The organism is Neobacillus terrae (assembly GCF_011393025.1).
In the GTDB taxonomy this organism is placed as follows: domain Bacteria; phylum Bacillota; class Bacilli; order Bacillales; family Cytobacillaceae; genus Neobacillus_A; species Neobacillus_A terrae.
This window is the reverse complement of the sequence record NZ_JAAOEO010000011.1, coordinates 57,672-164,457: the sequence shown is the minus strand read 5'-3', so window position 1 is coordinate 164,457 and position 106,786 is coordinate 57,672. Positions and strand designations below refer to the sequence as shown.

Annotated in this window: 106 protein-coding genes and 4 pseudogenes (1 of these 110 running past the window's edge); 89 read left to right on the top strand and 21 right to left on the bottom strand. The window is 39.4% G+C overall.

Translation table 11 applies throughout. From position 1 onward, the window contains the following. Positions 1-358: 358 nt before the first annotated feature. Positions 359-742, bottom strand: coding sequence for a rhodanese-like domain-containing protein (locus tag G8761_RS16805; RefSeq protein ID WP_166028730.1), 384 nt, complete (start codon positions 740-742; stop codon positions 359-361). Positions 743-936: 194 nt separating this feature from the next. Here G8761_RS16805 and G8761_RS16800 point away from each other — a divergent pair, with 194 nt between their 5' ends. The 6 genes and pseudogenes from G8761_RS16800 to G8761_RS16775 all read left to right on the top strand — a co-directional run bounded on the left by G8761_RS16800 (position 937) and on the right by G8761_RS16775 (position 8,350). Further along, positions 937-1,773, top strand: coding sequence for a lipoate--protein ligase family protein (locus G8761_RS16800; RefSeq protein WP_166028728.1), 837 nt, complete (start codon positions 937-939; stop codon positions 1,771-1,773). A gap of 397 nt (positions 1,774-2,170) precedes the next feature. Then, positions 2,171-2,959, top strand: a pseudogene (locus tag G8761_RS16795) (ribonucleotide reductase N-terminal alpha domain-containing protein); the annotation flags it as partial. Positions 2,960-3,250: 291 nt separating this feature from the next. After that, positions 3,251-3,661, top strand: coding sequence for a helix-turn-helix domain-containing protein (locus tag G8761_RS16790; RefSeq protein ID WP_166028750.1), 411 nt, complete (start codon positions 3,251-3,253; stop codon positions 3,659-3,661). An 808-nt stretch (positions 3,662-4,469) separates the two neighbouring features. Then, a pseudogene (locus G8761_RS16785) lies at positions 4,470-6,218 on the top strand (vitamin B12-dependent ribonucleotide reductase); the annotation flags it as partial. Positions 6,219-6,351: 133 nt separating this feature from the next. Then, positions 6,352-7,377 (top strand): spore photoproduct lyase, encoded by a 1,026-nt coding sequence (gene splB / locus G8761_RS16780; protein WP_166028723.1) that lies wholly within the window; start codon positions 6,352-6,354, stop codon positions 7,375-7,377. Positions 7,378-7,465: 88 nt separating this feature from the next. Next, positions 7,466-8,350 carry a patatin-like phospholipase family protein gene (locus G8761_RS16775; protein WP_166028722.1) on the top strand — a complete coding sequence of 295 codons (885 nt, stop codon included), beginning with the start codon at positions 7,466-7,468 and terminating at the stop codon, positions 8,348-8,350. A gap of 21 nt (positions 8,351-8,371) precedes the next feature. Here G8761_RS16775 and G8761_RS16770 read toward each other — a convergent pair whose 3' ends face one another. Both G8761_RS16770 and G8761_RS16765 read right to left on the bottom strand, forming a co-directional pair. After that, complete coding sequence (locus tag G8761_RS16770; protein WP_338000979.1) at positions 8,372-8,755, bottom strand: SA1362 family protein; 384 nt, start codon at positions 8,753-8,755, stop codon at positions 8,372-8,374. 56 nt (positions 8,756-8,811) lie between these two features. Next, positions 8,812-9,756 (bottom strand): DUF1385 domain-containing protein, encoded by a 945-nt coding sequence (locus G8761_RS16765; protein WP_166028718.1) that lies wholly within the window; start codon positions 9,754-9,756, stop codon positions 8,812-8,814. Positions 9,757-9,996: 240 nt separating this feature from the next. Here G8761_RS16765 and G8761_RS16760 point away from each other — a divergent pair, with 240 nt between their 5' ends. The 18 genes from G8761_RS16760 to G8761_RS16670 all read left to right on the top strand — a co-directional run bounded on the left by G8761_RS16760 (position 9,997) and on the right by G8761_RS16670 (position 23,323). After that, positions 9,997-10,497: a YqhR family membrane protein gene (locus tag G8761_RS16760; RefSeq protein WP_166028715.1), complete on the top strand. Its 501-nt coding sequence runs from the start codon at positions 9,997-9,999 to the stop codon at positions 10,495-10,497. Between the two features lie 78 nt (positions 10,498-10,575). Further along, on the top strand, positions 10,576-11,022 hold the full coding sequence (gene aroQ / locus G8761_RS16755; protein WP_166028713.1) for a type II 3-dehydroquinate dehydratase: 447 nt from the start codon (positions 10,576-10,578) through the stop codon (positions 11,020-11,022). A gap of 3 nt (positions 11,023-11,025) precedes the next feature. Then, complete coding sequence (locus G8761_RS16750; RefSeq protein ID WP_166028746.1) at positions 11,026-12,087, top strand: M24 family metallopeptidase; 1,062 nt, start codon at positions 11,026-11,028, stop codon at positions 12,085-12,087. A 23-nt stretch (positions 12,088-12,110) separates the two neighbouring features. Further along, positions 12,111-12,668, top strand: coding sequence for an elongation factor P (gene efp, locus G8761_RS16745; RefSeq protein ID WP_166028711.1), 558 nt, complete (start codon positions 12,111-12,113; stop codon positions 12,666-12,668). A 176-nt stretch (positions 12,669-12,844) separates the two neighbouring features. Then, the gene (locus tag G8761_RS16740) at positions 12,845-13,342 is read left to right on the top strand and encodes a DUF6803 family protein (protein WP_166028709.1); all 498 of its coding nucleotides are present in this window, start codon (positions 12,845-12,847) and stop codon (positions 13,340-13,342) included. A 160-nt stretch (positions 13,343-13,502) separates the two neighbouring features. After that, positions 13,503-13,949 (top strand): PCYCGC motif-containing (lipo)protein, encoded by a 447-nt coding sequence (locus G8761_RS27875; RefSeq protein WP_338000978.1) that lies wholly within the window; start codon positions 13,503-13,505, stop codon positions 13,947-13,949. Between the two features lie 10 nt (positions 13,950-13,959). Next, positions 13,960-14,613, top strand: coding sequence for a cytochrome c (locus G8761_RS16725; protein WP_166028703.1), 654 nt, complete (start codon positions 13,960-13,962; stop codon positions 14,611-14,613). Between the two features lie 397 nt (positions 14,614-15,010). Further along, entirely contained in the window at positions 15,011-16,075 is a 1,065-nt protein-coding gene (locus G8761_RS16720) for a hypothetical protein (protein WP_166028701.1), read from the top strand. A 15-nt stretch (positions 16,076-16,090) separates the two neighbouring features. Next, complete coding sequence (locus tag G8761_RS16715) at positions 16,091-16,543, top strand: cytochrome c maturation protein CcmE (protein WP_166028699.1); 453 nt, start codon at positions 16,091-16,093, stop codon at positions 16,541-16,543. Positions 16,544-16,569: 26 nt separating this feature from the next. Continuing rightward, positions 16,570-18,552: a heme lyase CcmF/NrfE family subunit gene (locus tag G8761_RS16710; protein ID WP_166028696.1), complete on the top strand. Its 1,983-nt coding sequence runs from the start codon at positions 16,570-16,572 to the stop codon at positions 18,550-18,552. After that, entirely contained in the window at positions 18,553-19,053 is a 501-nt protein-coding gene (locus G8761_RS16705; protein WP_243450054.1) for a cytochrome c-type biogenesis protein, read from the top strand. A 12-nt stretch (positions 19,054-19,065) separates the two neighbouring features. Then, the gene (locus G8761_RS16700; RefSeq protein ID WP_166028694.1) at positions 19,066-19,440 is read left to right on the top strand and encodes a DUF3987 domain-containing protein; all 375 of its coding nucleotides are present in this window, start codon (positions 19,066-19,068) and stop codon (positions 19,438-19,440) included. After that, positions 19,437-20,435, top strand: a complete 999-nt coding sequence (locus G8761_RS16695; RefSeq protein ID WP_166028692.1) for a hypothetical protein — start codon at positions 19,437-19,439, stop codon at positions 20,433-20,435. Before G8761_RS16700 ends, G8761_RS16695 begins: the two co-directional genes overlap by 4 nt. Before the next feature lie 23 nt (positions 20,436-20,458). After that, positions 20,459-21,163 carry an ABC transporter ATP-binding protein gene (locus G8761_RS16690; protein ID WP_166028690.1) on the top strand — a complete coding sequence of 235 codons (705 nt, stop codon included), beginning with the start codon at positions 20,459-20,461 and terminating at the stop codon, positions 21,161-21,163. Beyond that, positions 21,160-21,834, top strand: coding sequence for a heme exporter protein CcmB (locus G8761_RS16685; RefSeq protein WP_166028688.1), 675 nt, complete (start codon positions 21,160-21,162; stop codon positions 21,832-21,834). The genes G8761_RS16690 and G8761_RS16685 overlap by 4 nt, the downstream gene beginning before the upstream one ends. A gap of 3 nt (positions 21,835-21,837) precedes the next feature. After that, entirely contained in the window at positions 21,838-22,599 is a 762-nt protein-coding gene (locus tag G8761_RS16680) for a cytochrome c biogenesis protein (protein ID WP_166028686.1), read from the top strand. 12 nt (positions 22,600-22,611) lie between these two features. Continuing rightward, positions 22,612-22,737, top strand: coding sequence for a CcmD family protein (locus tag G8761_RS16675; protein WP_166028685.1), 126 nt, complete (start codon positions 22,612-22,614; stop codon positions 22,735-22,737). 76 nt (positions 22,738-22,813) lie between these two features. Continuing rightward, positions 22,814-23,323, top strand: a complete 510-nt coding sequence (locus G8761_RS16670) for a TlpA family protein disulfide reductase (protein WP_166028683.1) — start codon at positions 22,814-22,816, stop codon at positions 23,321-23,323. Positions 23,324-23,688: 365 nt separating this feature from the next. Here G8761_RS16670 and G8761_RS16665 read toward each other — a convergent pair whose 3' ends face one another. Further along, positions 23,689-24,360 carry an SIMPL domain-containing protein gene (locus tag G8761_RS16665; RefSeq protein WP_166028681.1) on the bottom strand — a complete coding sequence of 224 codons (672 nt, stop codon included), beginning with the start codon at positions 24,358-24,360 and terminating at the stop codon, positions 23,689-23,691. 167 nt (positions 24,361-24,527) lie between these two features. On the opposite strand from G8761_RS16665, the gene spoIIIAA reads away from it, so the two are divergent. The 23 genes and pseudogenes from spoIIIAA to spo0A all read left to right on the top strand — a co-directional run bounded on the left by spoIIIAA (position 24,528) and on the right by spo0A (position 45,705). Beyond that, on the top strand, positions 24,528-25,445 hold the full coding sequence (gene spoIIIAA, locus G8761_RS16660; RefSeq protein WP_166028679.1) for a stage III sporulation protein AA: 918 nt from the start codon (positions 24,528-24,530) through the stop codon (positions 25,443-25,445). Further along, positions 25,446-25,961 carry a stage III sporulation protein SpoIIIAB gene (gene spoIIIAB / locus G8761_RS16655; protein ID WP_166028677.1) on the top strand — a complete coding sequence of 172 codons (516 nt, stop codon included), beginning with the start codon at positions 25,446-25,448 and terminating at the stop codon, positions 25,959-25,961. Between the two features lie 11 nt (positions 25,962-25,972). Beyond that, positions 25,973-26,176 carry a stage III sporulation protein AC gene (spoIIIAC, locus tag G8761_RS16650; protein WP_007084610.1) on the top strand — a complete coding sequence of 68 codons (204 nt, stop codon included), beginning with the start codon at positions 25,973-25,975 and terminating at the stop codon, positions 26,174-26,176. Between the two features lie 17 nt (positions 26,177-26,193). After that, a complete protein-coding gene (spoIIIAD, locus tag G8761_RS16645) occupies positions 26,194-26,583 on the top strand; it encodes a stage III sporulation protein AD (RefSeq protein WP_338000980.1) in 390 nt (129 codons plus the stop codon). Between the two features lie 33 nt (positions 26,584-26,616). After that, positions 26,617-27,813, top strand: coding sequence for a stage III sporulation protein AE (gene spoIIIAE / locus G8761_RS16640; protein ID WP_166028675.1), 1,197 nt, complete (start codon positions 26,617-26,619; stop codon positions 27,811-27,813). A gap of 11 nt (positions 27,814-27,824) precedes the next feature. After that, positions 27,825-28,457 carry a stage III sporulation protein AF gene (gene spoIIIAF, locus G8761_RS16635; protein ID WP_166028673.1) on the top strand — a complete coding sequence of 211 codons (633 nt, stop codon included), beginning with the start codon at positions 27,825-27,827 and terminating at the stop codon, positions 28,455-28,457. Further along, positions 28,450-29,103, top strand: a complete 654-nt coding sequence (gene spoIIIAG / locus G8761_RS16630) for a stage III sporulation protein AG (protein WP_166028671.1) — start codon at positions 28,450-28,452, stop codon at positions 29,101-29,103. The genes spoIIIAF and spoIIIAG overlap by 8 nt, the downstream gene beginning before the upstream one ends. A 15-nt stretch (positions 29,104-29,118) precedes the next feature. Further along, positions 29,119-29,676 (top strand): SpoIIIAH-like family protein, encoded by a 558-nt coding sequence (locus G8761_RS16625; protein WP_166028669.1) that lies wholly within the window; start codon positions 29,119-29,121, stop codon positions 29,674-29,676. Positions 29,677-30,067: 391 nt separating this feature from the next. Next, a pseudogene (locus G8761_RS27300) lies at positions 30,068-30,244 on the top strand (transposase); the annotation flags it as partial. 435 nt (positions 30,245-30,679) lie between these two features. Then, positions 30,680-31,171, top strand: coding sequence for an acetyl-CoA carboxylase biotin carboxyl carrier protein (gene accB, locus G8761_RS16615; protein ID WP_166028667.1), 492 nt, complete (start codon positions 30,680-30,682; stop codon positions 31,169-31,171). A 17-nt stretch (positions 31,172-31,188) separates the two neighbouring features. Further along, positions 31,189-32,541: an acetyl-CoA carboxylase biotin carboxylase subunit gene (gene accC / locus G8761_RS16610; RefSeq protein ID WP_166028665.1), complete on the top strand. Its 1,353-nt coding sequence runs from the start codon at positions 31,189-31,191 to the stop codon at positions 32,539-32,541. A gap of 22 nt (positions 32,542-32,563) precedes the next feature. Next, complete coding sequence (locus G8761_RS16605) at positions 32,564-32,974, top strand: Asp23/Gls24 family envelope stress response protein (protein ID WP_166028662.1); 411 nt, start codon at positions 32,564-32,566, stop codon at positions 32,972-32,974. Between the two features lie 448 nt (positions 32,975-33,422). Next, on the top strand, positions 33,423-33,815 hold the full coding sequence (gene nusB, locus G8761_RS16600; protein ID WP_166028660.1) for a transcription antitermination factor NusB: 393 nt from the start codon (positions 33,423-33,425) through the stop codon (positions 33,813-33,815). Positions 33,816-33,864: 49 nt separating this feature from the next. Next, on the top strand, positions 33,865-34,728 hold the full coding sequence (gene folD / locus G8761_RS16595; RefSeq protein ID WP_166028658.1) for a bifunctional methylenetetrahydrofolate dehydrogenase/methenyltetrahydrofolate cyclohydrolase FolD: 864 nt from the start codon (positions 33,865-33,867) through the stop codon (positions 34,726-34,728). 139 nt (positions 34,729-34,867) lie between these two features. Continuing rightward, entirely contained in the window at positions 34,868-36,220 is a 1,353-nt protein-coding gene (gene xseA, locus G8761_RS16590; RefSeq protein ID WP_166028656.1) for an exodeoxyribonuclease VII large subunit, read from the top strand. Beyond that, positions 36,217-36,450, top strand: coding sequence for an exodeoxyribonuclease VII small subunit (locus tag G8761_RS16585; protein WP_166028654.1), 234 nt, complete (start codon positions 36,217-36,219; stop codon positions 36,448-36,450). Before xseA ends, G8761_RS16585 begins: the two co-directional genes overlap by 4 nt. Positions 36,451-36,452: 2 nt before the next feature. Further along, positions 36,453-37,343, top strand: a complete 891-nt coding sequence (locus G8761_RS16580) for a polyprenyl synthetase family protein (RefSeq protein WP_166028652.1) — start codon at positions 36,453-36,455, stop codon at positions 37,341-37,343. Positions 37,344-37,565: 222 nt separating this feature from the next. Further along, entirely contained in the window at positions 37,566-39,458 is a 1,893-nt protein-coding gene (gene dxs, locus G8761_RS16575; protein WP_166028650.1) for a 1-deoxy-D-xylulose-5-phosphate synthase, read from the top strand. Positions 39,459-39,461: 3 nt separating this feature from the next. Then, the gene (locus G8761_RS16570; RefSeq protein ID WP_166028648.1) at positions 39,462-40,340 is read left to right on the top strand and encodes a TlyA family RNA methyltransferase; all 879 of its coding nucleotides are present in this window, start codon (positions 39,462-39,464) and stop codon (positions 40,338-40,340) included. 268 nt (positions 40,341-40,608) lie between these two features. Continuing rightward, on the top strand, positions 40,609-41,058 hold the full coding sequence (ahrC, locus tag G8761_RS16565) for a transcriptional regulator AhrC/ArgR (RefSeq protein ID WP_166028646.1): 450 nt from the start codon (positions 40,609-40,611) through the stop codon (positions 41,056-41,058). Positions 41,059-41,073: 15 nt separating this feature from the next. After that, positions 41,074-42,762 carry a DNA repair protein RecN gene (gene recN / locus G8761_RS16560; protein WP_166028644.1) on the top strand — a complete coding sequence of 563 codons (1,689 nt, stop codon included), beginning with the start codon at positions 41,074-41,076 and terminating at the stop codon, positions 42,760-42,762. 120 nt (positions 42,763-42,882) lie between these two features. Beyond that, complete coding sequence (spoIVB, locus tag G8761_RS16555) at positions 42,883-44,166, top strand: SpoIVB peptidase (RefSeq protein ID WP_166028641.1); 1,284 nt, start codon at positions 42,883-42,885, stop codon at positions 44,164-44,166. A 747-nt stretch (positions 44,167-44,913) separates the two neighbouring features. Then, positions 44,914-45,705, top strand: coding sequence for a sporulation transcription factor Spo0A (gene spo0A, locus G8761_RS16550; protein ID WP_166028639.1), 792 nt, complete (start codon positions 44,914-44,916; stop codon positions 45,703-45,705). 327 nt (positions 45,706-46,032) lie between these two features. Here spo0A and G8761_RS16545 read toward each other — a convergent pair whose 3' ends face one another. The 3 genes from G8761_RS16545 to G8761_RS16535 all read right to left on the bottom strand — a co-directional run bounded on the left by G8761_RS16545 (position 46,033) and on the right by G8761_RS16535 (position 47,892). After that, positions 46,033-46,887, bottom strand: a complete 855-nt coding sequence (locus G8761_RS16545) for a CsxC family protein (RefSeq protein ID WP_207789245.1) — start codon at positions 46,885-46,887, stop codon at positions 46,033-46,035. A gap of 122 nt (positions 46,888-47,009) precedes the next feature. Then, a complete protein-coding gene (locus tag G8761_RS16540) occupies positions 47,010-47,597 on the bottom strand; it encodes a hypothetical protein (protein ID WP_166028637.1) in 588 nt (195 codons plus the stop codon). A 154-nt stretch (positions 47,598-47,751) separates the two neighbouring features. Then, a complete protein-coding gene (locus G8761_RS16535; protein ID WP_166028635.1) occupies positions 47,752-47,892 on the bottom strand; it encodes a YycC family protein in 141 nt (46 codons plus the stop codon). A gap of 37 nt (positions 47,893-47,929) precedes the next feature. Here G8761_RS16535 and G8761_RS16530 point away from each other — a divergent pair, with 37 nt between their 5' ends. Further along, positions 47,930-48,658: a glycerophosphodiester phosphodiesterase gene (locus G8761_RS16530; protein ID WP_166028633.1), complete on the top strand. Its 729-nt coding sequence runs from the start codon at positions 47,930-47,932 to the stop codon at positions 48,656-48,658. Positions 48,659-48,743: 85 nt separating this feature from the next. On the opposite strand, the gene G8761_RS16525 is transcribed toward G8761_RS16530, so the two are convergent. After that, complete coding sequence (locus G8761_RS16525) at positions 48,744-48,983, bottom strand: DUF2627 domain-containing protein (RefSeq protein WP_166028631.1); 240 nt, start codon at positions 48,981-48,983, stop codon at positions 48,744-48,746. A gap of 180 nt (positions 48,984-49,163) precedes the next feature. Between G8761_RS16525 and G8761_RS16520 the strand changes: the two genes are divergently transcribed. The 17 genes from G8761_RS16520 (at position 49,164) to G8761_RS16440 (ending at position 70,785) form a co-directional block, all read left to right on the top strand. Beyond that, a complete protein-coding gene (locus G8761_RS16520) occupies positions 49,164-51,221 on the top strand; it encodes a sigma-54 interaction domain-containing protein (RefSeq protein ID WP_166028629.1) in 2,058 nt (685 codons plus the stop codon). A 151-nt stretch (positions 51,222-51,372) separates the two neighbouring features. After that, positions 51,373-52,278, top strand: a complete 906-nt coding sequence (gene yqiS, locus G8761_RS16515) for a phosphate butyryltransferase (RefSeq protein ID WP_166028627.1) — start codon at positions 51,373-51,375, stop codon at positions 52,276-52,278. A 28-nt stretch (positions 52,279-52,306) separates the two neighbouring features. After that, positions 52,307-53,407, top strand: coding sequence for a branched-chain amino acid dehydrogenase (gene bcd, locus G8761_RS16510; protein ID WP_166028625.1), 1,101 nt, complete (start codon positions 52,307-52,309; stop codon positions 53,405-53,407). 230 nt (positions 53,408-53,637) lie between these two features. Further along, the gene (buk, locus tag G8761_RS16505) at positions 53,638-54,744 is read left to right on the top strand and encodes a butyrate kinase (RefSeq protein ID WP_166028623.1); all 1,107 of its coding nucleotides are present in this window, start codon (positions 53,638-53,640) and stop codon (positions 54,742-54,744) included. A 15-nt stretch (positions 54,745-54,759) separates the two neighbouring features. Next, a complete protein-coding gene (gene lpdA, locus G8761_RS16500; protein WP_166028621.1) occupies positions 54,760-56,181 on the top strand; it encodes a dihydrolipoyl dehydrogenase in 1,422 nt (473 codons plus the stop codon). Between the two features lie 31 nt (positions 56,182-56,212). Further along, positions 56,213-57,208 carry a thiamine pyrophosphate-dependent dehydrogenase E1 component subunit alpha gene (locus G8761_RS16495; RefSeq protein WP_166028619.1) on the top strand — a complete coding sequence of 332 codons (996 nt, stop codon included), beginning with the start codon at positions 56,213-56,215 and terminating at the stop codon, positions 57,206-57,208. 12 nt (positions 57,209-57,220) lie between these two features. Continuing rightward, positions 57,221-58,204, top strand: a complete 984-nt coding sequence (locus tag G8761_RS16490) for an alpha-ketoacid dehydrogenase subunit beta (protein WP_166028617.1) — start codon at positions 57,221-57,223, stop codon at positions 58,202-58,204. A gap of 645 nt (positions 58,205-58,849) precedes the next feature. Further along, the gene (locus G8761_RS16485; RefSeq protein WP_166028615.1) at positions 58,850-60,160 is read left to right on the top strand and encodes a dihydrolipoamide acetyltransferase family protein; all 1,311 of its coding nucleotides are present in this window, start codon (positions 58,850-58,852) and stop codon (positions 60,158-60,160) included. A gap of 449 nt (positions 60,161-60,609) precedes the next feature. After that, on the top strand, positions 60,610-62,448 hold the full coding sequence (locus G8761_RS16480; RefSeq protein ID WP_166028613.1) for a methylmalonyl-CoA mutase subunit beta: 1,839 nt from the start codon (positions 60,610-60,612) through the stop codon (positions 62,446-62,448). After that, positions 62,449-64,641: a methylmalonyl-CoA mutase gene (scpA, locus tag G8761_RS16475; protein WP_166028611.1), complete on the top strand. Its 2,193-nt coding sequence runs from the start codon at positions 62,449-62,451 to the stop codon at positions 64,639-64,641. Further along, positions 64,642-65,760 carry a methylmalonyl Co-A mutase-associated GTPase MeaB gene (gene meaB, locus G8761_RS16470; RefSeq protein WP_166028609.1) on the top strand — a complete coding sequence of 373 codons (1,119 nt, stop codon included), beginning with the start codon at positions 64,642-64,644 and terminating at the stop codon, positions 65,758-65,760. Positions 65,761-66,030: 270 nt separating this feature from the next. Continuing rightward, positions 66,031-66,468, top strand: coding sequence for a BrxA/BrxB family bacilliredoxin (locus G8761_RS16465; RefSeq protein ID WP_166028607.1), 438 nt, complete (start codon positions 66,031-66,033; stop codon positions 66,466-66,468). Positions 66,469-66,731: 263 nt separating this feature from the next. After that, positions 66,732-67,523, top strand: coding sequence for a transporter substrate-binding domain-containing protein (locus tag G8761_RS16460; RefSeq protein ID WP_166028605.1), 792 nt, complete (start codon positions 66,732-66,734; stop codon positions 67,521-67,523). Between the two features lie 184 nt (positions 67,524-67,707). Then, positions 67,708-68,367, top strand: coding sequence for an amino acid ABC transporter permease (locus G8761_RS16455; RefSeq protein WP_166028603.1), 660 nt, complete (start codon positions 67,708-67,710; stop codon positions 68,365-68,367). Further along, on the top strand, positions 68,360-69,082 hold the full coding sequence (locus tag G8761_RS16450) for an ATP-binding cassette domain-containing protein (protein WP_166028601.1): 723 nt from the start codon (positions 68,360-68,362) through the stop codon (positions 69,080-69,082). The genes G8761_RS16455 and G8761_RS16450 overlap by 8 nt, the downstream gene beginning before the upstream one ends. 166 nt (positions 69,083-69,248) lie before the next feature. Then, a complete protein-coding gene (locus tag G8761_RS16445) occupies positions 69,249-70,244 on the top strand; it encodes an aromatic acid exporter family protein (protein WP_166028599.1) in 996 nt (331 codons plus the stop codon). A 22-nt stretch (positions 70,245-70,266) separates the two neighbouring features. Further along, positions 70,267-70,785: a L,D-transpeptidase gene (locus G8761_RS16440; RefSeq protein WP_166028740.1), complete on the top strand. Its 519-nt coding sequence runs from the start codon at positions 70,267-70,269 to the stop codon at positions 70,783-70,785. A 105-nt stretch (positions 70,786-70,890) separates the two neighbouring features. On the opposite strand, the gene prli42 is transcribed toward G8761_RS16440, so the two are convergent. After that, positions 70,891-70,986 carry a stressosome-associated protein Prli42 gene (gene prli42, locus G8761_RS16435; RefSeq protein WP_155900201.1) on the bottom strand — a complete coding sequence of 32 codons (96 nt, stop codon included), beginning with the start codon at positions 70,984-70,986 and terminating at the stop codon, positions 70,891-70,893. 229 nt (positions 70,987-71,215) lie between these two features. Here prli42 and mce point away from each other — a divergent pair, with 229 nt between their 5' ends. The 7 genes from mce (at position 71,216) to gndA (ending at position 79,108) form a co-directional block, all read left to right on the top strand. Further along, entirely contained in the window at positions 71,216-71,638 is a 423-nt protein-coding gene (gene mce / locus G8761_RS16430; protein ID WP_166028597.1) for a methylmalonyl-CoA epimerase, read from the top strand. After that, positions 71,631-73,181: an acyl-CoA carboxylase subunit beta gene (locus G8761_RS16425; RefSeq protein ID WP_166028595.1), complete on the top strand. Its 1,551-nt coding sequence runs from the start codon at positions 71,631-71,633 to the stop codon at positions 73,179-73,181. The genes mce and G8761_RS16425 overlap by 8 nt, the downstream gene beginning before the upstream one ends. A gap of 407 nt (positions 73,182-73,588) precedes the next feature. Further along, positions 73,589-74,710 carry a M20/M25/M40 family metallo-hydrolase gene (locus G8761_RS16420; protein WP_166028738.1) on the top strand — a complete coding sequence of 374 codons (1,122 nt, stop codon included), beginning with the start codon at positions 73,589-73,591 and terminating at the stop codon, positions 74,708-74,710. Positions 74,711-74,890: 180 nt separating this feature from the next. Continuing rightward, a complete protein-coding gene (locus G8761_RS16415) occupies positions 74,891-75,358 on the top strand; it encodes a chemotaxis protein CheW (RefSeq protein WP_166028593.1) in 468 nt (155 codons plus the stop codon). 80 nt (positions 75,359-75,438) lie between these two features. Beyond that, the gene (locus tag G8761_RS16410) at positions 75,439-76,287 is read left to right on the top strand and encodes a P-loop NTPase family protein (RefSeq protein WP_166028590.1); all 849 of its coding nucleotides are present in this window, start codon (positions 75,439-75,441) and stop codon (positions 76,285-76,287) included. Positions 76,288-76,339: 52 nt separating this feature from the next. After that, positions 76,340-77,626 (top strand): DNA polymerase IV, encoded by a 1,287-nt coding sequence (locus G8761_RS16405; RefSeq protein ID WP_166028588.1) that lies wholly within the window; start codon positions 76,340-76,342, stop codon positions 77,624-77,626. A 72-nt stretch (positions 77,627-77,698) separates the two neighbouring features. Continuing rightward, positions 77,699-79,108 carry an NADP-dependent phosphogluconate dehydrogenase gene (gene gndA / locus G8761_RS16400; RefSeq protein WP_166028586.1) on the top strand — a complete coding sequence of 470 codons (1,410 nt, stop codon included), beginning with the start codon at positions 77,699-77,701 and terminating at the stop codon, positions 79,106-79,108. 59 nt (positions 79,109-79,167) lie between these two features. Here the strand turns inward: gndA and G8761_RS16395 are convergent, their stop codons facing one another. Beyond that, a complete protein-coding gene (locus tag G8761_RS16395; RefSeq protein ID WP_166028584.1) occupies positions 79,168-79,500 on the bottom strand; it encodes a hypothetical protein in 333 nt (110 codons plus the stop codon). Between the two features lie 102 nt (positions 79,501-79,602). On the opposite strand from G8761_RS16395, the gene G8761_RS16390 reads away from it, so the two are divergent. Next, positions 79,603-80,298: an HAD-IA family hydrolase gene (locus G8761_RS16390; RefSeq protein ID WP_166028582.1), complete on the top strand. Its 696-nt coding sequence runs from the start codon at positions 79,603-79,605 to the stop codon at positions 80,296-80,298. A gap of 208 nt (positions 80,299-80,506) precedes the next feature. On the opposite strand, the gene G8761_RS16385 is transcribed toward G8761_RS16390, so the two are convergent. Together G8761_RS16385 and G8761_RS16380 are read right to left on the bottom strand one after the other, a co-directional pair. After that, positions 80,507-80,854: a c-type cytochrome gene (locus G8761_RS16385; protein ID WP_166028580.1), complete on the bottom strand. Its 348-nt coding sequence runs from the start codon at positions 80,852-80,854 to the stop codon at positions 80,507-80,509. A 26-nt stretch (positions 80,855-80,880) separates the two neighbouring features. Further along, a complete protein-coding gene (locus G8761_RS16380; protein WP_166028578.1) occupies positions 80,881-81,141 on the bottom strand; it encodes a hypothetical protein in 261 nt (86 codons plus the stop codon). A gap of 181 nt (positions 81,142-81,322) precedes the next feature. Between G8761_RS16380 and tatC the strand changes: the two genes are divergently transcribed. The 4 genes from tatC (at position 81,323) to G8761_RS16360 (ending at position 85,031) form a co-directional block, all read left to right on the top strand. Then, on the top strand, positions 81,323-82,081 hold the full coding sequence (gene tatC, locus G8761_RS16375) for a twin-arginine translocase subunit TatC (protein ID WP_166028576.1): 759 nt from the start codon (positions 81,323-81,325) through the stop codon (positions 82,079-82,081). A gap of 115 nt (positions 82,082-82,196) precedes the next feature. Then, entirely contained in the window at positions 82,197-82,391 is a 195-nt protein-coding gene (tatA, locus tag G8761_RS16370) for a twin-arginine translocase TatA/TatE family subunit (RefSeq protein WP_166028574.1), read from the top strand. Positions 82,392-82,483: 92 nt separating this feature from the next. Then, positions 82,484-83,254 carry a gluconate 2-dehydrogenase subunit 3 family protein gene (locus G8761_RS16365; protein WP_338000977.1) on the top strand — a complete coding sequence of 257 codons (771 nt, stop codon included), beginning with the start codon at positions 82,484-82,486 and terminating at the stop codon, positions 83,252-83,254. A 61-nt stretch (positions 83,255-83,315) separates the two neighbouring features. Continuing rightward, positions 83,316-85,031, top strand: a complete 1,716-nt coding sequence (locus G8761_RS16360) for a GMC family oxidoreductase (RefSeq protein ID WP_166028570.1) — start codon at positions 83,316-83,318, stop codon at positions 85,029-85,031. Between the two features lie 235 nt (positions 85,032-85,266). Here G8761_RS16360 and G8761_RS16355 read toward each other — a convergent pair whose 3' ends face one another. Then, entirely contained in the window at positions 85,267-85,665 is a 399-nt protein-coding gene (locus tag G8761_RS16355; protein ID WP_166028567.1) for a DoxX family protein, read from the bottom strand. 177 nt (positions 85,666-85,842) lie between these two features. Further along, positions 85,843-87,345, bottom strand: coding sequence for a glucose-6-phosphate dehydrogenase (gene zwf, locus G8761_RS16350; RefSeq protein WP_166028566.1), 1,503 nt, complete (start codon positions 87,343-87,345; stop codon positions 85,843-85,845). 215 nt (positions 87,346-87,560) lie between these two features. Between zwf and rnz the strand changes: the two genes are divergently transcribed. From rnz to G8761_RS16335, 3 genes are all read left to right on the top strand, one after another. Beyond that, positions 87,561-88,478 carry a ribonuclease Z gene (gene rnz / locus G8761_RS16345; protein ID WP_166028564.1) on the top strand — a complete coding sequence of 306 codons (918 nt, stop codon included), beginning with the start codon at positions 87,561-87,563 and terminating at the stop codon, positions 88,476-88,478. A gap of 21 nt (positions 88,479-88,499) precedes the next feature. After that, on the top strand, positions 88,500-89,048 hold the full coding sequence (locus G8761_RS16340) for a histidine phosphatase family protein (RefSeq protein WP_166028562.1): 549 nt from the start codon (positions 88,500-88,502) through the stop codon (positions 89,046-89,048). Positions 89,049-89,189: 141 nt separating this feature from the next. Next, entirely contained in the window at positions 89,190-89,477 is a 288-nt protein-coding gene (locus tag G8761_RS16335) for a hypothetical protein (protein WP_166028560.1), read from the top strand. A 355-nt stretch (positions 89,478-89,832) separates the two neighbouring features. Here the strand turns inward: G8761_RS16335 and G8761_RS16330 are convergent, their stop codons facing one another. Continuing rightward, positions 89,833-90,909 carry a Gfo/Idh/MocA family protein gene (locus G8761_RS16330; RefSeq protein ID WP_166028558.1) on the bottom strand — a complete coding sequence of 359 codons (1,077 nt, stop codon included), beginning with the start codon at positions 90,907-90,909 and terminating at the stop codon, positions 89,833-89,835. Between the two features lie 187 nt (positions 90,910-91,096). Beyond that, on the bottom strand, positions 91,097-92,911 hold the full coding sequence (gene pepF / locus G8761_RS16325; protein ID WP_166028556.1) for an oligoendopeptidase F: 1,815 nt from the start codon (positions 92,909-92,911) through the stop codon (positions 91,097-91,099). A 143-nt stretch (positions 92,912-93,054) separates the two neighbouring features. On the opposite strand from pepF, the gene G8761_RS16320 reads away from it, so the two are divergent. The 4 genes from G8761_RS16320 to G8761_RS16305 all read left to right on the top strand — a co-directional run bounded on the left by G8761_RS16320 (position 93,055) and on the right by G8761_RS16305 (position 95,897). Further along, a complete protein-coding gene (locus tag G8761_RS16320; protein WP_166028554.1) occupies positions 93,055-94,005 on the top strand; it encodes a Gfo/Idh/MocA family protein in 951 nt (316 codons plus the stop codon). A 103-nt stretch (positions 94,006-94,108) separates the two neighbouring features. Next, positions 94,109-94,435, top strand: coding sequence for a hypothetical protein (locus G8761_RS16315; RefSeq protein ID WP_166028552.1), 327 nt, complete (start codon positions 94,109-94,111; stop codon positions 94,433-94,435). 422 nt (positions 94,436-94,857) lie between these two features. After that, positions 94,858-95,022 carry a hypothetical protein gene (locus G8761_RS16310; protein WP_166028550.1) on the top strand — a complete coding sequence of 55 codons (165 nt, stop codon included), beginning with the start codon at positions 94,858-94,860 and terminating at the stop codon, positions 95,020-95,022. Then, positions 95,022-95,897, top strand: coding sequence for a GNAT family N-acetyltransferase (locus tag G8761_RS16305; RefSeq protein ID WP_166028548.1), 876 nt, complete (start codon positions 95,022-95,024; stop codon positions 95,895-95,897). Before G8761_RS16310 ends, G8761_RS16305 begins: the two co-directional genes overlap by 1 nt. 172 nt (positions 95,898-96,069) lie before the next feature. Here G8761_RS16305 and G8761_RS16300 read toward each other — a convergent pair. The 4 genes and pseudogenes from G8761_RS16300 to treP form a co-directional block, all read right to left on the bottom strand. After that, a pseudogene (locus tag G8761_RS16300) lies at positions 96,070-97,110 on the bottom strand (cytochrome P450); the annotation flags it as partial. A 151-nt stretch (positions 97,111-97,261) separates the two neighbouring features. Further along, positions 97,262-97,981, bottom strand: coding sequence for a trehalose operon repressor (treR, locus tag G8761_RS16295; RefSeq protein WP_207789243.1), 720 nt, complete (start codon positions 97,979-97,981; stop codon positions 97,262-97,264). A gap of 18 nt (positions 97,982-97,999) precedes the next feature. Beyond that, complete coding sequence (gene treC, locus G8761_RS16290; RefSeq protein WP_166028542.1) at positions 98,000-99,658, bottom strand: alpha,alpha-phosphotrehalase; 1,659 nt, start codon at positions 99,656-99,658, stop codon at positions 98,000-98,002. 87 nt (positions 99,659-99,745) lie between these two features. Beyond that, positions 99,746-101,161 (bottom strand): PTS system trehalose-specific EIIBC component, encoded by a 1,416-nt coding sequence (treP, locus tag G8761_RS16285; protein ID WP_166028541.1) that lies wholly within the window; start codon positions 101,159-101,161, stop codon positions 99,746-99,748. 466 nt (positions 101,162-101,627) lie between these two features. Between treP and G8761_RS16280 the strand changes: the two genes are divergently transcribed. The 4 genes from G8761_RS16280 to G8761_RS16265 all read left to right on the top strand — a co-directional run bounded on the left by G8761_RS16280 (position 101,628) and on the right by G8761_RS16265 (position 105,851). After that, entirely contained in the window at positions 101,628-102,341 is a 714-nt protein-coding gene (locus tag G8761_RS16280; RefSeq protein ID WP_207789242.1) for a polysaccharide deacetylase family protein, read from the top strand. Continuing rightward, positions 102,338-102,937, top strand: coding sequence for a DedA family protein (locus G8761_RS16275; protein WP_166028539.1), 600 nt, complete (start codon positions 102,338-102,340; stop codon positions 102,935-102,937). The genes G8761_RS16280 and G8761_RS16275 overlap by 4 nt, the downstream gene beginning before the upstream one ends. 154 nt (positions 102,938-103,091) lie before the next feature. Next, positions 103,092-104,267, top strand: coding sequence for an MGDG synthase family glycosyltransferase (locus G8761_RS16270; protein ID WP_166028537.1), 1,176 nt, complete (start codon positions 103,092-103,094; stop codon positions 104,265-104,267). 249 nt (positions 104,268-104,516) lie between these two features. Next, positions 104,517-105,851: a VTT domain-containing protein gene (locus G8761_RS16265; RefSeq protein WP_166028535.1), complete on the top strand. Its 1,335-nt coding sequence runs from the start codon at positions 104,517-104,519 to the stop codon at positions 105,849-105,851. A gap of 114 nt (positions 105,852-105,965) precedes the next feature. Here G8761_RS16265 and G8761_RS16260 read toward each other — a convergent pair whose 3' ends face one another. Further along, a complete protein-coding gene (locus tag G8761_RS16260; RefSeq protein ID WP_166028533.1) occupies positions 105,966-106,238 on the bottom strand; it encodes a DUF2188 domain-containing protein in 273 nt (90 codons plus the stop codon). 245 nt (positions 106,239-106,483) lie between these two features. Between G8761_RS16260 and G8761_RS16255 the strand changes: the two genes are divergently transcribed. Then, a protein-coding gene (locus G8761_RS16255) for a PAS domain-containing protein (protein ID WP_166028531.1) crosses the window boundary here: on the top strand, positions 106,484-106,786 show its 5' end (the start). The gene runs 456 nt beyond the window's last position; only the first 303 of its 759 coding nucleotides appear in the window; its start codon is at positions 106,484-106,486; its stop codon lies beyond the right edge, outside the window.

The window sequence follows — 106,786 nt, the reverse complement described above, 5'->3', positions numbered from 1 at the left end:
GTAACTAAAGGCAAATATAGTGACCCCAAATTGGTGAAAAAGAGGAAAAGGGGTAACTAAAGGCAAATATAGTGACCACAAATCGTGCTCAAGAGGCAAAAGGGGTAACTAAAGGCAAATATAGTGACCCCAAATTGGTGAAAAAGAGGAAAAGGGGTAACTAAAGGCAAATATAGTGACCCCAAATGATGATCAAGAGGCAAAAGGGGTAACAATAGGGCAGGTAGAGTGCCCCAAATGGTGCTCAAGAGGCAAAAGGGGTAGTTATAGGCAACCTGTAGTTACCGCCATCTAGCAGAAAAATGCAAATATAAAAAGGCCGCTTTTCGCGGCCTTTCAACTTTTAGTATTAATGAGGTTATTTCTTTGCTTTTACCTTTCCAGTCCATTGCTTAAAGCCACCCTTAAGGTGTGAAAGGTTTTTATATCCTCTTCTGTATAAAAATTGTCCGGCACGGCCGCTGCGCATCCCGCTTTGACAGTATAGGTATACTGGAAGGTCAGGACGAATTTCTTTTGAACGCATTTTCATCTGCGATAAAGGAATGTTTCTTGCCCCTAATATATGGCCAGCTTCGAATTCGTTCGGCTCGCGCACATCAATAAGCTGGGCTTTTCTATAGCCTGCTCGGAATTCTTCTTCGCCCAGGGTTTTGATAATTCTCTTTTGTAATAGCATGGTCGTAAGAGAATAAACACCAAAAGCAGCTAAAATAATTAAAAGAAAATAAAGAGTAGTCAACTGTATATTGCTCCTTTCAGGCTGTACTGCAACATTTATTATTATATAAGTCCAATCTTTCGCGGTAAAGAGGACGATAGAGAAAATTTTTATTTTTTCTTACTCTATTATAACAGATTCATCTTGCTTTGTTTTTCTTCATGAATTTGATAGACTAAAGCTCGCATGGAATTTATACAAAAAGAGGGTTACATATGAAAAAAGAAGTTTGGCGCTTTATCGATTCAGGGAATGGATCTCCGTCTTTCAACATGGCGCTGGACGAGGCGCTTCTCGATTGGCACAGTGAAAGTAAAATTCCTCCAACTATTCGCTTTTATGGCTGGGACCCTGCTACACTTTCAATTGGTTATTTTCAAAAAGTAGAGAAAGAAATTAATATGGAAGCAGTAAAGGAACATAAACTTGGCTTCGTCCGTCGCCCGACAGGAGGACGGGGAGTTCTTCATGAACACGAACTGACTTATAGTGTTATTGTTTCAGAGGATTATCCGGATATGCCTAAAACTGTTACAGAAGCATACCGAGTTATTTCTGAGGGAATTTTGAAAGGATTTCACCACTTGGGTCTGGAGGCATATTTTGCAGTCCCAAAAACTCAGGATGAGAGAGATTCATTGAAAAATCCTCGTTCAGCTGTTTGTTTTGATGCACCTAGCTGGTATGAGCTAGTGGTAGAAGGCAGAAAAGTAGCAGGAAGTGCCCAAACCCGGCAAAAAGGGGTTATACTCCAGCATGGTTCCATTTTGTTAGACTTGGATGAAGATAAGCTTTTCAGCCTGTTTAAATATCCAAGTGATAAAGTTAAGGAACGAATGCAGAGAGCATTCAAAAGCAAGGCAGTGGCAATTAATGAAATAAGTCCTAGAAGGATTTCTATTGAGGAAGCAAAAGAAGCATTTTTTAAGGGATTTTCAGAAGGGCTGGATATTGAGCTTGTGCCCTATGAACTTACAGAGGAAGAACTCCATTATGTCAATAAAATCGCTAAAGAGCGATACGAAAATGATGAATGGAATTTTAAAAGATAAAAGCAGGACACTTTCTGCTTTTATCTTTTTTTGTTTAAAAAAGCAGAGAAATTTCGACAACAAACGACGTTATTTTTGCAACAAAGGCTATATAACAACTTTTTGTAAGGGAGTGCCAAAGAGCAACCTTCGAAATTTGTTAAATTAACCCGAATTTTAGCGAAATCCCCTAACTATCTTTCTTTTTCTCTCGATTCTTAAACTTTTCATGTTTGACAAATTTATGTCTTGTTGTTCAAAACACAACATATAGTATTCGTAAAAATATATTAAACACTATATATTGATTTCATGTGTTTATATGTGATAACGTAAGGGTATTCCAAAAACAACTAGATTTAGTTTTATAAAAGATTATCTAGTAACAGAGAGAAAGATTTTTGAAGGAGATGTGATCATGTCTGTTGCGTTAAAAGGAAAAATGAATATTAATTTTGAAAGACTGAACGAGGATATCCGTCTGTTTCCACAGGTACACCCAGTGACTCCGGATATGAAACTAACTCATAAAGGAGTTTCACGTTTAGTCATGCTCGACAGGTACACGTTTAAGGACACTGAGAAAATTACTCTCACTGCCGGTGACTTTGTTGTTCTTACCATCAAAGAGGATCCAAAGTTTCCCGCTCGCGGACTTGGCTTTATTTTTGAAATTGATTGGGAGAAGAAGACAGCAAAAGTTGTGGTAGAAGAGGAGTTTAGAGGTGTATTGGATAATCCGGAAGAGGCCGAAACGGGAATCATAACCGCCTCTTTGGATGTAATTGAAAAACCCCTCGAAGTATTTTATGAGCAAATTGCGAAACGCAACGCAACAGGCTTGGCGTCAGTTGAGACAACAGAAGAAAAACGGATAGAATGGTTCGAAAAGTTTTATCAGGAACTTGTCAGCCTGAACTTTATTCCTGCTGGCCGTGTTCTTTACGGTGCTGGAGCAGGCACCGAAGTTACTTTCTTTAACTGCTATGTAATGCCGTATGTTCAGGATTCACGCGAAGGAATTTCTGATCACCGCAAGCAAGTTATGGAAATCATGAGCCGCGGAGGCGGAGTGGGAACAAATGGTTCTACTTTAAGACCTCGAGCAACCCTTGCAAAAGGAGTAAACGGCAAATCCTCCGGTTCAGTATCCTGGCTGGATGACATTGCTAAACTGACTCACTTAGTTGAGCAGGGCGGATCCCGTTAAACAGCGCTATGGCGGGATTAAAATCTCGTGAATTGCTGGAACACCCTTAGAGCCATATCGACCACAACGTGACTGGCGACAGTGTGCGTGAAGGTTAGAAAATGGTATGGATTGGGCAATCAGCAGCGAAGCATCTGCGGAAACGCAGATGAACGTTCAACGACTATTGAAATCATCTAAAGATTCCACATCAAATAATAATAGTTAGATGATGTATAAATGGAATCCAAGGTGAGAGTAAACCATAAAAGCCGGCAACGGAGCTATGGGGCACGAGACAGGGAAGAAATGATAGATGCGATAGTTAAATTGCACGGTCAAGGGCACAGCCAAGTAGACATTGCAAAGATATTAAATATTAGTAGAGGAACTATTCTTCGATGGAACAAGGAATTCAAGTTCATTGATCCAAGAACCCCAGGAGAAGCAGGTAAATTAAAGTCCAAGAAATACTTTTATAATGAAGATTACTTTTCCAAAATTAATACACCAAATAAAGCATATTTAGTTGGGTATATATTAGGAGACGGGACTTTAGTTGATAGAAAAAAATCCAAACGATTAGTACTTTCCCTAGCCGAACAAGATAAACAACTTCTTTATGATATAGCGGAAGAGCTTAATATGACAAATGCAATAAAATATCGAAAGAAAACTGCGAACAAAATAAGTACTCTTTGCCAATTAATTCCACAGTGATTTGTAATGATTTGATATCACTTGGAGTAACACCAAGAAAAACTGGCAAAGAAAAATGGATACAGTTGGAAAATGACGAGTTTCAATGGGCGTTTCTTCGAGGGTTTTTGGATGCAGATGATCATATTAGGATTTATAAAAGAAATGGATGGCTTAAAGTAAGAGTCGGTTTTACGGGATCGAATGATATGATGAAATCAATTTTATTGTTTCTTACATCGAAGGGCATAGGTGGAAACGTCAATGCAATTTGTCCTAAACAAGGCTGTCATGACCTCTATATTTCCAGTGTTAAGGATGCTAGGGTAATATATGGGTACCTCTACAAATATGGAAATTTAAAACTCAATCGCAAATATCAAAAGTTTTCTTCTTTGATGATATAGTCTGATCTCATATGAGAGTATGAGAGCCTGGCAGAAATGACCAGGCCCACTTCTAATAAGTGAGTAACAATAACGCGTGGCGCTCAAATGATAATGTTAGCGGATTAATCATGCAGGTGCAGTAGTCCGCGTCGTTCAGAAAATGAACGACTAGAAAATCGGGTGAATTGCAGGAAAATCCTTAGAGGCTGGCAAGCCACAACGTGACTGGAAACGGTGAGCGTGACGGCTATAAAAATTGCCATGCATTGGATAATCTGCAGCCAAGCGTCATCGGGCTAAGGTGATGGCGAAGGTTCAACGACTAGAGAGTGAGTCCCAACAATAAACTCTCATAAGCGCCCGGCCCCTAACAGGTTAAGCTGAGGGTGATGATATAGTCTAGTCCGGCTGCACAGCAGCGAAATATTCCGAAAGGAACGGTATGTACGTGGCATCCTGATATTGTTGAATTTATCATTTCCAAAATGCAAAACCCTCGTATTCTTCGTTTCCTAATTGAAAATACGCAGGATGAAACAATTAAAAAACATGCTAAAGACAAGCTGAAATTCACGCCGCTGACTTTACAGGAAGAAGCAATGTATCAAGGAATTGTAAACTATAAAAACATTCCTGGTTACGGTGGTTTCAGTGCTGATATCATTAAAAATGCTGAGGAAAAGCTTCGTGAAGGCGGAAATTATTCCGTTCATAATTCTGAATTCTTAACAGGAGCAAACATTTCCGTTTGTTTGACTAAAGAATTCATGGAAGCTGTTGAAAAGGACGTGGAATACGAGCTTCGCTTCCCGGATGTTGAAAGCTATAATGCTGACACAATGCAAAAGTATAATGAAAACTGGCACGAAGTCGGAGATGTCCGTGAATGGAAAAAACTCGGCTATAAAGTGCGTACTTATAAAAAAATCAAAGCGAAAGAGCTTTGGAACTTAATTAATATCTGTGCAACATACTCTGCAGAACCAGGAATCTTCTTTATAGATAATGCAAACGATATGACCAATGCCCAGGCATATGGACAAAAAGTTGTTGCTACAAACCCATGTGGTGAGCAGCCGCTTGCACCATTTTCAGTGTGTAACCTTGCTGCCGTAAACTTGGCAGAAATGGCAGATAAGGAAAACAAAACAGTTAACTTTGAAAAATTAAAGCGAACAGTTGAAGTTGGAGTACGTATGCAGGATAACGTAATCAACGCAACTCCATACTTCCTTGAGCAAAATAAAAAGCAGGCTCTTGGTGAACGCCGTGTTGGTCTTGGTGTGATGGGCCTTCATGACTTGCTGATTTACTGCGAGACTGAGTATGGTTCAGAAAAAGGAAATGTACTTATTGATAAAGTATTTGAAACGATTGCAACAACTGCTTATAGAGCTTCAGTTGAACTTGCAAAGGAAAAAGGGAGCTTCCCATTCCTTACTGGTGAAACAGAAGAAGAAACAAACCGTCTTCGTAAGGCATTTACAAATACTGGATTTATGAAGAAAATGCCTGAAGACATCCGTGAATCAATTCTTGAAAACGGAATTAGAAATTCCCATTTGCTAACTGTTGCTCCTACTGGATCAACTGGTACAATGGTTGGCGTATCTACCGGACTTGAACCATACTTCTCCTTCTCATATTTCCGCAGCGGAAGATTGGGTAAGTTTATTGAAGTAAATGCAGATATCGTTCAGGAGTACCTGAATAAACACCCTGAAGCAGATAAGGACAACCTGCCAAGCTGGTTCATTAGTGCCATGGAACTTGCACCAGAGGCTCATGCTGATGTGCAATGTGTCATCCAGCGCTGGATTGACAGCTCAATCAGTAAAACTGTTAACGCACCAAAAGGTTACAGTGTTGAACAGGTTGAGAAGGTATATGAGCGTCTTTACAATGGCGGTGCAAAAGGCGGTACCGTTTATGTAGATGGATCTCGTGATTCTCAGGTACTTACGCTTAAAGCAGAAGAAAATTCAAATCAGGAAGCTGCTCCTGTTAAAGAAAAAGCTAAGCAGCATGTAGTGCTTGTAGATACAATTGCTGAACTAAGATCTACAAATGTTACAATTGGTTCTGAAGTAGGAGACACTTGCCCAGTATGCCGCAAGGGAACAGTCGAAGATATCGGCGGTTGTAATACCTGTACGAACTGTAATGCACAATTGAAGTGCGGATTGTAATAGTATGACTCTTAGGATGGAAGAATTTTTCCATCCTTTTTCTTTTTTCAATTCCTTTTGGGAATATTTCTTTTTTATTTCCACCATCGAAAAAGTTCATACTAACAAAAAGACTTAGAAATGGGGATATAAAATGAAACCGTTTGTACCGCAGCTTGTTTATATTGAGCCGCAAGCCCTGGAATATCCATTGGGCAGTGAGCTCAAAGAAAAGTTTGAAAAAATGGGGCTTGAAATAAGGGAAACAACCTCCCATAACCAGGTCAGGGGAATACCAGGCGATAATGAACTCCAGCAATACCGGAATGCAAAGTCCACACTGGTGGTAGGTATACGAAGGACACTGAAGTTTGATACATCCAAGCCTTCCGCAGAGTATGCGATACCGCTTGCAACCGGCTGTATGGGCCATTGCCATTATTGCTACCTGCAGACTACGCTTGGAAGTAAGCCGTATATAAGAACCTATGTGAATCTTGATGATATCTTTGAACAGGCTCAAAAATATATCGATGAAAGAAAGCCTGAGATTACCCGTTTTGAGGCAGCCTGTACATCAGACATTGTCGGCCTTGACCATTTAACGCATTCGCTCAAAAAAACCATCGAATTTATCGGTAATACTGAGTATGGAAGGCTTCGTTTTGTAACGAAATATCATCATGTGGATCATTTGCTTGATGCCAAACATAATGGAAAAACCAGATTTCGCTTTAGCGTGAATTCCCGCTATGTAATTAAAAATTTTGAACCAGGAACCTCTAGCTTTGATGAGAGACTGGAAGCAGCCCGAAAAGTAGCGAATGCTGGTTATCCGCTAGGCTTTATTGTTGCACCTATCTATATGCATGAAGGCTGGAAGGAAGGCTATGAAGAGCTATTCCAAAGACTTAAGCATTCACTTGAAGGAATGGATTTGCCAGATTTATCATTCGAACTAATACAGCATCGCTTTACTAAGCCTGCTAAAAAGGTAATTGCGAAACGATACCCTAAAACAAAACTGGAGATGGATGAAGAAAAAAGAAAATACAAATGGGGCCGTTATGGAATAGGAAAATATGTATATCCCACAGAACAGGCTCAGGACCTGGAAAGCACAATCCGGGGCTATATCTCCACTTATTTTCCAAATGCAGAGGTCCAGTATTTCACCTAAAAAATATTTTTAGCATGTACGCCGTACTATTTTATTCAATGCCCGCTTAAAGATGTAAAAAGGACTGCATCTGAGGGGAGTGGCCTGAATGGATATAGACGGCGTTTTCTCTGGCGGGGGTGTTAGGGGACTGGCAATTATTGGTGCCCTTAATGAAATAGAACAAAAAGGATTCCGTTTTACAAGAGTGGCTGGAACGAGTGCCGGATCTATTGTGGCCGCGCTTGTTGCAGCTGGTTATACAAGTAATGAGATTTTTCAGCAACTCGATGAAATGGACCTGACGAAATTTCTCGATATAAGAAAAACGCTGTTTCCTTTTCCCTTTGCCAGTTGGCTGCTGGTATATTGGAGATTAGGGCTTTATAGGGGAAAAGAACTTGAAAAATGGATAGCACAAAAACTGGCTGCGAGAGGAATTCGTACCTTTTCTGATCTTCCGCCACAAAGCCTTAGAGTAATTGCCTCGGACCTTACAAACGGCAGGCTGGTTGTCCTCCCGGATGACCTCGATAAATATGGTATTCTTCCTGGTTCTTTTCCAGTTGCCAAAGCAATACGGATGAGCTGTGGTATTCCTTATTTTTTTGAGCCTGCCAAATTGAGAGTAGCAGGAAAAGCTAATATTTTAGTTGATGGCGGGGTATTAAGTAATTTCCCAATGTGGCTCTTTGACCAAGAGAACATTAAAATGACAAGGCCAGTTCTTGGAATAAAGCTAAGTTACAGTGAAACGGACCATAAACCCCATAAAATCAATAATGCTTTTCAGATGTTTGCAGCTTTGTTTGAAACAATGAAGGATGCACACGATACTCGTTATATTTCACGAAAGCATGCCAAAAATATTATCTTTATTCCTACTGAAGGAGTAGTATCGACTGAATTTATTTTAACTGATGAAAAGAAGCATGCCTTATTCGAAGAAGGAAAGAAATACGCTAAACAATTCTTTAGAACTTGGGGATATTAAAAGGTAAAAAATCGGGCCCTCCTAAAAGGATGCCCGATTTTTCTTTTTGGCTTTTTTCCCCTCTATTACTGTTAGATGGGATGGGGTAGTTTTTTTCTTTGTCTTTTTCTTGCCTGCAGACAAAATCGACGTCGGATTGGCGTGATGCTCCCCGCTTTTTTGCTGAAGCCTTTTTTTAGATCTTTTTGCGGCTTTAAGAAAAGCACGCTGCTCTTTTTTCTGGGGGCTTGCTTTGTAAAAACGCCTGAATAGTAAGTATATCGCCATACCGATCAATGCAATGACAGCTATTCTTTGGAGAAAACCGGCAGGATCCGAAATAACCATTCCTGCTGTACCAATAGCAGCAAGAATGAAAACTAAACCAATAAGAATTAAGGGAACCCGATTTTTCAAGAAAGCCACCTCCCTAAGAGCATCTTAATCATTTTTTTTATCTTTTAAACACGGCATAAAAAGATTTATACAATTTCTTCCGTTTTCATTTGGTCATTTGTTTCTTTTTCCATTTTCAACAGCTCTTTAAATGACAGAATGGCTACTTCAACCTGATCATCTGCTGGTTCTTTCGTAGTTAGCAGCTGGAGCCATAGACCAGGAAGCCCTAAATATTTAAGGACAGGAACCTCCCGCAATTTATTTGTAAATTGTAATACCTCAAATGAGATCCCAAGGACTACAGGAATTAATGCAAGTCTGTCAACAACCCTTAACCATAGCGGGGAAGTCGGGACAAGCAAATAAACAAATACCCCTACAATTACGGTAAACAGGATAAAACTGCTTCCACAGCGATAATGGAGGCGGGAATGAGCCTGAACATTTTCAATGGTTAGTTCTTTTCCATCTTCAAAAGTATTGATTACTTTATGCTCAGCACCATGATATTGAAAAACTCTTTTTACAATCGGTGTAAGCGAGACAAAGTAAATATACGATAGCAGCAAAATTAATTTAAAGAAACCTTCGACTAATACTTGGGCAAAGTCGGACGGGAAGATTGGCTTTGTTGCTAACGCCAAAAATACAGGAACTAAAGTGAAAATAAATTTTCCGAAAAGGAATGAAATAACCCCTATAGCTGCTACACCCAGATACATAGACAGCTTTGAAACTTCCTTTTCCTTTATTGTATGATCATCTTTCGGATCGAGATCAAATCGTTCTGTAGAAAAGTTTAAATGTTTTGATCCGTTTGCACTTGCTTCAATTATCGCAGCAATCCCTCGCAAAAAAGGAATCTTTTTTAAAAAAGTAAATGCCTGTATGGATTTGCGGGGCATTCGGAAGTACTCAACCGAGCGGTCTTTTCTTCTAATTGCAGTTACATAATGATGTTTACCGCCAAACATAACACCCTCAACTACTGCCTGGCCTCCATAAACAGGTTTTTGATTATTTGACATATCTGTTACACCAGCCTATTTCAAAGTTGCACAATCAGCTTATATCGAAAAACTGTATGTACTTTAATTTATTCTACTAAAAAAAAGAAAAAACCTCTATATGGCATATAATATCTTCATTAAGTTTCCAATAATTCCTTCTAATATTGTAAAGTCCGTGCAAGGGAGGACATATGAAGGGGCATACTAAAAGGAAAACTCCTCAAAGAAGGAAAAATATTGGTTAAGGAGGTAAAGCAAATGGATGAAGAAAAAGTAAAGGACAGACAAATGGCGATGATTGCGTATGTGGTATATACGGGTTTGTTTGCCGGGATTTTTTGGAGTTCAATCGGCTGCCTGGCATATTTTTTTAATTTTACCGATATTCGTCCTAATGTCATTCTTGACCCATGGGCAATTGGGGACTGGAAAACAGGCTGGCTTGGAACTGTTATTTCCATTATTCTTATGGGGGTTTTTTCTATTATAGCGGCCTTGATTTATTATGCTGTTTTAAAAAACATAAGGAACAGATGGATTGGGATCATTTATGGACTAGTTCTTTTTTTTCTTGTTTTTCTAGTTCTTAATCCCATTTTCCCGGAAATAAAGCCTTTTAAGGAAATAGAAAGGAATACAATTATTACATCAGCGTGTCTTTATGTAGTATACGGAGTTTTCATTGGATATTCGATCTCATATGAGCAGCAAAATCGAAAAAGAACGGTTCAGAGACACACAAATGAACATAGTCAATAATAGTGTACTTTCCTGATTCTGTGATAGAATAAACATTGGAAAATGTTTAAAAAACATAGCTGCAATGGAGAGTCTTAAATGAAAAAAATTATGCTGCTGAATGGCCCTAATTTAAACATGCTTGGCAAGAGAGAGCCAGGAATTTATGGAACGGGAACACTTGCAGAGCTTGAAAAAAGAATTACTCAGCTGGGAAGGGAAAATGGAATTGAAATTATTAGTTTTCAGTCCAATTCTGAAGGAAAACTAATTGATAAAATTCAGGATGCCTGGGAGTCGGGAATTCAGGGTATTATTTTTAACCCTGGGGCTTATACACACTACAGCTATGCTATCAGGGATGCGATTGCAGGAATTGATGTTCCGGTTATTGAAGTACATATGACAAATGTTCACAAACGCGAGTCATTCCGCCATGTTTCAGTGATAGCACCTGTAGCTATGGGACAAATAGTTGGCTTGGGCTTCAAGGGATATGAATTGGCGCTGTTAGCTTTGCTGGACAAGGAAAAGGAGAGGGGATAATATATCATGAAATTAGAAAAATTACGTTCTGAATTCTCGAAACTGGGTATTGACGGATTACTAATCACCAGTGCCTATAACCGACGCTTCATGACAGGTTTTACAGGTTCAGCAGGTGTGGTTTTGATAAGTGGAGAAGGAGCCCAGTTCATTACAGACTTCCGTTACATAGAACAGGCCACCAAGCAATGCGAGGGTTATGATATAGTAAAGCACGCAGGCACTATTCCTGAAGAGGTAGGAGTACAGGCAAAAAAACTAGGAATTACTAAACTTGGTTTTGAGGAAGACCATCTGACATACTCTTCATTCAAGACGTTTGAAAATGCGGTGGAAGCTGAGCTTGTTGCGGTTTCAGGAGTTATTGAAAAGTTACGCTTGATTAAGACGGAACCAGAGATTAAGATATTAAAGGAAGCAGCTGACATTGCTGATGCTGCATTTAAACATATCCTTGACTTTATTCGTCCAGGAAAAACGGAACTTGAGGTTTCGAATGAATTAGAGTTTTTTATGAGAAAAGCGGGTGCCACATCCTCTTCTTTTGATATCATTGTTGCATCAGGATACCGTTCTGCTCTTCCTCACGGTGTTGCCAGTGATAAAGTGATTGAAACAGGAGATGTTGTGACATTGGATTACGGAGCCTATTATAAGGGGTATGTATCTGATATCACCAGAACTGTTGCAGTTGGCCAGCCTGACGCAAAACTGAAAGGAATTTACGACATTGTCCTTGAAGCACAGCTTCGCGGAATGGCAGGAATCAAACCAGGAATGACAGGCAAAGAAGCTGACGCATTAACCAGAAATCTGATTGCTGAAAAAGGTTACGGGGAATACTTCGGACATTCTACTGGACATGGGATCGGCTTAGAGGTCCATGAAGGCCCTGCCCTTTCGTTTAAATCAGACATAGTCCTTGAACCAGGAATGGTTGTTACTGTTGAGCCGGGAATTTATGTTCCAGGACTCGGCGGGGTGCGTATTGAAGATGATACTCTGATTACTTTGGATAGCAATGAAGCACTGACTCATTCAACTAAAGAACTCATCATTTTGTAATGAATTACTAGGAGGATTTCAACATGATTTCTGTTAATGACTTTCGTACAGGATTAACAATTGAAGTAGACAATGGAATCTGGCGAGTTATCGATTTCCAACACGTTAAGCCAGGAAAAGGAGCTGCTTTTGTTCGCTCGAAGCTTCGTAACCTTCGTACAGGGGCTATTCAGGAAAAAACTTTCCGTGCCGGTGAAAAAGTAGCAAAAGCTCAAATCGATAACCGCAGAATGCAATACCTATATGCTAGTGGGGATCAGCACGTATTCATGGACAATGAGTCTTACGAGCAAATTGAAATCCCAACAAATGCTCTTGAGCATGAACTGAAATTCCTGAAAGAAAACATGGAAGTATCCATCATGTTGTTCCAAGGAGAAAATCTGGGAGTTGAACTTCCTAATACTGTTGAACTTGAAGTAACTGAGACTGAACCAGGTATCAAAGGTGATACAGCATCCGGCGGATCAAAACCTGCTATTATGGAAACAGGTCTGTCAGTTCAGGTTCCTTTCTTCATTAACCAAGGCGACCGTCTCATTATCAATACAACAGATGGCAGCTATGTATCCCGTGCGTAATTAATATTTATTTTTTTAAAAGCTCCTATTGTGCTCACTGCGCAATAGGGGCTTTATTTGTTTATTAGCTATCTTTCTCCTTGTGAAGGATTTAACAATTTTTACATACTTTCTGCAAAATTTCTGCACACATTTCTTTTATTTTTAATGTATCAAAAATAAAGGAGTCGATTTCAATGAATATGACCCACTATATGGGATTGCTCGCAGATAATCAGCCGTGGAATTTAATTATTTTTATGGCAATACCAGTTATCATGGCAGAAACAATTGCTATTACAGAACTTGGCATTCTTTTCACAAGAAATATGAACGGCTGGATGAGAAAGCTGAATAGGATATGCAGTATCTTTGTTGGCCTTTATTTTACTGGTATCTTTATTTATCTAATGAAAACAGCTTTTATTCCACTAACTGTAAACGGAGAGTGGAAAGGCTGGATTGATGTTGTAGCTGTAACCTTTTATTTACTTGGTATTGTTCCTTTGCTTGGCATGGCCCTTCTTGATATGGGGCTAATCGGAAAAAACAAACCAGAAGAACAAAAACTTAAAATGCACGCCTTCTTTGTTGGACTCTTTCTTGTAATAGCCCACGTTGCGATGATCTTCGGTATGGTCGATCCAAGTCTGGGTTCTCATAGCGGGCATGACATGATGAATATGAAAATGTAAAAATCGGCCGGGAAATATTTTTCCCGGTTTTACTTAATTGGAAGCGAAGTAATTAAATTTCATTCACTAAATAGTAAGATTTATACAATATTTACCTTGCTTTTTTTTGCTAAAATAAATGAGAAATTGAAAGAGTAAAGGATTGAAAGGGGTGACAGAAATGAAAAGAATCACTTCTGTACTGCTTTCCGCTCTGCTTTTAGCAGGGTTAGCGTCGGGATGCAGCTCTAATAAGGAAAAGATGGTGCTTGATAAAAAGCATAAGCCATTGCCGGATTATGTTCTTAATTCCACTGAAAAAGTCCAGGAAACCTATATAATGGCTTCCAAATATCCTCAAGTTCTTGCTTCAGTGCCTTGCTATTGCGGCTGTTATAAGGAACAGGGGCATGAAAGTAATTTGGATTGTTATGTGGATAAGCTGGGTCCAGGAAATGCCGTTGAAGAATGGGACTCAATGAGTATATCGTGAGACGTTTGTATCGATATCGCCCGGGAGGCGGTAAAAATGAAACAAGATGGTAAAAGCCTAAAGGAAATTAACCATTTAATAAAAGAAAAATATAAGGACTTTGGTGAACCAACTCCAACGCCGGATCCAAAGTAAGGGGATTCCCATGAAAAAACTACTAATCGGCATATATATTCTGATCATAGTAGGGATTGTTTTTATTATTAATAATAATAGTTTAAAAGATAAGAAAAACGACAAGGCTATAAACGCAGGTGAGAAGATATATAAGCAGCAATGCTTTGTATGTCATGGAGATACAGGGAAGGGAGAGGGGGCTAAAGCAGGTACTGCCATCAATAATCAGCATTTCCTGAGCTCGGTCTCCAATAAGGACTTGTATAATTACGTGAAGTTTGGCAGGGAAGGAACAGCTATGCCCTCTTATCAGGGAAAAGTTTCCGAAAATGATTTAAAAAACCTTGTTGCCTACATGAGAGGCTGGCAGAATGAAGATTTGAACCTTAAAGCACCAACCGCTATTTCCGGTGATCCTGAAAATGGAAAGAAAATTTATGGTCTCTATTGCATGAGCTGTCATTGGGGAAATGGGGCAGGTAGAGAAAAAATGGGGACAGTATTATCAAACCCACAATACCTGAAATACACGACTGACAGGCAGATTTGGATTGGCACCGCCTATGGAAGGGAAGACACCAGAATGGGTCCCTCGCTTAAAGGTGAGGAGGGTGTCAGACAGTTAAAAGAAAAAGACATTTCAGATGTTGTAAGCTATATTCGATCTCTCCAGTCAAAATAATAAAGAACCCTTCACATGTAGTGAAGGGTTTTTTTGAATTATGTATCTATTTATTAAAATGGCCAGCTCCTAATAAGTTAACAAAATTTTCAATTTCGCCTTATCGGGCGAAATTGGAAAAGGCTTATAGTATTCATTGGAGGGTTTGTTAATTAGTGAGCAAGAGATTAAAATCCATGAAAATTTTAAAAAGGAATTGGAAAAGTTGCCCTCATTTGTAAATGTGAACATTCTGTGGTCTTTTCTTGTCTAAAAGGTAAAGAATCTGCCCCTTTAACAAAATGTTCAAGAGTGTTTCATCTTTTAAGTGCCTGCAAAGATTATATTTATTTCAAAGATTACTATGTTGGAAATTACCACATAGAGAGAGAAGTTTTCCAGGTCAAGGAGGATTTATATGCTAAAGAGGTTAGTGGTTGCAATGGTAACTGTTGCAGTATTTCTTTCAGGTATTGCTGTCAATAACGCGAACGCTGAAGGGGCTTTCCAGCCGGAGAAGTTTCCTTACAAAGAGCTGCAAATTCAAGTTATGCCTGAGTTTGACTATCCAGACAACTGGCCAAAGGATCAGCCATCTTTGCTTGTTGGGCAGTACGGGACAATTATTAATAAGAGCGGAACAGACTTTGATGGAAAAATAGAAATACCTGTTCCGGTGAAAGAAAAGAGCTTTCAGGTATATCTGGTTGCTGAATTCCCATCCCAAGATAAACCTGAGGTACAGCGGCCATATGAGGTAGATAAGGAAAAGGGCGTTGTTAGCTGGAAACCACAAAAACCTATAAAAAACAATGAATCATACAGATTCGTAGTTGAGTATTACTCAAATCCGATTGACGTTAAAGACACTAAACGTTTTTCCTTTAATTTTAAAAATTATGCTGATACAGACCTGATGGATGTCATTTTTTATGCACCTATTAGTGCTAAAGAAATCCAACTGGATCCCAAACCGCAAAACTCATCAAAAAGTGAATACGGTGAACCTATTTACTATTATTCTTACAAAAATGTAAAAAAAGGAAACAGCCTTGATTACAAGGTTTCTTATAAAAAGAAGGATAATGAATCCACTTTGTCTGCCATAGATAAAAAACAGCCCCCAAATGATTCTAATCATAGCGGTGTTAAAGGGGGAGGAACAGCTACCGATCAGATTCTCAACAACTCCAAAAGCGGCGAAAACAGCAAGGAGAAGCAACCTTTTATCAGCAATGCAGGTGCAGTTATCATAGGACTTTCCCTTATCATTGCTGCCGCTTTTGTTTATTTTGGATTAACAGGAAGAAACAGAATGAATGCGAGGAGCCAGACAGTTTCCAAAAAGAAACCAAAAACACCTGCCCCTAAGAAGCAAAGCAAGTTAGATAATGAAAATGAAAAGAAAGAACTTCGCAAGAAATTACTGAATGGAAAGATTGATCAGGAAACGTACGAAGAGGAAATGAAAAAATTAATTTAGAGGAGCGGAGCAAGAATGAAGAAGAATACGTTAGTCATGCTTGGAGGCTTTATTATAGCCGGAGCAATTGTCTTCCTGCTGATGGCGGCAACTCCTGGTTCCAGTGGTATTGAACTGACAATGAAACAGCTTCTTGCAACTCAGGGTCAGCATAAAGATGATTTCGTAACAGTAGAAGGCTTGCTAATTGAAAAATCAATTAAATGGAACCCGGATAAGATTCAGCTGAAATTCGATGTTAAAGATAACGACGGAAATATCATGCATGTCGTTCACAATGGAATAAAGCCTGATAATTTTTCAGAAGGTGTTATTACGATTTTACAAGGATCTCCAACCACAAAAGATACTTTCAAAGCCGAAACAGTTAAAACAAGATGCCCTTCTAAATATGAAGGCAAGGATATGAAAGATTATGATCCTAAAAAACACGAAAAATTGCTGAATCAACCACCACATGAAAAATAAGAGGCAAATCAAAAGAAGGTGACGATATGTATTTATTTGCTAATGCAACAATCTACATTGGCCTTGCATTGGCCATTTATTCACTCCTCATTATGACTCTGGGAATTAGCACAAAAAACCAGAAACTTGTGAACAGCGGAAAGGGTGGAGTCATAGCGCTTTTCGTTTGTGCAGGGTTGGCTATGAGCTCCCTGTTTTACCTGCTTGGATCTTCTCAATTTCAGTATGAATATGTTAGAGACTACACCAGCAGCGAATTGCCAGTCATTTATAAACTAACTGCTCTTTGGGCAGGAAATGCCGGCTCGTTATTATTATGGACTTTCTTTTTAACTCTTTATATGATGATGATTACTTTTTCGAGAAAAATGAATGGCAACCCAATGATTCCTTACATCATCTCGATATTACTTGCAAACGCTGTTTTTTTCTTCTTCATCCTTGGATTTGTTGCAAAGCCATTCCTTTTGCTTGATCAGATTCCTACTGAAGGTAAAGGCTTGAACCCAATGCTTCAAAACCCTGGCATGATTATTCATCCAGTTACCTTATACCTTGGTTATGTCGGGCTGTCGGTTCCATTTGCATTCGCAATGGCAGCATTAATCATGAAAAATATGGACGATTTCTGGATCAAGATGACCAGACGCTGGACCATTATCGCCTGGCTGTTTCTCAGCCTCGGAAATATTTTTGGAGGCCAATGGGCTTATGTAGAGCTTGGCTGGGGAGGTTATTGGGCCTGGGATCCAGTCGAAAATGCATCCTTTATGCCATGGCTGACTGCAACTGCTTTTCTTCACTCCGTTATGATCCAAGAACGGAAAAACATGCTGAAGGTTTGGAATATCAGTTTAATTATCATCTCTTACGCCTTAACATTATTCGGTACTTTCCTTGTGCGAAGCGGCGTACTGACTTCGGTACATGCTTTCGCGAACTCCAATCTGGGTTTATACTTCCTTATTTTCATGGGAATCGCAGTCATCATGGCACTATATGTGCTAATGAGCCGGTACAATTTAATTAAGCGGAGTGCCGGTGAATTTACTTCCTTTGCGTCAAAAGAAAGCAGCTTTTTGATAAACAATCTGCTCCTAGTCGGGGCTGCCTTTGCAGTATTCTGGGGCACTATCTTCCCGCTTGTTTCAGAAGCGGTACGGGGAACAAAAGTAACAGTTGGAACGCCATTCTTTAATAAGGTTGAAGCACCGATTTTGTTATCAATGATGTTTGTGATGGCAGTTTGTCCACTGCTTGCATGGCAGCGATCAACCATTAAAAACCTAAGGGAAAACTTCCTGCTTCCCGCAATTGTGGCTGTTATTGCGATGATTTTAATGGTTGTGCTTGGTATGACGAAAGCATGGGCAGTTATTGGCTATGGAGTCATTGCGCTGCTCCTTGTTACTCACTATTTGGAATTCTACCGAGGGGTAAAAGCTAGAAGAAAAATGACCAAGGAAAATCCGCTTCTTGCACTGTATCGTTTAACTGTAAAAAACCGCCGCCGTTACGGAGGTTATTTAGTCCACCTGGGTATTGCCTGTATCACAATGGGAATTATAGGCTCCCAAAACTACGATGTACAGACAATGAAAACCATTGAGCTTGGCAAGTCTATCGAAATTAATAATTACCGTATTAACTATGATAAGTTGGACCAGAAAAAAGAGGGCATTAATGACATCGTTTATGCACAGGTAACGGTGTTTAAAGATGGAAAACGCCTTGGAAGCTATGAACCTGAGAAGGTTTTCTACGGTCATTGGGACCAGCCTTCCTCTGAGGTGGCCATTATTTCCTCCTTTAAGGAAGACCTATATATTGTTCTGAGTGCTTGGGAAGATGACGGTCGCGCCACTTTCATAGTAAAAGTCAATCCGATGATGTCCTGGCTGTGGATCGGTTCATTCATGATTGTCATCGGCTCACTGTTTGCTGTATGGAATGGCAGATACCAGAATGTGACTCCACGGTACACAGGGGTCCGCAGAGAGGTGTTTTAATTGAAAAAGTTTATGGTTGCCTTGCTGGTTTTGTTAGTTGCGGTCCAGTGGCCATTTGTTCGAACGGAAGCCAGGCAAATTGATTATAAATCACCCGAATTTAGAGCGGTCGCTTCGCAATTTGCATGTACCTGCGGCTGCGGACAGGATCATTTTGAATGCGACCCTAACACTTGCAATTTGACGAAGGAATTTAAAAAGGATCTTTCAGACATGATGGGCAAAGGAATGAATAAAGATCAGATCCGTGATTATTATGTAAAGATTTACGGGGAGGAAATCCTAACTGCACCTGAGAAAAGCGGCTTCAGCCTTGCCGCCTGGATTCTTCCATTTGCTGTGCTGGCAGCGGCAGCAGTGGGAATCTTTTTCATCATAAGAAAGTGGGTGAAGAAAAAAAGGGATATTGAAACACTGTCTGAACCAAGCGGCGACGAAGATGGAGTTGAGAGCGAAATCCTTTCATCCATAATCGATGAGGAACGTAAAAAGTATCTTTAGGATGTGAACAAAATGCAGGATATATCAATCATTTCAATGGTATTTACAGCCGTTCTTGTCCTTGGCTGCCTTTTCCTGGTCCTCTCACCATTATTTAAGTGGGATGTCTATCTAAGTCTGGGGACAAAGACTGCGGATCCATCCAGCACAAAGGAAGCTTTATTAACAACACTGAATGAAATAGAGTTTGAATATAAGATGGATAAGATTTCTGATAGTGACTATAAGGTTTTAAAAAAGCAATATGAAAGCCAAATTGCCAGCATGATGAAGGAAGAAGAGCAGGCTTCACCCATTCAGGCTGACAAGGATCTTCTGGCAGAGGTTGAAAGGGAAATTGAAGAAACAATGCAAACTTATAAAAAGAAAAAGGGGGAAGAAAAGTGATTAAAAAAGTCACCCTCTTTTTCCTTGGCTTGCTTCTATTGGTTCCCATAAGTACCAAGGCTGCGGAAGATTCAAAAATATCGATTGATATGCACTATTTGGTCGTAAGCCCTGCCGAAGATGGAAGTACAAACATGATGAACATGGTAAATTACACTAATTCATCTTCAGAGGTTTTTAAGGGGGCTGGAAAAAGCGAAGCAGTTTTAAATGTTTCACTGCCAGAAGGTGCGGCAAATTTAAATTTCCTGGATAACAAAATTGCCATTAAACAAAGCACTGGTGGGTTTATAACCACTGACCCTTTTCCAGCCAATCAGACACTTGTACTTCCTTATAGCTACCGCATCCCAAAAGGTAAAGAAATAAACCTAAAGTTTGACTATCCTGTCCAAATGATGCAGGTACTTGTACCGGAAGGAATGGGAAGTGTTGATTTTAAAGGAGTTCAGTCAACCTACCAGGGACAATTTAAATTTGAAGACCAAAAATATGTTGGCTACAGTGTAGAGGGAATAAAGGCGGCCCAATCTTTTACCATGGTTTATAACAAGGATAAGCAGCCTCCGGCAGAAGTCTCAGCTCAGCAAAGCCAGACACAGAGCGAAAAAGGAAAATCAGGCAATGTAACTCATTCAGCACCGCCTTTTCATAATCCAGGACATTTGCGAATGTGGGCTCAGTCTCCTTTACACAGTTTTAATCCACACATCTTTTTAATTATTTTACTAGCCATCATTATAGGTGGGCTGTACTCCTACTTCCATTTTAGAAGAAAAGCAAGAAGGGAAGAAGAAAGACTTAATTCAGATAAAGAAGAACAGGCATTTAAGCATCTGATGACAAAACAAAAGGCTATTCTTGAAAAAATACTTGAACTTGAAGAAACGCATGAAAATGGGGAAATGTCCGAAGAAGCCTACCAAGCAAAGCTGCAGGCATATAAGCAGCATTTAGTACAAGTGAAATTAAATCTGCGCCAATTTGTAGAGTAATAGCTGGAATGGAGATGCTGCAGATGATTGAAATAAGTAAGCTCATTAAAAAGGCCGATAACAAATTAATTCTGCGGGGGATCGACCTCAAAATTGGGAAAGGGGAAACTGTTGCCATTCTCGGGCCAAACGGGGCTGGAAAAAGCACCTTGCTCAAAGTACTGGCTACCCTAATTAAACCTACCTCAGGCCTTGTTAAAATTAATGGCTTGGAGCTTCGGAACAACCAAATGAAGATTAAAAAGCTGCAGGGATATTTGCCCCATTCCAGTTTGCTTTATGAACACTATTCACCGCTTGAAAACCTTGTTTTCTTTGGAAACTTGTATGGAATTAAAAATGCCGAAGAAAAGGCTGTTGAATTGGTAAAGGAAGTTGGTTTATCTTTCTTTTTAAATGAACCTGTTAAGAATTTTTCAAGGGGAATGATTCAGCGTATTGCAATCGCCCGGGCTATTATACATGAACCCCCACTTCTCTTACTCGACGAGCCGCACACAGGTCTCGACCAGGGAGCGATATCAATCTTAAATAATGTAATTCTTTCGATGAAAGCTAAAGGAACAACTACTCTAATGGTTACACATGATTTCAAACAGGCTGCAGATATTTGCGACAGAATTGTCATTATCAAGAATGGAAAAGTAGCTGATGATTTCCGCATGGAGGAAAAAGCATTGGATACCGTTTCAGAAAAATATCAGCTACAGGTGGAGGGAGTCTCATGATTCGATCAGCCCTCTTAATTGCAAAGAAGGATTTGTATTCAGAATTAAAAACAAAACAGGTATTGGCAACAATGATTATATTTGCGGGGCTGGTTATACTGGTTTTTAGCTTCGCATTTGATCCGGCGAACAATACAACAAAAGCGGTTATACCGGGAGTTATCTGGGTTATAATCGTCTTTTCCGGAATTCTTGGTCTTAACCGTTCATTCATTAGTGAGCAGCGGAATGATACAATGCAGGGCCTGATGATCGCCCCAATGGATGCATCAAGTATTTTTCTTGGTAAATTCCTGGCGAATTTCTCTATGATGCTTGTTGTTGAGTTAGTTTCACTTCCATTTTTATTTCTATTGTTTGATTTTCAGATGTATGGCGGTTTTGGCTATCTGATATTGGTATTGATGATAGGAAGCTTCGGATTTATAAGCATAGGCACTTTTTTGGCCGCTCTTGCTGCAAATTCCAAAAGTAGTGAAATGCTTCTTCCGCTTCTTCTCTTTCCCGTAACAAGCCCTATCTTAATCGGTGCTGTGCAGGCAACAAAAATTATTTTGACGAACATTGAAAAGCTATCAAGCGCCATGGCATGGATCCAATTGATTTCTGCCTATGATGTGATCTTCTTCGTACTTTGCTTTATATTAATCGAAAATGTTTTGGAGGTATAGGAGATGAGTGCAAATCTCGAGCGGGAAAAAGGCGCACTGTCGTCATCTGAGCCGGTGGCGGAAAAGGGCATCTTGGTTCCTAAAATACTTTTTGGTGCAACTGTAATTTCTATCTTGGCTTCTATCTATTTAATATTTATATATTCATCCATTGAGAAAACAATGGGGGTTGTTCAGAAAATTTTCTATTACCACGTTGCTTCAGCATGGTGCACATTCCTGGCATTTTTCGTAACCTTTATTTTCAGCATTCTGTTTCTTGCAAAAAGGAAAAGGATTTTTGATACTTACGCCTATGTTTCTGCTGAAATCGGTGTTGTTTTTACAACAATAGTCCTTACAACAGGTCCAATCTGGGCAAAATCCTCCTGGAATACCTGGTGGGCATGGGAGCCACGTCTTACTACTACCTTAATTCTGTGGTTCATTTATATGGCGTATATCATGATTCGCCAAATGGATGGTGTATGGGATAAAAAAGCGCGTCTTGCTTCTGTATTTGGCATTATTGGCTTTATTGATGTGCCGATTGTATTCTTCGCGATCCGCTGGTGGCAGTCCAAATTCCATCCAATTGTTTTCGGTAATGGCCCTTCACAAAAGGGAGGCGGAATTGAGCCTGATATGTTAGTAGCCCTACTGGTATCTATTACTGCATTAACACTTCTATATAGCTATCTCTTACAAAAGGGAGTAACTCTTGAAAATATGAGAATTAAAGTTACACAATATAAAGAAAAATTAAGAGAAGATCTCGAAAATTAGGAGGAGAAGGACATGAACTTTGTATATGGAGCATACTCCGTTATCTGGCTAATTATTTTTGGGTACATGATGATTTTGGGAAGACGCCAAACCAAGCTTAAGAAAGAATTAGAATTTTTGAAGCATCTTGACCGATAATCGGAAAGATCGGCAGTGCTTAAGCTGAAGGTCAACCCAGTAAGCTTAGCTCCGCTGCAAATCAGGAGGAAGAAAAATGAATCAGCGGATTATTAAATTGGTTATTATGATTTTGGTTGTTGGTATGTTTGCCTTTTTCGGCTACAGTATGGTGAGTAAAGAGAAAAAAACGGATGTCGGAGATAAGGCGTATAATTTTAAGCTTGAAAATCTGGAAGGTAAGGAGACTAAGCTTTCTGATTATGATGGGAAAATAATAGTTCTTAATTATTTCGCCACATGGTGTGCTCCCTGTGTAGAAGAGGCTCCTGAATTGGAAGCATTTGAAAAGGAATATGGGGATAAATATAAATTATTAATAATAGATAGAGGAGAAACAAGGGACCGGGTAAAAAAATTCGTAGAAAAAAATAAAACAACCTCAACCTATTTATTTGATTACAATGCAAAGGTTTCTAAGGTTTACAACGTTACGGCCCAGCCAGAAACCTTTGTAATTGATAAAAAGGGAATTATTCGCGAACATTACAATGGCCCACTTACAGAAATGGAACTTTTTAACATGGTAAAAAAATATGACAATTAACAGAAAAAAAGGATTAACTCTTTTATAGGTTAATCCTTTTGTTATGGTTAAGGAAATTATAGTTTTTAATTTTGCAGATAAACTCCACTCTTTGCAGAGCGGCAGGAGGTGATTTCAAACCGGAACAAACAAGTGGTTATCAGATAGAGTTGCTAAATAGCACTGCCACTTTTCTTTTTTAGGACAAGGTAAAAATAGAGTGTCTGATTCTAGTTCAAACTATAATCGCTAAAATCTGCGACACTCCAGCGGGAAAAAGAGCCAGCCTAGATCCCGCAGTGAGGTACGAGCGAGGAGGCTCGGGGTGGCGTCCGCGGTAAGGGAGCGGATTTTTTGCATATTTACAATGGGGTTGAAAATATCCTTTAAAAATGAAACTCCGCATGGACTGTGGCCTTGATTGAAATTTCACCTGGTTCAAAAGTGGTGGTGCTGACTCCTTTAACAAAGGTAGTTTGTTCCTCAAAAACAGGTGAAAGAGTGCCTGTTACTTCTGATACCAAATAAGGAATTCTGTTCAGCTGTACTCTTAATACCCCAGCAATGACCTCCGCCTTTTCAATGGCATCTGTTACTGCAGCTGCCAACGCCTGTCGATAATATTGCTGCTTTTGGCTGCTTTTAAATTCAATGCGGGAAACATAATTCGCCCCGTTCTTCACAGCAGTGTCAACAGTTACCCCTGCTTTCTCCAGTTCATTAAGTTTTATTTCCAGTAAATGGGTCACTTTATATCCTCGGAAAATTTGCTGCCCATCCTTAAAATCATAATCTGCATCAATCCTGTAGTCATAGGTCCTTATTTTATTATTGGGAATACCAAGTGCTAAAAGAGACTGAATAACCATTTGTGATTTCCGGGCATTCTCCTGCTGGGCGCTAATAAGATCTTTATTTTCCGAAATGATTCCCAAATTAATCTGTGCTATATCAGGTTTAAGACTGACTTCTCCTTGTCCCTGAACTTTAATAGATTGTTTACCGTCTGATAGCTGGCTTGGAATGCCCACAGGGTTTGGGTAGTAGCCTCCGTACACAACAATCTCCTCCTCCATGTTTCCTTTATATAACTATGCGAAGACTTCCCCTTAAAATGACAGCCAAAGGAAGCAGAAGTTTATAAGAATTGATTGATTTGCAAGTCATAATGTGTACAGGCAGGCATACATTTTAAATAATGAGACAAGCGCCAGGGAGGAACTCTATGGAATCTATTCTTCGCTTTTTACCTAAAAACATCGCCGAAATGATTGATAAGATCCCGGCAGCACAAAAAAAAGAAATAGAAGAAATCAGAATTCGTATCAATCGGCCTATAGAAATTACCATGAAAGGATTACCGCGTTTTATTGCCTATGTTATTCAGCCCGAGGATGCCGCCCAGCTATTGAATAAAATCAGTCAATTTTCTCTTTATACCATGGAGGAAGAATTGAAGAGAGGTTATATCACAGTAGCAGGAGGCCACCGGATTGGTCTTGCGGGAAAGGTAATATTAGAGGCTGGAATGGTAAAAGCCATTCGGGATATTTCATCTTTTAATATTAGGATTGCAAAAGAAAAAATAGGAATCGCAGATCCGTTAATCCCTTTTATAAGAGAGGACAATTGGCTGCATGCCATGATTATTGGACCTCCCCAGACAGGCAAAACCACCCTGTTGAGGGATATCGCCAGAGTAATATCAACAGGTGACCAGAATATCCGTGCTGAAAAGGTAGGAATAGTGGATGAACGCTCGGAGATAGCTGGATGCATTAATGGAGTACCACAATTAACCTTTGGCCCAAGAGTAGATATCCTGGATGCATGTCCAAAGGCTGAAGGCATGATGATGATGATACGTTCCATGAGCCCTGATGTACTTATTGTTGATGAGATCGGAAGAAAAGAAGATGCAGAGGCAATCATGGAGGCGGTAAATGCTGGCATAAGGCTTATTATGACCATACATGGAAGTTCCCTTCAAGAAGTAAGAAATAGGCCATCATTAAAAGAAATTCTTGAAAGAGAAATTTTTCAAAGATTTATCCTGTTAAACCGTGATCAGGGGCCAGGCACTATAACCAAAATACTCGATGGGAGCGGAAAAGAAATGACAAACAGAGTGAGCGTGATTTAAATGGTGAAAATTATTGGAGCCATTTTCATTATTTGCGCGACAACCTGGACTGGTTTTGAGGCATCAAGGTATTTGAGTGAAAGACCGAAACAGCTTCGGCAGTTAAAATCAGCCCTTCAGTCATTAGAGGCAGAAATAATGTATGGGCATACACCCCTTCATGAGGCGGCGAGGAGACTGGCTGCTCAGCTAACAAAGCCTTTGTCCTGGTTTTTTGAAACCTTTGCAAACAAATTAACCGGTACCGAAACTACGGTGAAGGATGCCTGGGAGGAAAGTTTAAGTGAGGTTTGGAAGATGACAGCATTGAAGCAGGGGGAGTACGAAATCATGAAGCAATTCGGTGAAACCCTTGGCCGCCATGATCGCGTCTCTCAGCAAAAACAAATTATGCTTGCTCTTACCCACCTTGAAAGGGAAGAAGCAGATGCGTATGAAAGGCAATCTAAATACGAAAAGATGGTGAAAAGTCTCGGATTCCTGTCCGGATTATTACTCATCATTTTATTAATCTAGGAGGAAAAACGATGGGATTGGAAGTCGATATCATCTTTAAAATAGCTGGAGTCGGAATTGTTGTAGCTTTTTTGCATACCGTTCTTGATCAGGTCGGAAAAAAGGAATACGCACAATGGGTTACTCTTTTCGGTTTCATTTATATTCTGTTTCAAGTGGCCTCCATCGTGGATGACCTCTTTCAAAAAATTAAATCCGTCTTTTTATTCCAATAGAAAGGGGGAGGTCCGCCATTGAAATCCTGAAGATTGTTGGAATTGCATTGGTTGCTACTTTTCTGGCTCTGATTATTAAAGAACAAAAGCCAAATTTTGCTTTTCTCCTTGTTGTCTTTACAGGCTGTTTTATTTTTCTTTTTCTGGTAGATAAAATTTCAGAAATCATTTTAATGCTCGAAAAGCTGGCAATTAATGCAAAGGTCAATATGGTTTATGTGGAAACAATATTAAAAATTATTGGGATTGCCTACATTGCTGAATTTGCATCACAAATAACAAAGGATGCTGGACAAGGAGCAATCGCATCAAAAATTGAATTGGCTGGAAAAATTTTAATTCTTGCCATGGGTATTCCAATCCTTACGGTCATGATTGAAACCATTATAAAAATGATTCCGGGATAAGAGCTGGGCTAATTGATAAAACGAGGTGAAAAAATGAAGCAGCGGATGCGGATTATTCCTATTATCATACTTGTATTTTTATTCTTACACATTCCCGGTGTACATGCAGCAGAAAAAACAGAGGGGGAAAGTCCCGTTTCTACAGAAGCAATGGTTGAATCACAGTTGAAAACTCTGGATTTTACAGAGTTGAAAAGCTACTGGGAGGAGATTACCGACAAATACGGAGGTTTTTTGCCAGAAAGCCAGAAAGGAAGCCTTTACGATTTTATCAAAGGTGATAAAAAGTTTTCTTTTAAGCAATGGTTTCATGGGATTTTCAAGTTCGCTTTCCATGAATTTATTACAAACGGTATGCTGCTAGGGTCTCTGGTTATGCTGACGGTGTTCAGTATGCTCCTGCAGTCAATGCAAAATGCCTTTGAAAAAAGCACAATTAGTAAGGTTGCATATTCAATTGTTTTTATGGTTCTCGTCATTATAGCCTTAAACAGTTTTCATGTTGCCATCGATTATACAAATGAAACGATCGGAACCATGATTTCCTTCGTACTTGCACTTATTCCGCTTCTTCTAGCGTTAATAGCATCCTCTGGCGGAGTCGTTTCAGCAGCCTTCTTTCATCCTGTAATTCTTTTTCTTATGAATACTTGCGGAATGTTTATTCAATATGTTGTCTTACCACTGCTTTTTTTAGCAGCCCTTCTCAGTATAGTCAGCACTATGTCGGAGCATTACAAGGTCAGCCAGTTAGCCAACCTGCTGAGAAATTGGAGCATAGGTCTTCTTGGGTTGTTCCTGACAATATTTCTCGGTGTTATTTCTGTTCAGGGCGCTTCTGCTGCCATTTCAGATGGAGTAGCAATTAGGACAGCCAAATTTGTTACAGGTAACTTTGTTCCTGTTATTGGACGAGTATTCACAGATGCTGCCGATACAGTTATCAGTGCCTCTGTTCTTCTAAAAAACACAGTAGGAATTGCGGGTGTTGCTATTCTATTAATCATCGCTGCGTTTCCGGCAATTAAAATATTAATGATTGCCTTCACCTATAAGTTTGCAGCGGCGATTCTGCAGCCGCTCGGAGGCGGACCGATCATTTCCTGCCTGGATATAATAAGCAAAAGTGTCATTTATGTATTTGCTGCCCTCGGGATCGTGTCACTAATGTTCTTTCTGAGCATAACGGTCATTGTGGCAGCGGGGAATTTGACAATGATGATGAGGTAGGAGGGATTAACGTGAGTTATTTAATCGAATGGGTTACTAATATTATCATGTTCATTCTGCTTGCTACCGTTATTGACATGCTCCTTCCCAGCTCCAGCATGCAAAAATATATCAAAATTGTCACGGGTCTTCTATTAATTGCGATCATTCTTACTCCTGTTTTAAAGCTGATATCAAAGGATTTTGAGTCTGCTTTCTCTTCGATCACTAGCCTTCAGGCACCGGGGGGGGAAAATAATATGGAAAATTTAATAGAATCAAAGAAAAAAGAAATACAAGCCTCACAGCATGCATATATTTTAGAACAAATGGCTGTCCAGCTAAAAAAGGGTGTAGAGGGGGAATTGATGGACCAGTATGGGTTAGAAATTGCCAAAATTGATATTTTAGCAGATGAAAAGACCAATCAAACCTTTCCTGATAACCTTCAAAGGGTTTCGGTTCTTCTGAAGCATCCAGATAAACAAATTGAGACGGTTGAAGCTGTAAAGCAAATCACAATTGATACAGAAACGCCTCTTTCAACAAAACAAGACTCAGAACCGGCAAAAAAGATCGCTGCTTATCTTTCGAAGGAATGGAATGTCTCTGAAAAAGCTATCCAAGTTTCAATTGAAGGGGGGCGGACCAACAAAAATGGATAAAGATAAAGGGCCGTTTTCATGGTTAAAGAAATGGACAGCAAATCTAAACAACACAGAAGGCAAAAAAGGAAAATACCAATATATGATTTTAGTTCTCTGTATTGGTGCGGCATTTATGCTGGCTGGAAATATGCTTTTTAAAAATAAAAACACTGAATCAGCACTTCCGGCAATGAAATTAAATTCAACACAAAAAACAGAGGATGTACCCACCTTTGGTGTGAAAAAGGATTCCTCCGGTAAAAGCATTGCGGATTACGAACGGGCATATGAAAGCCAGATTAAAGAAGCGCTTGATTCCATGCTCGGCGTTAAGGATGTTACGGTTGTTGTTAATATAGATTCCTCAGAATCAAAGGTTTTGGAAAAAAACAAAGTGCTTAAGAACCAAACTACCGATGAAATAGACCGTGAAGGCGGAAAAAGAAAGGTTGAGGACTCTTCTGTTGATGAACAGTTGGTTATTATTCGCAACGGTGACAAGGAGGTCCCGATTGTTGTGGAAACAAAAAAACCAACAATACGGGGTGTTTTGGTAGTAGCAAAAGGTGCCCAAAATATACAAGTGAAAAAATCAATCATTGAAGCAGTAACGAGGGCACTGGATGTTCCAAGCCATCGTGTGGCCGTAATGGCTAAAAAATAAAAGGGGGATTTATAAATGTTATTGAAAAAACAAACTGTTTGGCTGTTAACTATGCTGTCTTTAGTAGTGGTACTATCTGTTTACTATATTACATCTCCTGAGCAAAAGGGTTCAAATCTGGCTGCTGTAGAGCAGAAAGCCAAAGATCAAACAATCAAAAAGCAGACTCCAATTGCAGATAAAGCTGAAGGAAAAACAGTTGTTTCAACCGAAGCGAGTGATGAGGTTTTTGAAACACTACGCCTTGAGCTTAATGATAAACGCAACCAGCAGCTTGAATCCTTAAGGGATGAAGTAGCCTCCACTGATCTTCCGCCTGCCAAGCGCAGCGATGCTTACGACCAAATGAAGAAATTAAACGAAACAGCCCAAAAAGAAGAAGTACTGGAAACATTAATAAAAGCAATGGGTTATGAAGATGCACTGGTACGTGCTGATGGTGAACAGGTGCGTATTACCGTAAAAACCAAAACAAAGCATTCAGCTAAAGCTGCCAACGAAATTATCCGTCAGGTTAAGAGCGAATTCAGTGACATGAATTATGTTGCGGTAGAATTCCAGCCATCAAAATAAACAATAATGCCTGTGCCAAAGATGGGACAGCTCAGACTGTAGACAAACTCGAAGATAATCGAGCTTGTCTACAGTCTTTTTATTTTGGTAGAGGGGCCTGTTGATTTCCGTTCCAAGGCACTCGCTTTCCTCTGGGCGGGCGGTGAGCCTCCTCGGCACGCCTGTGGGGTCTCACCTGTCCCTCTAATCCCGCAGGACATTGAATAGCTTCCTTGAAATTGCCCACGCACGAAGGAAATGCGATAGCGTTTCCGAGGAGTCTCGTGCCCTCCACTCCAATCAACTGGGTTTAGTGGTGTGGCAGTAGAATCAAGCTTATTTTAAAATAGATATATATAACGCTTGAGGTGATGAAGCTGCTTTCCAAAAACAGTCCTATTATAGAGTTCAGCGGGATGGATTCTTCCGAAAACATGAATATTTCTATGATTAATATTATGTCTGTTACCTCTGTCCTGCTGGCGAAGTATTAAAGTATTCGACCACGAATAAAGAAGGGTACCGTGAATATAAATCTCCAAAGCTAATTTGCGCCACCTGTCCTTTTTTGGCTCAATGTACAGAAAGTTAGGACCAATAAAAGTTCATAAAGCGCTATATCTGAGGCGGGGTCCAGTAACAGCCATGAATCTTTGAAAAAGAATGGTATAATCCCAAAAAATTTCAATAAAATCAAAAAAGGGGGGTCGGAGTAAAGCATTTCGACACCCTTTTTGTCGACAAACTTGGCTCCCAAAGGAACAGTTCTCTACTTACCAAGTCCGTAGAAAATCGATCAAAAAACAAGAATATTTCACATTTATTGCAGAAAAGGTTAAGATGGAAATAAGTGATTTTTGATTATGAATTACAGAGAAAAGTAATCCATGATTGAACAGTTACAAGGAATTATCGTATAGTATTAGTATCTAGTCACAATACATAGGGTAATAAAAGCAACACCTGACTGGATCCTTTTCAAATCAAAACTATTTTAAAAAGGTAGACAAGGAGTGCTTTGAAAATGTTAAAGGTACAAGAAATCCGAGAACTTATAAAACTGGTTGATCAATCCAGTATTGACGAGTTTGTATTTGAGCATGAAGGCTCAACAATTAAAATGAAAAAGAACGCAATCGCAGTTCCTGCAGCTGCACCAGCTCAGCATGTACCTGCACCGGCGGTCCAGCCAGCAGCAGCTCCAGCCCCTGCTCCAATACAGCAGGAAACAGCTCAGGAGGCGGCACCAGCAGCGGTTAAAGAACAGGATAATGCAAATCTTCATAAAATTACTTCTCCGATGGTCGGAACCTTCTATGGATCTCCATCACCAGATGCAGATGAATATGTAAAAGCCGGATCAAGAGTTACAAAGGACTCCGTTGTTTGTATCGTTGAAGCAATGAAACTGTTTAACGAAATTGAAGCTGAAGTTGACGGGGAAATTGTAGAAGTGCTTGTGAAAAGTGGCCAGCTTGTAGAATACGGTCAGCCTTTGTTTTTAGTAAAAGCCTGAGTAAGGAGCGGTAATAAATGATAAAGAAACTGTTAATAGCAAACAGAGGGGAAATTGCAGTAAGAATTATTCGCGCCTGCCGTGAGATGGGCATTGAAACAGTTGCAGTATTTTCCGAAGCAGACAGGGAAGCCTTGCACGTTCAGCTTGCTGATGAAGCCTATTGTATAGGTCCTGTTTCCTCCAAAGACAGCTATTTGAATTTTACCAATATAATTAGTGTAGCAAATATGACTGGGTGCGACGCGGTACATCCCGGTTACGGATTTTTGGCAGAGAATGCAGACTTTGCGGAGCTATGCCGTGAATGTAATATTACATTCGTTGGTCCAAGTCCCGAAGCTATTACAAAAATGGGAACAAAAGATATTGCCCGTGAAACAATGAAAGAGGCAGGAGTACCAATCGTCCCTGGATCGACCGGCATTGTCAAAGATACAGACGAGGCTTTGGAAATTGCTTCAAAGATTGGTTTCCCGGTTATTATCAAAGCGACAGCCGGCGGTGGAGGCAAGGGTATCCGGGTGGCTAGAGATGAACAAGAATTAATTAAAGGTATCAATCTTACACAGCGGGAAGCCTTAACTGCATTTGGAAATGCGGGAGTATACATTGAAAAATTCATTGAAGACTTCCGCCATGTTGAAATTCAGGTAATGGCCGACTCCTACGGGCACACTATTCACCTAGGAGAACGGGATTGCTCCATTCAGCGAAGACTCCAAAAATTGCTGGAGGAATCACCTTCACCAGCACTTGATGGAGAAATTCGGGAAGAAATGGGAAATGCAGCTGTAAAAGCTGCAAAAGCGGTTGATTATACAGGCGCTGGCACGGTAGAATTTATTTATGACTATCGTAATCGCAAGTTCTACTTTATGGAAATGAATACGAGAATCCAGGTAGAACACCCAGTTACTGAAATGGTTACTGGAGTTGACCTGATAAAGGAACAAATTAAAGTAGCCTCCGGGGAAAAGCTGAAATTGTCACAGGAGGATGTCACTTTTTCAGGATGGGCAATCGAATGCAGGATAAATGCGGAAAATCCTGAAAAGAACTTTATGCCTTCCGCAGGAAAAATCAATATGTATCTCCCTCCTGGAGGTCTTGGGGTACGTATCGATTCTGCTGCATATCCGGGGTATTCAATTCCTCCGTACTATGATTCAATGATTGCGAAGGTTATTGCGTATGGAGCAACTCGTGAGGAAGCTATTTCAAGAATGAAAAGGGCCCTTGGCGAGTTCGTAGTAGAAGGAATCCATACGACCATACCATTCCATCTTAAATTGCTTGATCACGAAAAATTTGTGGAGGGGCAATTTAATACTAAATTTCTTGAAATGTATGATGTGATGAAGTCTTAACGAATAACTGGAGGTGTTTTGGATGGAGAATAATATTCTTGAAATGAACCCTGGAAACAGCGGACATGGTAAAGTGGAAATAGCTCCTGAAGTTATTGAAGTCATCGCCGGCATCGCTGCATCAGAAGTGGAAGGCGTATCCCAAATGCGAGGTAATTTTGCAACGGGTGTAGTAGAACGCCTTGGCAAAAAGAACCACGGAAAGGGAGTAAAAGTAGAACTTACCGAGACAGGTATCAAGGTTGATGTTTATTGCTTGATGAAGTTCGGTGTTTCCATTCCTACTGTAGCGCAGAAAATTCAGGATAATATCAGGCAGGCTCTTTTAAACATGACAGCCCTTGAAGCCGAAGAAGTGAACATCCATATTGTCGGCATTCAATTTGAAACTCAAAAACAGGAAATTTCTGCAGAAATTGAGCAGGAAATTTAATCAAAAAGCCAGAGGGAGATAGTGTGCCCTTCTGGCTTTTCTTTTTATGGAGTTATCAAATTTAGTTTCATCCAGTGCAAAATTCATATGATATGGCTTAAAATTTCTCTTTCTTGCCGTGCGCATGCTTTTTAGATATGCTATTATCTTTTTATGTGTTAAAATATGCCTTCCATCCTTATATTTGACTAATAAGTGTTGAAGGCCATTTTGGCAAATTCCGGGCAGCCGTTATAAAATTGCTGTATTTGGATAAACAATGAATATATGAATGCAGACTAAGACCGTCACTTCCTGGGACAATCTCTGCATGACCCACATTCTCGAAAAAGCTAATGATTTTTCGATGTGCTTTTATTAAGCTGTCAAAGCTTTCTATGTCCTGTGGGTCGAGATGATGAAAATTGGACAAAACTGATTTGTTCGTTGAAAAGGAGATAAATGTATAATGAAAAGAAGAACGGCAAGAGAGAAAGCATTGCAGGCGCTTTTTCAAATTGATGTTAGCGAAACAGAGCCAGCTTTAGCTATTGAGCATGTCCTTGAAGGGGAAGCTGGAGATAAATATTTGACTGGACTTGTTACTGGTGTTGTGGAGAACAAGGAAGAGATTGATGCTCTTATAAAGGTGAATCTCGAAAAATGGACATTGGAACGCCTTGCCACTGTTGACCGGAATTTGCTCAGAATCGCTGTCTTTGAATTAAAGTACTGCCGTGAAGAAGTACCCGTAAATGTCGTATTGGATGAAGCGATTGAAATTGCTAAGCTTTACGGAGATGACCAATCAAGCAAGTTTATAAATGGAGTACTCTCAAAAATTAAGCAGCAGTTATCTTAATTCTTTTATCAGTTGGTCATCTCCTCTCATTACAAAGGAGGATGGTAGTGTGGAAGCGAAATTAATTGATGGGAAAGAAATTGCCAGAAAAACGAGAATGGAAATTGCGGAAAAAGTCCTGAAGCTAAAAGATGAAGGCATTACACCAGGCCTAGCTGTTATCCTTGTAGGGAACAACCAGGCATCAAAGCTTTATGTAAAAAATAAAGAAAAAGCCTGTAAAGAGCTGGGGCTGAATTCCTTTATGATTGAATATCCAGAGAGCCTTTCCGAAAAGGAACTTCTGGATAAAATTTCGGAACTTAACCAGGACAATAAGGTTCATGGCATTCTGGTTCAGCTGCCTCTTCCCAGTCATATTGAAGAGAAAAAAATTATTGAAGCCATCACTCCATCAAAAGATGTGGATGGGTTCCACCCCATCAGCATTGGCCGGATGATGACCGGGCAGGACACCTTTTACCCCTGTACACCATACGGCATAATGGTTATGTTAAAAGAAATGGATATTGAGCCTGCTGGAAAACATGTTGTAGTTGTAGGCCGAAGCAATATTGTCGGCAAACCTGCAGGACAGCTATTTCTAAATGAAAATGCAACTGTTACATATTGTCACTCCAGGACAAAGGATTTAAAGCAATTCACCAAACAGGCAGATATTATTGTTTCTGCTGTAGGAAAAGCAAACTTTATTACAGCGGACCATGTAAGTCAAGGAGCAGTAGTAATTGATGTCGGGATGAACCGGGATGAGAATGGAAAGCTTTGCGGTGATGTAAGCTTTGACGAAGTGAAAGAAAAAGCGGGATTCATTACGCCTGTACCTGGCGGAGTGGGCCCGATGACAATTACCATGCTAATGTATAACACCATGAAGGCGGCAAGCAATGCGTCGAAAATGCAGCATGCCTAATAGTTTATGAGTAATATAAATTGTCCTTATCTTTGGGTTTAGCTTCCATTTCTTATTCGCGTGACGAATGGAATTTCTAAACTTATAATAGATAGGGACAGTTTTTATTTTTGCGAAAAAAGCATTGAAGGAGTTCGATATGCAGGAACACCGTTATTTAACAGTCAATGCATTAACCAGATATATAAAAAGAAAATTTGATGCCGATCCTCATTTGCAGGATGTTCATGTTAAAGGGGAAATCTCTAACTTTAAACAACATTCAAGCGGCCATATGTATTTTACTCTTAAGGACGAGAAAGCACGTATTCTTGCTGTAATGTTTGCGGGTAATTCAAGAACAATGAAGTTTGTTCCTGAAAATGGAATGAAAGTAATTGTTAAAGGTGATATAAGCGTCTACGAACCTAGTGGACAGTATCAAATCTATATAAAAGAAATGCGTCCCGATGGTATCGGCGAATTATTTTTGGCTTATGAGCAGCTAAAGAAGAAACTCGAAGACGAAGGGCTATTTGCACCAGAAAAGAAAAAAAGAATCCCTGCATTCCCCCAAACAGTAGGAGTAATTACCTCTCCCACCGGGGCAGCAATTAGGGACGTGCTGACAACCATAAAAAGGCGTTATCCAATCGCCCGAATACTTGTTTTTCCAGCCCTTGTTCAGGGTGAAAATGCAGCACCTTCTATTGCAAGAGCGATTGAAAAGGCAAATTCAACTGAAGGCATGGATGTTTTGATTGTCGGACGCGGAGGCGGCTCTATTGAAGAGCTTTGGGCATTTAATGAGGAGCAGGTAGCCAGGGCGATTTTTAATTCTTCTGTCCCGATCATTTCCGCTGTTGGACATGAGACGGATTTTACTATCGCTGATTTTGTAGCCGATTTAAGAGCTCCAACTCCAACAGGGGCAGCAGAATTAGCAGTGCCTCATATTGATGAGCTTATGGAAAGAGTTCTTCAGCGGCAGACGCGGCTCCTGCGGGCCATGAAGGAAAAATTCCGCTTTGAAAATGAGAGACTCGGACGCATTCAAAGGTCGTATGCGTTTCGCTACCCGCAAAGGCTTTATGAACAGAAGCTAGAGCAGATAGATAAGCTTACGGAGCAGCTGGCAAGAGGAGCAAGCCGGCTTTCCCAGGCCAAAATGGAACAGCATCAGGCAATTCAAGACAGACTGCTTCGCAGCCATCCCAAACAGCTTTTGTCAGAAGCAGAAGAGAATCTTTCAAGGTCTCGACGAGAGCTTTACCGCTCCATGTCTCTTATATTTTCAAAAAAACACACTGAATGGAAACACAGGGTTTCTACTTTGGAAGCTTTAAGCCCGCTTAAAATTATGGAACGGGGATACAGCCTTGCCTATTTAGATAATGGCAAGCTGGTGAATAGTGTTGATCAGGTAAAAAAGGATGAAAAAATACAAATTAAGCTAACTGACGGAAGCATTCTTTGCAAAGTTCAGGATATTGAGGAGGATGAAAAGTCTTGACTGAAGAAAAAAAATTAAGCTTTGAAGAAGCCATGAGCAAGCTTGAACAAATTGTTGACAGGCTTGAGGAAGGCGATGTGCCTCTTGAAGAAGCAATTGCCTTTTATAAAGATGGAATGGAACTTTCCAAGCTGTGCCATGATAAATTAAAGAGTGTTGAAGAGCAATTAACGCAAATTATAACGGAAGACGGACGGACGGAAAGCTTTTCAATTGACGAGGAGGAATAGTCTTGGGTAAAGGGCTTGATGCGTTTATAAAAGATTACAAACAGCTTTTGGAAAAAGAGCTCAGGACCCTTTTGGAAAAGCTGGAAGCCCCAAAAGAGGTTAAGGATGCAATGCTTTATTCCCTTGAAGCAGGCGGGAAAAGGATTCGGCCGATGCTTTTGTTTGCATCCCTTGACTCTTTTGGCAAGGATCCGCGGACCGGCATTCTTCCGGCAGCGGCGATTGAAATGATACATACTTATTCACTTATTCACGACGATCTTCCAAGTATGGATAACGATGATTTAAGAAGGGGAAAACCCACCAACCATAGAGTATTCGGTGAAGCCTTGGCAATATTAGCTGGTGATGCGCTTTTAACCTATAGCTTCCAGGTAGTCGGCAGCATTCCAGCCGAACATGCATCTGATGCAATAAAGATCAAATTGATTACTGAAATGGCCAAAGCTGCAGGAGCTGAAGGGATGGTCGGCGGCCAGACGGCTGATATGGAAGGTGAAAAAAGGCAGCTTTCTCTCGACGAATTGGAATTTGTCCATATCCATAAAACCGGTAAACTGCTTGAGTACAGCGTTATTGCTGGTGCACTGATTGCTGGTGCTAATAGAGTACAGCTTGAATTATTATCAGCTTTTGCCTCCCATTTGGGACTTGCTTTTCAAATTCGTGATGATATTTTGGACCTTGAAGGAGTTGAGGAGGTTCTTGGAAAGCCTGTTGGAAGTGACACAACCAACCATAAAAGTACTTATCCTTCTTTATTGACAATGGAGGGGGCAAAAGAGGCTCTTCAAAATCATGTTTTTCTTGCAAAACAAGCTCTTTCTAAAACAGGACTAAGTACCTCCCTGCTGGAGGAAATAACAGATTTGGTGGCATCAAGGGACCATTAATGACCGACTGTTTGAGACAAATTCCGACTTATGATATAATCTTTTTTAACTAATATAAGTATAAAATGCTGATGCCGTTAACGCCTGTGTTAGCGGCTTTTTTTCAGATTATTATAATGAAAAGGCCATAATTTCTTGTAGTATCTACCCTTTTTATTATAATTAAAGAGACTTTACAGAAATTTTTCCCAGAAAAAGAGATGAAAGTGAGTGGTCCAAGAGATGGATCTGTTATCAATAAAAGACCCTTCCTTTTTAAAAAGCTTATCAAATAAAGAATTGGAAACATTGAGTGAGGACATACGTCAGTTCCTGATTGAGAAGCTTTCCGTGACAGGAGGCCATATAGGACCTAACCTCGGAGTAGTAGAATTAACAATTGCCTTGCATAAGTGTTTTAACAGCCCTAAAGATAAAATTATTTGGGATGTTGGGCATCAGTCATATGTCCATAAAATTTTGACCGGCAGGGCTAGTGAATTTGATACCCTCCGCCAATTCAAAGGGTTATGCGGTTTTCCTAAACGGGCTGAAAGTGAGCATGACGTTTGGGAAACAGGGCACAGTTCAACCTCCCTGTCTGCTGCAATGGGAATGGCTATTGCACGGGATCTGAAAAAGGAAGATTCCTTTGTGGTCCCTGTAATTGGAGATGGTGCATTAACTGGAGGTATGGCGCTTGAGGCATTAAACCATATCGGACATGAAAAGAAAAATATGATTGTTATTCTTAATGATAATGAAATGTCCATAGCTCCAAATGTAGGAGCACTTCATAACGTTCTTGGAAGACTTAGAACAGCAGGTAAATACCAATGGGCTAAGGATGAACTGGAGCTGCTGCTGAAAAAGATTCCTGCTGTTGGTGGCGTACTTGCCGCCACTGCTGAAAGAATTAAAGACAGTCTGAAATATATGCTGGTTTCAGGGGTGTTCTTTGAGGAACTGGGCTTTACCTATTTAGGACCTGTCGATGGACATGATTATGAATCTCTATTTGACAATCTGGCTTATGCCAAAAAAACCGAAGGCCCCGTACTTCTTCATGTTATTACCAAGAAGGGGAAAGGCTATAAGCCGGCTGAGAGCGATAAAAAGGGTACATGGCATGGAACCGGCCCTTATAAAATGGACACTGGCGATTTTGTAAAGCCGGCAATTGCACCACCTGCATGGAGCAGCCTGGTAAGTGAAACCGTTCGCAAAATTGCCCGTACGGATGAGAGAATTGTAGCTATTACTCCAGCAATGCCAGTGGGATCAAAACTTGAAGGATTTGCAAGCGAATTTCCTGACAGGATGTTTGATGTCGGTATAGCGGAACAGCATGCTGCAACTGTAGCAGCAGGCCTGGCAACCCAGGGAATGAAACCGTTCCTTGCGATCTATTCTACTTTTCTTCAGAGAGCATACGATCAGGTCCTGCACGATATTTGCAGGCAAAACCTTAATGTATTTATAGGAATTGACCGTGCCGGCCTTGTTGGAGCCGATGGGGAAACACATCAGGGAGTATTTGATGTCGCTTTTATGAGAAGTCTTCCTAATATGGTATTAATGATGCCTAAGGACGAAAACGAAGGACAGCATATGGTAAATACTGCACTTAACTATGATGACGGCCCAATAGCGATGAGATTTCCACGAGGAAATGGCTTGGGTGTTCCAATGGATGAAGCATTGCATACTATTCCAATTGGAAGCTGGGAGGTTTTAAAGGAAGGTACTGATGCTGCAATCCTTACTTTTGGAACCACAATTCCAATGGCCTTGGAAGCTGCAATCCTTCTGGAGAAACAAGGAATCTCCATTAAAGTTGTAAATGCGAGATTTATCAAACCTCTTGATGAAAAAATTCTATCGGGTATTTTGGCTGATGGGATGCCAATATTAACAATTGAGGAAGCTATATTAGAAGGTGGCTTTGGCAGCGCAGTTCTCGAATATGCACATGATCACGGATTCCACAGAGCTGTCATAGACCGAATTGGCATTCCTGACAAGTTTATCGAACATGGTGATGTTGACCTTCTGTTAAATGAGATTGGCATGACGACCGAAGAAACGATAAGCAGATTATCCATTCTGGCGAGAAAAAAACAAAAAAGGGCTTAAACGATGAAAATCAAAAAAGAACGACTTGATGTTTTGCTTGTAGAAAGAGGCCTTGCTGAAACCCGTGAAAAGGCTAAGAGATCCATAATGGCCGGACTTGTGTACACAAAGGAGGAACGCCTCGACAAACCGGGCGAAAAGGTAAATGCGGATATTCCGCTTACTGTGAAGGGAAATGTACTTCCCTATGTAAGCAGGGGCGGTTTAAAGCTTGAAAAGGCTTTAAAGGTGTTTGATGTTGATGTTAAAGATAAGGTGCTGCTGGATATTGGTGCTTCTACCGGCGGTTTTACTGATTGTGCTCTTCAAAACGGGGCGAAAATGTCATATGCCCTTGATGTAGGGTATAATCAGCTTGCCTGGAAGCTCAGGCAGGATGATCGCGTTGTAGTTATGGAACGGACTAATTTCCGATATGTCACTCCTGCAGACCTTTCAGGCGAAATGCCGAACTTTGCTTCAATTGATGTTTCTTTTATTTCTTTGTCATTGATTCTCCCTGTACTTAAAACATTGCTTGTTGTTGGAAGTGACATTGTTGCTTTAGTTAAGCCCCAGTTCGAAGCAGGCAGGGAACAGGTAGGGAAAAAAGGCATTGTCCGTGATCCAAAGGTCCACTTGGAAGTATTAAAAAAGATGATTGATTTCTCCTTAAACCAAGATTATAAAGTCAAAAACCTTTCTTTTTCTCCGATTACTGGTGGAGACGGCAATATCGAATTTCTACTTCATTTAAGATGGGATGGAGAAGGAAAGGGAGAGAACCAGTTAACTTTTGACCCTTCAGCTATTGTAGAAGAGGCACATAGCGAATTAAAACAGAAAGCTAAAACAGATAAAGATACCGGCACCGAAGAGGATCCTCAATTGTCTGCAGAATAAAAGGCTGGCCATATTGGCCGGTCTTTTTTCTGCCTGAAAAGTACCTTTTTGGGAATGTCGCGACTGTTCTATTTTGGATAAGCTAAGTTATAACCTGGTACTCCGTGAAGTGGTGAGATTTTTAAAAACAACAGTAAAAGTTAAGAGGGCCAAAATAATAAATGTACATATTCGACAAAATCGGCTAACATATGTTTAGGAACATAAAATTTTACAAACGATTACAAATAACATAGATGTTTTGAAAGTTTATCGGGGTGATAAATGGATGAATAAAGGTCAGCGCCATATTAAAATAAGAGAAATTATCGCCAGCAACGATATAGAAACTCAAGACGAATTAGTGGATGAACTTAAGAGTGCTGGATTTAATGTAACTCAGGCAACGGTTTCACGTGATATTAAAGAGCTCCACTTAGTAAAGGTTCCTCTAACAGACGGAAGATACAAGTACAGTCTGCCTGCCGATCAGAGATTTAACCCGCTTCAGAAGCTAAAAAGATCTTTAATGGACGCCTTTGTAAGAATTGACTCTGCGGGGCATTTGCTGGTGATGAAAACATTACCAGGAAATGCAATGGCCATTGGCGCTTTAATTGATAATTTGGTGTGGGATGAAATACTTGGAACCATTTGCGGAGATGATACACTGTTGATTATTTGCCGTTCAACAGAAGATACGGAAGTAATTACAAACCGTTTCCTTGAAATGCTTTAATTGGGGGAATGCCTTTTGTTAAGTGAATTATCCATAAAAAACTTTGCCATTATTGAAGCATTAACAATATCGTTCGAAAAAGGGCTTACTGTTCTAACTGGAGAAACAGGTGCAGGAAAATCAATTATTATTGATGCTGTTAATCAGCTTGTTGGCAGCCGCGGATCAGCCGAGTTTGTGAGGCACGGAGAGGACAAGGCCGAAATAGAGGGTCTTTTTCAGCTGGATAATGATAACCATCCCTGCTTTGAAAAAGCTCTGGAATTTGGTATTGAAATCGAAGATGGTATGGTTGTTTTACGCAGAGATATTTCTCGCTCCGGTAAAAGTGTCTGCCGGATAAACGGTAAATTGGTCACCATTTCTACATTAAGGGAATTTGGGAGTTCGTTAATTGATATCCACGGACAGCATGAACATCAGGAATTAATGGACGAGACTAAGCATTTATTACTGCTTGACCAGTTTGGCGGTACAGAGATTATTTCTGCCCTTTCTGAATATGAGAGCATATACCGCAAATATGAACAAACGGTGAGCAGAATAAAGCAATTAAGTGAGAATGAGCAGCAAACTGCCCACCGCCTTGATTTAATCCGCTTTCAGCATGAAGAAATTCAAAATGCTCAGCTTAAGCTTAATGAAGACGATGAACTGTTTGAAGAAAGAAGAAAATTGAGCAATTTTGAGCGGATCTTTGAATCTGTCCAGTCAGGATATAATGCACTGACAGGTGAACAGCAAGGTCTTGATTGGATAAGCCTTGTAATGGGCCATCTTGAAGATGCTGCTGCTATTGATCCAGCCTACAAAGAGCTTTCTGAATCTGTTTCCAGCAGTTTTTATGCTTTGGAGGATGCCGCCCATTCTCTGCGGAATGAGCTTGATTTACTTGAGTACGATCCGCAAAGGCTTGATGAAATAGAAACTAGGCTCAACGAAATGAACCAGCTTAAACGAAAGTATGGGAAAACTATTCCCGAAATCCTTGAATATGCAGCGAAGATTGAAGAGGAACTTGAAACTCTTCAAAATAAGGAGACCCATATTGGACAGCTGGAAAAAGAACTTGCTTCTTTAAGAAAAGATCTTTCAATCGAAGCCAGAAATTTATCGGGCATTCGCAAAAAATGGGCAGAAAAACTAACAAAGCTAATCCATAAGGAATTAAAGGATTTGTATATGGCAAAAACGGTATTTGAAATCCGATTTGAATCGGAGGACAGAAAATTTTTGCCAAACGGTTCTGACATTGTGGAGTTTTATATTTCAACCAATCCAGGTGAACCTTTAAAGCCTCTTTCTAAAATTGCTTCAGGAGGAGAACTTTCAAGGATTATGCTAGCCTTAAAAAGTATTTTTTCCAAGCACCAGGGTGTTACATCCATTATTTTTGACGAGGTAGATACTGGTGTTAGTGGAAGAGTTGCACAGGCCATTGCCGAAAAGATTTTTAAAGTTGCAATAAATTCCCAGGTATTATGCATTTCTCACTTGCCTCAAGTAGCTGCTATGGCAGATACACATTTATATATTTCCAAGCTCACAAAGGCAGGAAGGACCAAAACATCTGTAACTGCCTTAAATCAGCAAGAAAAGATTAGCGAAATTGGCAGGATGATTTCTGGTGTTGAAATAACCGATTTGACGAAGCAACATGCAAAGGAATTATTGCAAATAGCTGAAGAAATTAAGAAATCATGAAAAGCTATCCATTCTGGGTAGCTTTTTTATGTTCATAGATGTTATAAATGCTTCCCAAGCAGGCAAAATTAAAGATGTAGCCATTTGTATTGCGGAATAGAAGCGAGGAGAGTGAAAAGATTGAAATTAGATTTACTAAGAAAAATCATTGGTGGAATTCTCCTTGTTTCATTATTGGCATTTGTTCATTTTCAGCCATTTCATGACTATTTTAATACACCCCAAAAAATAACTATTTTTGAAGGGCAAAAAATTTCCTTTCATAAGGCTGCTCCGGTTACAGCCTCTTTGAAAGACAATACTTCAGGTATTTTGCTTTCCCAGGGAGACAATTCAGTTACATTAGATGCAAAACGTACAGGCGAACATGAGCTGGTAATGGATATTGCCGGTTTTCCAGTTAAAAAAGTAGATGTTAACGTTTTAAAGGATTTTAAAGTAATACCTGGCGGCGAGTCAATTGGCGTCAAACTAAATACTGTTGGAGTTCTAGTCGTTGGCCACCATCAAGTTATGACGAATGATGGTAAAAAGTCACCCGGTGAAATAGCCGGTATAAAAGTTGGGGATATCATAACAGAAATTAACGGCACAAAAATTGAAAAAATGGAAGATGTAGCACCTTTTGTGCAAAGTGCAGGCAAAAGCGGCAAAGCACTAAATGTTATGATTAGCCGAGAAAGTGGAAAATTTGCAACGAAACTTACTCCTTTAAAAGAAAAAGGAGACGATATATATAAGCTGGGTCTTTATATAAGAGATTCTGCTGCTGGCATAGGCACCATGACTTTTTATCATCCACAATCTAAAAAATATGGTGCTTTAGGCCACGTTATTTCTGATATGGATACAAAGAAACCAATTGTTGTAGAAGACGGTCAAATCGTTAGATCAACTGTAACATCGATTGAAAAAGGAAGTAACGGAAATCCAGGTGAAAAACTCGCACACTTTTCAGATGACCATCAAATCATCGGCAATATCCAGCGCAACAGCCCATTTGGAATCTTTGGCAAATTAAATCAAACCATGAAAAATGGGATTATGGACAAACCGCTTCCAATTTCTCTTTCCCACCAAGTAAAAGAAGGACCAGCTCAAATTTTAACAGTAGTTGACAATGACCAAGTCGAACTATTCGATATTGAAATTGTCAGCACGATTCCTCAAAAGTTCCCTGCAACAAAGGGGATGGTTATCAAGGTAACGGATCCAAAGCTGTTAAAAAAGACAGGCGGTATCGTGCAGGGGATGAGCGGAAGCCCGATTATTCAAAATGGGAGACTTATTGGTGCAGTAACACATGTATTTGTAAATGATCCTACTTCGGGTTATGCAGTTCATATCGAATGGATGCTAAACGAAGCAGGCATCGATATTTATGAAAAAAATAAAGCAAGCTAAATATTAGGTTATTTATAGGCGTTTTTAACGCCTATTTTTTTGGGTTCCTTTCTTTACTGAAAATAGTTAAAGGTAAGTTTATTAAGAAAGAAACGATTAAATAAAAAATGCCAATTATCTTTAATTTCAAAGGTAAATAAAGGATAAAAAGGTGAAATTTGATTGAAGCAGGCGCGAGACTCCTCGGAAATCCTCAATTATGCTTACGCAAAATTTCGTGCGATGTAAATTCCTGGATGATTTCCTTGTGCTATCGCATTTCCTTCGTCGTGGGCGATTTCAAGTGTGCCATTCAATGTCCTGCGGGAAAAGCGTCCAAGGGAGCGGTAATCAACAGACAAGATTAACAAAGCCTTTTCTAAATAGGAACAAGCGCCCGTTAAGAGGATAAGCTTAGTCTATAGGACAAATTATGTTTTGAAGCAGTAAAAGAAAAATCAACAATGAGCTTTAACAGACACCGAAGAAAAAAAATTAGCACAAATGAATGAAATAACAGAAAGCCTGATGAAGCATTAACTGGTTAATAAAAAAGTTTTTTCGACAATTATCATTCAAAAATTTAGAAAACGGCGAATTAAGTCGAATACAGAAGAAAAATCAAGATTTCATTGGATTTTTATTACTTTTTAACAAATTTTAAAAATTTGAAAGGATTTTATGTTGCATTGTCGAATTTCTCATTTAGAATAAAGATAAAGAAATGACAGATTAGAGATCATTATTGGACCTTGAGGAGGAAAAGCATTGAAGAAAATTAAAGTTTGTATCGTGGATGATAACCGCGAGCTTGTTGGATTATTAGAGGACTACATTTCGTCCCAGGAAGATATGGAAGTTGCAGGTATTGCTCATAATGGTCAGGATTGTCTTGAAATGCTGGAAAGTGCAGAACCGGACGTACTTATCTTAGACATAATTATGCCGCATCTTGACGGCCTTGCTGTTCTGGAAAGACTTCGGGAAGAAAGAAGAAGCTCACTTCCAAATGTGATTATGCTGACTGCCTTCGGCCAGGAGGATGTTACTAAAAAAGCGGTTGAGCTTGGCGCTTCTTATTTTGTCCTTAAACCATTTGATATGGAAAACCTCGGCAGTCAAATTCGTCAGGTTAGCGGAAAAAACAGCTCCATTTCTAGAAAATCTCCTGGTACAAACTATCGTCCTCAATCGGAACAAAAGCCAAAAAATCTTGATGCAAGTATTACAAGCATTATCCATGAAATTGGAGTACCTGCGCATATTAAGGGATACTTATATTTGCGTGAAGCCATTTCTATGGTTTATAACGACATCGAGCTTTTGGGTTCAATAACAAAGGTCTTGTATCCTGATATTGCTAAAAAGTATAATACTACAGCAAGCCGGGTTGAAAGGGCCATCCGCCATGCAATAGAAGTGGCCTGGAGCCGCGGTAATATTGACTCTATCTCTTCGCTTTTTGGATATACCGTCAGCATGACAAAAGCAAAGCCTACCAACTCGGAGTTTATTGCTATGGTTGCCGATAAGCTGCGCCTGGAACATAAGGCTTCTTGAAAGAGTTAGGATAATTTAAGCGTACTTATATGTAAATCCTATATAGTTCAGAAGGCTTTCTCCTTGTAACTAATCAGAATTTATATATGTAAATTCTAAACGTACGACGGACGGGGATGTCATAGTTAAACGAAAAGGTACAGGACTGGAAATTTACGTCAGTTTTGCAACATAAGTAGAAAAAGCATAGCTTTTTCGAGGATGAGCCGTTTTGAGCGTGATATGCGCAACACTGCTCTGTCTCGCTAAAGGCTCGGATATCGCCTAGTTTTCTAAAAAAGAAAGAGCATATTTCGTCCTGAAATATGCTCTTTGGGTTTATTAACATTAATATCTCCAGCCGCCGCCTCTGCCATTATTTTGAGGTCCTTGGTGTCCTTGATTGCCACTGTCGGAACCTGGATTAATTTCCTCATAATTGCATGAAGATTCATGCCTAGGGGGTTCTTGGATGTGAACCTGCTGGTTTTGAAGAACTTTTAAGGTTAATTCAATTACCATTTTTTCTTCAATTTCCGTGAAGGTTCCTTCTTCAAACGGAGCACAGATTTCGCCATCATGGCTCCATACATGGCCCATTTCTCTGTTTAGAGCTTCATCCATTTCAATAAACTTGCTGGAAAGCAGTTCACAGAAAGGAAGCTCGTTAAAGACTTCGCCGCTGATTTGATTGAATTCTGTAAAGTCTCCTGAAAGCAGGTGTTCTTTAGAAGAGAATCCAGTAGGAAGCGGGCTGGATTTAAAATATTTAAATTCTGATGTTTTAGGTCCCATTTTGAATGCTGGCTGGCTAATAAAGTCAATTTGTGTAACAACATGGAATGGAACATCCACTGTTAAAGATTTAATGGTAGAGGATACATGATCTTTTCCGCCCTTGTTTGGAGTAGCGTATTGAATATTTTTGCGGACAAAGCCTTTTAGAAATAATTTATTTGTAGGAAGTAACAATCTGCATTGAACCAATTTCAGGCTTTTCTTGATCACTTTGATTTCTAGAACAGGCTCTGGAAAAGTAATAGTAGAATCTAAATCAATTTGTACAGTAACTTCCCCAAGTACGACTGGAACTTTTATAAATGGAAAAGCATTGACTACTTCTGGTGTAACATTTACATTCGCTGCCTCCTGTTGAACAGAGGATTTTACAACCTTCTTATCGTTATGTCCAAAAAATGACATTTCATTTTCCCCTTTCGCTTGTTTTTCCATTTCAGCATATGCCGGCAAAAGGTTCTGGTATGGACACATTCACCGGGTAAAATCCCCAATTCAAGAAAAATACCCGATTTTTTTCCTGAAAGCTACAAAGAAACCATTTGATTCTGGAATATTGAATATTCCATTTCACAATTTATATCCAAAATAAGATAAGCCGCTTTCTGAATGATGGCTGTTTCCTGCGAAGTCAGTAATTTTGTGGTTTCTATGATGAGTTCTGGCGAATGGTGATGATAAATAGTTTGTTCAAAATGAACTTGATTGTCTTGCGGAAGATTATAATATACTGTTTCATCGTTTATTGGCATTACTGGTGGGGACAAAAAAGTAATTCCAAAGGTTTTTTTCCAGGGAAGGGAGATGCTTTGCTGGTGGACAAGAGAATCACCTGTTTTTGTATATGTAATTTGACCTGTAAAGGTACCTGTAATCCATAGCCGGCTGGCTAGAAGGTTTATATTGTAATTGGAAAGTCCTGTCTTCCATTTAAGATTACTTATTTCATTTACCTTCGAGCTCATTTTTATTTTTTTGCTAATTTGAAACTCGAGCTTGGAATGAGCAATTTCAATATTCGCTTTTATTCTACGGGCGGTAGAAATTTGCCCGGATTCTTCATTTGATTCAGTACTTTGACTAGAGTAAGGGTTATGTCCTTTGAAATGTCCCAATTTGACTCCCTCCCAATCCAGCCATTTATTTTAAAATATGATATAACAACCTTGTCTAAAACTTTTATGAAAATAAAATGATTGTTTCCCTGCAATTTATAATAAGAACATAAAAAACGCAGTCGTTTGTGACTGCGTGAGGAGCGTTTCAAATTTACTCTTTTTCCTTCTTATCCAGTTCTAGCATCTTTTGCATAAGAATATGTTGTGGCATATGCATAAGCTGTTCAATAGGGATCTTTAACTGTTCGGAAAGTTTAATCGCTGTTTCAGCGGATATAGGTAATGGTCTCATTTCAATCCTCCGATTTTAAAAGTTAGGAAGTGTTCATATGACTCAAATTTTCGCTCACAGAGGCTACTCTGCCCTTAATCCGGAGAATACCATGCTTTCATTTCTAGAGGCAGGTAAAACGGGCTGTGAAGGCATTGAGCTGGATGTCCAGCTGACAAAAGATGGTGAAGTCGTTGTCATCCATGATGAAAAGGTAGACAGAACTACAAGCGGCAGCGGTTTTGTAAAAGATTTTACATATAAAGAGCTTCGTACTTTGAATGCGAATAAAACTGGTCTAAAGAAAGAGCCGATTCCTTCGCTTATTGAAGTTCTGGAGTGGATGAGAACAAATAAACTAATTTGTAATATCGAATTAAAAAATAGTATTTTGCCTTACGATGGAATGGAAGAAAAAGTGATTGGTCTGATTCGTGAATATGGCTTATCCAGCCGAATCATCATTTCTTCTTTCAATCATTATAGCATCGTCCATTGTTATAGGCATGCACCAGAAATTGAAACGGCCCCGCTTTATTCGGAGGGGCTGTATATGCCCTGGATTTATGCTCAGTCAATAAGGGCAGGAGGAATTCACCCAAAACACATAGCGGCGACAGATGAAATCGTCCGTCTATCCCAACAGCATGGAATTGCAGTAAGGCCCTATACAGTAAATAAAGAATCTGATATGCAAAGGCTCTTCAAAGCAGGCTGTTCAGCTATAATAACCGATGATCCTGTAAAAGCTTTAAGAATAAGGAAACAATATGAAAAGAGACCATAAATGGTCTCTTTAATTTTGGCTCTTTTCTAAGAGAATGTTGCTATTTTTACTTTTATAAACAACAACGAAGTTTACGAGAAGAGCCTTAATTTTTGTTTTGAAACCTTGTCTGTACTTTGTTTCGTTTCCTGTCACGATGCAAAATAAAACCACCAACAAACCATAAACCGACTATAAATAAAACGAGGCCGGATAAAAATTGGAGCGGAAGTGACGTGATTGGAGCCATTAGTCTTCCAAAAATCATATCTCTCATTAATTTAATCCCAAAAGCGGCTAAAAAACCTGGGATAAGCATTATTATTAATGCGATTATTCGCTGCATGGTGATCCTCTCCCAAAAATATTCCTTCCCAAAATCATATTATATTACTCAAATTTGTCAAGCTGCTCAAATATTTATAAAATAAATATGAAAGAACTTGCAGATCGAATTTTATAAAGTATGAAATAAATTTCTCATTACCACTATTTTTACCTAAAAAACTCAGAAGGGGTGTGAGACATGCAAAATGTAATGATTATTGGGGCTGGAAAAGGCGGAACAGCCATATTAACCATATTAAAAGATACTGATGTTCTGAATGTAGTTGCTGTTATTGACCGAAATGAGGACGCGGCTGGTATATTGCTTGCTCAGAGTCTTGGAATCAGAACAGGAATTGATTGGCATATTTTCATGAATGACCCGATTGATATTATTATTGAAGTAACGGGAGACCACAAAGTTTTTCAGGAACTGATGAAGGTCCGTAAAAAGGATACAGTCGTAATACCGGGCAGTGTGGCCTACTTAATGGCTAAGCTAATAGAAGAAAAGGAAGAACTAATTGATAAACATCGAAATGAATCTTATCAGCAGGATTTGATTTTCAATTCCATCGATGATGGTATGGTCGTTATTGATAAAAAGGGCATTACCATTCTGTTTAACCGCAGAGCACAGGAAATGATGGCGATCCGTAAAGAGGATGCGATCGGGAAATACATAAGAGAAATTATTCCGCAAAGCCGCCTTCCCCATGTACTTGAGACAAGAAAGGCTGAAGCTAATCAGGAAATGCTTCTTAATGATGGGTTGAAAATTATTACAACCCGTATTCCAATTATCGATGAAAAAAATAATTTGATCGGAGCTTTTGCTGTTTTCAAAGATATTACTGAAGTTGTTAATCTTGCTGAAGAAATTACAAACCTTAAAGAAATTCAGACCATGCTGCAGGCGATTATCCAATCTAGCGATGATGCCATATCGGTAGTAGATGAAGAAGGAAAAGGTATTCTCATAAATCCAGCCTATACACGAATTACTGGACTGTCACAGGAACAAGTTATCGGAATGCCTGCGACTGCTGATATTTCAGAGGGGGAAAGTATGCATATGAAGGTCCTCCAAACAAGAAGGGCTGTCAGAGGTACCGCCATGCGTGTTGGGCCTGCGAAAAAAGAAGTTGTTGTCAACGTTGCTCCTATTATTGTTGAAGGAAAATTAAAGGGCAGTGTAGGTGTTATCCATGACATGTCGGAAATGAAATCGCTCAGCAGGGAATTAAGCAGAGCAAGACAAATTATTCGGACATTAGAGGCTAAATATACTTTTGAAGATATTATTGGTACCTCGGAAGAAATGAAGCTGGCCATTGACCAGGCTAAGCTGGGAGCCAAAACACCCGCTACTGTACTTCTTCGAGGGGAATCGGGGACTGGTAAGGAACTATTTGCCCATGCCATCCATAATGCAAGTGATCGGAAATACAATAAATTTATCCGCGTGAATTGTGCTGCAATATCTGAATCACTCCTTGAAAGTGAATTGTTTGGCTATGAAGAAGGAGCTTTTTCCGGTGCTAAAAGAGGCGGGAAAAGAGGTTTGTTTGAAGAAGCAAACAATGGAAGTATTTTTCTTGATGAAATTGGAGAGATCTCACTCAGTACACAGGCAAAGTTGTTAAGGGTTCTACAGGAAAATGAAATTACGAGAGTCGGAGGTACTAAAGCACTTACGATTAATGTAAGGGTCATTGCTGCGACTAATGTTAATCTTGAAAAAGGAATGGCAAGCGGTACATTCAGGGAAGATTTATACTATCGGCTTAACAGAATGCCAATCCATATTCCTCCTTTAAGAAAACGAAGAGAAGAAATTCCTTTGCTCTGCGATAAATTAATTCATAAAATCAATCAGGACTATGGCCGAAATGTAGAATATGTTACAGAAGGGGCGCTATCTCAGTTAAAGGAATATGATTGGCCTGGAAATGTAAGAGAACTTGAAAATATTCTCGGAAGGGCCATTATTTTTATGGGTTATCATGAAGTGGCTATAGACGTAAAGTACCTTCCAGAGCTTAAAAGTAGGTTAAAAAACGAACAAGCTGATTTTAAAAACACTTTAACAGGACAAAACCAAGTGCCCTTAGGTGAGTTACTAGAAGAGTATGAGAGAAAAATAATCCGTGAAAAACTTGAGCAAATGAACGGAAATAAAACTTCTACGGCAAGAGTATTAGGACTGTCAGTGAGAAATTTATATTACAAACTGCAGAAATACGAGATGGATTGAAAAAAATAGCATGCAAAAAAATTCACACCATGAAACAAATTGCAGAGTACTTTGCAGGAAAATAAAGCGCTTTCATCATTTTTTTACTTGGCACGAATCTTGCATTAATAAAATTGGATGCATCAGTTTTGAAAAAGGGGTTGAACAGGATTTGCAGCTCAAAACATTTATTGACAGAGCAACCCAACTTAATACCAAAACCGTAGCGGTAGCGGCAGCTGAAGATGAAGAAGTAATCGAAGCTGTGGCCCATGCTCTCGATTCTAATCTGGCCCGTTTTATCTTATTTGGAAACAGGGAGAAAATCCTTGCCCTAATTAAAGAAAAATACCCGAAAGGGGAAGAAGACAGCCGGATTAAGATTATACATGAAGACACAAATAATGCTGCTGCAGAGGAAGCTGTAAAATCCGTTAAAAACAGTGAAGCACATGTTTTAATGAAGGGTAATATACCGACCTCCATGCTTTTAAAAGCAGTATTAAACAAAGACTATGGATTGAGAACTGGAAACATCATTTCACATGTAGCTGTATTTGAAATTCCTGGTTATGACAAGCTGACACTTATTACAGATTCAGGGATGAATATTGCTCCCGACCTGGAGCAGAAAGCACAGATTATCAAAAATGCCGTTTCGATAGCTAGGTCTATTGGAATTGAGAATCCAAGAGTGGCGCCACTTGCTGCCGTGGAGGTTGTAAATCCAGCTATGCAGGCAACTCTTGATGCCGCTGCCCTAACTGTTATGAACATGAGGGGGCAAATAAACGGCTGTATAGTAGAAGGGCCGCTTGCCCTTGATAATGCCGTATCGGTTTTTGCGGCCGAGCACAAAGGCATTACGGGAAAAGTGGCGGGAAAAGCTGATATCCTGCTAGTACCAACTATTGAAGTTGGAAATGCACTATATAAATCACTCGTTTATTTTGCAAATGCAAAAGTGGGCGGAGTAATCGCCGGAGCCAAGGCGCCAATTGTACTAACATCAAGATCAGATACAGCAGAAAGCAAGCTATACTCACTTGCTTTGGCATTATGCTCTGTTTCAAACTAGTTTTTTCTAATTTGGGGAGGAATCATAAATGGAAATTTTTAAGTACCTAGAGAAATACGATTACGAACAAGTAGTATTCTGTCAGGATAAATCATCAGGCTTAAAAGCTATTATTGCTATCCATGATACAACATTGGGACCAGCACTGGGCGGAACACGTATGTGGACTTATGAATCAGAAGAGGCAGCTATCGAGGATGCACTTCGCCTTGCAAAAGGGATGACATATAAAAATGCGGCAGCTGGTTTAAACCTTGGTGGAGGTAAAACCGTTATTATTGGCGACCCTCGCAAAGATAAGAACGAGGAAATGTTCAGGGCTTTCGGCCGCTACATTCAAGGCTTGAATGGCCGGTATATCACAGCTGAAGATGTAGGAACAACAGTAGCAGATATGGATTTAATTCATGAGGAAACTGATTATGTAACTGGTATCTCACCTGCATTTGGGTCTTCAGGAAATCCTTCTCCTGTAACAGCCTATGGAGTATATCGCGGTATGAAAGCAGCGGCAAAAGAAGCTTTCGGAACAGATTCTCTTGAAGGAAAAGTGGTCGCAGTTCAGGGTGTGGGAAATGTAGCCTTTAACCTGTGCCGACATCTCCATGAAGAAGGAGCGCAGTTGATTGTAACAGACATAAATAAAGAAGCCGTTCAGCGTGCAGTCGAAGAGTTCGGGGCAAAAGCTGTTGAACCTAATGAAATTTATGGTGTTGAATGTGATATATATGCACCATGTGCACTGGGTGCGGTAATTAATGACCAAACAATTCCGCAAATTAAAGCAAAAGTTATTGCCGGAGCAGCAAACAATCAGCTGAAGGACACTCAACATGGTGATATCATCCATGAAATGGGGATTGTCTATGCACCTGACTATGTAATTAATGCCGGCGGTGTAATTAACGTAGCGGATGAGCTTTATGGCTATAATCGTGACCGTGCAATGAAAAAGGTTGAGCAGGTATATGCGAACGTTGAAAAAGTAATTGAAATTGCTAAACGTGACGGTATTCCTACCTATGTTGCAGCCGACCGCATGGTAGAAGAAAGAATTGAAAGAATGCGTAATTCCCGAAGCCAGTTTTTACAAAACGGCCATCACATCCTAAGCCGCAGACCTAAATAAAAAGCGGAGGAATATAAAGGAGCGGCTTTAAAAGGGGAAAGCTGTTCCAAATAAAAGGCCAATTTTTCTAATAAAAGAGCGCTGAATTAAGGTTCAGCGCCCTTTGCTTTAGAAAAACAGGTGGATAGGGTGGATTTTGAGCAGCCATTAAGGCTCTCTTTTACCGGAAAAGCAGTAAGGGGAAATCCTGCTTTACGGAGTTAAAATGAAACCTTCGGGAGGTTTAGACTTTGCAAGAAAACGACTATCGAATTCTTGTCATCAATCCTGGATCAACCTCAACAAAGATCGGGGTCTTCGATAATGAAATATCTATATTGGAGAAAACCATTCGCCACGAAGCAGATGAGGTTAAACACTTTGAAAATATTATTGAACAATATGATTTTAGGAAAAACATGATTTTGGAAACACTTGATAGTGATGGAATCAATATTTCAAAGCTCAGTGCGGTTTGCAGCAGAGGCGGTTTGTTAAGACCAATTGAAGGCGGTACATATGCTGTTAATCAGGCTATGCTTGAAGATCTGCGGGCTGGGTTTTCCGGCGAGCACGCTTCCAATCTTGGGGGAATTATTGCTAATGAAATTGCTTCTGGGCTAAACATACCCTCCTTTATTGTAGATCCTGTTGTGGTAGATGAACTTGATCCGATAGCACGGATTTCTGGCTTTTCTTTGATAGAAAGGAAAAGCATCTTCCACGCTCTAAACCAAAAAGCAGTCGCAAGAAGAGTTTCAAAGGAACTAGGGGCGAGATACCAGGAACTGAATCTGATTGTAACTCATATGGGTGGAGGCATTACCGTGGGGGTCCACAAAAAAGGAAGGGTTATTGAGGTGAATAACGGCCTGCATGGAGATGGCCCATTCAGCCCTGAACGCTCAGGCACTGTCCCTGCCGGAGACCTAGTCGCACTTTGTTATTCCGGAGAGTATTTCCGTGAAGAAATCATGAAAAAACTTGTTGGTCAGGGCGGTCTCGTCGGTTATCTGGGAACAAATGATGCGATAAGAGTAGAAAAAATGATTGAAAATGGAGATGAAAAGGCAAAGCTGGTATATGAAGCAATGGCCTATCAGGTTGCCAAAGGGATAGGAGCAGCAAGTGCAGTGCTTTCAGGAAAAGTGGATGCCATTATTTTAACTGGAGGACTTGCGTACGGAAAAGGTTTTGTAAGGCAGATTTCGGACAGAGTGAACTGGATTGCAGATGTCATTGTTCATCCGGGTGAAAATGAACTCCAGGCTTTGGCCGAAGGGGCATTGCGTATATTAAAAGGTGAAGAGGAAGTAAAGGAATATCCTAATACGATTAAAACTCAAAATGTAAGGTGATGAGGAGGAGTCTTTGTGGCCCAGGAATATGATTTAGTCATAGTAGGCGGAGGAACAGGCGGATATGTTGCTGCAATCCGTGCATCCCAGCTTGGTTTAAAAACTGCTATTGTAGAAAAAGGCAAGCTGGGCGGAACTTGCCTTCATAAAGGATGCATTCCCAGCAAAGCACTTTTAAGAAGTGCAGAAGTATTTGCTACAGCAAAAAAAAGTGAAGAATACGGAGTTGTAACAGGCGAAGTATCGTATAATTTTGTAAAAATCCAAGAAAGAAAAAATAAAATTATTGACCAGCTGCATAAAGGTGTCAAGCATTTGATGAAGCAGGGAAAAATAGATGTTTTTGAGGGTACAGGACGCATTTTAGGCCCTTCTATCTTTTCTCCAATGCCAGGTACCATTTCAGTGGAAATGAACAGTGGCGAGGAAAATGAAATGCTACTTCCTAAAAATGTAATAGTGGCTACCGGATCACGTCCTCGTTCATTGCCAGGTCTTGAGATAGATGGGGAACTGGTCATTACTTCGGACGAGGCCCTTTCTATGGAATCCCTGCCAGAATCAATAATTATTGTTGGTGGAGGAGTCATTGGAATCGAATGGGCCTCCATGCTGTCTGATTTTGGAGTTGAAGTAACGGTGATTGAATATGCAGATAGAATTATTCCAACAGAAGATAAAGAGATTTCAAAGGAAATGCAAAGACTTATGAAGAAAAAAGGCATCAAAATTGTAACAAGCGCCAAGGTATTGCCTGAAACACTATCAAAAGAAAATGGTGTATCCATTTCGGCAGAAGTAAAAGGCGAAGCAAAGGAGTTTAAGGGAGAAAAAATCCTCGTCTCTGTTGGACGTCAGGCTAATGTTGAAGGAATTGGCATAGAAAATACCGAAATTCAGGTTGAGAGAGGATTCATCCAGACAAATGAATTTTTTCAGACAAAAGAATCACATATATATGCAATCGGAGATGTCATTGGAGGGCTTCAATTAGCTCATGTTGCCTCACATGAAGGAATCATTGCAGTTGAACATATTGCCGGAGAAGATACTCATACACTAGATTATAATCTAGTATCAAAATGTATCTATAGCAATCCGGAAGTGGCCCAGGTTGGACTTACAGAAGATCAGGCGAAAGAACAGGGCTTTAATATAAAAACTGGGAAGTTTTCTTTCCGGGCAATAGGTAAAGCACTTGTTTTTGGCGAGTCTGACGGTTTTGTGAAAATTGTTGCAGATAAAGATACTGATGATATTTTAGGGGTGCATATGATCGGTCCACATGTTACAGATATGATTTCTGAAGCTGGTCTTGCAATGGTTTTGGATGCAACACCTTGGGAAGTGGCGAATACCATTCATCCACATCCGACATTGTCAGAAGCAATCGGAGAAGCTGCCTTGGCAGTAGATGGCAAAGCGATCCATTCTTAAATTTGTTACGAACAAATGGGAGGTTTATTGAATGACTGAAAATCGTCATCATGCACTTGATTTAAGTGATGAAAAAGTTTTGGAAATGTATGAAACAATGCTTATGGCACGCCGTATTGACGAACGCATGTGGCTTTTAAACCGTGCGGGGAAGATTCCTTTTGTTATTTCCTGCCAGGGTCAGGAAGCGGCACAAATTGGAGCAGCTTTTGCTCTTAACAAGGAAAAGGATTACGTCCTTCCATATTATCGGGATATGGGAGTTGTATTAACTTTTGGAATGACTCCAAGAGAATTGATGCTTTCCGGTTTTGCGAAAGCGGAGGACCCAAACTCTGGAAGCCGCCAAATGCCTGGGCACTTTGGGCAAAAGAAAAACCGTATTGTAACAGGTTCCTCGCCTGTAACAACTCAGGTTCCGCATGCAGTTGGAATTGCACTTGCAGGTAAAATGGAGGGAAAAGAACTTGTAACCTTTGTTACGTTTGGTGAAGGCTCTTCGAACCAGGGAGATTTCCATGAAGGCGCAAACTTTGCCGGCGTGCATAAATTGCCTGTTATCTTTATGTGTGAAAATAACAAATATGCTATCTCTGTTCCAATTGAAAAGCAATTGGCTTGCGAAAAGGTTTCTGACAGGGCGATCGGTTATGGCATGCCTGGATATACTGTGGATGGCAATGATCCTCTTGAGGTGTACAAAGTAGTAAAAGAAGCTGCGGACCGTGCACGAAGCGGAAAGGGCCCTACACTAGTGGAAACTGTTTCTTACCGCCTGACACCGCACTCTTCAGATGATGATGACCGCAGCTACCGTGCACCAGATGAAGTCGCAAAAGCTAAAACGCTGGACCCAATTATCACCTTTGGAGCTTACCTGAAAGAAACAGGTGTCATGAGCGATGATCAGGAAAAAGAAATCAATGACCGTGTTATGAAGATTGTTAATGAAGCAACCGACTATGCCGAAAACGCACCATATTCACCTGGTGAAGATGCGTTGAAGTATGTGTACGCGGAAAAGTAAGGGGGACCTAAGATGGCTGTAATGTCTTATATAGATGCTGTAACAATGGCAATTCGTGAGGAAATGGAAAGAGATCAAAAAGTATTCGTACTTGGTGAAGACGTAGGATTAAAAGGCGGGGTATTTAAAGCCACACAAGGCTTATACGAACAATTTGGAGAAGAACGAGTGATTGATACACCGCTTGCTGAGTCCGCAATAGCTGGTGTAGGTATCGGAGCCGCCATGTATGGATTGCGCCCAATTGCTGAGATGCAGTTTGCTGATTTTATTATGCCAGCGGTAAATCAGATTATTTCTGAAGCAGCAAGGATTCGCTATCGTTCTAATAATGACTGGAACTGTCCAATCGTTATCCGTGCTCCATATGGCGGTGGTGTACATGGTGCCCTTTATCACTCCCAGTCTGTTGAAGCTGTATTTGCCAATCAGCCTGGATTAAAAATTGTGATGCCTTCAACTCCATATGATGTAAAAGGTTTGTTAAAGGCCGCGATCCGTGATGAAGACCCTGTTTTATTTTTCGAGCATAAACGGGCATACCGCCTAATCAAGGGAGAAGTTCCTGCTGATGATTATGTCCTGCCTATTGGCAAAGCTGATGTAAAACGCCAGGGTGAGGATATTACTGTAATCACATATGGTCTTTGCGTCCATTTTGCCCTTCAAGCTGCCGAGAAGCTTGCTAAGGACGGTATTTCTGCACATATCCTTGATTTAAGAACTGTGTATCCTCTTGATAAAGAAGCAATTATGGAAGCTGCCTCCAAGACAGGGAAAGTTCTGCTTGTAACGGAAGACAACAAGGAAGGCAGTATTATAAGTGAGGTATCCGCTATTATCGCTGAGAATTGTCTGTTTGACCTTGATGCACCGATTCTGCGTCTTGCAGGTCCGGATGTCCCAGCAATGCCTTACTCTCCAACAATGGAAAAATTCTTTATGGTGAATCCCGACAAAGTAGAAAAAGCAATGCGCGAACTAGCAGAGTACTAAGAAAGGCGAAAGCACCCGTTAAGCGCAGTATGGCTTATGAAGAAAGGCTAATACCGCCACGTCCTGTGGCAACGCCTTTCTGACCTGCATCGTGCAGGCCTCCGCTACGACTGAGATAAAGGAAAATGAAAAGCGTAAGCGCCTTGTACAGGGGCGACAAGGTTGTTCTGTAACCTTCCGACGGATTGACTTATGACCTCGAGCCCCTAGGCGCTGAAGCTAGACAACACGAAGAGTGAAACGATTCGTTGTTGACTTATCGTAGGAAGAAGAGGGAAGGACAATAGGCGCAGGGTGCTGCAGCCAGACAATGAGAAAGGTGAAAGCACCCGTTGAGCGCCGTATGGCCTATGAAGAAAGGCTAATACCGCCACGTCCTGTGGCAACGCCTTTCTGACCTGCATCGTGCAGGCCTCCGCTACGACTGAGATAAAGGAAAATGAAAAGCGTAAGCGCCTTGTACAGGGGCGACAAGGTTGTTCTGTAACCTTCCGACGGATTGACTTATGACCTCGAGCCCCTAGGCGCTGAAGCTAGACAACACGAAGAGTGAAACGATTCGTTGTTGACTTATCGTAGGGAGGAGTGGGATGGACACTAAGCGCTGAAAGCTGGAGCTAGACAGTAAAAAAGGAGGTTCTACCCTTGGCAATTGAACAAATAAAAATGCCGCAGTTAGGCGAGAGTGTTACAGAAGGAACAATCAGCAAGTGGCTCGTTTCTGTCGGTGATAAAGTGAATAAATATGATCCTCTTGCAGAGGTTATGACAGATAAAGTAAATGCAGAAGTGCCATCTTCCTTTGAGGGTGTGATTAAGGAATTAATCGCTGCTGAAGGTGATACCCTTGCTGTTGGCGAAGTCATCCTGACAATTGAAGTAGGCCGAAATGGAATTGAAGATCCCAATCCAGCAGAAGCCAAAGGAAGAGAGACAAAACAAGAAGAAGTTAAAGCAGGGGGAGAGGCACCAGAAGCAGAGCAAACAAACAAAACTCGTTATTCTCCGGCTGTTTTAAAGATTTCTCGGGAAAATAATATTGATTTGGCTCGGGTAAAAGGTACTGGAGCCGGTGGCCGGATTACTAGAAAAGACCTGTTGAGGCTACTCGAATCAGGAAATATACCAAAGGCTGGAGAAAACCAGGCTGTATCGCAGCCAACTGCTGCTGAAGTAGATGAACGCATGGAAGCACAAGCAGCTCAACCTGTTAGACCTGCCACTCCTGCACCAGTAATTGTGCCCGTTACACCTGGTGATATTGAAATCCCGGTGAATGGTGTACGAAAAGCCATCGCTGCCAATATGCTTCGCAGCAAGCACGAAGCTCCCCATGCCTGGATGATGATGGAAGTAGATGCTACAAGTCTGGTCGAGTATCGCAACAGTATCAAAGATGATTTTAAGAAAACAGAAGGCTTCAATTTAACTTTCTTTGCTTTCTTTGTCAAAGCAGTAGCTCAGGCACTAAAAGAATTCCCTCAAATTAATTCCATGTGGGCTGGTGATAAAATTATTCAGAAGAAGGAAATCAATCTGAATATAGCTGTAGCAACAGATGATGCACTGTTTGTACCTGTAATCCGGAATGCTGATGAAAAAACAATTAAAGGCATTGCCCGTGAAATTACTGAGCTTGCCGTTAAGGTAAGAAAAGGACAGCTTAAGTCTGAAGATATGCAGGGTGGAACCTTTACTGTCAATAACACTGGATCCTTTGGTTCTGTTCAATCTATGGGTATCATCAATTATCCGCAGGCAGCCATTCTCCAGGTGGAGTCAATTGTAAAACGCCCGGTTGTTATGAACAACGGAATGATTGCAGTTCGTGATATGGTTAATCTTTGTATGTCACTCGATCACCGTGTATTGGACGGTTTAATATGCGGAAGATTCCTGCAGCGAGTTAAAGAAATCCTTGAAAATACTTCGAAAGCAACAACTTCTATATATTAACTATTTAAGGGTGCTCCGAGATGGGGCATCTTTTTTTGCGTTTTAATTTTGGGAAGGTGTTAAACTCCCCTTGGGTTATTGATAAAAAGGGTGTTTCTTCTTAAGTGAGGGACACGCTGGTGCAGGTCCTTTCTGGATAAAAGTAGAAGTTTTGCTAAAAGAGGGTGATGTTTAGCAAAAGGGAGTAGAAGTTTGAAAGAAATAAGTAGAAATTTACGAAAAATAAGTAGAAGTTTCGTCAAGATAGAGAAGTCCGATGAGTCCGATGAATTAGTAGATAAAACCATAACTTATTAATAAGTTTCCAGACCATTCCGGAAAGCAGAAGGTTCATTCGGATTGCTAGAAAAGTAGGTCTGTAATAAAATGAAAGGGGAGTCAGAATTTTAGTACAATTAAAATGATTATCCGCTTTTTGCGGTAAGCAGACTTCACAGGAGGCAGATTGGATGGAATTAAAAGATATTATCCAGCAATCATTTCCGGAAAAAACGGAGGATGATTGGAGAAGTGAAGCGGAAAGAACCCTTAAGGGCAAATCCGTGGAATCTTTAAAAAGCAATACATATGAAAACATTATTTTGAAACCGCTTTATTCCTTGCCTTCTAAAAATCAAGGCTCAGATTACCCAGGTGGCCCAAATTACAGAAGAGGGATTAACCCTGCTCCTTCAAAATGGAAGGTGGCTCAAAGGTTGGAAATAGAGTCAGCCAATGAATTTGAGACTGCCCTTCAAGCTGCTTTTAAAAAAGGGCAAACTTCAATTTCCTTTAACCTGACACCAGAACTAGTAAAAGAAAAAGACCAGCTATTAAAATCCTTAGAAGAGGTTTACGAGGATTATCCTTTTGCTATCAATGCCGGGGATTTGCAGAAGGAATTTTTAGAAGTCCTAGCTTCTCTTGGGGATAAAGCTGCAGGGTATATTGGATTTGATCCCATATCCTCTTATTTAGAAGAGGGGGTAATCCCTGCGAATCTTGAGAATAATTTCAACTGCTGGATAAAATATCATGAAAAAATGCCGTATCTTCGAACAATTTTGGTGAACTCGACACCATATCACAATGGTGGTGCGAACGCGGTACAGGAGCTGGCTATTTCTATTGCAGAGGGTACGTTTTATTTACAGGAGCTGCTTGAACGGGGAATGAACCTTGAAGCTATTTTATCCAAAATGGTTTTTCAATTTTCTATTGGAGCTAATTTCTTTATGGAAATTGCAAAGCTCCGTGCGGCGCGTCTTCTTTGGGATAAGGCAGCAGAAGCATATGAGGCTCCTGCATATGCCAGGAAGATGCATATTTCTGCAGAAACCTCCTCGTTTACAAAAACGATCTATGATAAGCATGTAAATATTCTCCGGGCAGGAAATGAGGCATTTGCAGCAGCGATAGGAAATGTTCAATATCTTCATGTCAGTCCGTTCGATGAACTACATGGAACAACACCACTTTCAAATAGAGTAGCCAGAAATACTCAGCTAATTCTCCAGGAAGAGGCTCATTTGACTAAGGTTGCTGATCCTGCTGGAGGCTCATGGTATATTGAAGAACTTACAAACGAACTTGCCGAAAAGGCTTGGGCTCTATTTCTTGAAATAGATTCAAAGGGCGGAATAATAGAGTGTTTAAAATCAGGCTGGATTCAGCAGGAAATACAAGAAGTATTGGAAAAGAGAAAACAGGACGCTTTTACAAGAAAACAAAGCATTATCGGAACCAATGCATATGCCAATCTTTTGGAAACAGCGGCTAAAGGTAAAATGAAACTGGAACAGCCATCAGCTTTGCTGAATCCTGAAGTTATACAGCCAATAAAGCAGTTCCGTTTAGCGGAGCCATTCGAGGAACAGCGTGAGAGGTCTGAAAAACTGGCAAAGAATTCTGGAACAAGTCCTTCAATAGGTTTAATTTGTCTGGGAGAGTTAAAACAGCATAAACCCCGTGCTGATTTTATATCAGGGTTTGTATCAGCCGGCGGAATAAAAGCAGATAAAAGTGAACCGCTATTTACTCAAGAAGAGGCAAAAAAATTTGTCTCAACTTCAGGAACAAATCATTTTTGTTTCTGCGGTCAAAATGAGCAATACCAGGAGTCCGGATTTGAAATGCTTAAAGCTCTGAAAAAAGATTTTCCAGAAACGCATTTTTATCTGGCGGGGCTGCCGGAAAAAGAGGAACAGGAGAAATGGCTGGCGGCAGGAATAAATCAATTTATTCATATAAGAAGTAATTGCTTTCAAACCCTTTCTTCAATTCTGACAGAAAAGGAGGGAGGAAATTAAATGAAAAAGCCAGACTTTCGAAAAATATCACTCTTTGAAAACAAAAATTCTTTATCAAAGGAACAATGGAAGGAAAAAGTCAAAAAAGAGGTAAGTGAGTCTCTCGAGAATCTCTTGTTCGAAACAAATGAGCAAATTGCTCTTAAACCTTTATATACGAGTGAAGATATTGACGGAATGGAACATTTGAACTCAAAACCGGGAATCGCTCCGTATACAAGAGGGCCTTATTCAACGATGTATGTTAATCGTCCTTGGACTGTTAGGCAATATGCAGGCTTTTCAACTGCTGAAGAAAGCAATGCATTTTACCGCCGAAATCTAGCAATGGGCCAGAAAGGGCTATCAGTAGCATTTGACCTGGCAACACATAGAGGCTATGATTCAGACCATCCTCGTGTAGAAGGGGATGTAGGTAAAGCAGGGGTGGCAATTGATTCCATTCTAGATATGAAAATACTCTTTGATGGTATTCCGCTGGATCAAATGTCGGTTTCAATGACAATGAACGGGGCGGTCCTTCCTATACTGGCTTTCTTTATCGTTACTGCCGAAGAACAGGGTATCAGCCAGGAAAAACTATCAGGCACAATCCAAAATGATATTTTAAAAGAGTATATGGTGAGAAATACGTATATCTATCCACCGGAAATGTCGATGAAAATTATTGCGGATATTTTTGAATATACATCCAAATACATGCCAAAGTTTAATAGCATTAGCATTTCTGGATACCATATGCAGGAGGCGGGAGCCCCTGCGGATCTGGAACTGGCGTATACCTTAGCTGATGGCCTGGAATATGTAAGAACTGGGCTGAAGGCAGGAATCGGGATAGACTCTTTTGCTCCTAGGCTGTCATTTTTCTGGGCAGTTGGGATGAATTACTTTATGGAAGTAGCGAAAATGAGAGCAGCCAGATTTATCTGGGCGAAAATGATGAAATCCTATGAGCCGAAAAATCCTAAATCAATGGCCCTTAGGACACATTCACAAACCTCAGGGTGGAGTCTTACAGAACAAGATCCATTCAATAATGTAACAAGAACACTTATTGAAGCTCATGCCGCAGCTATGGGACATACCCAGTCCCTCCATACCAATGCACTGGATGAAGCTATTGCGCTGCCTACCGACTTTTCTGCAAGAATAGCAAGGAATACCCAGCTTTTCCTTCAGGAAGAAACAGGTATTACAAAGGTAATAGATCCTTGGGCTGGCTCTTATTATGTAGAAACTCTGACAAATGAGTTAATTGAGCGGGCTTGGAAGCATATTGAGGAGATAGAAAGCCTTGGTGGTATGGCGAAAGCAATTGAAACAGGTCTTCCTAAAATGAAAATTGAAGAGGCAGCAGCCAGGAGACAGGCGCAGATTGATTCAGGCAAGGAAACGATCATTGGGGTAAACCGCTACAGACTTGATAAAGAAGAACCGATTGATATTCTGGACATAGATAATACAGCTGTTCGCCGGAAACAAATAGAGAGACTTCAGCAGTTAAAAGATGGACGGGATGAAAACCAGGTACAGGAAGCCCTGGCTGCCTTAACGAGGGGGGCAGAAACAGGAGATCAAAATCTTCTGGAACTTGCTGTAAAGGCGGCAAGGGTGCGGGCAACACTCGGAGAAATTTCTGATGCGATTGAAATTGTAGCGAAGCGGCATAAAGCTGTCATACGCTCAATAAGCGGAGTATACAGTTCTGCATTTACTAATGAAGAGGAAATTGCAGAAGTAGTTAAGATGACAGAAGAGTTTTTGGAAAATGAGGGCAGGAGACCGCGTATCATGATTGCGAAAATGGGGCAGGATGGACATGACCGCGGTGCCAAAATTATTGCTACAGCTTTTGCCGATTTAGGCTTTGATGTGGATATCGGCCCGCTTTTCCAGACACCTGAAGAAACAGCTTTGCAGGCCGTAGAAAATGATGTCCATGTTATAGGAATAAGCTCGCTTGCAGCAGGGCATAAAACGCTTCTTCCTCAGCTGGTGTACGAACTGAAGAAGCTGGGCAGGGAAGATATTTTAGTGGTTGTTGGCGGGGTGATTCCTGCCCAGGATTACCCATTCCTATTGGAAAACGGGGCTTCCGCTATTTTCGGTCCTGGGACAGTTATTCCTGTTGCTGCCCAGAAGGTTATCGAAGAAATTTATAAACAGCTTGGTTATGAGGAAGTGGCTCAATAAATGACTGATGGCAAAAAGCCGGAATGGAGTGACCCCAGCAGGCCGGACGTTTTTTCAAGCCTAATTAAAAAAGGTACCGAACAGCCAAGCCAGAACCAGATAATTCATAAAGGTATGCGATTTCAAAAAAAACGAAACCAAGAGCCGCCAATAGAGGAAATATACGAAGGAGTTTTAAAGGGAGACAGGAAATATATCGCCAGGGCAATCACTCTAGTGGAGAGCAATGGTGAGCACCATTTCCAGGAAGCTCAGCGTCTTCTGCAAAAGCTCCTGCCCCAATCGGGGAAATCTGTTCGAATCGGAATTACAGGAGTCCCGGGTGCCGGAAAAAGTACTTTTATCGAGTCATTTGGCCTTTATCTCTGCAGTCTTGGCCTTCGGGTAGCAGTCCTCGCAATAGATCCCAGCTCGAGTATTAGCGGAGGAAGCATCCTTGGGGACAAAACACGAATGGAGATGCTTTCAAGAAATCCATCTGCGTTTATCAGACCATCTGCTTCTGGTGGGAAGCTTGGAGGAGTTCACAGAAAAACTCGCGAAGCAATGCTGATCTGTGAGGCAGCAGGTTTTGATGTCATTCTTGTGGAAACTGTTGGTGTAGGCCAAAGTGAGGTTATCATTCGGGGGATGGTGGATTTCTTTATGCTGCTAGTTCTGACAGGTGCAGGCGACGAGCTTCAGGGCATGAAAAAAGGAATTATGGAACTTGCTGATGCCATTATTGTCCATAAAGCAGATGGAGACAATAAATTACCCGCTGAAAAAACGAAGCATGAATACAATAAGATTCTGCATTTCCTTCATCCAGCAACAAAGGGTTGGGCTTCGAGGGCATACACATGTTCATCACTTGATAATACGGGTATAGATAAAATCTGGGAAGTAATCTGTGACTTTAAACATCTGGGGGAGAACTCGGGAACCTTTGAGGATAGAAGGAAAAAACAGTCAAGAGAATGGATATATTCGATGATAACGGATCAGCTGCAGTTCAGCTTTTTCCATCATCCAGAAATTAAAGCAATGCTTCCAAAAGTAGAGAATGAGGTAATTGCCGGAAACAGAACGGTAGCCGCTGCCGTGGATGCACTTTTTAAAATCTTTTTAAACAAATGAGGCCGGTGTATTCGCTTTATTGGGAATTTCGAGTTGTGCTCCTTCAACCTAACATTTTGGCTTTAAACAAAAAGACGGATAGTATCTTATGATACTATCCTCAATTTAGGGAGTTTAGGGGTATGGATCTAGCTGTAGTTTAATACTTCCCTCTTTTGGAAGTATTAAACTTTTTTCATAAATAAATTTCAGATATTTGAAATTAGGTAATTTCTCTTGGTATTATGTAGGTATACCTAAAAGAAAGATACAGCATAAGGAGTGAGCTTTATGAATATGGATTTTAATTTATTTATGAACGACGTTGTTCACCAGGCACGCCAGGAAATCGTTTCTGCAGGATATTCAGAACTTAAAACACCTGAAGAAGTTGAAGAAGTACTAGCTCAAAAAGGAACTACACTTGTAATGGTGAATTCGGTTTGCGGATGTGCAGGCGGAATTGCCCGTCCTGCTGCAGCGCATGCAGTTCATTATGACAAGCGTCCTGACCAGTTTGTAACTGTATTTGCCGGACAGGATAAAGAAGCTACTGAAAAGGCAAGAAGCTTCTTCACTGGCTATCCGCCATCCTCTCCTTCCTTTGCATTATTAAAAGATGGTGAGTTATGTATGATGGTGGAAAGGCACCAAATTGAAGGCCATGATCCTATGTCTGTTGTATTAAAATTGCAAGAAGGCTTCGAAAAATATTGTGAAGAACTATAATTAGAAAAGAGAAGGGCTGCCCCTGATGCTGTGTTGGCAAAGGGTGCAGCCCTTTTTTCATTATTACCATAATAGGAATATATTATAATAGTAAAATTAATTTTTAAAAACTTATTTGCATAAATATAAAATTGTGTTAAAATCCATTAAAGTGAATATTTATTAACGCAAGGTTATTGCTTGATAAAAACAATTCACTTCGGATAAAATAAATTTAATTATGTAATAGTATTAATCTTCAGATAATTATAGGGGGAAAGTATATGAAAAAGAGTTTTTTATTATTTTTAACAACTATCCTGCTTGTTGGGATTTTGGCAGCATGCGGTACATCCGATAAAAAGGATGGTGCAGCCGGGGACAAAAAGGATAATAAAGTATTGATTATGGGTACATCTGCAGACTATAAGCCATTCGAATATATCGAGACTGGCAAAGATGATGAAATTAAAGGTTTTGACGTTGACCTAGCAAAAGCTCTTGCTGGCAAGCTTGGTTATAAGGTTGAAGTTAAAGACATTGATTTCAGCGGACTTATTCAGGCGTTGAAATCCAAGCAGGTTGATTTTGTACTTGCAGGTATGACTCCTACTGAAAAAAGAAAGAAAAACGTTGATTTTAGTGACATTTATTATAAGACAAACCAAATGCTCGTTACTAAAAAAGGCAGCGGTATAGAGAAGCTTGAGGACCTGAAAGGAAAAACTGTCGGCGTACAGCTTGGCTCAATTCAGGAAACAAAAGCAAAGGATATTAATAAAACTGTTGCAATTAAAATTGAAAACCGTAACCGTATCCCGGATCTGATCCAGGAAATGAAAGCCGGCCGTTTTGATGCAGCAATAATTGAAGAAATCGTAGCAAAAGGGTATATGAAAAAGGAAACCGAACTAACTGGTTTCAAATTGGATGAGGGTCCAGAAGAACAGGGATCTGCAATTGCTTTCCCTAAAGACAGTGACCTGACAGAGAAATTTAATAAAGAACTTAAGAAAATGCAAGAAAACGGTGAGCTGGACAAGCTTGTTGTAAAATGGTTTGGCGGGGAACAATAACAATATCGGCTATATTAGTTGAGAAAAATGAAATGGACGTTCAGAGGGCATTGGCTTTCTGAACGTTTTTAGCTGAACAAAATTTATTTGCAAAAATCTGAAAAATAATAGAAGCTGAGGCTTTACCATTGCCAAGCTTTTCTTTAAGTATTGGCTAGTTAATATGGAGGGGTGGATCACTCGAATGAATCTGGACTTTGGACAATTTATACCCTCAATCCCCTATATATTGAAGGGTATCAAGGTAACACTGCAAATTGTTATTTTAGCAGGGATTTTAGGTTTTGCGCTTGGTATTATTTTATCTTTTTTCAAAATTAGTACGGTTAAAGTGTTGGGCTGGCTGGCAGATGCCTACACTTCTGTATTTAGAGGTACGCCGCTCGTGCTTCAATTGATGCTTATTTACTATGGTTCACCACAAATTTTCGGCTACCAAATTGAACCGTATACAGCTGCCATTTTATCCTTCGCGATGAATTCAGCTGCATATATATCCGAGATTATCCGTGCCGGTATTTTAGCAGTGGATAAAGGACAAAAGGAAGCGGCTATGGCACTTGGAGTGCCCTATGGAAAAATGATGTGGGATATCATCATGCCGCAGGCTTTAAAAAATATCTTGCCTGCCTTGATGAATGAATTTATTACATTAACAAAAGAATCAGCAATCGTTACTACCATTGGAGTAACAGATGTTATGCGCCGTTCTTACCAGGCTGGGGCAGATAATTTTTCATTCTTTGAACCATTAATTATTGCCGGCTTGATTTACTACATCATGGTTATGGTTCTGACGATTCTTGGCAAAGCCCTTGAAAGGAGAATGAGACGCAGTGATTAAAGTGGATGATTTGCATAAGAATTTTGGCAAGCTTGAGGTCTTAAAAGGAATTACAACCTCAATTAAAGAAGGGGAAGTTGTAGCAATCATTGGTCCTTCGGGGTCAGGGAAATCAACCTTTCTTCGCTGTTTAAATCTCCTGGAAATACCGACAAGCGGCCAAATTTGGATTAGTGATTATAAAGTAACCGATAAAAAAACAAATATAATGAAAATACGGCAGAATGTCGGGATGGTTTTTCAGCATTTTCATTTGTTTCCTCACAAAACCGTAATGGAAAATCTGACGTATGCACCTATTAAAGTAAAAGGTTTATCAAAGCAAGAAGCAGAAAAAATAGGTATGGACCTGCTGGACAGAGTAGGCTTATCAGATAAAGCGAAAGAGTATCCAACCCGTTTATCAGGCGGCCAGAAACAGCGTGTGGCAATTGCAAGGGCACTCGCAATGCAGCCAAGTGTCATGCTCTTTGACGAGCCAACTTCTGCTCTTGACCCTGAAATGGTAAAAGAGGTTCTGGACGTTATGAAATCATTGGCTCATACCGGAATGACCATGGCTATCGTAACTCATGAAATGGGATTTGCCCGTGAGGTGGCAGACAGAGTATTATTCCTTGATGGAGGCCAGCTTGTGGAAGATGCACCACCTATAGAGTTTTTTGAAAATCCAAAAAGCCAGCGTGCTCAGGACTTCCTTCAGAAAATGCTGTGATTAGGAACTCTTTTAAAGAGGAACGGAAACAACAAATAGTGGTTAGACTCAGCAACTGGACATTAACAATAATTCAAGGTTATAATTTTTTCACAGAAAAAGGTGATCTTCGGGTCATCTTTTTCTTTTATAAAGAGATTATAAGATGGGGGCAGGAGATGAATGAGTGAAATTTAGAATTGGTTACCGGACATTAAAAACGGCTGCGGGGACAGCCATTTCAATAATCATTGCCCAAAAACTTGGCCTTCATAATTTCGTTTCGGCAGGAATTCTTACAATTTTATGCATACAGGTTACGAAAATGCGTTCATTTAGGACGGCATGGGACCGGTTTCTAGCCTGTATGCTTGCTATGCCTTTTTCAGCTATTTTTTTTGAAGGGGCTGCCTACCATCCTGTTATGATAGGGGTCTTGCTCCTTTTTTTCATCCCTACCATTGTTTTGTTAAAAGCAAAAGATGGTGTTGTGACCAGCAGCGTTATTATACTTCATATCTATTCTGCCGGACATGTGACGGCTGGTTTATTCCTAAACGAATTTGGGGTTATCGTGACAGGGATAGGCGTTGCTTTAATCATGAATTTGTATATGCCGAGTGTTGAAAAAAGGATGGATGAACTTAGGAGAAAGGCAGAGGATAACTTTCAAAAAATATTATCCGAAATGGCTCTATTTCTTCGAAATGGGGAAAGCGATTGGGATGGACGTGAGATTACTGAAACAGCCCAAATACTTGAAGAGGGTAAAATTACATCATCCCGCCATAATGAAAACCAGCTATTAACCAATGAAAATATCTATTATCAATATTTCAAAATGCGGGAAAAACAGTTTGAAATCATGGAAAGGCTCCTTCCTTTAGTAACCTCTCTGGACCTTCAGGTAGAACAGGGAAAGATGATAGCAGAATTTTTAGAGGAACTTTCGGAGAATGTACATCCCGGAAATACGGCAGTCTTATATATTGAAAAACTTATGAGGATGAAGGCTGAATTTGAGGAAATGGAGCTTCCAAAAACAAGGGAAGAATTTGAAACAAGAGCAGCCCTTTTTCAGTTAATAAATGAAATGAAAGATTATCTTATTATAAAAAGTTCTTTTAAAGGATTAAAAAACAGCAGGAAAGTGTATGAAAAGAGGAAGACAGAAGCACACTAACGGGAAAAAGCAGGTGACAGAGATGCTGATTCTGAAAATGCTTTCCCCAATTCTACTTTCTATTTTTCTTTCTCCCCTTTGGCCGCTTGGCCCTAATCCTGTTCCAGGCGATCCTTTCTTAATTGTTAATAAAAAAACCAATGAAATGGCTTTTGTAGAAAATAATCGGGTTCAAACAGTTGTTAGTGTAGGTACGGGCAAGACGAAGAAACTGACACCTGAAGGGCTGTTTACCGTTACAGTAAAAGCAAAAGATCCATATTACCGAAAGAAGAATATACCAGGTGGCAGTCCTGCAAATCCACTCGGAGCACGGTGGATTGGTTTTGATGCTAAAGGAACGGATGGCCGTTCATATGGAATCCATGGAACCAACCAGCCTGTATCTATCGGAAAATATGTTTCAAAGGGCTGCATAAGGACGCAGAATGAAGTCATCAAGTCGCTCTATCCATTAATCCCTCTTGGGACTAAGGTACTTGTGCTTTCATCAAAGAAATCTTTTCATACACTTGCAAAAGAATATAACGCCATTCAATAAAAGGGACTGTCCATTGCCGGACAGTCCCTTGTTTGGCTTTAATTATAGGATTTTTCTATGGTAATGTAGCCATCGTGTAAAGTCACAACTTGAGGCGTTTTATTATTAAAAGAACTGTGCAATCCCTAGCAGGAGGGTGGAAGCAAGCATGGCAAATAGCATTAGATACACAACAATTTTTCTGGATTTCCGATTTCTCAATGAACTCTCCTCCTTGTGAAAGCGAAATATTTATTCCTATTGTAACTTGAATTTCCCTTGCGGACAATGTCCGTTCCTCAAAATTTAGGAAGGATTTTATGACATTTTTAGCGAATAGAGATTTGTTTAATATTTTCCTCAAATCAGAATTTATATTAAAATAATTGTAAACGCTTAAAAATTAGGCAAAGGATTGTCTATGCCTGATAAAAAATAGAAGGGGATTAAGATGATAAAAAAAGTCGATCATATTGGAATTGCCGTAAAGTCACTGGATAAAACCCTTCCTTTTTATACGGAAGTGTTACAACTCCCATTGTTAGGGATAGAAGAAGTTGCAAGCGAGAAAGTTAGAGTCGCTTTCCTAAAAGCAGGTGAAACGAAGCTCGAGCTTCTTGAACCATTAAATAAGGAAAGTGCTATTGCAAAGTATATTGAAAAGCGAGGAGAAGGAATCCATCATGTCGCCCTGAGGGTGGATTCAATCGAAGAAAGAATTAAAGAAATGAAGGAAAAAGGTATCAGGATGATTAATGAAGAGCCAAAGACAGGAGCTGGCGGTGCGCTGGTGGCATTTATGCATCCTAAATCAACAGAAGGAATTTTATACGAGCTTTGTGAAAAGAAGGGGATGGAGAGAGATCATGGTTGATATATACGAAAAAATTAACGAATTGTACGACAGGCGCCGTGAGGTAGAAATGGGCGGCGGCGATGAGCGAATTGAAAAACAGCATCAAAAAGGAAAGCTGACCGCAAGGGAACGGATTGAACTATTAGTGGATAAAGGCAGCTTTATCGAACTCAATCCGTTTATTGAGCATCGGAGCACCGACTTTGGGCTCGAAGACCAAAAAGGTCCTGGAGATGGAGTTGTAACAGGGTATGGAAAGGTGAATGGCCGTCCTATTTATTTATTCTCACAGGATTTTACCGTTTTTGGCGGAGCGCTTGGTGAAATGCATGCAAAAAAGATTGCCAATGTTATGGATCTGGCAGCCAAAAATGGAGCACCTTTTGTTGGTTTGAACGATTCCGGAGGTGCTCGAATCCAGGAAGGTGTAGTATCACTGGATGGATATGGGCAAATTTTTTATCGGAATTCCATTTATTCGGGAGTTATTCCTCAAATTTCCGTTATTATGGGACCTTGCGCAGGGGGAGCTGTTTATTCTCCGGCAATTACCGATTTTGTTTTTATGGTCGAGAAAACAAGCCAGATGTTTATCACAGGGCCAAAGGTTATTGAAACTGTAACAGGAGAGAAAATTTCGGCTGAAGACCTGGGAGGGGCTAAAGTCCATAACACAATCAGCGGCAATGCACATTTCAGCGGCACGACAGAGGAGGAAGTTCTGGAAAATGTAAGAAAGCTGCTAAGCTATCTTCCTCAAAATAATGAAGAAAAGCCTTCTCGTATGGAAGTGTCGGAGGAGGATGATTATCGTCCGGACTTAACGGATATTATTCCGTTTGATGCTATCAGGCCTTATGACGTTCGCAAGGTCATTGAGCAGGTGGCCGATCGGGACTCATTTATGGAAATACATAAAGATTTTGCGAAAAATATTGTTGTGGGATTTGCCAAAATTAAAGGAGAGACTGTTGGTCTTATTTGCAACCAGCCTAAGTTTATGGCAGGAGGACTCGATATTGATTCCTCTGATAAAGCCTCCAGATTTATACGTTTTTGTGATTCCTTTAATATCCCGCTCATCACCTTTGAAGATGTTACTGGTTTTTTTCCAGGGGTTAAACAAGAACACGGTGGAATCATTCGCCACGGTGCCAAGATTCTTTTTGCCTACTCCGAAGCAACAGTACCAAAACTGACTGTTATTTTACGAAAAGCATATGGCGGTGCTTATGTTGCCCTTAACAGTAAATCAATTGGAGCGGATCTTGTATTTGCCTGGCCGAACGCCGAAATAGCCGTAATGGGACCACAGGGGGCAGCAAATATTATCTTTGCACGAGAAATTCAAAATAGTGAAAATCCTGAAGCAGTAAGGCAGCAAAAAATCGAGGAGTACCGTGATAAATTTGCCAATCCTTATGTTGCAGCTAGCAGAGGCATGGTCGATGACGTCATTGATCCTCGGGAAACACGGATTAAGATTATTCAGGCTCTTGAAATGCTTCGCAATAAAAAGGAAACTAGACCAGGGAAAAAGCATTCTAATATGCCGTTATAATAGTAGGAGTTAAAGGAGAGCAGGCTGTAAATAGACAGCCTGTTTTTTTAAAAATTTGTTAAATCAAGGGGTTAAATATAACAAGATTCTTTTTAAAGGGGTTGGTTAATATTAATGTTTATTTTGACTTCACTTTTAAAAAGCTAAAATTCACGAGACTCCTGCGGAAAAACGAGCCAACAGAGACCCCGCAGTGAGGAACGAGCGAGGAGGCTCGGTGGTTCGTCCGCGGAAAGGGAGTGGATTTTAGTGAAGACCAACATTCAACTAAACAAAGCATTTTTAAAAGACTTCACTTTTTAAAGAAATGTTTTATCCAATATTTTCGATTCTTTCATTTGATGAAGAATTATTGTAGGGGTATACTGAAAAAGCGAGTACATGTACATAACGGAGGGATCATGAGAATGATTAACCAGGAACGTCTTTTAAATGAATTTTTGGAGTTAGTCCAAATCGATTCAGAAACAAAATATGAAACAGAAATAGCAAAAGTGCTGAAGCAAAAATTTACTGACCTTGGTGTGGATGTATTTGAAGATGATACTACAGCTGTTACAGGTCATGGTGCAGGAAACCTGGTTTGTACGCTTAAGGGTACAAAAGAGGGAGTAGATACTATTTATTTTACTTCCCATATGGACACAGTAGTTCCAGCAAGAGGAGTAAAGCCTTCCATCAAGGATGGATATGTAGTAACCGATGGAACTACTATTTTGGGCGCTGATGATAAAACAGGCCTTTCAGTAATGCTTGAGACAATTCGAGTTCTAAAAGAACAAAATATTGCGCACGGAACTATCCAGTTTGTTATTACTGTTGGTGAAGAATCAGGTCTTGTTGGGGCAAAAGCATTAGCTCACAATTTAATGACAGCGAAGTATGGCTATGCTCTTGACAGTGATGGTCTTGTAGGAAATGTGGTTGTTGCAGCACCTACACAGGCTAAAGTAGCTGCTGTTATTTATGGAAAAACTGCTCATGCAGGTGTTGCTCCAGAGAAGGGTGTTTCTGCTATTACAATCGCTGCCAAGGCTATTGCGAGAATGCCTCTTGGTCGGATTGATGAAGAAACCACTGCTAATATTGGACGCTTCGAGGGCGGACAGCAAACTAATATCGTTTGCGACCGTGTTGATATCCTATCTGAAGCGAGGTCACTAGTTCCTGAAAAAATGGAAGCACAAGTAGCTAAAATGAAAGAAGCTTTTGAATCTGCTGCTCAGGAAATGGGTGGAAGAGCAGAAGTGAATGTACAGGTTATGTATCCAGGATTCAAATACGGTGAAGGTGACCATGTCGTTGAAGTAGCACGTAAAGCGGCGGCTAAAATTGGGCGAAGCTGCGAGCTTCAAAAGAGCGGTGGCGGCAGTGATGCCAACGTAATTGCCGGCTTTGGCATTCCAACCGTTAACCTTGCTGTTGGTTATGAAGAAATCCACACAACAAATGAGCGTATGCCTGTTGAAGAATTATACAAGCTCGGGGAAATGGTCTTAGCGATCATTGAGGAAGTAGCTAATCAATAAGATCGACTGAAAGAAGAGCCTAACTGAGGGTTCTTCTTTTTTTTTATCTTATTTCTTCTAACATTCAAGTAGCTTCCAATCTTTGCATATTTTTCTTCTTCTTATGTATAAGTCATGCTATATTAATAGTAATACATAATGCAAACAAGCCCGCTGGCAAAAAGGAAGGGAACTTTTGACATGAATGAAACGACAAAAGCGGTGGTTTTTCAAATCGAAAATGAGGAATATGCACTGCCAATTGAAAATGTTATATCAATTGAAAAGCTGGAGGAGGTAACTCCAATTCCTCACTTGCCCTCTTACGTAAAAGGAATTGTCGAGGTTAGGGATGAACTTATACCCGTACTTGACTTAGAAGACATTCTTTATCACCGGGCGCTATCTCTTAATGACTCAAGCCGTTTAATTGTATTGCAGGCTGGAGAATTTTCATATGGTGCTCTGGTAGGGGAGGCAAAAGAAATTATTGATATCCCGTCTGATAACCTTAAACAGGTTAGTTTTCTAGCTTCGCCTAAAACTGCCTATTTAGCGGGTATTGCCAATCTTAATCATCGGTTAATTACTGTTTTGAATCCAGCGCTTCTTGCAGATTCCATCGAAGGTGTAAATCAAGTGAAAGAATATATGCAAAGCCGCCAATAGAAGGCGGCTTTTTAAAATCAAAAGGTTAATTTGCGATCTTAGTAGAATAAAAAAATAAATAGAAATTGGGGGGAATGCATGTGGATGCAAAACTAATCCTTATCGAAGGGCTGCCGGGGTCAGGAAAATCGACAACAGCAAAGATAGCAAAGGGAATTTTGGCGGAAAAGGGTTTTTCCGCGGAATTATTTTTAGAAGGAGATTTTAATCATCCAGCCGACTACGAAGGGGCTGCCTTTTTAAGTAAAGAAGAATACGCATCCATACTAAAAGAAGAGATCTCGGATCTTCAGGGCTATAGTTCACAAAAGGAAGGGGGCTGGGTTGTTCATTATAAAAAAATGATGGAGGCTAAATTATTTCCCAAGGAACTATCGGAACACTTATCTAAAAAGGATATATATGAGCTTCCATTTAAACAGCATGTCCGACTGATAACACAAAAGTGGCAGGGCTTTACTGCAAAAGCCCTGAACGAAGATAAAATCTATATTTTTGAGTGCTGTTTTATCCAAAATCCTGTGACTACAGGAATGGTGAAGCATGGAGAAGCAAATGAGGCAGTTTTAAATTATATTGATGAATTAGCAACCATAATTGAACCGCTAAATCCATTATTGATATATGTCGATCAGCAGGATATAGAAAGGTCTTTTAAAAAGGCGATTCAGGAAAGGCCGTCCGAGTGGTATGAAGGCTTTAACCATTATTATACCAGCCAGGGATACGGGCTTAAAAATGGTGTCCATGGTCTTGAGGGTACCTTGGCAGTTTTAAAGGCAAGGAAGGAACTTGAAAAGAAAATCTTTGAAAGCCTGAATATAAAAAAGGTTAAACTAGATAACTCTCTATTTAATCAAGAAAACCATAAAGAGCGATTATCTGGAATCCTTAACGAAGCTTTGAACACTCCGTTTACTTTATCCTGATAGAAAGTTTTGCTAAAATTTAAGGTAGTTTGAGCCAAGGAAGTGCCACTTTATGAAAGAGATGTATCCGAAAAACGGAAGGGTTATTTTACATGTGGATATGAATAGTTTTTATGCTTCAGTGGAGATGGCTTATGACCCAACACTGAAGGGTAAGCCCCTTGCAATAGCCGGAAATGTCGAAGAACGCAGGGGAATAATTGTTACTTGCAGCTATGAAGCCCGGAAATTTGGGGTAAAGACTACTATGCCACTTTGGGAAGCAAAAAAATTGTGTCCGCAATTAATTGTAAAAAAACCAAATTTTGAACGGTACAGAGCAGCTTCACTTGGCATGTTCGAGATTTTAAGACAATACACAGAAATGGTTGAGCCTGTTTCCATTGACGAAGGATACCTTGATATAACCGAGAGTTATGAATTGGGAAGTCCATTGGAAATCGCTCGTTCCATTCAAAACAGAGTTAAAGAACAGCTGGATCTTCCCTGCAGCATAGGGATTGCACCCAATAAATTTTTGGCCAAAATGGCCTCGGACATGAAAAAACCTATGGGTATAACAGTACTTAGAAAACGTGATGTTGCTTCTGTCCTCTGGCCGCTTCCTTCAGGGGAAATGCACGGGGTGGGTTCAAAGACGGCTGAAAAACTAAAAACAATTGGTATTCAAACAATTGGAGATTTAGCTAAAGGAAATGAAATTCAACTGAAAGCATTGCTTGGAATTAACGGAGTTCGATTAAAGGATAGGGCGAATGGAATTGATTCACGTCAGGTCGATCCAGAGTCTGCAAGTGATTTTAAAAGCATTGGAAATTCTACAACTCTTCCGAAGGATGAAACGAATCAAAAGGAATTATTCAAGGTTATGGACATGCTTGCAGAGAAGGTATCGGTACGTTTAAAAAGAAAAAATGTAGTAGCTTCAAGTCTGGGTATTACAATAAGGTACAAGGACAGAAAAACTATTACTCGCAGTAAAAAGCTCACTAACCCGGTCAGCAAGGAGCACGAGATTTCAGCCTTGGCAAAACAAATGCTCCTGAAAAACTGGAATGGGAACCCAATTCGACTTCTCGGAATTACTGGCAGTGACTTAATCGATTATGACCATGCAGTTAAACAGCTTGATATCTTCTCATTTGAGAAGGAGGCAAAAAAAGAACCATTATTGAAAACAGTTTCGATACTTCGGGAAAAATACGGGAAGAATATCATAGAAAATGTCGGATCGCATAGTAAGGACCCATCCGGAAGCATTGGCACTGAAACAAGCTTCAATAAAGATTTTCTCCGTTCTTTTCCACAAAAAAATGGAGAAAATAATGAAACTGAATAAAAGCCAGTCATTAATGATCTCTTCTTAAATATTTAACGAGTCAGAACTCCCAAATCGAAAGGATGTTGAAGAATGACAAAACAGCAAATTGGTGTTGTCGGTTTAGCAGTAATGGGGAAAAATCTTGCATTCAATATTGAAAGCAGAGGTTATACAGTATCGGTTTATAATCGTTCGCGTGAAAAAACAGACGAAATGATGAAAGAATCGGAAGGAAAACAAATTTTCCCTACCTATTCGGTTGAGGAGTTTGTCGATTCACTTGAGTCCCCCCGAAAAATCTTATTAATGGTAAAAGCCGGGGCAGCAACGGATGCTACAATCGAACAATTAAAACCTCACCTAGATAAGGGAGATATTTTAATTGATGGAGGGAATACATTTTTTGTAGATACACAGAGGCGAAACAAGGAATTGAGCGAGCTTGGATTCCACTTTATTGGAACTGGAGTATCCGGTGGAGAGGAGGGTGCTCTTCATGGACCATCTATCATGCCAGGGGGCCAAAGGGAAGCCTATGATTTAGTAGCGCCAATTTTTAAGGACATCGCAGCAAAGGTGAATGATGAACCTTGTACAACATATATCGGACCGGATGGAGCAGGCCATTATGTGAAAATGGTGCATAACGGAATTGAATATGGTGATATGCAGCTTATCTCAGAAGCATATTTTCTATTGAAAAACGTGCTTGGTCTAAATGCCAGCGAGCTTCACTCTGTGTTCTCCGAATGGAACAAGGGAGAACTTGACAGCTATCTTATTGAAATTACTGCTGATATTTTTACTAAAATAGATGAAGAAACCGGGAAGCCACTGGTTGATATGATTCTAGATACTGCTGGACAAAAAGGAACTGGTAAATGGACAAGCCAAAGTGCTCTTGATCTGGGAGTACCACTGCCGATTATTACTGAGTCAGTTTTTGCCCGTTTTATATCAGCCATGAAGGAAGAGAGGGTTCAGGCTAGCAAGGTTTTGACTGGTCCAAAAGCTTCGGATTACAGTGGAGAAAAAGAAGCAATTGTAGAATCTGTTCGAAAGGCTCTTTACTTCAGCAAAATTTGTTCTTATGCACAGGGATTCGCCCAAATGAGATCAGCATCTGAGGAATACGGATGGGATTTGCAGTATGGTGAAATTGCGATGATTTTCCGTGGAGGCTGTATTATCCGAGCTCAATTCCTTCAAAAAATAAAGGATGCCTATGATAGGGAGCCAGGGTTAAAAAACCTGCTTCTTGATCCTTATTTTAAGGAAATTGCAGAGGAATACCAAGGTGCCCTAAGGGAAATCATTGGAACTGCCGTTCAAAATGGTATCCCGGTTCCATGCTTCTCTGCTGCCCTCGCTTACTATGACAGCTACAGGACGGCTGTTCTTCCGGCAAATCTGCTGCAGGCACAGAGAGATTATTTCGGAGCCCATACTTATCAGCGGACTGATAAAGAAGGTATCTTCCATACTAATTGGATGGAATAAAAGCAAAAAGTGTGCCCTTGATGAAAAAGGGCACACTTTTTATATAGGTTGGGGACATTCTATTTGGTTTCTGGCGGAATAATTCCAGCTAAAAGCAAAATGAAGAAAACAAGTCCTATTATAGTAAAGATAACGGAAGCATTAAAAAATGGCCCCCGGTTAAACTTAAGCGGCTGATAGTTTTGGATAAGGCCAGTCTCAGCGCTGGTGTGTGTATCAATATATCTTGTTACAGCACCGCCGCTGCTTGAAAACCAAAAAGTGATTAGAGAAAATACAATACCGGCAAAAAACATAATCTCAATAAAACGAACAGAAAGCTTGTCTGATACTAAATAGGTGAGCAATGCCTCTATAAATAAAACAAATAAAATAATAATTGCCTTCTTCAAATTACATCATCCCCTTTTATGGTAATTCTACCATAAATTTGATATTTTAAGAGGCTTTTTCGGCGCAAATTTAGGATTATATATAGATAGGGGGAAGTTAAAGTGAAGATTAAAGCAATATTTTTTGATTTAGATGATACCTTGCATGACCACCTAAAGCCGTTTAATCAGGCATTAAAGGATGTTTTCCTTGAAGTAAATAAATCTATTGATATTGAGGATGCTTACAAAAAATTCAGGGAGGCAAGCGACGAGCTTTGGGAAGCGTACAGTGATAATAGGTTATCTTTAGAAAAAATGAGAATTGAGAGGATAATTCTTGCGTTAAAAAGATTGGGGATACTAATAACAGTTGAGGATGCAATGCGGTTTCAGGACCAATACGAAGAACGGCTGAAGGAGCTTGAGCTGTTTCCAGAAGTACCTGAACTGTTAAACGCTTTGAAAAGAAAAGGGTACACCATTGGAATTATTACAAACGGTCCGATCAAGCATCAGTGGAATAAAATATATAAACTTCGTCTTACAGATTTCTTTCAAAAAGAATTAATCTTTGTTTCGGACGAAATAGGAACAGCTAAGCCAGAACCTGAAATATTTGAAGAAGCGGCAAGAAGGACAAAATGTCTTTCCCACGAGATGCTTTATATCGGTGACTCGTGGACTAATGATGTTGTAGGGCCAGCCAGGGCTGGATGGAAATCAATCTGGTTCAACCATCGCCATAGAAAGCCTATCACAAACTATAAACCTCTGGGAGAGGTAAATTCTTTAGAAGAAATTCTTCTGTTATTATAGAAAACAAATTTGCATTTTGAAGGATCAGAATGTTTACAGGTTTCATCATCCTGTGAATTTAATCAAAGAAGCATTTGAAAGCCAGGAATTATATTAAGATAGAGCAGCTAATGATGAACGATGGTGCTGTAAAAAGTGGTGACTAACAAGGAAAAAAGAAATGCCGTTACCCAAAGTGTAAAGGCATTTCTTTTTCTAGGTATAAGTTTTACTTTTTCTCTGATAGCCATTTAGCTACAACTGTCACATCATTACCTGAAATAACTCCTGCAGGCATCCTGCCATTTTTACCATTTTTTATAATATTTTCTATTTCATTTTGTTTATACTTCGAACCAATTTTATTTAAAGCTGGTCCAGCTCCACCTTGTAATTGATCGCCATGGCACGTCATACAGTTTTTACTTACAATGTCCTTTGCATTTCCTGATGAAGCTGAAGCCGTTTCACCGGAAGCAGGTTGTGACTTTTTAGGACCTTCGTAAAAGAATAGCAGAAATACGAGACATCCTGCGAGAATAATATTAAATAAGGTTATCATGGGTGTTTTTTTCATATGAATCTCCTAAGATTATTTAGTTTTTAGAAAAAAGAAGGCCAATTAAAGACGATTGACCAAACAATAGTGTTTATGATTAAACCAACGACAAAAAGGGTCCATTGGTTTTTTTTTCGTTCCCAGCAAGCCACAATGACTGCTAAACCAATTGGAGCACCGATAAAAGCAAACCAGGGAAACGAATCAAAGGATTTCACACAATAAACTCCTAGGCAGGCGGTTAACAATAAAGATAAAAAGAGCTCACTTAGTGAAGATAATTCAGTTTTTATATGAGTGGTCATGATTTTACTCCTCTAAAGAAATATGGTTAGTTTTTTCAGAATAATTATTTTTGAACATTTTGTGACAAAAGTAGTGTTTTTTTGACATCCTTAGCGTATACTAGTTTTTGTTTGTTTAGGTTAACGAAATTTATTATACAAGTTTTTATTCGAATAAAAAAGGGGTGTGAGAAATTTAATTATGGAACAGGCAAAAACTCAACAGGAACAAGAACAAGTACTTATTGCACATCTAACAGAATTAAGAAAGCGGATTATTATCGTACTATTGTTTTTAATCCTTTCTTTAATAGCAGGCTTTGTTGTATCTCCAACGATTTTACAGTTTATTAAAACGCAGCCTTCGGCAGTTAACATAGAGTGGAATGTATTTGGATTTGCAGATGGAATTGCTATTTATTTTAAATGTGCTCTTGTTGTTGCCATACTAGTCACATTACCTGTTGCCATGCATCAAACTTGGCTATTTGTAAAGCCTGGGTTAACTGTTGAAGAAAAAAAAGGTGCGTATGTCTTTATTCCAATCACGTTTTTCTTATTTATTTTAGGGGTAAGCTTTAGCTATTTTGTATTATTCCCTATGATGATTCGATTCTTATCTAATATAAATCAATCGATTGGTGCTACGGAAACTTATGGAATCACTCAGTATTTCAAGATGATGTTCGGTATTATTTTACCTGTAAGCCTCATGTTTGAAATGCCTGTTATCATTGTGTTTCTGACTAAGATTGGTTTGGTAAATCCACTATTTTTAACAAAGATAAGAAAGGCAGCCTATTTTGTATTGGTGACTATGGCGGTCATAATTACTCCTCCTGATTTTATTTCGGATTTTATATTTAGTATTCCATTACTCATTCTCTATGAGGTTAGTATTCTATGTTCAAAATGGATTTATAAAAAAAGAGTTAAATTTCAGATGGGATCTTACAAATAAAAGTGTGGTAGGCAAACACCATTTTCAAATCGAACAAATCCTACGGTTAATAAAATTTGGATACCAGTCTTTAGTGCATTATCACAGAGTCATATTTTAAAGGAGGAAAATCATTATGTTAAGTTCAATAGGAGTTCCAGGACTTATAATCATTCTAGTACTTGCATTAATTTTATTTGGCCCATCAAAATTACCACAACTCGGTAAAGCCGTTGGTGATACACTTCGTGAATTCAAAAAGTCCACAAGAGATATTGTTAATGATGTTAAGGAACCTTTTGAAGATGAAGATAAAAATAAAAAGAATTAATGTTTTTTGATGGATTTATAAATCTGTGAGACTCAAAAAAAGGATAAGAAATAGAATTTTGAATGAGTTTTATTATGAAATGGGGTTTTTTTGTGTCAATTAACGAAAAAAAATTAAACGGGATTGAAGACAACACTAGACGGACTTTTATGAAGAATTCGGGATTAACGCTCGGTGGTCTAATTGTAGGTGGAGCAGTAGGCAGCTTATTGGGGAAAAAACCTATGACAAAAACAGAGCAAGCGTCAGCCCCAATGATGCACGAGATGGCACAAAATCCAAACAAAGCTTTAATGTTTTTCACTCCCGATGAATTCAAAGTAGTTGAGGCTGCTGCTGAACAAATCTTTCCTAAAACTGATGTTGGTCCAGGAGCAAAAGAACTATTAGTTGGTTATTATATTGATCACCAAATGGCAGGAACTTTTGGTAATAATTCAAGAGAGTATATGACCGGCCCGTTCTATCCAGGCGAAGCCACTCCGGAATTAGGGTATCAAACTCATTTAACGAGAAAAGAAGTAATGACACTGGGTATCAAAGCTTTAAATGATGAAGCAGCCAAACGCTTTAAATCCAAATTCAATGAATTGAAAGAAGAACAGCAGATTGAGATTTTAAAAGATTTTGAAGCAAATAAAGTGAATATTAAAGGAGCTGCTACTTCAGGCTTTTTCTTTTCATTGCTGCGTAAAGTGACCATAGAGGGTGCTTATGCTGATCCAATGTATGGCGGTAACAAAGATATGGCTGGATGGAAAATGAAAGAATTCCCTGGGCACCAAGGCAGCTATGTGAATGTTCTAGATAAGGACTTCCAGAAGATTGAACCTAAGGCATTAAATTCGCAACATTCAATGTAAGGTTTACAAGAGATTGCTCAAATATATCTATTAACACACAAATGAAAGGTGATTAACCAAAATGGCAAAGACACTTCCAAAAACAGATATCGTTCTAGTCGGAGTTGGTTGGGCCGGTGGTATCGTTGCTGCTGAACTTACAAAAGCTGGTTATAACGTAGTAGGACTTGAACGTGGTAAAGAACGTTCTACTAATGATTATTTTATGGTTCACGATGAACTTAGATATAGTGAACGCTATGAGATGATGCAGGATTTATCTAAAGAAACATTGACTGTTCGTCATAATGTGAAAAAACGTGCACTTCCTTACCGTGAGTGGGGATCATTCTTATTAGGAGATGGTCTTGGTGGTTCTGGTGTTCACTGGAACGGACAATTATACAACTTTTTACCGTATGATTTTGAAATTTATTCTAAGACCGTGGAACGTTATGGTAAAGGAAAAATTCCAGAGGGAATGATGATCCAAGACTGGGGAATTACATATAAAGAATTAGAACCATATTTTAATAAATGGCATGAAATGTCTGGTGTTTCGGGTGAACCGAACCCTCTTCCAGGTTCACCACAAGTAAAATATCCGACGAAGCCATCGATGGAGACTCCTCCTATTAAGTTATTTAAAAAGGCAGCTAAAGAGTTGGGTCTGCATCCATATCAAATGCCTTCAAATAACTTATCAGAGACATACACAAATCCAGATGGTATCAAGCGTGGAGCGTGTCAATATTGTGGATTTTGTGAACGTTTTGGATGTGAATATGGTGCGAAGGCGGATCCAGTTGTAACCGTGATTCCAGTAGCAAAAGCGACAAATAAATTTGATGTACGTACCCACTCTGTTGTTCGTCGCGTCCTTCATAAAGATGGTAAGGCAACTGGTGTGCTTTATACAGACATCACTACTGGCGAAGAATTCATTCAGCCAGCAGATGTTGTTGTAGTGAGTGCATATGTACTTAACAACGTTAAGCTTCTGCTTAACTCTAAACTTGGTCGTCCTTACGATCCTGTTACTGGAAAAGGTGTTATCGGTAAAAACTATGCTTATCAGATGAACTACGGTGGCGCCACTGGTTTCTTTGACGAGAAATTCAATATGTACGGCGGTGCAGGAGCACTTGGTTCCAATCTTGATGATTATAATGGCGATTACTTTGATCACTCAAAACTTGATTTCTTACACGGTGCAAATATTCGTTTACAGCAGCTTGGAAATCGTCCAATCATGAACAATGCGGTACCAGAAGGCACACCTGCATGGGGTAAAGAGTTCAAAGATAAATCTGTTGAATACGCGAACCGAAGCATCTTTATTTCCGGCCAAGGAGCTTCACTTCCATTCCGTGATAACTACTTAGATTTAGATCCTACCTATAGGGATGCATTCGGTGATCCGTTACTCCGTATGACTTTTAACTGGAAGGATCAGGACCGTAATTTAGCTAAATTTATTGGTCAAAAAGCTGGAGAAATTGTAAAACAAATGGGTGCCAAGGAAGTTCTCGTAGGCGGTCAAAAAGTTGGAGATTATGATTTGCGTAAATACCAATCTACTCATAATACAGGTGGAGTTATCATGGGTGCAGACCCAGAAACTAGTGCTCTGAACAGCTATCTTCAAATGTGGGATTGTGAGAACGTGTTTGTTCCTGGAGCAAGTGCTTTCGCACATAACAGTGGTTTGAACCCAACAGGTACAGTAGGTGCTCTAACTTATAGGGCAGCTGAAGGTATCGCCAAGTATTTGAAGCAGGGCGGATCACTCGTATAACCATTTTAATCTGATGATACTGATACATTTCTTCATAAATTTCAACTATATATTCCCTGCCCGAAATGGGGCAGGGAATTCTTTTGTAATACTTATGATGAGTAAATTGCAGCAATCGAAGAAGTTATTTTTCTTTTAAGGAAGATCTTTATAATGTTTAGTTGGAAAGCTCTGATATACCGTAGAGGATTGCACTTACAATTGTTCCCTAAGCAAAGATTCTCACTTTTCATACTTATGGCTTATAAATCAGAACATAATCGCCTGGTCCAATTAAAGCAACTCCTATAACTGCTGCAATAAGCACTAAATTGTATTCAAAGCCTCCATTTGTTATCCAGTACCCGTTTTTTCCATGAACGGTGAAGATTGCGTCAATCATAACGATTGCAATAAGCACAGCACCAAGCCATGTAATCAAGCCGGCTGCAAATAATAGGCCGCCCACAAATTCAAAAAGACCGGCAAGAATCGCAAAAGTCTTACCGCCGGACTTAATTCCAATGGATCCTAACCAGTTTCCAAAATCTGTCGGGCCCGGACCGCCAAACCAGCCAAACAGTTTTTGCGCTCCATGCCCAAAAAAAGTAATACCGATTACCAAACGTATAATTAGAAGCCCTAAATCAGCCATTGTAATCCTTCTTTCATTAAAATTTAGACTTATTCTAGATCTCATAAAAGAGAAGAGATAATGCATTATGCAGGGAAAAAAATTCCCCTCTGCAGGAAACAGAGAGGAATAGATGTACTAAATTCCCAGGACAATTTAATTCAGATTTCTTTTATAGATATCTGTTTATCCTTTTCCTTAACATTTGTCAACATCAAGCTCCATAATTGGCCACCAGAAGAAGCCATCTTTTTCAAGAAGCTCATCTGCGGCTTTTGGCCCTTTTGAGCCCGCCTCATAGTTCGGGTAGCTTTCTTCCTTGGTATTTTCCCAAACCTCAGAAATATTGTCTACAAAACTCCATGAAAGGGCTACTTCATCCCAGTGGGTAAAGTTGGTTGCATCACCGTGCATGCAATCATCCAAAAGTTTTTCATATGCTTCAGGAGTATTCATTCCGTTAATACCGCTGTTGGCATAGCTTAATTTAACCTCAGTAGCATCCAAGTGCTGTCCTGCTTTTTTGGCATTAAGGTGAAGGGTTATGCCTTCATCTGGTTGAATATGGATAACCAGAAGATTTGGGTTTAATTCTTTATCCGTCTGATAGTACAAGTTCATAGGTATATCTTTAAATTGAATGACAATTTTCGTTGATTTAGTTGTTAATCTTTTACCCGTACGAATATAAATAGGAACTCCGGCCCAGCGGAAATTATCTATCATTAGCTTTGCCGCTACATAGGTTTCAGTGTTTGATTCAGGATTAACCATCTGTTCCTCACGGTATCCAGGCAATTCCTCACCATTAACTGTACCTTTGCCATACTGGCCTCGGACAAAATAATCCTTAATTTGTTCACCTTCAGGCATCCTTAAGGCACGAAGAACCTTTACCTTTTCGGAACGGATTTCCTCGTCCGTCAGACGGATTGGAGGTTCCATTGCAAGAAGGGCAACCATTTGCATCATATGATTTTGAACCATGTCCCTTAACGCACCGCTTGTTTCGTAATAGCGGCCGCGCTCTTCGACACCTAGTGTCTCACTGGAAGTGATTTGGATGTTTGAAATATAGCGGTTGTTCCAAAGTGGTTCAAAGATGGCATTTGCAAAACGGATCACTTCTATATTACGTACCATTTCTTTTCCAAGATAATGGTCAATACGATAAACCTCTTCTTCAGAAAAAGCAGTACGAATTTGCTCATTTAATTCCTTTGCAGATTCAAGGTCATGCCCAAATGGCTTTTCGATAACAAGCCGTTTAAAACCTTTTACATCTGTTAAGCCATCGGATTTTAAATGCAAGGCAATTGTTCCAAAGAACTCAGGGGCCATAGCGAGATAGAAAATACGATTTCCGCCAATATTATATTTTTCATCCAGTCCGGCAGCCATAGTTTTCAAAGTAACATATGAACTTGAATCTGTGACATCATGGGAATGATAATAAAAATGGGATACAAATTCATCGATATTGGCATCTTTACCTAATGCAGTTAAGACCGAATCCTTAACTGATGTCTGAAACTCCTCATTGGTCAGGGGCCTTCTGGCCACACCGACAACTGCAAACTGATCTGTAAGGCTCCCTTTTTCAAACAATCTGTAAAGTGAAGGAAACAGCTTCCTTTTGGCAAGGTCGCCAGTTGCTCCAAATATCATTATTAATGAAGTTGGGTTTCCGCTTTTATTCACGTTATAAAGACCTCTTTTCAAAATAAATTATCTTTATGTAATTGCTATTATTTTCATACCTGTACAAATACAAAATTTTATCTGTTTCGACAGGATTTCGCAAATAATACGCAATAATGTAGTTGTTTGCAAAATTAACGATTCATATCCATTGAAAAGGTTATGGTATAGTAAAATAAATGCCATTTTAAAGGTAAAGAATCGGGGTGGTTTTATTGGATATCTTTTTTCTGGGAACTGGAGCAGGAGTGCCGGCGAAGCTTCGCAATGTTACCTCTATTGCTCTTAAATTATTGGAGGAACGGGGATCAGTTTGGCTTTTTGACTGCGGGGAGGCAACGCAGCATCAAATATTGCATACATCAATTAAGCCTAGAAGAATTGAAAAAATCTTCGTAACGCATCTTCATGGTGACCACATTTACGGCCTTCCGGGGCTTTTATCGAGCCGGGCCTTTCAGGGAGGAGATACAGAAGTAACTGTATATGGGCCAAAAGGGATTGACTCATACATTAGAATAAGTCTTAATGTAAGTCAGACATATTTAAAATACCCCCTTAAAGTCGTTGAGATAGAAGAAGGAACCGTTTTTGAAGACAGCCAATTTAAAGTAGAGGCTAAACTGTTGGAGCATGGAATTCCTTCCTATGGATATAGGGTTGTTGAAAAGGACAAGCGAGGAACACTTCTCGCAGACAAACTAACAGAAGCTGGCGTTTCACCGGGTCCTATTTATAAAAAAATTAAAGCAGGGGAAACAGTAACATTAGAGGATGGAACCATTATCAATCCAAAGGACTTCGTTGGACCGGAACAAAAAGGAATGGTATTAGCCATACTCGGAGACACAAGAGTTTGCCAAAATGCTGTAGAATTGGCAAGAGATGCGGACTTTCTTGTGCATGAAGCTACATTTTCAAAAGATGAAGCAAAGCTTGCAAGGGAATATTATCATAGCACGAATATCCAGGCCGCAGAAACCGCACTTAAGGCAGGAGCAAAAAGGCTGTGCCTGACTCACATTAGTTCCCGCTACGACAAGCAATCATCCCAGGAGTTATTAAATGAGGCCAGGGATATTTTCCTTAATACAGAAATAGCAGAGGATTATAAAGAATTTCATTTGCCATAAAAATAAGGAGGAGGGCAACCTTTGAAAACTGTTTACCTTGTTAGGCATGCGAAGGCAGAAGGGCAGGAAGCGTCTGCACCCTTAACTGAGATTGGGAAGGAACAGGCTGAAAAGCTTGTTGATTTCTTTAAAAATAAAAAGGTGGAACGAATATACTCCAGCCCCTTTATTCGTGCAGTGGATACAATTGTCCCAACAGCAAACCAAAAGGGAATTAAAGTCATTGAGGACACCCGCCTTTCTGAACGCGTCCTGTGCGGCTATCAGCTTGAAAACTGGCAGGAAGGGCTAAAGCAAAGCTTTGATGATTTCGATATGATTTTTGAGGGTGGCGAGTGCAACGCGGACGGAATGAAAAGGGCAGTTTCTATCCTTGAGGAAGTCCTTGAATCTGAAGATCATCATATAGTCCTTGTAAGCCATGGGAATATGACTGTTCTTTTGCTTCGTTATTTCAATGACAGCTTCGGATTCGATCAGCTAATGGAAATGATTAATCCAGACGTGTTTGAAGTAGTAGTTTCTTCAGAACAAACTGTGCTGAACCGAATTTGGGATGAGCAGATTTAAAATGTAACCATGGAAGGTTTTCAAAGTGACCAAATAGATTGCAAAATTCGACAGGTTTTTTCTTAAAAGAGGATTAACTTCCAAAATTATGGGGAATATGTTGAATGCAGCCTGTTTTACATCTATTTGGGAGGGAAAGCGATGGATTTAGTAATGCTGCTAATTTATACAATGTTCATGGGGTCCGTTGTTCTGTTGTTCAGCGGGTTGGTTGGTTTCTTCTTTCCGAAACTTCATTTTCTTATTGTTGTGATCATTAGTGCGTTAATTGGCGGTATCTTTGGTTATACATACGGTTTAACAAAAATGATGGTATTCACTGTGATATTTAATGCAGCATTATCATTAACTGCAATTGCACTTGCAAGATTCGGACGTTATTTGAAAAATAAAGCTGATTATGAAATGGCTGCGGATGATTTAATATAAATCCACAAAAAAGCAGGAAAAGAAATCAAAGATAATCCTAAGCTGGTTCAGGAAATTATCGATGCCCACAAAGATGCAGTAAGTTTCATCAATAAGAATCCAGAAGAAGCTGAAAAGATTACGATTAATGATATTAAAAAGACAACTGGACAAAAGTTTTCCAAGTCTGTTGTTGACCGTGCCTGGGAACGCATTGGATTTACTTATAAGGTAGATAACCAGGCAATCCAGGATTTCTCAGATTCTTCCTATGAATTAAAGTTCCTAAAAGACAAACCAAACTTTAATATTGATAAAGAATTTATTAACTAATAAAGCTAGGGTGTCAGGAATTAATCCTGACACCCGTTTTACTTTATCCTAAGCTGATTTTTCTTCCTTCCTTGGATGAGAGCCTGATAGCGTCCAAAACCTGCTGTGTGTTCTTTCCTGTCTCAAAGTCAGCGAGAGATGGATGCTTTTGTCCTCTTTCAAGAGAATCGTATAAAGCATCGAGCATTCGATGGAAGCCATTATAGTAGCGTGCCGCAACCGCTGGCATATCTGCAGGAGCATTCAAATCTTTTAAAAGCTCTACCTTCTCTAGTGGTCCATCACCTTCTGATAAAAATACTTCCTTATCATCCAGCATTAAAAGTGTTCCATTTGTGCCAAAAATTTCAAGACGCCAATCATTGGCGGTTTTCCGGGCAGCCGATATAAGCTCCATTGTAACGGTAGTGCCGTTTCCTAGTGTCCCGACTACCTGAAACCCATCATCTGCAGTACGGTGTTCTGTATTTCCTTCTGTGTCTGTCTGAACAGGAACATGAATAGGAAGATTGGCAAACACTTCACGGTATTCGCTTCCCATCCACCATTGTAGGGAATCCGTCATATGTGAACCAATTGCCCCGAGCATTCCTCCACCTTTTTCTGCCCGTCCCAGCCATCCTCGTGTTCTGGAAGTAAGGGAGGTTAAGCTGGCAAATGAGCAAAGATATCTGACATGAAGAATATTACCAAGCTTTCCGCTATCCAAAATTTCTTTCACCTTTAATCTTGCTGGAAGGAAACGGAACTCATGATTGATCAATCCCATATTTCCAGACTTTTCTTTCGCTTTCACCATTTCTTCAACCTCGGCTGTATCAAATGCCATTGGCTTCTCACAAAGTACATGGACTCCTTTTTGATATGCAGCCTCTGTCATTTCTCGGTGAAAGTCTACTGCGGATGCAACCACGATCAGGTCTAGTTCTTCTTTTTCCAGCATTAGGCGCCAGTCAGTATATACGTTCTCGATGCCGCTTGTCTCCCTGGCTTCCTCAATATTTCCCCTGGATACACTCGCAATTGCAACTGATTCAAATCCCTCATGATTTTTAAACATGGGGGCATGAACACGTGCTCCAAATCCTGTTCCAATAATACCCACTCTAAATTTCTTCATAAAAACAACTCCTTTTTAGAAATATCTGCAACGTCAATTCCTTTTGGGGGATACTTTAGTCTTGAGCGTACAAATTTAATAGATATAAATTCTTATTAACTAATGAAAGGGGCCGGGAGTTCACCCGGTCCCTTAATAAATAGAATATTATTTTAAGATAGACAGATACTTAATCCTTAGCAAGCATTTATTCATACGAACGGACTAATTCGTCGACGAGCGAACCAACATAAGCTACTGCATTTCGGATTGGTTCAGGAGTGGACATATCAATACCAGCATGGCGAAGCAATTCAAGCGGTTTTAATGTACCACCGGCACGGAGAACCTCAAGCCATCTTTCAACAACTGGCTGGCCTTCTTCCTGAATTTTTTGGGCCAGTGCAGTAGATGCAGTAAGGCCTGACGAGTAAGTGTATGGGTAAAGGCCCATATAATAGTGTGGCTGGCGCATCCAGGTAAGTGCTGCACCTTCATCAATTTCAACAGTATCACCCCAGAATTCGGATAGAACTGCCCCGGTTACTTCTGAGAGAGTTTTCGCTGTAAGTGCAGTACCATTTTCTGCAAGGTTGTAAACTCTGCGCTGATATTCTCCTTCAAGCAAATGGGTAACAAAATTGTGATAATATGTTCCTAGAAGCTGTAAAATGATCCAGCGCTTCATTTGCTTATCATTTGTGCTCTCCATTAAATATTGACCCAACAATAATTCGTTCATGGTAGAAGGAGCTTCGACAAAATATGTTGATGGCCTTGTATTCATAACTCGCTGGTTCTTATTAGCAAGATAGAAATGTCCGGCATGACCAAGCTCATGGGCAAGTGTAAAAGCACTGCGCATATTATCCTGCCAGGTAACTAGGATATATGGGTGTGCCCCATATGGGCTTGAACAGAAAGCACCAGTTGATTTTCCAACATTATCAGCTGTATCAATCCATCGTTCAGCAAAAGCTTTTTCCATTATCTCGCTATACTTAGGACCCATAACCTTGAGGGCTTCAAGGATAACCTCCTTTGCCTGATTGTAAGAGGTCTCTGGATTAAAATCAGGTTCAATTGGTGCCTTTAAATCACAGTAAAGCATTTTATCAAGACCAAGCAGATCCTTTTTCAACTGGGCAAACCGTCGCATATGAGGCGCAAGTTCCTTAAAAATAATATCCAGCTGATTATGATACATTTCCTGTGTAACCTGCTGAGGCTCAAGCAGCATATCCGTAACAGAATCATATTTTCTCAGCTTCGATAGTGCTGTCTGCTTAGCTATTTCTGTTGAATAGGCTGCTGCAAAAGTATTTTTGTATTGCTTTAATGAATTAACGAAAGAGTCATATGCTTTTCTTCTTACATCTGTATCAGAGGAAAACTCATAACGGTTTTCAAAAAGTGCGAAAGAAACAGGAAGTTCATTTCCTTCCTCATCCTGAATAGGAGAGAACTGCATATCGGCTAATTTGCCCATTTCATAAATTTTATAAGGAGCAGCCTGGACTTCTCCCAAAGCAGCAAGTGCCTCTTCGGTTTCTGGAGAAAGTTTATGTTTTCTGGTATCCAGCAGTTCAACTAGTCTGTTTTCAAAAGGTTTTAACTCTGGTTCTTCTTCTATGTATTTTTTTACTGTACCTTCCTGCAGTGAAAGGATCTCGGAATCAATAAATGATAGAGCAGCACTTAATTTTGTTCTAAGCGAAGAAATTTTGGCTGAATTTGCCTGATTAATAGGATCAGTTCCATCCGCTGATTGACGTAAACTTGCAAAAGTCAAAGCCTTAATAAGCTTCATTGAGAGCTTTTCCTGAGCACTTAAACATTCGAGGAGAGTAGATGCACCGTTCTTCAGGTTCCCTTTAAATTGGTCAAATATCGCAATTTCAGAATCAATAACTTTTAATTCATTTTCCCACGCTTGGTCAGAAACAAATAAAGCATCAAGATTCCAAGTCTTTTCTACTGGAACTTCCGAGCGGACAAGCCGTTTTTCAACTGTTTTTTTCATGTTGATTTTCCCCCTAGTATTATTTCGCAAACCTAAGTATAATATTATATTATTAGAAAATTAAGTCAATAAATAAATAGGTTTTAAATAGAAAATATTCTGTTATTATTAAAAGAATTCATAAAGTAAAGAGGGGTAAAAAAATGATTAGAACAGCCATCATTGGATTAGGTGCAATCGGTCAACGTCTTATAAAAGGATTTAACAATCATCCTGAAATCGAGATAACGGCTGTTTGTGACCGAATAGAGGAACTTGCAATAAAAACAGCTAGAGAACTCGAAAACGCACGTGCTTTTACCGATTATGAAAAAATGCTAGACGAAATAGATTTAGATCTTGTTTATGTAGCAGTACCTCCAAAATATCACTTTCAAGCTGTAACAGCTGTTATAGAAAAGGGTCTTCATGTGCTTTGTGAAAAACCATTGGCGAATTCACTAGAGGAAGCAGAAAGAATATATCTGCATGCCAGGGAAAAGGGCATCATTCAAGCAATGAACTTTCCACTAAATTATGAATCCGGCTGTAATACGTTTGTATCTTTAATAGAAAGCGGATACATAGGAAAGCTCCGAAGAGTTGAATTAAAATTGCGTTTCCCACAGTGGCCACGGGCCTGGCAGCAGAATGAATGGGTGGGCGGAAGAGAACAGGGGGGCTATGTTCTTGAAGTAGGCGTACATTTTATACAGCAAATGCAAAGAATTTTCGGTCCTGTTCATGTCCTAAATCATTTCCTAGCGTATCCAGATGATTTGCAAGCCTGCGAAGTTGGTGTTATCGCTCAGCTTGAAACCGAGGAAGGGACACCTATATTAATGGATGGTCTTAGTCAAATTGCAGGAAAAGAAGAAATTGCTTTTACCGTTTACGGAACAGAGGGTACTCTTTCTCTTTTGAATTGGTCGGAACTTGAAGGAGGAAAGATCGGAGAGCCAATAATGAGTTTGAAAAAAAATGACTCTTTAACTGGATCACTTATTGATGAATTGGTGAAAGCGATTAAAGGTAAACAGGCAAATCTAATTGATTTTAAGGCAGGTTATGATGCTCAGATAGTATTGGAAAAATTAAGGGAAGCTAATCGGTAGGAAAATTAGTAATTGCAGCTAAAAATATAGTAATTTAGGTTTAGAGAATGGCTATTTTGGTGTATAAGTGTATAGAAGATGATTAAATCAGGAGATTTGTTCTATGATTATAGACTTAAATAAAAATGAATTTAATGAATTTTGTCAGAAAGCTACACCTGAAGAAATGTTAAGTGTCTTAACCAATGGAAACACCCGGGGTCTTGACTTTCTGGCGCTCAGGTCGCTTTCAAATAGGCGCCAGCTGCCGTCGAATATCGTTAATGTACTTTTATTCTATTTCTTTAAGGAATTTGCCAATAAAGTATACGACCGAAATGACTTGGCAAGACTTTATGATCATTGGGCAGGTATGAGGATTCGAAATTTTCAGCAGGCAAAGGAATTGACTCAAAAGGATATTCATGAAGTGTTAAAAAAAATTAAATAATGTAAAGAGCAGCAGCTTTCTAATCCCAATAAAGGGGGGAGGAGGCTGCTTTTTTATTTTAAGGTTTTTTATTTGCAATTGACAATTTATTGATTTATATGCATGAATATTTTATATACATAAAATGTAGAAGAGGTTAAAGCAATGAATGAAAAACTCAAGTTATTAAAGATGCCTTTGCATTCCTTGAGAAATTCAAAACCCATATAACATAAAAATATGAGTCACTATTTAACCATGGTTTTACACCAAAACAGCTTTTACTGCTTAGGGCAGTAAGAGATTCTAAGAAGATAACTGTTAATGAACTTTCAGAAGAATTAACTCTATTACCCAGTTCTCTGATCAAATTAATAGAGGGATTGGATAGAGGGTGCTTTTTAAACAATGAAGTAAATTTACAAGACAGAAGAGAAGTGTTAGTGCGTCTTGATGATAAAGGATTCCTGCTTTTCAAGGATTACGACAAAGCAGATAACGAAATCATTGATAAATACTATGGCGGATTCACGCTTGATGAAGTTAAGTTTTTTCGAAGCCTTACAGCTAAGCTCTATAAGGCTATGGAGACAAGGGAGAGGAAATGATGGCTAATATAACTTTTATAAAAGATTATAAAAATAATCATATTTTACGAAAGAGTTTTAACGAACTGTCTGAAAAAACTTTTGGAATTAACTTTGAGGATTGGTACCAAGAAGGATATTGGACGGAAAAATATGTTCCCTATTCTCTTAGAGAAGGAGGCGAAATCGTCGCCAATGTATCTGTAAATAAGGTGAATCTGCTCATAAACGGTAAGAAAATTTCCGCTTTGCAAATCGGTACAGTTATGACAGAGATAGCTTACCGTGGTCGTGGTTATTCGCGAATCCTTATGGAAAAGGTAATGGAAGAGTATAAAGACTGTCAATTAATCTATCTATTTGCCAATCAATCAGTTCTTGATTACTACCCGAAATTTGGATTTTGTGAGTTCGATGAAACTTTATTTTCAATCGAGTTTCAAGGAGTTCACAATGAAAATACTAATATTAGATGTCTCGATATTGATAAGGATAAAGAGTTTATATATAACTTTGCAGCCGGAAGAAAAAATTTATCAGCTTATTTTGACACATCTGATACACCAGAATTGCTTATGTTTTATGCTTTAAAAGTTTTTACAGAGGATTTTTATTTTTTGGAAAAAGATAATGTCCTTGCTATATGCCAACAGAAAGATGAGGTTCTGCACCTTTTTGATTTAATCAGCGAAACAATTAACCCCGATATAGAAAACATCGTAAAACAATTGGCAGCTGAAAATACCAGTAAAGTGGTTTTCCACTTTACGCCGCCTGTACTGAAAAGGCCTATTATAAAGGAAAGATATGAAGGCGGTAATATTTTATTTGTTAAAAATAATGCTAATATACCTTTACCTCAATTCCTTAGGCACCCCATTACTTCGCAAGCATAAGAAAAACCTGCAACTGATTTGCAAGTTCTAAATTGTGGGAATGGTACTTAATAAAGGGAATCCAGCATTAAGAGGTTTATCCTTTCCTTTATGTGTTTTTAAACTCCTTTTCCTATTAAAATCCATCCCTTTTTGTTTCAATTTAATGTGATACCATAGGACCTCCGCGCCGCTATTTCCTTTTAATATTTGTCATCATAAATCCGCTCTCTGGACGTGTTGGTATTTTGGCTAGACTAAAGGTTAAATCCTGATTTGGAACTTCAAATTCAATATGGTTCACCAGAAAATTTAGGCTTGTTTTCATTAACTCTACGACGATGCCTTCACCCGGGCAGCGATGGCCTTTGGCCGGGGCACCGCCTCCCTGGGGAATAAAGTCATATAAATTTTCTTCCTTGTCTTGAAACCTCTCCGGCAGGAAAACGGGTTATCCCAAAGCCGGGAATGATGGCTGGTACCGTACATATCAAGCAAAACTAGCATACCTTCTTTAAATTCTGCGTTATGCCATTCAAAATCTTTTCTTGCTCTTGCTCCAACAAAGGGGCCAATTGGATAGAATCTGCGAACCTCTTGTGCAAATATCTCTTTAAGTTCATTACCACCCGATTGAAGCTTTCCTTTGTATTCAGGATAGTTATGAAGAGCCAGAGCAGAAAAGGTTATTAATGTAGCTATTGCAACAATTGGTCTTAACACAGTAATTAGTTCTACAGCTGCTATTTTGCTATCCAATTGGCTTCCAGCCGGTTCTTTGTAAAAAGCCATTTTATGGAGAGCTGACCCTGCATCAGCCTGAAGCTCACCATTTCGTACATCTTCTATGACTCCTATAATCCAATCCTCAGTTTTTGTTCGAGCCCGTCTTCCTTTCCAATGTCTTGGCCCAACTGCTCCAAAAACATCCACCATATCATGGAATTCTTCTGCCCGTTCATTTACTTCGAATCCCTTTAAGGGAACAACCGCCCAATGGCATGCAATTCGGCATAAAATCTCTTTTGACTCTTCAAAAAGGACAACATTTTCCATGCCTTTCATTGAATGCTTTTTGCCTTCCATTGTTCCATCGCAAGCTCAGCGAGGCGTTTTTGGTGAGGTGGAGTCATGAGGGACATAAACAAAAGCTTTCTGGATTTATGTATATCACCATCTTTTGTTTGTATGGCATCGACTCCAAATAAGGTTTTTGCACTCTTTTAGGTGCTGCACCATTTATCTTCAATTCCATGTTTAGTAAAGTGGATTATATCCTTCTTATAATATAGAGCGCATACTAAAAGGACTTTCTCTAGGCTCCAAGTGCCATTTCATCGAGCTGGATTATATAACAAAAAGAACCCGCCGATAGTGGCGGGTTCCTATACAGTTGGCCGTCTTCTTGCGAAGTCAACGAACCGGAATTTATCTGGGCGGTGCCGGGATTCTGTGTATTGAAAAAGTGACGCATCCTCCAGAAATACCTGGCTTCGTATGACAACCACATTATGAAAGCCATCTATGTCAAGAAAAGAATGATCTTCTTCTGTGGGTTCCTCAATTAAAATTTCCTTTTTTGCAAAGCTTATTTGTAAGCCAAGCTGATTCTCAATATAAGAATAAATAGAATCCTCGCATACTTCTTTTGTCAAAGTGGGAACCGCACTTTTTAAAAGATAGTCTTTATCGAGAATAACTTTTTCTCCCCCAATTTCCCGAGTACGAACAACCTTCCAAATGAGATCCTTTGGATGAGGATTCAAATGGGAAGTAAGTTCACGATCGGGATGAATAAGAGAAAGTTCATGAACAGTTGTAATAGGTTCTCTGCCCATTTTTTCTGCAAGTTCCTTGAAACTTACAAGTCCCGAGACAGGGAGATTCATCTTTGTTATATCAATAACAACTGAGCCCTTGCCGCGTATTTTTTGAATATAACCATTTTGAGATAACAGATTTAATGCTTTCCGAATTGTTTCTCTGGATGTTTGAAAAGAGTCCTTCAATTCGTTTTCAGAAGGAAGGAGGGTAGAAGGGGGGTATTCCCCCTTCTCAATTTTGTCAACCATCTGATTGTATATAAGCATAAATTTATTCATCAAATCACATCCGATTTGGAACTATTTCTTTAGATGAAACACGACGGACTCAAAAGGGCGCAATTTAAATTTTTTAAATGATTGGGAAGTATCCTTATAGTTCGATAACAAAATACTGCTATGATATTCTTCGAGTCCTAATTCAGATGGTAACACGAACTCTGTTTCTGTTCCATAAAAATTGTTAACAACTAGCAGTTTCTCATCCTGCCAGCTGCGAAGATAAGTGAAAAGCTGTTGATGATCGGGAAGGAAAAGCTGGTAATCTCCCTCCGTAATAATATTAAGCTCTTTACGCAGACGGATAAGCTCTTTGTAATGATGAAAAATGGAGTTTTTATCTATTAGTGCCTGTTCTGCGTTTATGTCCTTAAAGTTAGATGCTGCTTCAATCCATGGTGTTCCTTTGGTGAATCCGCCATTAACGCTGCTGTTCCATTGCATTGGTGTACGTGAATTATCACGGGACTTTTGCTTTAAAATGTCGATTACTTCTTTCTTGGACAAACCTCTGCCAAGCAAGATTTGATACATATTGAGAGATTCAACATCGCGGTATTCATCTATATCGCTAAAATTAGGGTTTGTCATTCCGATTTCTTCTCCCTGATAAATATAAGGAGTTCCTTGAAGAAAATGCATAGCAGTTCCTAGCATTTTACCAGATTCTACACGATATTTTCCATCATCGCCAAACCGTGAAATAGCTCTGGGCTGGTCATGATTACACCAGAAAAGGGCGTTCCAGCCTCCGCCATTATACATTTCGGTTTGCCATTTTGAGAGTATTTGTTTTAAAGCTAGAAAGTCAAAGTCAGCCTTCGTCCATTTGTCTCCATTTGGATAATCCACTTTTAAATGATGGAAATTAAAAGTCATATCAAGTTCATGGCGTTCTGGATTTGTATACTTAATACAGTTATCAATAGTAGTAGAGGACATTTCACCAACAGTCATCATGCTATATTTTGAAAAAACTTCTCTGTTCATTTCATTTAAATACTTATGAATCTTAGGGCCATCAGTATAGAAACGGCGGCCATCTCCTGGTGGAGTATCATCCGGGAAGCTTTGATCTTTTGAAATTAGGTTGATGACATCCAGGCGGAATCCATCAACACCTTTATCAAGCCAGTATTTCATCATTTTATAAATATCCTGGCGCATTGCGGAGTTTTCCCAGTTTAAGTCGGCCTGTGTTACATCAAACAAATGAAGGTAGTACTCGTTTGTTTCTTGGTTAAACTCCCATGCAGAACCGCCAAATTTTGACTCCCAATTAGTTGGGCTGTCTTTCCATACATAGTAATCACGGTATGGACTGTCCTTGGATGTTTTGGCGTCCTTAAACCATGAATGCTCAGTAGATGTATGGTTAACAACAATATCCATCAGAATTTTTATTCCTCGTTCATGGGCTTCTTTTAATAGAAGTTCAAAATCTTCCATCGATCCATATGGTTCATAAATTTTATAATAATCACTAATGTCATATCCGTTATCCCGCTGTGGAGATTCATAAACAGGAGTGAGCCAAATTACTTCTATACCAAGAGTTTTCAAATAATCGAGCTTTTCAACGATGCCCTGTATATCACCTACACCATTGCCTGTTGTATCACGAAAGCTTTTTGGATAGATCTGATAAACAACTGATTTTTTCCACCATGGTTGTTCCATTTAACTGTAACCACCTTTTTAGTTTATAGAAGAACAATAGCAACCAGTATTAGTGCCTGGTTGCTAAAGTCCTTTTTATTGTCAATCTTACAGGCTGTTATTTTTTCTTCTGCGTAATGCAATTAGGTAAGTTGCAACGAAAGGAACAACAAGAACTATTGCCATACCCATAAAGAATACTGACCATTTATTTGGATAAATAGACAGGAATCCAGGAAGACCGCCTACACCTATCGATGTTGCACGAACATGATTGATTGTAAGGAGTAATCCCCCAAGTGCAGAACCTACAAGAGCCGAAATAAATGGGAAACGATAGCGCAGGTTTACACCAAACATTGCCGGTTCTGTAATGCCAAGCCATGCAGAAATTGCAGATGTAAAAGAAAGTCCTTTTAATTTTTCGTCTTTTGAAGCGAACATTATAGCAAGTGCTGCCGAGCCTTGGGCAATGTTTGACAGGGCAAGCATAGGCCATAGGAACGTGCTTCCTGTGCTTCCGATAAGCTGGATATCAACAGCAAGGAAAGTATGGTGCATACCGGTTACAACCAATAAACCATAAAGTCCGCCGTAGATAATTCCACCCAGTGCAGGGAAATTATTAAAGATTGAAACTAAACCGGTTGTTAATGCATTACCAATAGCAAAGGTGATTGGTCCAATGATAATGAAAGAGGCAAAACCTGTAACTAAAAGAGCAATTGGAGCAACCAATAATAGCTGGAATGCATCCGGAATTTTTTTGCGTAAAAACACTTCTATTTTTGCTAGAACATAAGATGCGAATAGAACTGGGAGAACCTGTCCCTGATAACCTATTTTTTGAATGCTCAGACCAAATAGATTCCAGTGAGGTACCTTATGTGCTTTTAATGCTTCCCCATAACCCCATGCATTTAAAAGATCTGGATGGACAAGCATTAAACCTAAAACAATACCAAGCAGAGGATTTCCGCCAAATTTTTTCACAGCCGACCATCCAATCAAACCAGGAAGGAAGACGAATGATGTGTTAGCAATAATGTTAATCATATTGGCAAGGTCTGCCCATGCGGGATGAACCTCGATAAATGCCTGTTTATAGAATATTCCAGGGTTGGCCAAAATATTGTTTATACCCATCAATAAACCGGCTGTAACGATTGCCGGAAGTATAGGGATAAAGATATCAGCAAGTGTTTTAATCGCACGCTGTATTGGGTTTAGCTTTTCTGCGGATGCAGCTTTTACATCGTCTTTCGTTGCATGATGAATTCCAGCGATATCGGCTAATTCATTGTAGACTTTATCTACTGTTCCCTGCCCTATAACAACTTGGAATTGGCCATTGCTCGAAAAGGAGCCTTTGACAGCCTCAATTTTTTCTAGTTCTTCTTTGTTTACTTTCGCTTCATCTTTTAAGGCAAAGCGTAAACGTGTAACACAGTGTGTAGCTGCTGCAATATTATCTTTGCCGCCGACTGCTTCTAGGATTTCTCCTGCCTGTTGCCGTAAATCCATTATTAAACCCTCCTATTATGGGGATCAAAGCTACCGGAAATTTGGTCAGCCTCATTCCATTTAATATGAAAGAGAGATACATTTACCGAAAGGGGTTACATTTACAAAAAATAAAAAATTCCAATTGCCTTATATCCCGATCAATTCATATATAACCGCTTTCATTTTTCTACCTGTATATACAAGTTATGTTTAATATCTTATCTTGTATATACAAGATTATCAAGAAAAAAATTTGAAAAAATTAATAGAAAATTATTCTAGTTAGGTAAGATGCCCTAGAATCTTCATGAATATGAAGCCCTCAATAGATTTAAAGGAAGACTTTGGAATGAAAAAGGAGAAAGTAAGAAGGGTGAAGAAATAATAGGAGATATAATCTATTTGCAGAGATTAAAACGTATAAGTGAAAAAGGGTTTAGAATATAATTAATATAAAGACATAATATAAAGGACTGAAATGATAATGTTTTATTTATTTATTACTTGCTTAATCATCCTGATAATGTTTTTTTGTCTATATTCTATTCTTCCAACAATAATTATTCGTAAGTTTAAGCTGGGAATTATAAAAAATACAAATGCAGCTGGAGTAGCTTTAACTTTTGATGATGGGCCTAATCCTAAATATACACCGGAACTGCTGGACCTCTTAAAAAAATATGGTGTAAAAGCCTCTTTTTTTGTAGTAGGAAGCAAAGTAGAGAAATACCCTGAAATTATTGAGAGAATGAGTAAAGAAGGCCATACCATTGGCATTCATCACTTTAAACATATTTCAAGCTGGATGCTTTCACCTTTGCACTTGAAAAAGCAATTAATAAAGACAGAAAAAGCTATAGAAAAATATTCGAATCAAAATGTTCACTTTTACCGCCCGCCTTGGGGACACTTTAATATATTTACACTCCTGTTAAGCAGAAAATATCAAATTGTCATGTGGTCCAATATCTTTGGCGATTGGAAAGTTCAAACCTGTAAAAAGTCATTATTAGATAATCTGCGTGCTTCACCGAGGAAAAACTCGATCCTGCTTTTGCATGATTGCGGGACAACAATGGGAGCGGATGAAGAAGCACCAGCGTACATGATGAAAAACCTTGAAGTTTTTTTGAAGGAATGCCAGAAGCAAACTCAATTTATTACTTTAAAAGATCTTCATTTGCAGGAGCAGCAATGAGCATAGATTCATTATTAAACTACATACAGAATTACGGATATTTCATCATTTTTTTATTTTTATTCTTCGGAATTGTTGGTATTCCGGCACCCGAAGAGTCATTGCTTTTCTTTATAGGAGTTTTAATGATTCAAAATAAGCTGTCTATTATGATGTCTCTCTTATCTTCTGTATTAGGGGCAATAATTGGCATGCTTACAGCTTATTTTCTGGGGAAATATGTAGGGTATCCCTTTATAAACAAGTATGGAAAATATATTGGGATAACTAGGGAGCGGCTGGAGAAAATGAATGTTAAATACTCAAAAACTGGACTGAAAATGATTCTCATAGGGTTTTATTTGCCAGGTTTGCGACAAATAAGTCCTTACTTTGCTGGGCTTGCCAAAATCCCGTTTACCAGGTTTTTGACTCTTTCTGCGTTAGGAGCTCTTCTATGGACAATACCTTATATCCTGGCAGGATATTTTCTTGGAAGTATCTTTCACATAAATCCCACATATGTACCCTATTTAGGAATGGTATTTTTACTGATTTTTTTAATCTTTGCAGTAAGTAAGTATATTAAAAAAAGAAGCAGCAGGCAGTCCTCCTAATATGGTGATAAATGGGTACTTTCCTTTTTTGGAAAATAAATTTACTCTTACAGTTTCATTAGAATTAGATTAAAACATGTGTAAATGATAAATTTGGTGATAAATTGAATAGAGAGCAAGGCACAAAAAAAATATGAGGAAGGGGGGAAGGAATATGAAGAAAATCCTCTTTTTACCACTTATGCAAATCCGGTCGGGACACCATCAAGTTGCAGAAGCATTAATGGACACGTTAAAAAAGGAAATGGATGATATTGTCCTTGAAAAGATTGATATATTGAGTTATAGCAATGAACCTTTAGAGAAATTTATTAGCAGTGGATATTTGAAATGGATTCGATATGCACCAAATACGTATAATTTGGCTTATAAAAAGTTTTTTTACTTGCCTTCCTCTAAGGAATATACATTTAAATGGTATCATCACTTTTTTCTTCGGAAAATGGAACAGCTATTAACGGAGAAAAAGCCTGACCTAATTATATGCACACATGGTTTTCCTTCATATATTCTTAGCCATTTAAAAACAATGGGGAAATGTGATATCCCCATTATAAATGCCTATACAGATTTCTTTATGAATAGTTTTTGGGGACGAGAAGGAATTGATGTTCATTTCCTCCCAAGCCAGGAAGCAAAAGAGGAACTTTTAAGGGAATATAAAGTTCCAAGGCAAAAAATGATTGTAACTGGCATACCAGTTCATGAGGATATCACTAAAAAAGAAAAGTTAAAGCTCCAAAAATATAAACCAAAAATTCTAATTTCTGGCGGAAATAACGGACTTGGGAGCATAATGAACCTGGTCGAAGACTTAAAGAATGCTTCCCATTCTGAATTTATTGTTCTTTGCGGAAAAAACAAGAAAATGTACCAGGAAATCTTGTCATGGAGACTGGATCAACTTAAGCCATTACCTTATCTTTCTTCCCGCATAGAAATGAACCTGCTTTATGAAAAGGCAGATGCCATCATCACAAAACCTGGTGGTGTAACGATAAGTGAGGTTCTGAAAAAAAGACTCCCCATATTTATTCATTCTGTCCTTCCTGGACAGGAAAAAATAAATCTAAAGTATTTAAAAAATAAAGGACTTGTATTTGAATTGGATAAAAGTAAGCCCTTTGAGAAACAATTGTTAAGCATTTTAAAAAATCCGAAGAAGTTGCAGGTTTGGAGGAAGTCCATCAAATCCTACCTTAACGAAATCGAAATTGATGAAACTAAAAATATTGCAGAAATAATAAATTGGATACTAGAGAAAGAAACAGAAAATGTCTCTTCGATGGTAACTGATTCAAAAAATAAGATTATTTTAGCAAAAGCATAAGGTTTTTAAAACAAGAATTAAGGCTGTCCATTGTGCAGCCTTTATTTTTTGTTTAGGCAAATACTTCCCTTTATTCATGGGTAAATTAAAGATTACTTAAATTTAAATTAATCTTATATAAAAACTCTCTTTACCTCTATTTTGAGCAGTAGAATGGTTTGAGCAAAAGAAAGTTAGGAAAGTGTAATATATATTAACTTTTTTAATTCTGAAATATAAAGGCTTTTATTTAAAACGGTGGTGTTAACCTTGGATCAAATCATTCATTTGCTAAATCAGTATGGATATATTGTCCTTTTTATTTCATTGATGCTGGAACTTATCTTTCTCCCTATCCCAAATGAAGCTCTTATGAGTTATGTTGGAGTACTCTGTTTCCAAGGGAAAATGAATATATACCTTTCCATTATTTCTGGGGGTCTTGGTGGAAGCCTTGGAATAACTATCTCCTATTGGCTTGGATATAAACTGGGCGCACCTTTCTTTCGAAAGTACGGTCATTATATTCATATGGGACCTGAAAAGATGGACAAAATGTCTTCGTGGTATAAAAAATACGGAAAAGTACTTTTGATTTTTTCTTTCTTTATACCCGGAGTCAGACATATAGCTAGTATTATATCAGGTGTAATCAAACTTCCTTTCCGGACATTTTCTATTTTTGCTAATATTGGTGTACTGCTTTGGGTAGGAGTATTTATTTCATTAGGAAAATTGCTAGGTCCCAAATGGGACATGTATGAAGCAGAAATAAAAAAGTGGCTCGTGCTTGCCAGTATACTAATTGCTATAATAGCGCTTATTTATATTGCCATTAAAGCAAATAAAGAATTTGTAAAGGAATCATTTCTTCTCCTAAACCAGGCTATTTTTAAGAAATATAAGAGTTTCCTAAAGATTAAGTTTATGATCTTTTTCATTTTTATCCTGTTTGTTATCTTCATTTCTTTAATGGTGGGAACTATCCAAAATTTTATCAGTCATGAGAATGACCAATTTAATCTTGTGACAAAGACAATTATTTTTTCCTTATTTAATAAACATTGGCACGGAATTGCGGTCTTTTTAAATCGTTTGTCATCCTTGAGGGTATTAGCTGTTATTGCATTAATAAGTGCCATTGTAATATATATTAATAACAAAAACAGGACACTTGAACTGCGTTTTTGGGTTGTTACTTTAGCTGGGGATATTGTATTGTCAAAAGGAATTCACTGGATTACCCAATTTATATTGGGTAACAGGATCAGCCCTCATTTCCCAGATATGCCTTCAATCCTGGTCTTGTCGATTTACGGATATCTATTTATCATGCTGATTCGGCATAAGAAAAATTGGATTTTATCTATCATAACTTTTGTTTTTTTTGTTTTAGTTTTATTTGGGTCTTTCACCAGCAGAATTTATCTTGACCAAATCCGGCCAAGCGATCTGGTGGCAGGCTATGTATTTAGTGCTGTGTGGATTAGTGGTATGCTTCTTGCACTTGAAATGTTTCGATTTTTTAACCTACTTAAAAAGGAGTCCTCCAAAAATGAACCTATTCATAAAAAAAGTCGGTTTATGAGGCTGAAAAAACAATAATAATCTCTCATTTCCATACGGAATTATTCAAGATTACCGATTCTTAATAGAGATAACATAAGAAGGGCTGTCCTATCATTTAGGACAGCCCTTCTATATACGCAGGAAATCACTTTACTCGTTCGCTTCTTCCTGGTAGTTAAATTGCTCTTCTATCTTCCCATCATCATCGTGGATATACGCCATAGTGCCTGTTTCTTCAGCCATTCTTTTTGCTTCTTTGATAGTTTCGGACCTGGATCCCGAAGTAAATTCAGGTTCATCTTCACCCTCTCTTTTTATAGCCCAGCCCTCTTCATCGTGGGGTACAACATGGAACCTGGCATCATCGGTTCCTGCTCTTTCCTTAAAGTATTGGTCGCGTCCATCATGTGAATTGTTGGCCATGGTTATACCTCCTCTATTATTTGGTACATGGTTTAACATTACCCTCTAATGGATCGTAAAAAACATAGACCAGGGTGTGAGAAGAGGCAAATATATCGTAAGGATAAGCAAGAGGTATATTTTTATATAATCTGCCTGAGAATGTAATTATTGATTAAATTAACTTGGTGTTTAGGCCATGGAAAAAGGATATTAGTTAGTATTGTGCTATAATGGCGTGACTAAAGTTTTAAGGTGGATTAAAAATGAATGGAATAGGAATTTGGCCGGAAAATATAAAGGCTTTAAATGCGATAAATAGTATCGGGGAAAATATCATTTTAGCTGATAAAAATTATAATATAGTATGGCTGAATGAAACTGCTGCTAAACTGTTATCTCATGTGGTTCCACTATTCGGTTATTCAACTGTAAAAGAGTTAATTGGTACAAACATGGATAGCTTTCATCAAAATCCAAAATATCAGCGAGAAGTAATGGAGAAGGTTACTGAAACACATAGGGCAAGAATAAATATACGAAATCGATTTGTAGCTGATATTGTGGTT

Excerpts from the sequence above, each read along its gene's own strand:
- G8761_RS16800 (WP_166028728.1), top strand. The coding sequence starts at position 937 with ATGAAAAAAGAAGTTTGGCGCTTTATCGATTCAGGGAATGGATCTCCG.
- G8761_RS16790 (WP_166028750.1), top strand. The coding sequence starts at position 3,251 with ATGATAGATGCGATAGTTAAATTGCACGGTCAAGGGCACAGCCAAGTA.
- splB (WP_166028723.1), top strand. The coding sequence starts at position 6,352 with ATGAAACCGTTTGTACCGCAGCTTGTTTATATTGAGCCGCAAGCCCTG.
- G8761_RS16775 (WP_166028722.1), top strand. The coding sequence starts at position 7,466 with ATGGATATAGACGGCGTTTTCTCTGGCGGGGGTGTTAGGGGACTGGCA.
- G8761_RS16765 (WP_166028718.1), bottom strand. The coding sequence starts at position 9,756 with ATGTCAAATAATCAAAAACCTGTTTATGGAGGCCAGGCAGTAGTTGAG.
- G8761_RS16760 (WP_166028715.1), top strand. The coding sequence starts at position 9,997 with ATGGATGAAGAAAAAGTAAAGGACAGACAAATGGCGATGATTGCGTAT.
- aroQ (WP_166028713.1), top strand. The coding sequence starts at position 10,576 with ATGAAAAAAATTATGCTGCTGAATGGCCCTAATTTAAACATGCTTGGC.
- efp (WP_166028711.1), top strand. The coding sequence starts at position 12,111 with ATGATTTCTGTTAATGACTTTCGTACAGGATTAACAATTGAAGTAGAC.
- G8761_RS16740 (WP_166028709.1), top strand. The coding sequence starts at position 12,845 with ATGAATATGACCCACTATATGGGATTGCTCGCAGATAATCAGCCGTGG.
- G8761_RS16725 (WP_166028703.1), top strand. The coding sequence starts at position 13,960 with ATGAAAAAACTACTAATCGGCATATATATTCTGATCATAGTAGGGATT.
- G8761_RS16720 (WP_166028701.1), top strand. The coding sequence starts at position 15,011 with ATGCTAAAGAGGTTAGTGGTTGCAATGGTAACTGTTGCAGTATTTCTT.
- G8761_RS16715 (WP_166028699.1), top strand. The coding sequence starts at position 16,091 with ATGAAGAAGAATACGTTAGTCATGCTTGGAGGCTTTATTATAGCCGGA.
- G8761_RS16710 (WP_166028696.1), top strand. The coding sequence starts at position 16,570 with ATGTATTTATTTGCTAATGCAACAATCTACATTGGCCTTGCATTGGCC.
- G8761_RS16700 (WP_166028694.1), top strand. The coding sequence starts at position 19,066 with ATGCAGGATATATCAATCATTTCAATGGTATTTACAGCCGTTCTTGTC.
- G8761_RS16690 (WP_166028690.1), top strand. The coding sequence starts at position 20,459 with ATGATTGAAATAAGTAAGCTCATTAAAAAGGCCGATAACAAATTAATT.
- G8761_RS16685 (WP_166028688.1), top strand. The coding sequence starts at position 21,160 with ATGATTCGATCAGCCCTCTTAATTGCAAAGAAGGATTTGTATTCAGAA.
- G8761_RS16680 (WP_166028686.1), top strand. The coding sequence starts at position 21,838 with ATGAGTGCAAATCTCGAGCGGGAAAAAGGCGCACTGTCGTCATCTGAG.
- G8761_RS16675 (WP_166028685.1), top strand. The coding sequence starts at position 22,612 with ATGAACTTTGTATATGGAGCATACTCCGTTATCTGGCTAATTATTTTT.
- G8761_RS16670 (WP_166028683.1), top strand. The coding sequence starts at position 22,814 with ATGAATCAGCGGATTATTAAATTGGTTATTATGATTTTGGTTGTTGGT.
- spoIIIAA (WP_166028679.1), top strand. The coding sequence starts at position 24,528 with ATGGAATCTATTCTTCGCTTTTTACCTAAAAACATCGCCGAAATGATT.
- spoIIIAB (WP_166028677.1), top strand. The coding sequence starts at position 25,446 with ATGGTGAAAATTATTGGAGCCATTTTCATTATTTGCGCGACAACCTGG.
- spoIIIAC (WP_007084610.1), top strand. The coding sequence starts at position 25,973 with ATGGGATTGGAAGTCGATATCATCTTTAAAATAGCTGGAGTCGGAATT.
- spoIIIAE (WP_166028675.1), top strand. The coding sequence starts at position 26,617 with ATGAAGCAGCGGATGCGGATTATTCCTATTATCATACTTGTATTTTTA.
- spoIIIAG (WP_166028671.1), top strand. The coding sequence starts at position 28,450 with ATGGATAAAGATAAAGGGCCGTTTTCATGGTTAAAGAAATGGACAGCA.
- G8761_RS16625 (WP_166028669.1), top strand. The coding sequence starts at position 29,119 with ATGTTATTGAAAAAACAAACTGTTTGGCTGTTAACTATGCTGTCTTTA.
- accB (WP_166028667.1), top strand. The coding sequence starts at position 30,680 with ATGTTAAAGGTACAAGAAATCCGAGAACTTATAAAACTGGTTGATCAA.
- accC (WP_166028665.1), top strand. The coding sequence starts at position 31,189 with ATGATAAAGAAACTGTTAATAGCAAACAGAGGGGAAATTGCAGTAAGA.
- G8761_RS16605 (WP_166028662.1), top strand. The coding sequence starts at position 32,564 with ATGGAGAATAATATTCTTGAAATGAACCCTGGAAACAGCGGACATGGT.
- nusB (WP_166028660.1), top strand. The coding sequence starts at position 33,423 with ATGAAAAGAAGAACGGCAAGAGAGAAAGCATTGCAGGCGCTTTTTCAA.
- xseA (WP_166028656.1), top strand. The coding sequence starts at position 34,868 with ATGCAGGAACACCGTTATTTAACAGTCAATGCATTAACCAGATATATA.
- dxs (WP_166028650.1), top strand. The coding sequence starts at position 37,566 with ATGGATCTGTTATCAATAAAAGACCCTTCCTTTTTAAAAAGCTTATCA.
- G8761_RS16570 (WP_166028648.1), top strand. The coding sequence starts at position 39,462 with ATGAAAATCAAAAAAGAACGACTTGATGTTTTGCTTGTAGAAAGAGGC.
- ahrC (WP_166028646.1), top strand. The coding sequence starts at position 40,609 with ATGAATAAAGGTCAGCGCCATATTAAAATAAGAGAAATTATCGCCAGC.
- G8761_RS16545 (WP_207789245.1), bottom strand. The coding sequence starts at position 46,887 with ATGTCATTTTTTGGACATAACGATAAGAAGGTTGTAAAATCCTCTGTT.
- G8761_RS16535 (WP_166028635.1), bottom strand. The coding sequence starts at position 47,892 with ATGAGACCATTACCTATATCCGCTGAAACAGCGATTAAACTTTCCGAA.
- G8761_RS16530 (WP_166028633.1), top strand. The coding sequence starts at position 47,930 with ATGACTCAAATTTTCGCTCACAGAGGCTACTCTGCCCTTAATCCGGAG.
- G8761_RS16525 (WP_166028631.1), bottom strand. The coding sequence starts at position 48,983 with ATGCAGCGAATAATCGCATTAATAATAATGCTTATCCCAGGTTTTTTA.
- G8761_RS16520 (WP_166028629.1), top strand. The coding sequence starts at position 49,164 with ATGCAAAATGTAATGATTATTGGGGCTGGAAAAGGCGGAACAGCCATA.
- bcd (WP_166028625.1), top strand. The coding sequence starts at position 52,307 with ATGGAAATTTTTAAGTACCTAGAGAAATACGATTACGAACAAGTAGTA.
- G8761_RS16495 (WP_166028619.1), top strand. The coding sequence starts at position 56,213 with ATGACTGAAAATCGTCATCATGCACTTGATTTAAGTGATGAAAAAGTT.
- G8761_RS16490 (WP_166028617.1), top strand. The coding sequence starts at position 57,221 with ATGGCTGTAATGTCTTATATAGATGCTGTAACAATGGCAATTCGTGAG.
- G8761_RS16480 (WP_166028613.1), top strand. The coding sequence starts at position 60,610 with ATGGAATTAAAAGATATTATCCAGCAATCATTTCCGGAAAAAACGGAG.
- scpA (WP_166028611.1), top strand. The coding sequence starts at position 62,449 with ATGAAAAAGCCAGACTTTCGAAAAATATCACTCTTTGAAAACAAAAAT.
- meaB (WP_166028609.1), top strand. The coding sequence starts at position 64,642 with ATGACTGATGGCAAAAAGCCGGAATGGAGTGACCCCAGCAGGCCGGAC.
- G8761_RS16465 (WP_166028607.1), top strand. The coding sequence starts at position 66,031 with ATGAATATGGATTTTAATTTATTTATGAACGACGTTGTTCACCAGGCA.
- G8761_RS16460 (WP_166028605.1), top strand. The coding sequence starts at position 66,732 with ATGAAAAAGAGTTTTTTATTATTTTTAACAACTATCCTGCTTGTTGGG.
- G8761_RS16455 (WP_166028603.1), top strand. The coding sequence starts at position 67,708 with ATGAATCTGGACTTTGGACAATTTATACCCTCAATCCCCTATATATTG.
- G8761_RS16440 (WP_166028740.1), top strand. The coding sequence starts at position 70,267 with ATGCTGATTCTGAAAATGCTTTCCCCAATTCTACTTTCTATTTTTCTT.
- mce (WP_166028597.1), top strand. The coding sequence starts at position 71,216 with ATGATAAAAAAAGTCGATCATATTGGAATTGCCGTAAAGTCACTGGAT.
- G8761_RS16425 (WP_166028595.1), top strand. The coding sequence starts at position 71,631 with ATGGTTGATATATACGAAAAAATTAACGAATTGTACGACAGGCGCCGT.
- G8761_RS16420 (WP_166028738.1), top strand. The coding sequence starts at position 73,589 with ATGATTAACCAGGAACGTCTTTTAAATGAATTTTTGGAGTTAGTCCAA.
- G8761_RS16415 (WP_166028593.1), top strand. The coding sequence starts at position 74,891 with ATGAATGAAACGACAAAAGCGGTGGTTTTTCAAATCGAAAATGAGGAA.
- G8761_RS16405 (WP_166028588.1), top strand. The coding sequence starts at position 76,340 with ATGAAAGAGATGTATCCGAAAAACGGAAGGGTTATTTTACATGTGGAT.
- gndA (WP_166028586.1), top strand. The coding sequence starts at position 77,699 with ATGACAAAACAGCAAATTGGTGTTGTCGGTTTAGCAGTAATGGGGAAA.
- G8761_RS16385 (WP_166028580.1), bottom strand. The coding sequence starts at position 80,854 with ATGAAAAAAACACCCATGATAACCTTATTTAATATTATTCTCGCAGGA.
- G8761_RS16380 (WP_166028578.1), bottom strand. The coding sequence starts at position 81,141 with ATGACCACTCATATAAAAACTGAATTATCTTCACTAAGTGAGCTCTTT.
- tatC (WP_166028576.1), top strand. The coding sequence starts at position 81,323 with ATGGAACAGGCAAAAACTCAACAGGAACAAGAACAAGTACTTATTGCA.
- tatA (WP_166028574.1), top strand. The coding sequence starts at position 82,197 with ATGTTAAGTTCAATAGGAGTTCCAGGACTTATAATCATTCTAGTACTT.
- G8761_RS16360 (WP_166028570.1), top strand. The coding sequence starts at position 83,316 with ATGGCAAAGACACTTCCAAAAACAGATATCGTTCTAGTCGGAGTTGGT.
- G8761_RS16355 (WP_166028567.1), bottom strand. The coding sequence starts at position 85,665 with ATGGCTGATTTAGGGCTTCTAATTATACGTTTGGTAATCGGTATTACT.
- G8761_RS16335 (WP_166028560.1), top strand. The coding sequence starts at position 89,190 with ATGGATTTAGTAATGCTGCTAATTTATACAATGTTCATGGGGTCCGTT.
- G8761_RS16330 (WP_166028558.1), bottom strand. The coding sequence starts at position 90,909 with ATGAAGAAATTTAGAGTGGGTATTATTGGAACAGGATTTGGAGCACGT.
- pepF (WP_166028556.1), bottom strand. The coding sequence starts at position 92,911 with ATGAAAAAAACAGTTGAAAAACGGCTTGTCCGCTCGGAAGTTCCAGTA.
- G8761_RS16320 (WP_166028554.1), top strand. The coding sequence starts at position 93,055 with ATGATTAGAACAGCCATCATTGGATTAGGTGCAATCGGTCAACGTCTT.
- G8761_RS16315 (WP_166028552.1), top strand. The coding sequence starts at position 94,109 with ATGATTATAGACTTAAATAAAAATGAATTTAATGAATTTTGTCAGAAA.
- G8761_RS16305 (WP_166028548.1), top strand. The coding sequence starts at position 95,022 with ATGGCTAATATAACTTTTATAAAAGATTATAAAAATAATCATATTTTA.
- treC (WP_166028542.1), bottom strand. The coding sequence starts at position 99,658 with ATGGAACAACCATGGTGGAAAAAATCAGTTGTTTATCAGATCTATCCA.
- treP (WP_166028541.1), bottom strand. The coding sequence starts at position 101,161 with ATGGATTTACGGCAACAGGCAGGAGAAATCCTAGAAGCAGTCGGCGGC.
- G8761_RS16280 (WP_207789242.1), top strand. The coding sequence starts at position 101,628 with ATGTTTTATTTATTTATTACTTGCTTAATCATCCTGATAATGTTTTTT.
- G8761_RS16275 (WP_166028539.1), top strand. The coding sequence starts at position 102,338 with ATGAGCATAGATTCATTATTAAACTACATACAGAATTACGGATATTTC.
- G8761_RS16270 (WP_166028537.1), top strand. The coding sequence starts at position 103,092 with ATGAAGAAAATCCTCTTTTTACCACTTATGCAAATCCGGTCGGGACAC.
- G8761_RS16260 (WP_166028533.1), bottom strand. The coding sequence starts at position 106,238 with ATGGCCAACAATTCACATGATGGACGCGACCAATACTTTAAGGAAAGA.